Origin of the sequence: Variovorax sp. Varisp41, assembly GCF_047325085.1 — a bacterium.
Classification (GTDB): Bacteria; Pseudomonadota; Gammaproteobacteria; order Burkholderiales; family Burkholderiaceae_C; genus Variovorax.
Genome location: NZ_CP168540.1, coordinates 5,955,952 through 6,068,635, shown reverse-complemented (window position 1 = coordinate 6,068,635; position 112,684 = coordinate 5,955,952). Strand labels below are relative to the sequence as shown.

Sequence of the window (112,684 nt, the reverse complement as noted above, 5' to 3'; positions counted from 1 at the left end):
CGCTGCCGATCATCAGCCGCGACAGCGACTCGTTGCTCTCGTTCTTCGGGTTGCACACCCCCGTGACCTTGCCGCCGCGCAACACCGTGCAGGCGGTGCACAGCTCGCGGATCTCGTGCAGCTTGTGGCTGATGTAGAGGATGCTGCAGCCCTCGGAGGCCAGCTTGTTGAGCACCCCGAACAGCTTGACCACCGCCTGCGGCGTGAGCACCGAGGTCGGCTCGTCGAGGATCAGCAGCTTGGGGTCGGTCAGCAGCGCGCGGATGATCTCCACCCGCTGCATCTCGCCCACCGACAGCGTATGGACCGGCCGCGCGGGATCGATGTCGAGGCCGTACTCGCTCGCCTTGGCCGTGATGCTGCGCGCCACGTCGGCCAGCGCCAGCGACTTGTCGAGGCCGAGCCAGACGTTCTCGGCCACCGTGAGGGTGTCGAACAGGCTGAAGTGCTGGAACACCATGCTGATGCCCAGCGCGCGCGCCTGCTGCGGGTTGCGCAGGTTCACCGGCTGGCCGTCGAAGGCGACGCTGCCCTCGTCGGGCTTGACCGAGCCGTAGATGATCTTCATCAGCGTCGACTTGCCGGCGCCGTTCTCGCCGAGCACGGCGTGGATCTCGCCCGGTTGCACCGCCAGCGAGATGTCGCTGTTGGCGACCACCGCCGGGTAGCGCTTGGTGATGTGCGCGAGCTGGAGTCTGGGTGTTGTCATGCCGGTTCCGTGGGTTGTCTCGTTCGGTACAGGAATGGGCCTCGTCTCGCGGGTTCCGATGTACGTCGATAGCTATAAGTTTAATAGCGTCCCTGCGGAATCCGGACGATGGAAGACCCCGACTCCGGGGCTTGCGTTCGGTTTCCGGCTCAGTGGCCGGTCACATAGACGAACTTGAACAGGAAGATGGCGGCGATGACCCACACCATGGCATGCACTTCCCGTGCCCGGCCGGTGAACAGCTTGAGCACGGCGTAGGTGATGAAGCCGAAGGCCAGGCCGTTGGCGATCGAGTAGGTGAAGGGCATGGCCAGCGCGGTCACGGCCGCGGGGATGACCTCGGTGGTGTCCTCCCAGTCGAGCTCGACCAGGTCGCGCAGCATCAGGCAGCCCACGAACAGCAGCGCCGGCGCGGTGGCATAGGCCGGCACCGAGCCCGCGAGCGGCGAGATCATCAGGCAGGCCAGGAACAGCACCGCCACCACCACGGCCGTGAGGCCGGTACGCCCGCCGGCCTGCACGCCGGCCGCGCTCTCCACGTAGGCCGTGGTGCTCGAGGTGCCGAGCAGCGAGCCCGCGAAGATCGCGCCGCTGTCGGCCAGGAGCGCCTTGTTCATGCGCTCCATCTTGCCGGGCACCAGCAGCCCGGCGCGCTTGGCCACGCCCATCAGCGTGCCGGTGGCGTCGAACATCTCGACCAGGAAGAACACCAGCACCACGTTGAGGATGCCGCCCTTGAGCGCGCTCAGGATGTCGAGCTGCATGAAGGTGGGCGCGATCGAGGGCGGCGGCGCGAACACGCCGTGGAACTTGTTGCCGCCGAAGAAGAAGGACAGCACCGTGACCGTGACGATGCCGATCAGGATCGCGCCGCGCACCTTGAGCTTGTCGAGCACCACGATGATCAGGAAGCCCAGCGTGGCCAGCACCACCGGCGCCGAGTGCAGGTCGCCCAAGGTCACGAAGGTCGCCGGCGAGGCCGCGACCACGCCCGCGCTCTTGAGCGCGATCAGCGCGAGGAACATGCCGATGCCCACCGTGATCGCCGTTCGCAGCGACTGCGGTATGCCCTGGATGAACAGCTCGCGCAGCCCCGTGACCGTGACGATCAGGAACAGGCAGCCCGAGATGAAGACCGCGCCCAGCGCGGTCTGCCACGTGTAGCCCATGCCGAGCACGACCACGTAGGCGAAGTAGGCGTTCAGGCCCATGCCCGGCGCCATGGCGATCGGGTAGTTGGCGTACAGGCCCATGATCAGCGTGCCCAGCGCCGCGATCAGGCAGGTGGCGACGAAGACCGCGCCCTTGGGCATGCCCGCGTCGCCGAGGATCGAGGGGTTGACGAAGATGATGTAGGCCATCGTCAGGAAGGTGGTGAGCCCCGCGATGACCTCGGTGCGCACGGTGGTGTTGTGTTCGTTGAGCTTGAACACCTTGTCGATCCAGTTCATGGGTTTCTTGTCTCCGGGATGTGTTGTCTCGTGTCGCGTCGTGCGGCGTCGTTCTGAAGAAAAAGCGGGCCGAGCCCGTCCCTGGCGCGAGCTCGCTCGCGCCTCGATGTCCTTGGGGTTCTGGGGAGGGGGCCGGCGCCGTCAGGCGCCCAGGGGCGGCGGATCGCGCGCATCGCGCGCGGGCGGGGTGGGCGGACGCAGCGAGGCCGCCACGTCCTTGATGCATTCGCGCAGCCAGCGCGCCGAGCTCGACGAGTGGGTGCGCTCGTGCCAGAGCTGGTAGTACATGAGCCGCGGCAGCGCCACCGGGCAGTCGAGGATCTTCAGCGGCAGCCGCGCGGCGAAGCGCTCGCAGTACTGGCGGCCGGTGGTCAGCACCAGCAGGCTCGAGGCCACCATGTCGGGGATCAGCCCGAAGTGCGCGCAGCGCGCCGTGATGTTGCGCTGGCGCCCGAGCTCGTCGAGCATCTGGTCGATGATGCCGCGCCCGCCCGGGTGCATGGGCGTGGGCGCGATGTGCTCGGCCTGCAGCCAGGTCTCGAGGTCCCAGCCGCGGCGCACCGCCGGATGGTCCTGGTTCACCAGCGACACCACCTCGTCACCGAACAGGCGTGCCATGTGCAGGTCCTCGGGTGGCTTGAGCCAGTTGCCGATCACCACGTCGACCTGGCCCAGCGACAGGTGGCCGTGGTAGTCGGAGTCGGGCGACAGCGGATGGATCTCGATGTGGCACAGCGGCGCCTCGCGCTTGACCTGCGCCACCAGCATGGGCAGGAAGATCGGGTCCATGTAGTCGCTGGCCGCGATGCGGAAGGTGGTGCTGGCCGATTGCGGGTCGAAGCCGCGCGCATCGGAGAACAGCATCTCGGCCGCGCGCAGGATGCTCGCGGCCGGCTCGATCATGCGCAGCCCCGCATCGGTGGGCACCATGCCCGAGCCCGAACGCACCAGCAGCGGATCGCCCGAGAGCTCGCGCAGCCGCTTGAGCGCGGCCGACACCGCCGGCTGGTACATCCCGAGCCGGATCGCGGCGCGCGAGACGCTGCGATCGGTCAGCACGGTGTGCAGCACCCGGATCAGGTGAAGGTCGATCTTGTCGAAAAGCGCCTGGTCTCTCATGGCCGCCCGCAAGGAAGTGGTCGATGCGAGGCGTTATACAGCCGAGGCACGGCGTCGGACAGCCGAACGCGGAGGCCGCGAAGCTTTCGCGAAAGTCGCCAAAGGAAGACATGAAGGTTTTCCTCGATTTCTTTTCTGCGACTTCCGCGTGTTCTTCGCGTCTTCTGCGTTCGGCTGTCCGCTTTGGCGGCGCTCATCCCACCTGCACGGCCGTCACGGCGCGCAGGATCGATTCGCTCGTGGCGGGCGCGCGCAGCGGCGGGTCGACACGGTGGCCGCCCGCGGCCGACACAGCGTCGCGGATCGCGAAGAAGACCGAGAACGGCAGCAGCAGCGGCGGCTCGCCCACGGCCTTGCTGCGGTGGATCGAGTCCTCGAAGTTCTGGCCCTCGAACAGCCGCACGTTGAACACCGGCGGGCAGTCGTTGGCGGTCGGGATCTTGTAGGTGCTGGGCGCGTGGGTCGTGAGCTTGCCGCTCTGCGGATGCCACACCAGCTCCTCGGTCGTGAGCCAGCCCATGCCCTGGATGAAGGCGCCCTCGACCTGGCCGATGTCGACCGCCGGGTTCAGCGACTTGCCCGCGTCGTGCAGGATGTCGGCGCGCAGCAGCTTCCATTCGCCGGTCAGCGTGTCGACGATCACCTCGCTCACCGCCGCGCCGTAGGCGTAGTAGTAGAACGGGCGGCCCTGCATCTTGTCCTTGTCCCAGCTCAGGCCGGGCGTGGCGTAGAAGCCGTCGGACCACAGCTGCTTGCGGTCGAGGTAGGCCTCGCCCACCACGGTGCTGAAGGCCAGCGTGCGGCCGTTGACCTCGACCTTGTCGTTGGCGAAGCGCACCGCGCCGGGCTCGCCGCCATGGCGCTCGGCCGCGCTCTGGGCCAGCCGCTCGCGGATCTGGCGCGCGGCGTCCTGCGCGGCCTTGCCGTTGAGGTCGGCGCCGGTCGAAGCCGCCGTGGCCGAGGTGTTCGCGACCTTGGTCGTGTCGGTGGCCGTGACGCGCACGCGCTCGAAGCTCACGCCGAGCTCGTGCGCCACCACCTGCGCCACCTTGGTGTTCAGGCCCTGGCCCATCTCGGTGCCGCCGTGGTTCACCAGGATCGAGCCGTCGGTGTAGACGTGCACCAGCGCGCCGGCCTGGTTGAAGTGCTTGACGTTGAACGAGATGCCGAACTTCAGCGGTGCCAGCGCCAGCCCGCGCTTGAGCACCGGGCTCGCGGCGTTGAAGCCGGCGATCTCCTCGCGCCGCGCGCGGTAGTCGCTCGTGGCCTCGAGCTCGGCCACCAGCTCGTGCACGATGTTGTCGGTCACGGTCTGGCGGTAGGGCGTCACGTTGTTCTCGCCCTTGCCGTAGAAGTTGACGCGCCGCACGTCGAGCGGATCGCGGCCCAGCGCGCGCGCCACCGAGTCCATGATGTTCTCGATCGCGATCGCGCCCTGCGGGCCGCCGAAACCGCGGAAGGCCGTGTTGCTCTGCGTGTTGGTCTTGCCCGAGTAGCCGTGCATGCTGACGTTGGGCAGCCAGTAGGCGTTGTCGAAGTGGCACAGCGCGCGCGTCATCACCGGGCCCGACAGGTCGGCCGAGTGGCCGGCGCGCGAGACCATGGTGATCTCGGCGCCGAGCAGGCGGCCCTCGTCGTCGAAGCCCACCTCGTACTCGTACCAGAAGCAGTGGCGCCGGCCCGTGACCATGAAGTCGTCGTCGCGGTCCAGCCGCAGCTTGACCGGGCGGCGCAGCTTGCTCGCGGCCACCGCGGCCACGCAGGCGAACAGCGCCGACTGCGATTCCTTGCCGCCGAAGCCGCCGCCCATGCGCCGGCACTCCACGTGCACCTCGTTCGACTGCAGGTGCATCGCGTGCGCGACCAGGTGCTGCATCTCGCTCGGATGCTGGGTCGAGCAGTGGATATGCAGCGCGCCGCCCTCCTTCGGAATGGCGTAGCTGATCTGGCCCTCGAGGTAGAACTGCTCCTGCCCGCCGACGTCGAGCGTGGCCTTGAGCCGGCGCGGCGCGGCCGCGATGGCGGCGCGCACCGCGGCCTCGTCGCCGCCGTTGGCGGCACCGCCGCTGCGCACGATGTGCATCGGCGGCACCACGTACTGGCCGCGCGCATGCGCGTCCTGCGGCGTCAGCACCGGCGGCTGCGCCTCGATGGTCAGCGCGTCCTTGGCGCGCGCGGCGGCGCGGCGCGCGGCGTCGCGGGTGCGCGCGATCACGGCGAACACCGGCTGGCCCAGGTAGCGGATCTCGCCGCCGTCCTTCACCGACAGCAGGATCGGGTCGTCGTGGATGATCGAGCCGCAGTCGTTGGTGCCGGGGATGTCGTCGGCCGTGAGCACCGACACCACGCCCGGCATGGCGCGGATGGCGTCGAGCGAGAGCGCCGTGACGCGCCCGTTGGCCGCGGGCGACAGGCCCAGCGCGCAGTGCAGGGTGCCGGCGATCTCGGGAATGTCGTCGATGTAGGTGGCCTCGCCGGCCACGTGCAGGTGCGCCGATTCGTGCGGGCGGCTGATGCCCACGCGCGCGCCCTGGTCGTGGGCGAGCGCCTCGGCACCCTGGTCGATGCGGGCGGCGGTGTTCTTGAGGTAGTCGGCAAAGGCCTCTGCGGGTTGCAGCAGGCGGGCATCGAGGGGCTTGTTCATGGTCTCAGACTCCTTGCGCGGCCGGCTTGGCGGTGGCGGCGTGCGGCATCACGCTCCAGACGCTGGTGGCGCTGCCGGGCAGCGCATCCTCGGCCCGGGTTTCGAGCCACAGGCGCTGGATCAGGTTCTGCGCCACCTGCATCCGGTAGTCGGCCGAGGCGCGCATGTCGGACAGCGGCTTGAAGTCCTGCGCCAGCGCCAGCTTGGCGGCATTCACGCTGGACTGGGTCCAGGGCTTGCCGACCAGCGCGGCCTCGGCCTGCGCCGCGCGCTTCACGGTGGCGGCCATGCCGCCGAAGGCCAGGCGCACGGCCTTGACCTTGTTGCCGCCGGGCTCGAGCTCGAGCGCGAAGCCCGCGCACAGCGCCGAGATGTCGCAGTCGAAGCGCTTGCTGATCTTGTAGGCGCGCACCTGGCGGCGCATCGCGGCCAGCGGCAGCCACAGGCCCTGCACGAATTCGCCGCTCTGCAGCTGGTTCTTCATGTAGTCGACGTAGAAGTCGGGCAGCGGCATGCGGCGCACGTCGGCGCCGCGGCGCAGCTCGATCTCGGCGTCGAGCGACATCAGCACCGGCGGCGAGTCGCCGATCGGCGAGCCGTTGGCGACATTGCCGCCCATGGTGCCCGCGTGGCGGATCGGCGGCGAGGCGAAGCGCAGCCAGACGTCGGCCAGGCTGGGCACGCGCTCGACCAGCGCCGCGAAGGCCGATTCGAGCGAGGCGCCCGCGCCGATATAGAGGTGGTCGCCGCGGACCTCGACGGTCTTGAGCTCGGGCACGTCGCCCACGTAGATGATGTCGCCGAGGTCGCGGAACTGTTTGTTGACCCACAGGCCCACGTCGGTCGAGCCCGACAGCAGTTGCGCACGCGGCTTCTGCTCGCGCAGCGCGGCCAGCTGCTCGAGCGAGCGCGGCGCGTGGAAGCGGTCGATGCGCGCGCCCAGCGGGGCCGCGTACTCGAAGCCCGTGGCGCCGGAGGGCGGATTCAGCGCGGTGAGCGCGGCCACCACCGCGCGGCTGTCCAGCCGCACCGGCGGCAGGTCGAACATGCGCTGGCCCGCGTCGAGGATCGGGCGGTAGCCGGTGCAGCGGCACAGGTTGCCCGAGAGGTCGTCGGCCAGCTGCTGGCGCGAGGGCTGCGTGCCGCGCGCCTGGTGATGCTCGTAGGCCGACCACAGCGACATCACGAAGCCCGGCGTGCAGAAGCCGCATTGCGAGCCATGGCAGTCGACCAGCGCCTGCTGCACCGGGTGCAGGCAGTGCACGAGGTGCGGGCGCTTGTCGCCCTCTTGAAGCGCGGGGGCCGGGGCTGCCTGCGAAGCTTGGCACTGGTCCTTGAGGTCCTCGACCGTGAACAGCGCCTTGCCGTTGAGCGTGGGCAGGAACTGGATGCAGGCATTGACCGTCTGCAGCCGCAGGCCGCCGACCGCGTCGGGCGCGCCGGCCTCGGCCAGCTCGCCGATCACCACGGTGCACGCACCGCAGTCGCCCTCGTTGCAACCCTCCTTGGTGCCGGTGCAGCGCGCGTCCTCGCGCAGCCAGTCGAGCACCGAGCGGGTCGGGTGGACGCCGCTGACGTCGACGACCTGTCCGCGATGGAAGAATCGGATGGGCTGGCTGGGGCTGTGGCTGCTGCTCTCGGTACTCATGCTGTCGTGCTCGTGGGGTGGCGCGTGGTGGCCAAGCCTGGACGTTAGCGGCTTGCGCCGCCGCACGCATACCGTGGTGCCCATATTGCGTATGCAGGGCCCGGTATGCGACGTACGGGGAAACCCTGGATTCGGGGCAATTCTCGTGCCATGGCGGCGCGGGCGCCATGGCCGCGCCGAAGAAACAGGCCTTGCCCCCGCTCAGCCGCCGGTGCCGTGCACCAGGCGCTCGAACACGTCCTCCGCCCCCATCTGCCCGCCCTTGAGCATGATCTCGACCCAGTCGAGCCCCGGCGCCTCGCTGTGCAGCCGGCACAGCGCGGTGCCGGGCGCGAGCTGCGCGAGATAGGACAGCCCCCAGGCGTCGAGCGCACCCACGGCGAGGCTGGAGGTGTCGCCGCCGGCCACGCCCACGCGCGACAGCGGCACGGCCGCGAGCACGCGCGCCAGCAGTTCGCCGCCGGCCTCGGCCAGCGCGCGCGCGGGCACGCGGGTGTGGCCGGCGCGTGCGGCCTCGGTGGCGGTGCAGGCCAGCACGTGGACGCCGGTCGAGAGCCGGTCGGCCAGTTCGCGCGCGGCCTGTGCCAGGTGATCGGAATGGGGATCGACCAGCCGCGCCGCGTCGAGCCAGACGGTCTCGAAGGACCGCGCGGCCGCCACCTGCCGCGCCGTGACCGGCGAGAGGCTGCCGGCCAGCACGAACACCGGGCCGCGCGCGGGCGCCACGGCGGCCGGCGCCGCGGGCGCCTGTGCCAGCCGCGGCGCGAAGGCCTGCACCACGCTGCTCGGGCCGACGGCCAGCAGCGGCGCCTCGGCGGTGGCGAGCGGCCACAGCGCCGCGCCGATGGCCTCGAGGTCCTCGGGCCGCGCGACGTCGAACAGCACGGCCTCGGGCCGCTGGTCCAGCAAGGCGGCCAGCGCCTCGCCCGTGGCCGCATGACGTGGGTACGGCAGCAGCGCGGTCTCGCCCAGGCCCTGCGCCTGAAGGTGCAGCCGCAGGTCCGATTCGCGCATCGGCGTGACCGGATGCCGGCTCATGGTTGGATGGCGGTCGATGCGGTGCACCGTGCCGCCGCTGCCGGCCGCGGCGAACAGGTGGCCGAACAGGCAGTAGCGCTCGAGGTTCGGCTGGCCGCCGACGATCGCGGTCCAGGACCGGCCGGTGGCGGGCCGCAGCGCCTCGATGGCGACCGCGATGTTGCCGACGCCGGGCGCGCTGTCGAAGGTGGAACAGGTCTTGTAGTGCAGCACGCGCGCGCCGAGCCCGGCCATCAGCCGCGCGACCGGCGCGAGCTCGGCGCGCATCGCGTCCGGTGCCATCGAGCGCGCCGCGCCCGCGATGCCCAGGCAGTCGAGCGTGCCGGCGCGCGCGAGCAGCGCCTCGTCGGGCACGCGCAGGAACAGCAAGGCGCGCAGCCCGGCACGCGCCGCGGTGGCGAGCGTGTCGGTGGCGCCGGTGAAGTCGTCGCCGTAATAGGCGAGCGGCACCGACGTGCCCGCTGCCGCGCTCATTTGGCGCCGAAGAAGGCCAGCGCCTGCGCCAGCTCGGGCGCTTCGCGCGCGGCCTCGGCCACCGGCACGCCCGCGCGCGCCGCGGCCCAGGCCTGGCGAATGCTCGCCACACCCGCGGCCGCGCCGCCCGGATGGGCCAGGATGCCGCCGCCCGACATGAACAGCAGGTCGTCGCTGCCGACCGCGGCCCAGGTCGGCGCCACGGTGCCGGCCCACTGGCCCGAGGAGAAGGCGGGCATCACGCGATCATCGAAGGCGCCCTCGCCCGCCACCAGCGGCGCGAGGCAGTCGCGCGCCGACTCGATCACCTCCTCGTCGGGCTGCGAGAACTTGCCCTGCAACCCGTGCACGTGCATGTGGTCGACGCCGGCCAGCCGCCACAGCGCCTGGTAGGCCTGGAACGAGATGCCCAGCAGCGGATGGCGCGACAGCGCGCCATAGCCGTTGCGGTGGCCGTGCAGCGCCAGCGGCGTATGGCGGCGCAAGGTCTGGATGCCCGAATGGCCGCACCAGTTGAGGCTGGCCATCACGCAGCTGCCGCCCTCGCGCTCGACCAGGTCGGCATGGCGCTTCATGGCGTCGGTCTCGTCAGTGATGTTGAAGGCCACCATCACCTGCTTGCCGGTGCGCTGCGCATGGTCGCGCACCACCGCCATCACGGCCGGCACGCGCTCGGCCAGCGGCGCATGCAGCGGATCGGCCGAGACCTCGTCGTCCTTGATGAAGTCCACGCCCGCGGTGCACAGCCGCGCCACCAGCTCGGCGGTCTGCGCGGCCGAGAAGCCGACGTTGGGCTTGATGATGGTGCCCACCAGCGCACCCGTTTCCACGCCGGTGGCGCGGCGGGTGCCGGCCACGCCGTGGCTCGGCCGTTCGAACTGCGCGCGGTAGGCCGCGGGCAGCTGCAGCGATTCGAGCCGCAGCCCCGTGACCTCGCCGAGGTCGTAGAGGTTGCCCGCGACCGTGGCCGCCAGCGTCGGCAGGTTGGCGCCGATGTTGGCGACGGGAAAGGAGATGTCGACCAGCGCGCGCCGCCACGGCCCGCGCCGGCCCTGGCGCTCGAGCAGCGCATTGGGCAGGCTGGGCGCCGCGGCCGGCTCGTGCTCGGCGATGGCCTCGACGGTGGCGCGCGCCCGCGCGCGCAGGTCGTCGGTCTCGCCCTCGACGCGCGTGAAGGTGCCGCACGACTGCTCGCCCGCCATCACCTCGGCCACCGCGGCCGGCTCGAGCGGCGTCTCGATGCGGTAGCGCGCGCGGATGCGCTGTTCTGCCTGCGCCATCGTCATCAGAGCTTCGACAGGTCGGGGAAGGGCCGCACCGGCTCGCTGCCGTCCCAGCCTTCGGAGGCCGCGCGAATCAGGTCGAACATCTTCCCCTTCGGCCCGGCCACTTCCGACAGCTCGATCACGGTGCCCGGGTGGTATTCGGTGTCGAAGTAGATGAAGCGGCCGCGCTCGCCCACCTCGCCGCTCATCACCGGCTTGAAGCCCTGCGCCGTGAGGCGCGCGAGGTCGGCGTCGTAGTCGGCGGTCCAGTAGGCCACGTGCTGCAGGCCGGTGCGGCCCGCGCGCAGGAAGTCGCGGTACATCGAGGGCACGTCGTTGCGGGTCTGGATCAGCTCGACCTGCACATAGCCCGAGTTGGCCAGCGCCACCGAGTTGTGCGGCTCGTGCGCTTCGCCGTTGTAGCGGTAGTTGCGGATCGGCACCTTGGGGTTGTAGAACCAGGGACCGACGCCGAGCTCGCGGCTCCAGTAGTCCATGGCGGCCTCGATGTCGGGCACCACGTAGCCCAGTTGGCGGATCTCGCCGAGGAATCGACTCATTTTCTTGCGCGCTCCGTTGTGCGTGTTGTTGTCAGACTTTGAGAAAACCGGTGGAGAACCACGGGATCGCGGCGACCAGCACCAGCCCCGCGAGCAGCGCGGCCATGTAGCCCCAGATGTGGCGGATGCCCTCGTCGGGATCGACCTTGCTGACGGCGCAGGCGCCGTAGTAGCCGACGCCGAAGGGCGGCGCGAACAGGCCGATGCCCATCGCGAAGATCACGACCATGGCGTAGTGCACCTCGTGCACGCCGGCCGCCTTGGCGATCGGGAACAGCAGCGGCCCGAACAGCACGATGGCCGGAATGCCCTCGAGCACGCTGCCCAGCACGATGAAGGCCACGATCGAGACCGCGAGGAAGCCGTAGGCGCCGCCCGGGATGCCGGCCATGAGCTTCGCGAGGTCCTGCGAGAAGCCCGACTGCGTGAGCCCCCAGGCCATGGCGGTGGCGCAGCCGACGATGAAGATGATGGCGCCCGAGAGCGAGGCGGTCTCGACCAGCATCGGGCGCAGCCGGCGCCAGTCGAACTGGCGGTAGATCAGCAGGCCGACCAGCGCCGAATAGACGATGCCGATGGTCGAGACCTCGGTGGCCGTGGCCACGCCCTCGACCACCGCGGCGCGGATCACGAAGGGCAGCAGCACCGCGGGCAGCGCCACCCCCAGCAGCTTGCCGATCTCGCGCGCGCCGTGGCGCTTCACCTGGCTCAGGTCCTCGCGGCGGTAGCGCCACCAGACCACCACGCAGAGCATGGCGCCGAGCACCACCGCGGGCATCAGGCCGCCGGTGAACAGCGCCGCGATCGAGATGCCGGTGACCGAGCCGATGGTGATCAGCACGATCGACGGCGGGATGGTCTCGGTCTGCGCGCCCGTGGCCGACAGCAGCGCCACCAGGTCGCCGGGCTTGGCGCCGCGCTGGGTCATCTCGGGGAACAGCACCGGCGCGATGGCCGCCATGTCGGCGATCTTCGAGCCCGAGATGCCCGAGATCAGGTACATGGCGCCGATCAGCACGTACGACAGGCCGCCGCGCACATGGCCCAGCAGGCTCGCGAGGAACTGGATCATGGCGCGCGCCATGCCGGTCATCTCGATCAGCGCGCCGAGGAAGATGAACAGCGGCACCGCCAGCAGGATCAGGTGCGACATGCCCTCGTCGAGCCGGCCCACCATCACCAGCATCGGCGTGCGCGTGGTCAGCGCCAGGTAGCCGAAGGTGGCGAGCGCGAACGAGAAGGCGATCGGCACGCCGGCGAACACGGTGAAGGCCACCACGCCGACGAAGAAGATCAGCAGGTTGAGCTTGCCCAGCGGCGCCAGCACCGGCCCCGCGAGCCAGAAGGCGGCCACCAGCGCCACGGTGCCGAGCGCGGCCACGGCGATCTGCCGCAGGGTGCACACGCGCAGCAGGCGCAGCAGCGCCACCACCCCCATCAGCGCGATGCCCGCGGGGATGGCCGAGGCGCGCCAGGCATTGCTGATCTCGAGCGCGGGCGTGACGACGAAGGACTCCTCGTGCGCGTAGTCGATGGCCGGCCAGGCCACCAGCGCCAGGAAGGCCACCGAGGCCGTGATGGCGAAGGTGTCGAACAGCGCGCGCGTGTCGGGCCGCAGCCGCGCCACGAAGGCGGTCATGCGCATGTGCTCGCCGCGGCGCAGCGCCACCACGGCGCCGAGCATCGACAGCCACAGGAACAGGATCGAGGCCAGCTCGTCGGACCACACCAGCGGCGCATGGAAGGCATAGCGCGCCGTGACGCCCGCGAACAGCACCACGATCTCGGCCAGCACCAGCAGCGCGGCCAGCGATTCCACCGTGCCGCCGAGCCAGCGGTCGAGGCGGCCGGCCAGCGGCGCCAGCGCGTTCGGATGGGCCACGGCGGCGCCACCAGGGGCGAGCGCGTCGGCGGGAAGCACGTGCGAGGACATGGGTGACGCTCAGGCCAGCTTGCCCACGGCCTCTTCGAGCAGCGCCCAGGCCTCGGGGCCGAAGCGGCCCTTCCACTCGCCGTAGAAGCCCGAGTCGCGCAGCTTGGCGCGGAAGCTGTCGGCCGCCGGGCGGTTGATGGTCAGGCCCTTGGCCTGCAGGTCGCCCACCACCGACTCGTTGAGCTTGCGGATGTCCTCGCGCTGCTGCAGGCCGGCCTCGTTGATGGCGCGCGCGACGACGGTCTTCAGGTCGGCGGGCAGCGCGTCCCAGGCGCGGCCGTTGGCGATGAACCAGTAGCCGTCCCAGATGTGGTTGGTGAGCGAGCAGAACTTCTGCACCTCGAACAGCTTGGCGACCTGGATGATCGGCAGCGGGTTCTCCTGCGCGTCGACGATCTTCGTCTGCAGCGCCGAGTAGACCTCGCTGAACTGCAGGCTCGCGGGCGCGGCGCCCAGGCCCTTGAACATCGAGATCGACAGCGGGCTCACGGGCACGCGGATCTTCAGGCCATCCATGTCCTTGGCGGTGGCGACCGCGGCCTTGCTGCTGGTGGTCTGGCGGAAGCCGTTGTCCCACATCTTCTCGAAGGCGTAGAGGCGCGACTTGGCGATCGCGCCGCGCACATGGGCGCCGAGCTTGCCGTCCATCGCGGCCCAGACCTGCTTGTAGTCGGCGAAGGCGAAGCCCACCGCATTGATCGCGGCCACCGGCACCAGGGTGGCGATCACCAGTGCCGAGGGCGTGAAGAACTCGATGCCGCCCGAGCGCACCTGGGCCAGCATGTCGGTGTCGCCGCCGAGCTGGTTGTTCGGGAAGATCTTGATCTCGACCCGGCCGCTGGTCTCCTTGGCGATGCGGTCGGCCGCCTCCTGCGCGCGGATGTTCAGCGGATGGCTCAGCGGCAGATTGTTGCCGTACTTGTACGAGAACTCCGCCGCGCGGGCCGTGCGCGGCAGGGCCGAGAACACGCCGGCGGCCGGAACGGCCGCGATGGCGGGAAGGGCGGACAGGGTGCGAATCGCGCTGCGGCGGGTGACCGGTGCCATGCTGTGTCTCCGTTGTGCGGATGATGCGAATTGATGCATCATTGATTGAATTTCCTCGAAGATATAGGCCTCACCCTGTACCGTCAAACCACGGTTTGATGGTTTTTGATGTATGCGGGTTAACCCTTCACACCAATCCTCCGCGCCGGCCGACGGCGCCGCGGCGCGCGCCACCGTGGCCGACATCGCGCGCACCGCGCAGGTCTCGACGGCCACCGTCGACCGCGTGCTCAACAAGCGCCCCGGCGTGCGCGACGCCACCGTGCAGCGCGTGCTCAAGGCCGCCGCCGAGCTCGGCTACCTGCCCGAGCGCGACCTCTACGCGGCGCTGGCGCCGCGGCCGCTGCGGCTGGTGTTCCTGCTGCCCAGCGGCACCAACCGCTTCATCCGCATGCTCGGCGACATGGTCGGCTACGCGCAGGAGCACTGGGCGCCGTTCAACGTGGTGTGCCGCACCGAACTCACCGAGAGCTTCAACCCCGAGGCGCTGGCCGCCGCGCTGCTGCGCCTGGGCGGGCGCTGCGACGGCATCGCGATGATGGCGCTCGAGCATCCGGCCGTGCGCGAGGCCGTGGCCGCGCTGGCCGCGCGCGGCGTGCCGGTGGTGACGCTGATCTCGGACCTCGCGAACTCGCAGCGCGCGGCCTACATCGGGCTGGACAACCGCGCCGCCGGCCGCACCGCGGGCTACCTCATCGGCCGCTTCATCGGAGCGCGCGCCGCCAAGGTCGCGCTGATCGCGGGCAGCCTGCGCTACAGCGCGCACCAGGAGCGCGAGGCCGGCTTCCTGCAGGTGATCGACGAGATGTTCGAGCCGCTGCAGGTGGTGGGCCTGCGCGAGGGCCAGGACGATGCCGACAAGAATTACCGCCAGACCCGCGCGCTGCTCGAGCAGCATCCCGAGCTCGCGGGCATCTACAACATCGGCGGCGCCTCCGACGGCGTGGCGCGCGCGCTCAAGGAAGCGCAGCGCGACCAGAAGGTGGCCTTCATCGGCCACGGCCTCACGCCCGACACGCGCGCGCTGCTGATCGACGGCAGCATGGACGCGGTGATCACGCAAAGCCCGCATGCGACCCTGATGAGCTGCGTGCGCATCTTCACCAACCTGCGCGAGGGGCGCGACGTGCTCAGCGGGGTGGAGACGACGCGCAGCGTGGTGATCTTCAGGGAGAACCTGCCTTGAGGCGCGGGGGTATTCGCGGCTGATGGAAACTAGCATCGATGCCGCAAACCCCGCCCCCACGCCCCTGCTACGCGATCAAGACCGAGGTCGCCGACCCGCGCGCCACGCGCTTCGAATTCGCGGCCCAGAAGACCATGTACGGCGGCAAGCAGATCGCGCCCGGCGACACGGTGTTCGTGTTCGCGAGCGAGAACGCGGGCGGCGCCGGCCTGGTCGCGATGGGCATCGTGACCGCGGCCGAGGCGCTGCCGCCGGTGCCCGACGTCGAGCGGCAGACGCCGCGCGTGAGCATCGCGGTGCGGCGCACCGCCCTTGCCAAGGCCCCGCTCGGGCGGCGCGAGCTCAAGTCCCATGCCGACTGGAACGACGGCCGGCCCGAGACCGAGCTCAACTTCAAGTTCTACCGCCAGGCCACCGACAAGATCGTCGGCCTCTCCGACGCCGCGGCGGACTACCTGCGCGCGTTCTTTCGCTGAGCCGGCTCAGCGCTCGGCACGGCCCGCGCGCTCGGCGAACAGCTCCGCGATCACCTGCCGCAGCCAGCGGTTCGCGGGGTCTGCCTCGAAGCGCTTGCTCCAGTGCAGCGACACCGTGAAGTCGCGCAGCGGAAAGGCCGGCTCGACGATCGCGTAGCCGCCCTCCTGCGCGAAGCCGCGCGCGATGTTGCGCGGCATCACCACCGCGAGGTCGGTGGCGCGCACGATCGCCGGCAGCACCATGAAGTGCTCGGTGGTCAGGCGCACGCGGTCCTCGAGGTTCAGCAGCTGCAGGATGCGCAGGGTTTCGGCATGGGTGCGCACCGCCACGTACTCGAGGGTCTGCAGCGCCTCGATCAGCGCCTGGCTGGTGCGCCGGCCGCGCGCGAACGGATGGCCCTTGCGCAGCAGCACGATGTAGCGGTCCTTCAGCAGGTGCAGGCGCTGCGTGTCGCGCACCTTGGGCAGGAAGCCGAAGGCGAAGTCGACGCGGCCGCTGTCGAGCGCGGGCGCGATCTCGCCAGGCGCGAGCGGCAGCGTCTCCATGCGCACGCCGGGCGCGAGCTCGCCGAGCCGCGCCATCAGCGCGGGCAGGAAGCGGCCCTCGCCGATGTCGCTCATGTGAATACGAAAGACCTTGCGCGAGGCTTGCGGCTCGAAGCGCGCGGGCTCGTGCAGCGCCTCCTCGAGCAGTGCGAGCGCGGCCTGCACCGCGGCGGCGAGGCGCTCGGCGCGCGGCGTGGGCGCCACGCCGCCGGGGGCGCGCGTGAACAGCGCATCTTTCAGCAGCAGCCGCAGCCGGCCCAGGCCGTGGCTGGCCGCGGGCTGGGTCAGGCCCAGCGACTCGGCGGCACGGCTCACGCTGCGCGCGCGGTAGACGGCATCGAAGAGGCGCAGCAGGTTGAGGTCTATGGTTTCAATATGCATGCCGTTCATATCGCTTAGCTCGCTTATTTTATTGAAGCCGGGCCGCAAGCTCCGCACACTGGCGCCCGGCGTGAATTCGCCGCCCCCGACGAAAGCGCCACCACAACGAGAAGGAGACACGACATGGCCAGACTGCGCCCGCATTCGATGTCAGCGGTGCTCGCGACCCTTGCAACCTCCCTGCTCCTCGCGGCCGGCGCCGCCTGGGCCCAGCAGCCGCCCACCGAGGAACCCGGCTGGGCCAAGGGCCGGCCCAAGAACGACGCGGCCACGCGGCTGGCGCCCGTGCCTTCCTTTCCGATCCCCACTGCGGCCGACCAGTTGCCCACCGCAAAGTTCAAGCTTCCGCCGGGCTTCAAGGTCGAGACCTGGGCCTCGGGCGTGCTCGATGCACGCTCGCTGCGCCAGGGCGCCAAGGGCACGGTGTTCGTGAGCACGCTGTTCGTCGGCAACAAGGTCTATGCCATTGCCGAGAAGGGCGACCGCAAGCCGAAGACCATCGTCGACAAGACCGAGTTCGCCACCGGCATCGAATTCCACAAGGGCGCGCTCTACCTCGCGACGCACAAGCAGATCCAGCGCTACGACGGCATCGAGGACAAGCTCGACAACCCCGGCCAGCCGGTGGTGCTCCACGACAAGCTGCCCGGCGGCCGGGACCACAGCTGGCGCTACCTGCGCATCCGCGACGAGAAGCTCTACTACGCGGTCGGCGCGCCCTGCAACCTCTGCGAGCCCGACGACGCGCATGCGCGCATCTTCCGCATGAACCTCGACGGCAGCGGCATCGAGACCATCGCGCGCGGCGTGCGCAACACGGTGGGCTTCGACTTCGATCCGAAGACCGGCAACCTCTGGTTCACCGACAACGGGCGCGACTGGCTCTCCGAGGACCTGCCCAACGACGAGCTCAACGTGGTGACCAAGGCCGACCAGCACTTCGGCTATCCGTACTGCCACCAGGGCAACATCCTCGATTCGGAATTCGGCTGGGGCAAGAGCTGCGCCGACTACGCCAAGCCCGCCGCGCTGCTGGGCCCGCACGCCGCGGCGCTGGGCATGACTTTCTATCAAGGAAAGATGTTCCCGGCGAAGTACCGCGGCGCGATGTTCATCGCGCGCCACGGCCCCTGGAACCGCACCACCAAGTACGCCGACATCGCGGTGGCCTGGCCCGACGGCAGGGGCGGCGCGAAGGTCGAGCCCTTCATGACCGGCTTCGTCGAGAACAACACCTACCTGGGCCGGCCGGTGGACTTCCTGGTGCTCAAGGACGGCTCGATGCTGGTGAGCGACGACCACGCGGGTGCGATCTACCGCATCAGCTACGGCGGCAAGTGAGGCGCGCCGGATGACGAGGCACACGGCGATGGCGGCGACGGTGGCGATGCTGTGGGCGCTGGCCCTGCCCGCGTTCGCGCAGGCGACCAGGGGCGCGCAGCCCAAGGCCGCGCCGGCGGCGGCATCGGGCGCCAAGGTCTATGCCGAGCGCTACGCCGCGCTGTGCGCCGCCTGCCACGGTGCCGATGGCCGCAGCGAGATGCAGGGCGTGCCCTCGCTCGCGGGCCAGCATTCGTTCTACGCGATCACGCAGCTGTTCCTGTTCCGCGAGGGCCGGCGCGCCAACGAGGCCATGACCGCGGTCGCCAAGACGATGAAGGACGAGGACCTGCGCGGCTTCTCCGACTTCATCGCGACGCTGCCCGCGCTGGCGCCGGCCGCCGCCGCCGCCGCACCGCCCGACGCGGTGCGCATGGCGCGCGGCCAGGCGCTCGCGCAGGAGAACCGCTGCGTGATCTGCCACGGCGCCGACCTGAGCGGCGGCCAGCAGGTGCCGCGCATCGCGCACCAGCGCGAGGAATACCTCGCGCTCACGCTGCAGGAGTTCCGCACCGGCAAGCGCCCGGGCTACACGCAGGCGATGGGCGAGGCCGTGGGCCGCATGGCGCCCGAAGACCTCGACACCCTCGCCTACTACGTGGCGCGTTTTCCCACCGCGCCGCCCAAGCCCGGCGGCAAGTAGCACCGCCTCCAGCAACGATCAACGCCGGCCCGCACCCGGTGCGGGGACGCCTGCGTCCGCGCATTCCTTCATCCACCCACGCATCAACCCATCGGAGCCGATTCTTTTGGAAGTCTCATTCAGCAAGGAAGTCGAGGCGCTGCGCCTCGGCGAGGGCGACACCTTTCACGGCGAGGGCATCCTCGCGATCACCAAGGGCCTGCTGCAGTCGGGCGTGGCCTATGTCGGCGGCTACCAGGGCGCGCCGGTCTCGCACCTGCTCGACGTGATGGTGCAGGCCAAGGGCTACATGGACGAGCTCGGCGTGCACGTGGAGGCCTGCTCGAACGAGGCCTCGGCCGCGGCCATGCTCGGCGCCTCGATCCACTATCCGCTGCGCGGCGCCGTGACCTGGAAATCCATCGTCGGCACCAACGTGGCGGCCGACGCGCTGTCGAACCTGTCCTCGCCCGGAGTGACCGGCGGCGTGCTGATCGTGGTCGGCGAGGACTACGGCGAAGGCGCCAGCGTGATCCAGGAGCGCACCCATGCCTATGCGCTCAAGTCGAGCATGTGCCTGCTCGACCCGCGGCCCGACCTGGCCGTGATGGTGCGCATGGTCGAGCAGGGCTTCCAGCTCTCGGAGACCTCGAACATGCCCTGCCTGATGGAGCTGCGCATCCGCACCTGCCACGTGCGCGGCAGCTTCGCGTGCAAGGACAACCTCGCGCCCGCCGTGTCGACGCGCGCGCTCATGACCGACCCCGCGGGCTTCGACTACATGCGGCTCGCCCATCCGCCCGTGACCTTCCGCCACGAGAAGCTCAAGGGCGACGAGCGCATTCCCGCCGCGCGCCGCCACATCGTGGCCCAGGGGCTCAACGAGCTGATGCCCGGCGGGCGCCATGCCGAACTCGGCATCGTGGTGCAGGGCGGCCTGTACAACGCGCTGATCCGCGGCCTGCAGCAGCAGGGGCTGGCCGATGCCTTCGGCGAGAGCGAGATCCCGATCCTGGTGCTCAACGTCACCTATCCTCTGGTGCCCGAGCAGCTGGCCGACTTCTGCCTCGGCAAACGCGCGGTGCTGGTGGCGGAGGAAGGCCAGCCCGAGTACATCGAGCAGGACATCGCGACCCTGCTGCGCCGCCGCGACATCCAGACGCCGCTGCACGGCAAGGACCTGCTGCCCTCGGCCGGCGAGTACGGCGTGGAAGTGCTCTCGGGCGGGCTCGCCGCCTTCGTCGCGAAGTACGTCGGCGAGGGCGAGACGGCCGCATCGGCGCTGTCGGCCCAGGCCTGGCTGGCCGGCAACCGCGAGCGCCGCGAGGCGGTGGCGCGCCGGCTCGACGTGCCGCTGCCGAACCGGCCGCCGAGCTTCTGCGTGGGCTGTCCCGAGCGGCCGGTGTTCTCGGCCCTCAAGCTCGCGCAGCAGACCACGGGCCCGGTGCACATCGCGGCCGACATCGGCTGCCATGCCTTCGGCACCTTCGAACCGTTCTCGATGGGCCACTCGATCCTCGGCTACGGCATGAGCCTCGCGAGCCGCGCGGGCGTGTCGCCGATGATGAACCGGCGCACGCTGTCGATCATGGGCGACGGCGGCTTCTGGCACAACGGCCTCTTGACCGGCGTGCAGAGCGCGCTGTTCAACGGCGACGACGCGGTGCTCCTGATCTTCAAGAACGGCTACACCTCGGCCACCGGCACGCAGGACATCATCTCCACGCCCGACGACGAGGCGAAGGAGCGCGCCGTCGACAAGCAGCAGAGCCTGGTCGACAAGAACCAGACCATCGAATCGACCTTGAAGGGCCTGGGCGTGCAATGGATGCGCACCGTGACCACCTACGACGTGGAGCGCATGCGCCGCACCCTGACCGAGGCGCTGACCAGCGACTTCGACGGCCTCAAGGTGGTGATCGCCGAGGGCGAATGCCAGCTCGAGCGGCAGCGCCGCATCAAGCCCTGGATCGCGGGCCTGCTGCAGCGCGGCGAACGCGTGGTGCGCGTGAAGTACGGCGTGGACGAGGACGTGTGCAACGGCGACCATGCCTGCATCCGGCTCTCGGGCTGCCCCACGCTCACGCTGAAGGACAACCCCGATCCGCTCAAGCTCGACCCGGTGGCGACCGTGATCGACGGCTGCGTGGGCTGCGGCCTGTGCGGCGCCAACGCGCACGCCGCCACGCTGTGCCCGAGCTTCTACCGCGCCGAGGTGGTGCAGAACCCGAAGTGGCACGAGCGGCTGCTGCATGGCCTGCGCGGCGCGGTGGTGCGCGCGCTGCGCCCGGCTTGAGGAGGAACAGACGATGGAACGACATTCCTCCCCGGCGTCCACGCAGCGCCCGATCACGCTGCTCGTCTGCGCGCTCGGCGGCGAAGGCGGCGGCGTGCTCACCGAATGGCTGGTGGAGACCGCGCGCCACGCGGGCTTCGCCGCGCAGAGCACCTCGATCCCCGGCGTGGCGCAGCGCACCGGCGCCACCACCTACTACATCGAGGTGTTCCCGGTGCCGCTGGCCCAGCTCGGCGGGCGCCGTCCCGTCTTCAGCCTGAGCCCGGTGCCGGGCGCGCTCGACGCGATCGTGTCGTCGGAGCTGCTCGAGACCACGCGCCAGATCGGCAACGGCATGAGCGCGCCGCCGCGCACGCTGGTCATCAGCTCGTCGGCGCGCGTGCTCACCACCGCCGAGCGCATGGTGCCCGGCGACGGACGCGCCGACGCGCAGCGGCTGATCGACGTGGTCAAGGCCTTCAGCCGCGAGCACCATGTGCTCGACATGGGCGCGATGGCGCGCGAGGCCGGCACGGTGGTCAGCGCCGTGATGCTCGGCGCGATCGCGGGCAGCGGGCTGTTCCCGTTCGAGCGCGCGGCCTACGAGCATGCGGTGCGCGGCGGCGTCGCGCACGACAAGGTCGGCAAGGCGGCCGCGGCCAGCCTGCGCGGCTTCGCGGCCGCCTTCGAGGCCGTGAGCGCGCCGCGCGCGCAGGCCGCCTTCGTGCGCGGCGTGCTGGCCGAGGAAGGCCGCGATGCACCGCCGCCCGCGCGCGCGCTGCCGGCCGAGCTGGCGCAACGCTTTCCACCGGCCGTGCACGACCTGCTGGCGCTCGGCCATGTGCGCGTGCTCGACTACCAGGACGCGGCCTACGCCGCGCTCTATGCGCAGCGGCTGGCGCGCGTGCTCGATGCAGAGCGCGCGGCCGACCCGGCCGGCGCACGCGGCTTCGCGATCGTGCGCGAGACCGCGCGCTGGCTCGCGCTGTGGATGGCCTTCGACGACATCGTGCGTGTGGCCGCACTCAAGGGCCGCGCCAGCCGCGCGCAGCGCGTGCGCCGCGAAGTGCGCGCGGGCGAGGCCGACATCGTGAAGGTCTACGACCACTTCAAGCCCGGTGCGGCCGAGTTCGCGGCGCTGCTGCCACCCGCGCTCGCGCGCCGCGTGACGGCCTGGGACCGCGCGCGCCAGGCGCGCGGCCGCGAGCCCTGGGCGCTGCCGCTGCAGGTGGGCAGCCATGCCGTCTGGGGCATGGCCTCGCTGCGCCTGCTGGCCTCGCTGCGCTGGCTGCGCCGCCGCGGCAGCCGCTTCGCGGAGGAACAGGCGCTGATCGAGCGCTGGCTCGCGGCCGTGGAAGCCGGCGCGCGCGAGAACTGGATGCTGGGCCGCGAGCTCGCGCTGTGCGGCCGGCTCATCAAGGGCTACGGCAGCACCAACGAGCGCGGCAAGCACACGCTGCTGCACCTGGTCGGCGAACTTGCGGGCCGCACGGCGATGCCCGCGCCGGCACGCGCCGAGGCCATCGGCGCCGCGCGCGAGGCCGCGCTGGCCGACGAAGGTGGCAAGGCGCTCGATGCCGCGCTCGCGCAGCACGGCGCGGCGCCGCGGCCGGTGCAGGCGCAGCCCATCCGCTGGATGAAGCGGCCGCCGGCCGCCACGCCTTCGCGCCCCGCCTGAGCCTCATCGCACCCCCAAGAAGAAACAGGAGACACACCATGACCCTCGACGCTTTCCCCTGGCGACGCCGGCTGCTGCTGGCGGCCGCTCTCGCCTCTCTTGCTTGTGCCTCGGCGCAGGCCAACACCGCCACCGCCTGGCCCGCCAAGCCGGTCAAAGTGATCGTCAACTTCCCGCCCGGCGGCGCGGCCGACCAGATCGCGCGCGCCGTCGCGCAGCCGCTGCAGGAGGCGCTCAAGCAGCCGGTGGTGATCGAGAACCGCGGCGGCGCCAACGGCAACGTCGGCGGCGAGGCCGTGGCGCGCGCGCCGGCCGACGGCTACACGCTGCTCATGAGCTCGGGCGGCATGGTGTCGGTGAACCCGCACCTCTATGCGCGCATGAGCTTCGACCCGGCAAAGGACCTGGTGCCGGTGGCGGCCGCGGCGCGGGTGCTGGTGTTCCTGGTCGCCAAGCCCTCGCTGCCGCCGGCCAACGTGCGCGACTTCATCGCCTATGCCAAGGCCAACCCGGGCAAGCTCTCGTATGCCTCGCCGGGCAGCGGCAGTTCGCCGCACCTCGCGGGCGAGATGTTCAAGAGCCAGGCCGGCCTGTTCGCGCTGCACGTGCCCTACCGCGGCGCCGCGCCCGCGCTGCAGGACCTGCTGGCGGGCCAGGTCGACTACGCCTTCGATCCCGGCATCGGCCTGCAGCAGGTGCGCGCGGGCAAGCTGCGCCTGCTGGCCGTGGGCAGCCCGCAGCGCTCGCCGCTGTTCCCCGACGTGCCCACGCTCGACGAGGCCGGCCTGCGCGGCTTCGACGCCGACACCGTGTTCGGTTTCTATGCGCCGGCCGGCACGCCGCCCGAGGTGGTGGCGCAGCTCAATGCGCAGATCAACCGCGCGCTCGCATTGCCGGCCGTGAAGGAACGCATCGCCTCGCTGGGCGGCGAGGCCGTGCCCGGCACGCCGGCCGAGTTCCAGCAGCGCGCCGCGGCCGATTCGCAGCGCTTCGGCGCGCTGATCCGCGAACGCCGCATCGCGGCGGACTGAACACGCGAGGAGCCCAACCAGACCTCGAGACCTTGCCCGATCCCCTTGCTCACTGAATCCACAACACGCAGAACGAAAGAGAGACAAGCCATGCAGACTTCCTTCCATCGCCGCCCCGGCGCCCTCGCGCTCACACTGGCACTCGCGGCCTCGGCCATGGTCCCCGCGCTCGCGCAGGACAAGCCGGTGCAGATCAAGCTGTCGAGCTGGGTGCCCGCGCAGCATCCGCTGAACCCGGCCCTGCAGGCCTGGGCCGACGACATCAAGAAGGCCTCGAACGGCTCGATCACCGCGATCCTTTTCCCGTCGGAGCAACTGGGCAAGGCCTTCGACCACTACGACATGGCGCGCGACGGCATCGCCGACTTCTCGTACGTGAACCCCGGCTACCAGCCAGGCCGCTTCCCGGTGATGGCCGGTGCCTCGCTGCCCTTCCTGTTCGCCAACGGCAAGGAGGGCTCGGCCGCCATCGACGACTGGTACCGCGCCTATGCCGCCAAGGAAATGAAGGACGTGAAGTACTGCTTCGCCTTCGTGCACGACCCAGGCACCTTCCATTCGCGCAAGAAGATCGTGCTGCCCGCCGACGTGAAGGGCATGAAGGTACGGCCCGCGACCAGCACCGTGGGCCAGCTCATCACCTCGCTGGGCGGCACCAACGTGCAGGCCTCGGCGCCGGAGTCGCGCGACATGCTCGAGCGCGGCGTGGCCGATGCCATCACCTTCCCCTGGGGATCGATCGGCCTGTTCGGCATCGACAAGGTGGTCAAGTACCACATGGACGTGCCGCTGTACGTCACGCCCTTCGTCTGGGTCATGAACAAGGGCAAGTACGACGCGATGTCGGCCGGCCAGAAGAAGGTGATCGACGACCACTGCACCAGCGAATGGGCGCAGAAGGTGGCCGCGCCCTGGGCCGACTTCGAGTTCGCGGGCCGCGGCAAGATCGCCGCGCAATCGGGCCACGAGGTCTACAAGCTCACGGCCGAGCAGCTCGATGCCTGGCGCAAGGCGGCCGCGCCGTCGGAGGCGCAGTGGTCCGACAGCGTGAAGAAGACGGGCGAGGATCCGAAGGCCGTGATGGACGCGCTGAAGGCGAGCCTGGCGAAGCACAAGTCGGCGCTGTGACGGCCATGAGCACGCGTCCGGCCAGTGCCATGGACCGCGTGATCAACACGATCGAATGGCTGGCCGCCATCTTCGTGGGGATCGTCGCGCTCAACATCTTCGTGGCCGTGGTGCTGCGCAAGTTCTTCGACACCTCGATCCCCGACGCCTACGACTTCGGCCGCATGCTGCTCGGGATCCTGATCTTCTGGGGCATCGCGGCCACCAGCTACCGCGGCGGCCACATCACGGTCGACCTGGTCTGGACCGCGGCAGGCCCGCGCATGCGCCGCGCGATCGACATCTTCGCCACGCTGGTGCTGCTGCTGGTGGTGGCGGTGCAGACCGCGATGCTGTTCGACAAGGTGCGGCTCACCTACACCGACAACGTGCTGACCTACGACATGAACATCCCGACCTGGCCGTTCTATGCCGTGGCCTGGGCCGGCGACGTGTCGGCCGTGATCCTGATCGCCGTGCGCACCTGGCGGCTGATCTTCCATCCCGAGCTGCTGCACGACGAACACGTCGAAGAGAAGGTGAGCGAATGAGCACCGATGCAGTCGCCCTGCTGGGCTTCGTCGCCCTGTTCGTGCTGATGCTGCTGCGCGTGCCCGTGGGCATGGCGATGGGGCTGGTCGGCGTCACCGGCTACAGCTACCTCGTGGGCCCCGGCCCCGCGCTCAAGCTGGTGGGCCAGACCTCGATGCGCACCGTGACCGACTACACCTTCGGCGTGATCCCCATGTTCATGCTGATGGGCGCGCTGGTCTCGGTGTCGGGCGTGAGCCGCGAGCTGTTCCGCGCCGCCAACTCGATGATCGGCCACCTGCGCGGCGGCCTCGGCGTGGCCACGGTGGTGGCCTGCGGCGGCTTCGCGGCGATCTGCGGCTCCTCGGTCGCCACGGCCGCCACCTTCTCGTCGGTGGCCTATCCCGAGATGCGGCGCTTCGGCTACCCGCAGTCCTTCGCCACCGGCGTGATCGCCGCGGGCGGCACGCTGGGCGCGATGCTGCCGCCGTCGACCGTGCTCGCGGTCTACGCCATCCTCACGCAGCAGGACATCGGCAAGCTGTTCATGGCCGGCATCGTGCCGGGCCTGCTCGCGATGCTGATGTACGTGCTGACCATCGTGGTCATCGTGCGCGTGAAGCCCGGCTGGCTGCCGCGCGGCGAGGCGCGGGCGTGGAGCGAGCGCGCGGCCGAGCTCAAGAACGTGTGGGCGCCGATCGTGCTGTTCCTGTTCGTGATCGGCGGGCTGTACGGCGGCTTCTTCACGCCCACCGAGGCCGGCGGCGTGGGCGCGAGCGGTGCCTTCATCCTCGGCGTGCTGCGCGGCCGGCTCGACCGCGCGAAGATCCGCGAGGCCCTGCTGTCGGCCACGCGCACGGCGGCGGCGGTGTTCACCGTGCTGATCGGCGCGCTCTTGTTCGGCTACTTCCTCACCATCACGCAGAGCCCGCAGAAGCTCACCGAGTTCCTCACCGGCCTGGGCGTGGGCCGCTACGGCGTGCTCGCGCTGATCATGGTGATGTACCTGGTGCTCGGCTGCCTGATGGACGCGATGGCGATGATCATCCTCACGGTGCCGATCATCTATCCGGTGATCGTGCACCTGGGCTTCGACCCGATCTGGTTCGGCATCATCATCGTGATGACGGTGGAGCTCGGGCTGATCCATCCGCCCGTGGGCATGAACGTGTTCGTCATCAAGAGCGTGGTGAAGGACGTGAGCTTCACCACCATCTTCAAGGGCGTGCTGCCCTTCGTGGCGACCGACATCCTGCGGCTGGTGATCCTGATCGCGTTCCCGGCGATCGCGCTGTGGCTGCCCGGGCGCATGGGATGAAGGCAGCAAGCAGAATCGAACACATGAGCACCAAGGAAATCGTCCACACCGTCCGCGTCGAATTCGGCGACTGCGACCCCGCCGGCATCGTCTGGTTCCCGAACTTCTTCCGCTGGATCGACGCGGCCTCGCGCCACTTCTTCCACCAGTGCGGCGTGCCGCGCTGGGAGGAGACCACGAAGACGCTCGGCGTGATCGGCACGCCGCTGGTCGACACCCACACGCGCTTCGTCAAGACCGCGAGCTACGGCGACACGCTAGAGATCGCGGTTCGCATCGCCGAGTGGCGCGAGAAGAGCTTCGTGCAGGCCTACCGCGTGACGCGCGGCGACGACCTGATCCTCGAATGCGAGGAGGTGCGCATCTTCGGCGGCAAGCGCGAGGACGGCAGCCTGCGCGCGCTGCCGGTGCCGCCGTCGATCCGCGCGCTCTGCGAATAGGGCGGCGCCGGGGCCGCGAGGGGCGGCGGGCGGCTTTCATCGCGGTGTCATGGCGCTCGCGCAGATTCGTGCGCGCCCCGCCATCGACCCCACACGCGAAAAGAAATCCCCCATGGAAAGACGTTCCTTCCTGCGCCGCGGCCTGTTCTACACGGTCGCCGCCGCCACCCCTCCCGTGCTGAGCGCCTGCGGCGGCGGAGGCAGCGACGGGATCGTGTTCCCGATCGTGCCGCCGCCCGCTCCCGCGCCGGCACCGCCGCCACCCGCGCCCGAACCCGCGGGCCGCTATGCCTTCGGCCAGGGCGTGGCCTCGGGCGATCCGAAGGACACCAGCATCGTCTTCTGGACCCGCTGCGTGCGCACCGGCACCGCCGCCGACAGCGCGGCCATCGCGCTGCGGCTCGAGGTGTCGGACACCTCGGGCTTCGGCAACCTGGTGGCGAAGGTCGCGCTCGAGGCCTCGGACCGCTTCGACCGCACCGTGCGCGCCAAGGTCACGGGCCTCTCGCCCGATACGCGCTACTTCTTCCGCTTCGTCGCGGGCAGCGACGTCAGCGCCACCGGCCGCACGCGCACCGCGCCGGCCGCCGACAGCCAGCGGCAGCAGCTGCGCTTCGCCTGGTTCACCTGCCAGGACTGGCTGATCAACCACTGGGGCGCGCTCGACCTGCTCGCGGCCGAGGACGACCTCGACTTCACGGTGCACGTGGGCGACTACGTCTACGAGACCGTGGGCGCGAAGTTCCAGGCCGGCGTGGCCGAGCCCGCGCACCAGGCGATCCAGCTGCCCAACGGCGTGGCGCTGGCCGACGGCAGCGTCTACGCCAACACGGTCGACGACTACCGCACGCTCTACCGCACCTACCGCGGCGACGCGCGGCTGCAGACGGTGCATGCGAAGTTCCCGCTGATCGCGATCTGGGACGACCACGAGTTCTCGGACGACTGCTGGCAGGACCACCAGACCTACACCAACGCCAACACCCAGCAGACCGCGCGCCGCCGCGGCGCGAGCCAGGCCTGGGCCGAGTACATGCCGGTGGACTTCGGCGATGTCTCCTTCGACATGGCAAACCCGGCCTACGACAACATCAAGATCTACCGCGACTTCCGCTTCGGCCCGCTGCTGCACCTGGTGATGACCGACGAGCGGCTGTACCGCGACGACCACGTGATCTCCGAGGCGCTGGTCGCGCAGCAGACGGGCGGCGATCCGGTCAACGGCAACAGCTCGATCGGCTCGCGCTACTTCGCGCCGCAGACGACGCTGCTGGCACTCGAGGCGATGCGCACGCAGCAGCTCGGCCGAGCGCCGAGCATCCTCGGCCCGACGCAGACCGACTGGTGGAAGACCACGCTGAAGAACTCGAACGCCACCTGGAAGGTCTGGGGCAACGAGGTCTCGCTGAGCCGCATGTGGGTGGACCTGACGCAGATGGCGCCGCCGCCCTACAACCAGCGCTACGTCGTCAACTGCGACGCCTGGGACGGCTATCCGAGCCACAAGGCCGACCTGATGGGCTACCTGAAGGGACAGAACATCCGCAACGTGGTGGCGATCACGGGCGACCTGCATGCCTTCCAGTGCGGCCTGATCCGCGACCTGCCCGATCCCGCGGCCGGCACGCCGGTGCTGGTCGACTTCGTCTGCGCGGGCGTCAGCAGTTCCTCGTTCTACAGCTACATCAAGGCCGGTTCGCAGGGCACGCCGCTCACGGCGCTGACCGCCACGCCCGCGGCCTTCGAGCAGGTCATGCGCGGCAACAACCCCGACCTGCTGTTCTCCGACCACGACGCGCAGGGCTACGCGAGCGCCACGGTCACGGCGCAGGCCTTCACCGTCGTCTTCAACAAGGTCAAGCCGCTCGACGCGGGCAAGGTGCCCGCGAGCCCGCTGCTCAAGCGCACGCGGATCCGCGTGAATGCCGGCAGCACGACGCCGGTGATCGAAGACAACGTCTGAGACGGACGGGCTGCGGATACGGACAGCCGAACGCAGAAGGAAGAGCAAAGCGCGCAGAGGTTGCAGAAGGAACAACCGATCTCCAGATGTCCTTCTGCGACTTCTGCGAGACCTTCGCGCCTTCTGTGTTCGGCTGCCCGCCTTTCCTGCGACCTCAGGATCTCGCGACCGCCAGCTTCGCGAGCAGGCCGTCGACGCCGCGCTCGATCAGGTCGAAGGCCTCGACGAAGGCCTGCCGGTCGCCGTACCAGGGATCGGGCACGTCGCCCGAGAGCCCGTCGGCGAAGTCGGTCAGCAGATGGATCTTGTGCGCCGTGCCCGCGGGCGCGAGGCGACGCAAGGCCGCGCAGTGCTGGCCGGTCATGCCGACGATGGTGTCGAAACGCTCGAAGTCCGAGGCCCGCACCTGCCGCGCGCGATGCGCGGGCATCTCGATGCCCCGCCGCCGCGCCTCGGCCACAGAGCGCGGGTCGGGCGGATTGCCGCGCTCCTCATCGGAGATCGCGGCGCTGTCGACCTCGAGCGCGAGCTGCGCGGCGCGGGCCTTGTGGGCGAGCAGGGCGTGGGCGGTGGGGGAACGGCAGATGTTGCCGGTGCACACGAACAAGATGGCGGTTTTCTTCAACGGATGTTCCTGCTGGCGTGACTCTGGCGCATTGGCTGATCATGTCCGATGGGCCTTTTGTCCCATCGGCCCTCCTTTGTACACACAGAACATTAGCAACGCTTGTCGATAGTAACGCCAAGCGTTACTATTCGTCCTCATGACAATCCAGAGCTTCAAATGCGAACAGACTCGCCAGCTGTTCGAGGGCGGCCGGGTTGCTCGCTGGGTGAATATTCAGACCGTCGCGATGCGAAAGCTGGCCATGCTGAATGCCGCTGTCGTTCTCGGCGATCTGCGCATTCCGCCGCAGAACCGATTGGAAGCACTGGCCGGCGACCGCAAGGGACAGCACAGCATCCGCATCAACGACCAGTGGCGCGCTTGCTTCAAATGGACCGCCGCGGGTCCCATCGAAGTGGAGATCGTCGACTATCACTGAGTTCGCGACCGACCTCGCCGGCTTGACGAGGCCCTGTTCAACCTCATCTGCTACGCAGGAAGACACCATGACGCGCCAAGTACCCTACCCGCACCCCGGCGAGATCCTCGCCGCGGAGTTCCTGGAGCCGATGGGCATCACCGCCTACCGTCTCGCCAAGGCGATCCACGTGCCGCAGACGCGCGTGGCCGCCATCATCGCCGGCACCCGCGGCATCACGGCCGATACCGGCCTGCGCCTGGCACGTGCATTCGGCGTGAGCGACGAGTTCTGGATGAACCTTCAGCGCGACTATGACGCCGCGCAGGCGCGCGATGCGCTCGGGGATGAGTTGAACGAGATCGAGCCCCTGACCGCTTGATGGAGCGTACCGACTTAACGCAGCCTGACCACCACACGGGCCCGTGTCGCATCGAGGCGCCATCGCAACACCGTGGCCTTAAAACCCTGCATCGAACGCTGAAACGCGCATTTCGGGTTGCCCTCGCGATGACGCAGTGCAACAATCCTGCATCTTCACTTCGGAGCCTCGTGCGTGGACAGTGCCAGTTGGATCAGTGACCAGACGCGTGCCGTGGCATGCGCGGCACACCCGGCTCCGTAGCGCAGGCTTCTTGCGCGCCGCGGCCGATGTGCCCGCGGCGTGATGCCTGCCCTCCCCGGCAGGCTCTCCCTCCCCCGACATCCGTTTCGTCACTGGCGTCTCTTTGCCAGCCAGCGTGGTCCATGCCACGAGGTCCTCTCGCCCGTCACGGGTCGAAGGAGCCTTGTCATGCGTCAACTCGTTCTTCATCGCCAGCCTCTGCATCGTGGCCACGTCGCCACGCATGACGCCGACCCGCGCGCCGCGTCGGCACGCCGGTCCGCGGCCGACGTGCTGCAACCCGAGGCCGACCAGGAGCTCGACAAGTCCGCTTCGTTCTGGAGCACGCGGCGCATCCGCTGCTTCCTGCTGCTGGTGCCGGGCCAACGCAAGCCGCGGCGTTCGTAGCGCCTGTCCACCGACGCGTCACCCCGACCGTTGCATTCGAACGAAGCACCGCGCTTCCATCCACCCATCTTCACGGAGGCCTCATGGACCCAGACCCTCGCTGGCGCCGCTGCGCGCCTCCCCTGCCTGACCGCGCCATGCGCCGGTCGGCCTTCATCGCCATGAACCATCCGCGGCACACCGAGCCGCGAAGGACCTTCACCTCCGGCTGACCCGCGGGAGGTTCTCCTTCGCGCGCCCCGTTGCGCGCCTCGCCAGGAGAACCTCGAATGAACCGCCAACAATGCCTGCGGCCCGCCACCAGGGCCGCCCTCCTCGTCCTCATGGTCCGCCTTGCAGGCGACCCGCGTCCTCCACGCCACGAAGGAGAAGGCGCATGAAGAACGTCTTCAAGTCCTTCTTCGAAAGCTTCCTGCGCAGCCGCCGCATGCTGCATCACTTCGAGCGCTGGCAGACGCTGCTGGGCTCGAAGCCGGTGGGCACCGCCTCGGCCGCGATGCCGCCCGAGATCGCGAACGCGCTGAGCGCCGCCTCGCTGGCCGATGCAAGCGACATGCTCGCGCAGCTCGACAGCTCGCCCCAGGGCCTGAGCGAGGAACACGCCACCGCGCTGCGCAAGCGTCTGGGCGGCAACGAGGTGAACCACGAGAAGCCGCTGCCGTGGTGGACCCACCTGTGGCAGTGCTACCGCAATCCATTCAACCTGCTGCTGACCGTGCTCGCGCTGGTCTCCTACGTCACCGAGGACATGAAGGCCGCGGTGGTGATCGGCAGCATGGTGGTGCTGTCGACGGTGCTGCGCTTCCTGCAGGAGTCGCGCTCGAACAAGGCGGCCGACGAGCTCAAGGCGATGGTCAGCAACACCTCGACCGTGCTGCGGCCCGAGGAAGGCACGGGCGGCGCGCTGCGCATCGAGGTGCCGATGCGCGACCTGGTGCCCGGCGACCTGATCGCGCTGTCGGCCGGCGACATGATCCCGGCCGACTGCCGGCTGCTCTCGGCCAAGGATCTGTTCATCAGCCAGTCGGCGCTGACCGGCGAGGCGATGCCGGTCGAGAAGTTCGCCAGCGTGCCCGCCAACGGCAGCGCGAGCGGTGTGCTCGAGCGCGACAACCTGCTGTTCATGGGCACCAACGTGATCAGCGGCACCGCGACCGCGCTGATCGTGCACACCGGCGCGCGCACCTTCTTCGGCGCGCTGGCGCAGCGCGTGAGCGCCACCGACCGCGGCACCACGGCCTTCCAGGCCGGCATCAACCGCGTGAGCTGGGTGCTGATCCGCTTCATGCTGGTGATGGCGCCGCTGGTGCTGGTGATCAATGGCGTGACCAAGGGCGACTGGTGGGAGGCGGCGCTGTTCGCGCTGTCGATCGCGGTCGGCCTCACGCCCGAGATGCTGCCGATGATCGTGACCGCCACGCTCGCCAAGGGCGCGGTCGTGATGTCGCGCCAGAAGGTGATCGTCAAGCGCCTCGAGGCGATCCACAACTTCGGCGCCATGGACGTGCTGTGCACCGACAAGACCGGCACGCTGACGCAGGACCGCATCGTGCTCGAGCGCCACACCAACGCCTGGGGCGAGGGCTCCGACCACGTGCTGCAGCTGGCCTACCTCAACAGCTTCCACCAGACCGGTCTGAAGAACCTGCTCGACAAGGCGGTGCTGAGCCATGCGCAGATGCAGCTCGACACCCGGCTGCAGACCGACTGGCGCAAGCTCGACGAAGTGCCCTTCGACTTCTCGCGCCGCCGCATGTCGGTGGTGGTGGCCGGCAGCGACGCGGCCGAGGAACACCTGCTGATCTGCAAGGGCGCGCTCGAGGAAGTGCTGGCCGTGTGCAGCGCGGTCGAGCGCGGCGCCGAGGTGCTCGCGCTCGACGCGGAGGTGCTCGCGCGCATCCACGCCGTGGCCTCGGAACTCAATGCCCAGGGCTTGCGCGTGGTGGCCGTGGCCAGCCGCGCGCTGCGCGGCGAGGAGCGCCGCGCCGCCTACGGCGTGGCCGACGAGGCCGGCCTCACGCTGCTGGGCTACGTGGCCTTCCTCGATCCGCCGAAGGAATCGACCGCGCCCGCGCTGCGCGCGCTGGCCGAGCACGGCGTGGCGGTGAAGGTGCTGACCGGCGACAACGAGCTCGTGACGCGCAAGGTCTGCGCCGACGTCGGCATCGAGGCCGGCCGCATGGTGCTGGGCCACGAGGTCGAGCGCATGAACGAGGCCGAGCTGCGCCAGATCGTCGAGAAGCGCCAGGTCTTCGCCAAGCTCACGCCCGCGCACAAGGAGCGCATCGTGCAGGCGCTGCATGCCAACGGCCACGTGGTCGGCTTCATGGGCGACGGCATCAACGACGCGCCCGCGCTGCGCGCGGCCGACATCGGCATCTCGGTCGACGGCGCGGTGGACGTGGCCAAGGAATCGGCCGACATCATCCTGCTCGAGAAGAGCCTGATGGTGCTCGAGCAGGGCGTGGTGGAGGGCCGCCGCACCTTCGCGAACATGCTCAAGTACATCAAGCTCACCGCGAGCTCGAACTTCGGCAACGTGTTCTCGGTGCTGGTGGCGAGCGCCTTCCTGCCCTTCCTGCCGATGCTGCCGCTGCACCTGCTGGTGCAGAACCTGCTGTACGACGTGTCGCAGATCGCGATCCCGTTCGACAACGTCGACGAGGAGTTCCTGCGCAAGCCGCAGAGCTGGAACCCGGGCGACCTGGGGCGCTTCATGGTGTTCTTCGGTCCGCTGAGCTCGGTGTTCGACATCCTGACCTATGCCGTGATGTGGTTCGTGTTCGCCGCCAACTCGCCCGAGCACCAGACCCTGTTCCAGTCGGGCTGGTTCGTCGAGGGACTGCTCTCGCAGACGCTGATCGTGCACCTGATCCGCACGCGCCGGATTCCGTTCCTGCAAAGCCGCGCGGCCTGGCCGCTCTTGATCATGGGCGCGGCGATCGCGGCCGTGGGCATCTGGCTGCCGATGGGCCCGGTGGCGCACTACTTCAAGCTCGAGGCGCTGCCGCTGGGCTACTTCCCGTGGCTCTTGCTGATGCTCGGCGGCTACGCGGCACTGGTGCAGGCGGTGAAGGGCTGGTACGCGCGGCGCTACGGCTGGCAATGAGCCGATGACGACAGGAGGGGGTGGCGGTTGTCACATGCCGCCGCTACCCTGGTTCGCGAACGACGAGGAGGAGATCCGCATGGAAGCAATACAGAACTTCAACCTGCCTTCGCTGCTCGACACCCTGCTGAGCGTCTTCACGGCCTTCGTGCTGGGCTCGCTGATCGGCTTCGAGCGCCAGGTGCGCCAGCGCACCGCCGGGCTGCGCACCAACACGCTGGTGGCCGTGGGCGCGGCCGTGTTCGTCGACATGGCCAACCGCCTGCACGGCCACGACGGCGCGGTGCACGTGGCGGCCTACGTGGTCTCGGGCATCGGCTTTCTCGGCGCGGGCGCGATCATGAAGGAAGGCGCCAACATCACGGGCCTCAACACCGCGGCCACCCTGTGGGGATCGGCCGCCGTGGGCGCCTGCGCGGGCGCCGACCTGATCGGCGAGGCCGTGATCGCCGCGCTGTTCGTGCTCGCGAGCAACACCCTGCTGCGGCCCGTGGTCAACCGCATCAACCGGCAGCCGGTGAAGGAGGAGTCGGGCGAGGCCAGCTACACCGTGCGCGTGATCTGCACGCGGGCCTCGCGGCCCGAGGTGATGGACCAGGTGCTGCTGCTGCTCGAGGAAGCCAACTACCCGGTGCGCGACGTCGACCAGCATGCCTTCGGCGCCACCGACACCGAGATCGAGGCCACGCTCTATGCGACCGCGGTCGAGGCCGAGGAGCTCGACCGGGTGGTCGCGGAGCTCGAGGCGCTGGAGGGGGTGCAGCAGGCGTTCTGGAACGCGAGCGCGGAGGACTGAACGCGCCCCGGTCGCCGGAAAGCGCAGCGAACGCACTATCCTGTGCGCTCACGCCGCTCCCCAGGACCGCCATGGACAGACCGCCGATCCCCGATGCCGCATCGACCGCCCGCCCCGCGGCCGCGGTGCGCGCGGGCTCGACGCCCGGCGCATCGAAGCTGCTGGTGCTGGACCTGGACGAGACCTTGATCCACGCGCGGGAGACGCCGCTCGACCACCCGGAAGACTTCCGGGTGGCGGGCTACCACGTCTACCTGCGGCCGCATCTCGCGGACTTCCTGGCCCGCATGTTCGAGCGCTTCGAGGTCGGCGTGTGGACCGCCTCGGGCGAGATCTACGCCACCCAGGTCGTGGAGCGGATCTTCCCGCCCGGCAAGCTGGCCTTCCTCTGGTCGAGCAAGCGCTGCACCACCACCCGCGACTGGATCACGGGCGGCTACCAGACCGTGAAGAACCTGCAGAAGCTCAAGTCGCGCGGCTATCCGCTCGAATCGATCATCGCCGTGGACGACACGCCCGCGAAGTACGCGCGCAGCTACGGCAACCTGGTCACGGTGCGCGAGTTCCTCGGCGAGCGCGAAGACGCCGAACTGCCGCTGCTGGCGCAGTACCTGCTGCAACTGGCCGATGTGCCGAACGTGCGCGCGGTCGAGAAACGCAATTGGCGCGGGCGCGTCGGGTTCGATGCGACTTCGCGTGCGTCGCTGGATGGCCATGGCTGATTCATCGAAGGCACCGAGGTGACGCGCGGCACCAAGTACGCGCTGCGCTCCGACGTGATGTTTCTCTGACGATCTCCCTTGCGCGGCGCGCCATGAAAAAAGCGGCATCGCCTTCCAGCGATGCCGCCCTCTTCGAGACAGCGGATCGAAGCGTCGCGCTCAGACGCCGAGGATCGACACCGCCTTGGTGTTGAGGTAGGCCTCGAGCGCCTCCGGGCCGCCTTCCGAGCCGTAGCCCGAGTCCTTCACGCCGCCGAACGGCATCTCGGGCGACGGGGTCGCGGGCTGGTTGACCCACAGCATGCCGAGTTCGAGCTTCTGGCTCAGCAGGTGCGCGTTCTTGATCGACTTGGTGAACGCATAGCCGGCCAGGCCGAAGGGCAGGCGGTTCGATTCGGCGATGGCCTCGTCCAGCGTGTCGAAGCCGCGGATCGCGGCGATCGGGCCGAAGGGCTCGTTGTTGAAGACGTCGGCGTCCAGCGGCACGTCGGTCAGCACGGTGGGGGCGAAGAAGTTGCCGGCATCGCCGACGCGCTCGCCGCCGGTGGCGATGGTCGCGCCCTTCTTGCGGGCGTCGTCGAGCACATGCGCCATGGCCGTGAGGCGGCGCGCATTGGCCAGCGGGCCCAGGGTGGTGCCGTCGGCCAGGCCGTCGCCGAGCTTCAGGCCTTCGGCGTGCTTGACCATGGCCTTGGCGAATTCCTCGCGGATGCTGTTGTGCACCAGGAAGCGGGTCGGCGAGATGCAGACCTGGCCCGCGTTGCGGAACTTGGCGGCACCGGCGGCCTTGGCGGCCAGCGCGACGTCGGCGTCCTCGGCCACGATCACCGGGGCGTGGCCGCCCAGTTCCATGGTCACGCGCTTCATGTGCTGGCCGGCCAGGCCGGCGAGCTGCTTGCCGACGGGGGTCGAGCCGGTGAAGGTGACCTTGCGGATGATCGGGTGCGGGATCAGGTAGGCCGAGATCTCGGCCGGGTTGCCGAACACCAGGCCGACGGTGCCGGCGGGGATGCCGGCGTCGACGAAGGCCTGCAGCAGGGCGGCGGGCGACGCGGGGGTCTCCTCGGGTGCCTTCACGAGGAAGGAGCAGCCGGTGGCCAGCGCGGCGCCGAGCTTGCGCACGACCTGGTTGATCGGGAAGTTCCAGGGCGTGAAGGCGGCCACGGGGCCCACGGGCTCCTTGATGACCAGCTGCTGCGCCGCGAGGTTGCGCGAGGGCACGATGCGGCCGTAGACGCGGCGGCCTTCGTCGGCGAACCATTCGATGATGTCGGCGGCGGCCAGGGTCTCGCCCTTGGCTTCGGCCAGCGGCTTGCCCTGTTCCTGCGTCAGCAGCTTGGCGATGTCGCCGGCGCGTTCGCGGATCAGGCCGGCGGCGCGGCGCATGACGGCGGCGCGCTCATGGGCCGGGGTGTTGCGCCAGGCGTCGAAGCCGCGCTGGGCGGCGGCCAGGGCGCGGTCGAGGTCGGGGATGCCGGCATGCGCCACCTTGCCGATGACCTGGCCGGTGGCCGGGTTCACCACGTCGAGGGTCTTGCGGCTGGCGGCGTCCACCCATTCGTTGTCGATCAGCAGGCGGGTGTCGGTATAGGAGGAGGCGGTCATGGCGAGCTTTTCCTTCGGCAGGGGATGGGAGTGGAAACGGGGAGTTCGGATGGCGGCACGGCGCCCGAAAAGGCGCGTGCGGCTGGGCGGCAGCGGGCTGCCGGGGCGCATAGGTTAACCCGAGTCGGGGATGCGCGCAGGCGGCCGCCCGCCTCCCCCGCCGGGGAAGGGCGTTTGGCGCGCCGGTGCTCAGAGCACCAGCAGCGCCCGGAAGTCGTTGACGTTGGTGTGCGTCGGCCCGGTCACGAACAGGTCGCCGATGGCGTCGAAGTAGCCGTAGGCGTCGTTGCGGTCGAGGTGATCGGACAGCTTGCGGCCCGCGTTGGCGGCGCGCGCCAGGGTGTCGGGCGTGACGTAGGCGCCGGCGTTGTCCTCCACGCCGTCGATGCCGTCGGTGTCGGCCGCCAGCGCCCACACGTCGGCCTGACCCAGCAGCGCCCCCGCGAGCCCCATGCAGAACTCGCCCGCGCGTCCGCCCCGGCCCTTGGCCTGGCCGGGCTGGCGCGGCCGGATGGTGACGGTGGTCTCGCCGCCCGAGAGGATCACGCAGGGCCTGGCGAACGGCGCGCCGCGCTGGGCCACGGCGCGCGCGAGCGCGGCATGCACCTTGCCGACCTCGCGCGATTCGCCCTCCATCTCGTCGCTGAGGATGTGGGCCTCGATGCCGGCCGCGCTCGCGGCCGCGGCAGCCGCTTCGAGCGACTGCTGCGGCGCCGCGATCATGTGGGTCTCGTGGCCCTGGAACACGGCGTCGCCGGGCTTGGGCGTCTCGAGCGCGCCGCTCTCGAGCTGCGCGCGCACCGGCGCCGGCACCTCGATGCGGTAGCGGTCGAGGATGGCCAGCGCGTCGGCGCAGGTGGTGGCGTCGGGCACGGTGGGGCCGCTGGCGATCACGGCCGGGTCGTCGCCGGGCACGTCGCTGATGGTGAGCGTGACCACGCGCGCCGGCGCGCAGGCCGCCGCGAGCCGGCCGCCCTTGATGCGCGAGAGGTGCTTGCGCACGCAGTTCATCTCGCCGATGTGGGCGCCGCTGTCGAGCAGCTGCTTGTTGATGCGCTGCTTGTCGGCCAGCGTCAGGCCCTCGGCCGGCAGCACCAGCAGCGAGGAGCCGCCGCCCGAGATCAGGCACAGCACGAGGTCGTCGGCGGTCAGGCCTTCGGTCAGCGCGAGGATGCGCTCGGCCGCCTGCTGGCCGGCCGCGTCGGGCACGGGATGCGCGGCCTCGACGATCTCGATGCGGCTGGGCAGCCCCTCGGGCCGCGGCGGGATGTGGTCGTAGCGCGTGACCACCAGGCCCGACAGCGGCGCGTCGGCCGGCCACAGCGCCTCGAGCGCCTGCACCATCGAACCGCCGGCCTTGCCGGCACCGAGCACCAGCGTGCGGCCCTTGGGCGGCTTGGGCAGGTGCGCGCCCAGGGTGGACAGCGGCAGCGCGCGGTCGACCGCGACGCGGTAGAGGTGTTCGAGGAAGGCGCGCGGCGCCTGGCGGGGATCGGGAGCGGTCGCGTCTTGCAGCGAGGGGGTCGGGGTCTTGGCGGTCATGGGTGGCGTTGTCTCCGGGGCCTGCATTTTGCGGCGAACCGAGGTCCGCCCTCTTGACCGCGGTCTAGTTCGTCGTCTTTGCGCCGCCCTGGAACCAGCGGCCGATCAGTGCACGCTCCTCGTCGGTGATCGAGGTGGCGTTGTTCATCGGCATGATCTTCGTGACCACCACCTGCTGGTAGATGGCCTGGGCGTGGGCGCTCACCTGCTCGGGCGAGTCGACGCGCACGTTCTTCATCTGCACGCTCGCGCCGTGGCACATGTAGCAGCGCTGCTCGAGCACCTTCTGCACGTCCTGGTAGGCCACGGCCGGCGCGCTCGGCGCGGCGGCGGCCACGGGGGCGGCGGGCTCGGGCTTCATCCAGACGATGGTGAGGCCGAGCACGGCCACGCCGACCATCGCATAGGGCAGCGGGTTGCGCGCGTTGCCGAGCTTGAAGCGGTGGCGCACCACGAAGAACTGCCGGATCGCCGCGCCGCCGAGCATGATCAGCAGCAGCACGATCCAGTTGTACTTGTGGGTGTAGGTGAAGCTGTAGTGGTTGCTCAGCATCGCGAACAGCACCGGCAGCGTGAAGTAGGTGTTGTGCACGCTGCGCTGCTTGCCGCGCTGGCCGTGCACCGGGTCGACCGGGCGGCCTTCGCGCAGGGCCTGCACGTTCTTGCGCTGGCCCGGGATGATCCAGAAGAACACGTTGCCGCTCATGGTCGTGGCCATCATGGCGCCGACCAGCAGGAAGGCCGCGCGGCCCGCGAACCACTGGCAGGCCAGCCAGGCCGCGAAGGCCACGAAGATCGCGACCAGCACGCCGACGATGGTGTCGCCGTTCTTGCGCCGGCCGAACAGCTGGCAGATGCTGTCGTAGACCATCCAGAACACGACCAGGAAGGCCAGCGCCACGGCGATCGCCGCGCCCGGCTGCCAGTCCATCTTCGACTTGTCGATCAGGTAGGTGCTGGCGTTCCAGAGGTACGACATGGTGAAGAGCGCGAAGCCCGTGAGCCATGTGGAGTAGCTCTCCCAGTACGACCAGTGCAGGTGGTCGGGCAGCTTCTTGGGCGCCAGCAGGTACTTCTGCATGTTGTAGAAGCCGCCGCCGTGCACGGCCCACTGCTCGCCGCCCACGCCCTTGTCGAGCGATTCCTGGTCCTGCGGCTTCTCGAGGCTGTTGTCCAGCATCACGAAGTAGAAGGAGGCGCCGATCCAGGCGATGGCGGTGATGACGTGGACCCAGCGCAGCAGCAGGTTGGCCCAGTCGAGGTAGTAGCTTTCCATGAGGTGCTCTCTCAATCCGCTCGGCGCGGGGGAACGCCGGGCGCGGATGTCTTCGTCCTGCTCACCACTGCGGGCGCTGTAAGCAGAGAAAGTGCCGCGAACGCAGGCTCCGGGTGGGCCTCGCTCCGCTGCGGCAGATACTTGTGGACTGAAAGTGTATACAGTTTTGGCGTGGGGCGGCGTGGTTTTTTGCGGAGCCGGTGCCGGGAAAACCCTGTTCGTGCACCGAAGCGCCCGGCTCAGCCCAGCGATTGCAACAACTGTGCCGCCACCGCGACCGCGATCACCTCGGGCTCCTTGCCCGTGATGCCCGGCACGCCGATCGGACAGGTGACGCGCGCCAGCTCGGCCGCCGTGAAGCCGCGCGCCTCGAGCCGGTGGCTGAAGGTGGCCCACTTGGTCTTGCTGCCGATCAGGCCGATGTAGGGCAGGTCGTCGCGCTCGCGCAGGCGGCGCAGGCAGGCGATCACGATGTCGAGGTCCTCGGCATGGCTGAAGCTCATGATCAGCACGCGGCTGCCGGGCGCGAGCGAGACCACCGCGTCCTGCACCGGCTCGGAATGCTCGGTCTCGACCTGGGCGGGCAGTTCTTCGGGGAACACGCCGTCGCGGCTGTCGATCCAGCGCACCGAGAACGGCAGGCCCGCGAGCAGCCGCGCGATCGCCGCGCCCACATGGCCGCCGCCGAACAGCGCCACCGGCCGCAAACGCTCGACCAGCGCGCGCCTCAGCTCGGGGATGTCGGTGGCCGAGACGCGCCGGAACGAGAGGAACACCACGCCGCCGCAGCACTGGCCCAGGCTCGGGCCCAGCGGATAGCGCTGGATGCCCTCCATCGCGCGCGCGCCGGCCAGCAGCTCGCGCGCTTCCTGCGTGGCCTGGAACTCGAGCTGGCCGCCGCCGATGGTGGCCGTGAGGCCCTCGGCCCAGACCGCCATCCAGGTGCCGGCCTCGCGCGGCGCCGAGCCCTGCGTGGATTCGACGCGCACCAGCACCGCGTCTTCGTCGCGAAGACGGGCCAGCAGTTGGTCGACCGCGCCGTTCATGAGGGATACCTTCGGTTGCCGGCGAGTGAGGGACTCACGGTATAAACCCGGCGATGAATTTTCAGCCCACGACGCGCCGCCTTGCCCTGGCGGTGTCTTTCCTCGCCGCACTCTGGCTCGCCGGATGCGGCACCACCGGTTCGGTGCCCGGTCAACTGAGCAAGGCCACCGCCGAACCCGGCGCCAGCGGCCGGCCGGCGCCGCGCGCATCGAATGCCACCAGCGCGCGCGACTACCGGCGCGACGCCGCGCGCCATGTCTACGACCTCAACAGCCGCCGCATCTATGGCGGGCAACTGCCGCCGGTGCTCTACGCGGTCGGCACGCTGCAGGTCAACCTCGACGGCGGGGGCCGCGTGGTCTCGCTGCACTGGCTGCGCGCGCCCCAGCATGCGCCCGAGGTCATCGCCGAGATCGAGCGCACCGTGCTGCAGGCCGCGCCCTTCCCGGCCGCGTCGCGGCTCGGGCCGGTGGTGTGGACCGACACCTGGCTCTGGGACAAGAGCGGGCGCTTCCAGCTCGACACGCTGACCGAAGGGCAGCTGCAGCAGTAGCGCCCCCGCCGCCCCCCGCCGGGGGAGGGGCGAAAAGCCTCCGACAGTCACGCTGTCGGCGTTCACGACCCCCGGTAGGTCGAATAGCTCCACGGGCTCACCAAGAGCGGCACGTGGTAGTGCTGGTCGGCATGCGCCACGCCGAAGTCCAGCGACACCTTGTTGAGGAAGTTCGGCTCGGGCAGCGCCACGCCGCGCGCCTTGAAGTACCCCGCCACGTCGAACACCAGCCGGTAGGTGCCGGTCTTCAGCGTGCTGTTGTCGTAGAGCGGGCCGTCGCTGCGGCCGTCGGCATTCAGCGTGAAGCGCTTGACCAGCGTGGCGGCATCGCCCTCGGTGGTGAAGAGCGCGACCTCCATGCCGGCCGCGGGGCCGCCATGCATCGTGTCCAGTACGTGGGTGCTCAGGCCCATGGGAGTTTCCTTCGGTCGGTCAGGTGAGAGTGCGGGATATTCCGGTGGACAAAAGTGTATACAGTTGTCGGCTTTCGGTCTATCATGAAAAACATGGAGTCCTCCACCACCCGTTCGATCGTCGATGCGCTCACCCGCGCGATCGTCGACCACCGGCTTCAGCCCGGCACCAAGCTGGCCGAGCAGAAGCTGGCGGACCATTTCGGCGTGTCGCGCACGCTGGTGCGCCAGGCGCTGTTCCAGCTCGCGCAGAACAAGCTGATCCGGCTCGAGCCCGCGCGCGGCGCCTTCGTGGCGGCGCCCGCGGTCGACGAGGCCAAGCAAGTGTTCGCGGTGCGCCGCATGCTCGAGGCCGAGATGACGCGCGAATTCGTGCGCACCGTCACGCCGGCCAAGATCAAGGCGCTCAAGGAACACGTGGCGCTCGAGAAATCGGCCGTGTCGGGCGAGGACGTCTCGGGCCGCACCGAGCTGCTCGGCGACTTCCACGTGCGCATGGCCGAGCTCATGGGCAACCAGGTGCTGGCGCAGATCCTCGGCGAGCTGATCTCGCGCTGCGCCCTCATCACGCTCATGTACCAGAGCACCAGCGCCGCCGAGCATTCGAACGACGAGCACGCCGACATCGTCAAGGCGCTGGCCGCGCGCGACGAGGAGCGCGCCGTGCGCCTGATGACCGAGCACCTGCAGCACGTCGAGGCCAACCTGGTGTTCGACCGCAAGGTGCCCACCAGCGACATCTCCCTCGCATTGTCCTGATCCCCTCCACCATGACCGTCTACGACACCACCCTGCCCTACCCGCGCGACCTCGTCGGCTACGGCCGCAACCCGCCCCACGCGCAGTGGCCCGGCAACGCGCGCATCGCGGTGCAGTTCGTCCTCAACTACGAGGAAGGCGGCGAGAACGCCACGCTGCACGGCGACGCCGGCTCGGAACAGTTCCTCTCGGAGATGTTCAATCCCGCGAGCTACCCCGACCGCCACATCAGCATGGAAGGCATCTACGAGTACGGCTCGCGCGTGGGCGTGTGGCGCCTCTTGCGCGAGTTCGAGAAGCGCGGCCTGCCGCTCACCGTGTTCGGCGTCGGCATGGCGCTCGAGCGCCATCCCGAGCTCACGGCCGCCTTCAAGGAACTGGGCCACGAGATCGCCTGCCACGGCTGGCGCTGGATCCACTACCAGAACATCGACGAGGCCACCGAGCGCGAGCACATGCGCCTGGGCATGGAGGCGATCGAGAAGCTCACGGGCGAGCGAGCCCTGGGCTGGTACACCGGCCGCGACAGCCCGCGCACGCGCCGGCTGGTGGCCGACTACGGCGGCTTCGAGTACGACAGCGACTACTACGGCGACGACCTGCCGTTCTGGATGAAGGTGCGCAAGACCGACGGCAGCACGGTGCCGCAGCTCATCGTGCCCTACACGCTCGACTGCAACGACATGCGCTTCGCGCTGCCGCAGGGCTACTCGCACGCCGATCCCTTCTTCCAGTACATGAAGGACAGCTTCGACGCGCTCTACGCCGAGGGCGACGAGGCGCCGAAGATGATGAGCATCGGCATGCACTGCCGCCTGCTCGGGCGCCCGGGCCGCATCGTGGCGCTGCAACGCTTTCTCGATCACATCGCCAGCCACGAGCGGGTGTGGGTCTGCCGCCGCGTCGACATCGCGCGGCACTGGAAGAAGACCCATCCGTTCGAAGCCTCTTCCCAAGCCTCGCAAGCTTGATTCATACGGAGGACACACACGCCATGAGCCTGACCATCGAACAACTGAACGCCGCGGGCGCCGACGAAGCCGTCGCGCTGCTCGACGGCACCTACGAGCACTCGCCGTGGATCGCGCGCCAGGCGCTGGCCGCGCGCCCATTCCGTTCGCTGCAGCACCTGAAGTACGCGCTCGCGCAGGCCGTGAACACGGCCACCAGGGAAGAGCGCCTGGCCCTGATCCGCGCCCACCCCGAGCTCGCGGGCAAGGCGATGGTCAGCAAGACGCTGACGGCCGAGTCGACCAACGAGCAGGGCAAGGCGGGCCTTACCGACTGCACGCCCGAGGAGTTCGCGAAGATCCAGCGGCTCAACGCCGACTACAACGCGAAGTTCGGCTTCCCCTTCATCCTCGCGGTGCGCGGCCCGCGCGGCACGGGCCTGTCCAAGCGCGAGATCATCGACACCTTCGAGCGCCGCGCCTACAACCATCCCGACTTCGAGCTCGCCGAGGCGCTGCGCAACATCCACCGCATCGCCGAGATCCGGCTGAACGACAAGTTCGGCACCGAGCCGGCGCTCGGCAACCACGTGTGGGACTGGCAGGAGGCGCTCGCGGTGCACAGCGACCCGGGCTTCGCCGAGAAGGGCCAGCTCACCGTGACCTACCTGACCGACGCGCACCGCGCCTGCGCCGCGCAGATCGCGCGCGAGATGCGCGAGGCCGGCTTCGACTCGGTGGAGATCGACGCGGTCGGCAACGTGGTCGGTCGCTACGAGGGCGCGACGCCCGATGCGAAGACGCTGCTCACGGGCTCGCACTACGACACGGTGCGCAACGGCGGCAAGTACGACGGCCGGCTCGGCATCTTCGTGCCCATGGCCTGCGTGCGCGAGCTCAAGCGCCAGAACCGCCGCCTGCCCTTCGCCTTCGAGGTGGTGGGCTTCGCCGAGGAGGAAGGCCAGCGCTACAAGGCCACCTTCCTCGGTTCGGGCGCGCTGATCGGCCACTTCAACCCGGCCTGGCTCGACCAGAAGGACGCCGACGGCATCACCATGCGCGAGGCGCGCGCCCATGCGGGCCTGCGCGAGGAAGACATCGCCAAGGCGCAGCGCGATCCCTCGAAGTACCTGGGCTTCGTCGAGGTGCACATCGAGCAGGGCCCGGTGCTCAACGAGCTCGACATCCCGCTGGGCATCGTGACCTCGATCAACGGCAGCGTGCGCTACGTGGGCGAGGTGATCGGCATGGCCAGCCATGCGGGCACCACGCCGATGGACCGCCGCCGCGACGCGGCCGCGGCCGTGGCCGAGCTGATCCTCTACACCGAGCAGCGCGCCGCGAAGGATGGCGACTCGGTCGGCACCGTCGGCATGCTCGAGGTGCCGAGCGGCTCGATCAACGTGGTGCCCGGGCGCTGCAAGTTCAGCCTCGACCTGCGCGCGCCCAACGACGCGCAGCGCGACGCGCTCGCCGACGACGTGGTGAAGGCGCTGCAGGACATCTGCGAGCGCCGCGGCGTACGCCACACGCTCGAGGAGACCATGCGTGCCTCGGCCGCGCCGAGCGCGCCCGAATGGCAGCAGCGCTGGGAACGCGCGGTCGATTCGCTCGGCGTGCCGCTGTTCCGCATGCCCAGCGGCGCCGGCCACGACGCGATGAAGCTGCACGAGGTGATGCCGCAGGCCATGCTGTTCGTGCGCGGCATCAACTCCGGCATCAGCCACAACCCGCTCGAATCGAGCACCAACGACGACATGGAGCTGGCGGTGCAAGCCTTCCAGCATCTGCTCGACAACCTGAACGGCGCGCCGAGCGCCGCCTGAACCCCATGACCGACTACGCAAAGCTCGACGCCTGGATCGACGCCCACTTCGACGAGGAAGTGAAGTTCCTGCAGCAACTGGTGCAGGTGCCCACCGACACCCCGCCCGGCAACAACGCGCCGCATGCCGAGCGCACCGCCGAACTGCTCGAGGGCTTCGGCCTCGTGGCCGAGAAGCACGCCGTGCCCGCGCAGGACGTGAAGGACTACGGCCTCGAATCGATCACCAACCTGATCGTGCGCCGCAAATACGGCAAGGACGGCGACGGCGGCCGCACCGTGGCGCTCAACGCGCACGGCGACGTGGTGCCGCCCGGCGAGGGCTGGACCCACGACCCCTACGGCGGCGAGATCGCCGACGGCTCGCTCTACGGCCGCGCGGCCGCCGTGAGCAAGAGCGACTTCGCGAGCTTCACCTTCGCGCTGCGCGCGCTCGAAGCGGTCGCGAAGCCGACCAGGGGCGGCGTCGAGCTGCACTTCACCTATGACGAGGAATTCGGCGGCATCCTCGGCCCGGGTTGGCTGCTGAAGAACGGCCTCACCAAGCCCGACCTGATGATCGCCGCGGGCTTCAGCTACGAGGTGGTCACGGCCCACAACGGCTGCCTGCAGATGGAAGTGACGGTGCACGGCAAGATGGCGCATGCCGCCATCCCCTCCACCGGCATCGACGCGCTGCAGGGCGCGGTGAAGATCCTCGAGGCGCTCTACGCGCAGAACACGCTCTACCAGCAGGTCAGTTCGCAGGTCGAGGGCATCACGCACCCCTACCTCAACGTCGGCCGCATCGAGGGCGGCACCAACACCAACGTCGTGCCCGGCAAGGTCGTGTTCAAGCTCGACCGCCGCATGATCCCCGAGGAGAACCCGGTCGAGGTCGAGGCCTCGATCCGCCAGGTCATCGCCGACGCGGCGGCCTCGTTCCCGGGCATCACGGTCGAGATCAAGCGCCTGCTGCTGGCCAATTCGATGAAGCCGCTGGCGGGCAACAAGCCGCTGGTCGAGGCGATCCAGAAGCATGGCGGCGAGCTGTTCGGCGAGCCGATCAAGGCCATGGGCACGCCGCTGTACACCGACGTTCGCCTCTATGGCGAGGCCGGCATTCCGGGCGTGATCTACGGCGCCGGCCCGCGCACCGTGCTCGAGTCGCATGCCAAGCGCAGCGACGAACGCGTGGTGCTCGAGGACCTGCGGCGCGCGACCAAGGTGATCGCGCGCACGCTGAGCGACCTGCTGGCCTGAGTCTCAGGCGGCCACGCGATACCGCCCCGGCGCCACCCCGAAGCAGCGCCGGAACCAGCGCGAGAAATGCGCCTGGTCGGCGAAGCCGCATTCGGCCGCCACGTCCTTCAGGGCCACGCCCTCGCGCAGCAGCGCCTTGGCGCGGCCGATGCGCGCATGCCGCGCGTAGTGCGCGGGCGTCATGCCCACGGCCTCGCGAAAGGCACGCTGGAAGTGCTCGCGCGACACGCACATGCGGCGCGCGAGCGCGGCCGGATCGATGCGGCAGGCATCCTCCCCGGCGAGCAGCGCGCAGATCTCCGCCACGCGCGCATCGGGCGCCGGCGGCTGCAGCGCCATGAGTTCGGGGCCGGCCTGGGCACGCAGGATGCGCTCGACCAGGTGGGCGATGCCCGCGCCGTCCGCTGCCGTGGCGGCGGCAGCCAAGGCCTCGACCAGTGCGGCATCGGGCAGCACCTTGCACCGCAGGGCACCGCGCGAATCCGCCGGCCAACCCAGCCGCGCCGCGACCCAGCCGTGCGGCACATAGAGCATCACCATGCGGAAGCTGCGCCGGCTCACGCCCGCGGTGTGCAGCATGTAGGGTGCCATCAGCACCAGCTCGCCCGCATGGGCCACGAGCGCCTCGCCATCGCAGGTGAACTCGCAGTGGCCCTCGAGGATGGCGCCCACGCTCCATTCGGGATGCCAGTGCGGCGCGAAGCGGGCGCGCGGCTCGGCCGCGAACAGCGCCTCCACGCGCAGGCCCTCGCCCGAGGGCAGCACGACCAGGCGGGAGGACGGCGGCGGCGCGGCGACGGCGGTCATCGCGCGAGGGTAGCGCAGCAGCGCCCTCGACACGATCGCCGCGGGCATCGGCTTCGACCTAGGCAGCGAAGGCACCGCGCACCGTGAGCCCCATCCAGCCGGCCGTGGCCTGGGTGGCGCGCACCTCGCCGAGCAGCGCGAGCTCCTCCACCGGATGGTCGTGGAAGCGCAGGGTGGCGCTGCCCGCGCTCCAGCCCGACTCCACGCGGTCGACGATGTCGGCGCGCAGATGGCGCGGCACCGGCACCTCCCGCGGCCGCGTCAGGTCGGGCCAGCCGATCGCGCCGATGGTCGGCGCGCGCAGGAAGCCCAGCCGTTCGCCGGGCTCGCCGTTCAATGTGACGCTGGCATCGACCAGCCGGCGCTCCTTCACGCTGAGGCTGGCGCCGAGCCGGCCGCCGCGGCCCAGCGACGCGGCCGCCGGATGGGCGATCGGCAGGCTGCGCGTGACCCAGGTCTGGCCGATCTTCTTGGGCCAGCCCTGCAGCCAGCCGCGCAGCAGCGAGATGTCCTGGTCGACGTAGATGAAGGGGCAATAGAAACGCTGTTCGCCCGGAGGGCCTTCGATCTCGAGCACCACGATGGTCTCGCGGTACTGCGCATAGACGGGATCGAGCAGCTCCGCGCCATCGGCGCCGCAGAACTGCCAGTCGGCGAAATGCACGCAGCCCTGGCCGGTGGCCCGGCCGAGCCCGGCGGGCAGCAGCGCGGCGGCGCGTTCGGCCTCGAAGGCGAAGGCCACGTTGACCAGCCAGCCGGCGTAGTGCCAGGGCGGCGCCTGCACGAGCGCGCTGCGGCCGGAGGCGGTGAAGGGAGGCGAGAACGGGGTGGGCATCGGGAGGCGGTTCACGGGAGTGGAAGACCGCCTCACGATAGGACGCCCGCGCGCGGGCGTCTTGTACGCCAGTGATCCCGCCGCGGTGTCCCGTCGCCTCAGTCCGCCGCCGCGAAGGCCCGCGCGATCTCCTGCGTCACCTGGAGGAAGCGCGCCATTTCCGCCATCGAGTTGCAGTGCAGCGGCGACACGCGCACCGTGCCCTCGAGCCCGAAGGAATCGAGCATGCGCTTCGAGTAGATGCTCGCGGCCGTGCGCTCGTAGACCGTGACGCCGCGCAGCCCGTACTCGTGCACGGCGCGCGTGCAGTCCAGGCCGTCGAAGCCGATGCCCAGGATCAGGTCGCGCCGGCTCAGGTCCGGGTGGTCGAGGAACACGCGCACGCCCGGCATGGCGCGCAGGCCCGGCTGGCCGTCCACGCCCTCGAGCAGCGCCGCGAGCAGCGCGCGTTCGTGCAGCTCGATGTGCTCGATGCCGGCCGCGAACAGCTCGCGCCGCCCGGTGGCCTCGCTGAAGTGGCCGCCGAGCCAGCAGACGTAGTCGACGATCTCGCTGACCACCGCGAACTGCCAGGGCGCCACGCTGCCGAGGTCCCAGTGGCCGGCCTTCTTGCCCGCGAGCTTGTGGTGCGGCAGGGCCGCGGCGCGCTCCGACATCCAGGCGATGCCCGAGCCGCGGCAGCCGAAGAACTTGTAGGGCGCGAGGTTGATGCCGTCCACCGGCGTCTTGCGCAGATCGATCAGCCCGTGCGGCGCATGCTGCACCGCGTCCACCACGATGTAGAGATCGGGCTTGACCTCGCGCGCGCGCCGCACGATGGCCTCGATGTCGAGCTTCGCGCCCGAGATGTTCGAGGCGTAGATCACGTTGAGCAGGCAGGTATCCGCGTCGACCAGCCGCACGATCTCGTCGACGTCGATGCCGCCGGTCTCGGGGTTGCTGCGCGCCACGCGCAATTCGCGGCCGGTGCGCTCGGCATAGAGCGCCATCGCGTCGTAGGCCGAGGGATGTTCGAGCACGGTGGTCACCATGTTCGTGCCAGGCACGTTCTCGGCCACCGCGCGCACCATGTCGAACATGGCGCCCGAGGCGGTGAGCGCCGCGAAAATGCTGCCGCCCTCGGCATTGAGGATGGTGCGCACGTCGTCCCAGCCGCGCGCCTGCACGGCCTGCAGCTCGAGCGCGGTCTCGTGGATGCGCTCGGTGTTGTCGGGCACCGCGTCGATGGCCGCGAAGCGCTCGATGGCGGCCTTGAGCCGGAACGAGCCGCCCGCGTTGTCGAAGTACAGGCGCTCGCGCCCGTGGTGGTCGCGCTCCACGAGCAGGAAGCGCTCGCGCACCTCGCGCATCAAGGCGTCGGAGAAGGCCAGGCCGCGCGGATGCCGCGCACCGTTCGGGGAAGAAAAGGAAGAAGAAGCGCTCACGCTCACACGCCCTTGTTGTTCGGGTTCTTGTAGGTCTCGCGCACCGCGTCCGACATCGGGAAGTCGAGGCTCACGTTGCGCGGCGGGATCGGCTGCGTGAACCAGCGCGCATAGAGCTTGTCGATCTCGCCCGACTTCATGAGGCCGGCCACGGTCTGGTCGACGATCGCCTTGAACTCGGGATCGTCCTTGCGCAGCATGATCCCGTAGGGCTCCTGGCGCAGCGATTCCTTCAGCAGCTTGTAGTCGCCCGCGTTGGGCTGGTTGGCGATCAGGCCGGCGAGCTGCACGTCGTCGAGCACGTAGGCCGCGGCACGGTCGCTCGCGAGCAGCAGGAAGGCATCGGCCGTGTCCTTGCCCGCGATCTCCTGCACGTCGATGCCGCTCTTGCGCGCGCCGCGCAGCAGCTGGATCGAGGTGCTGCCGGCCACGGTAGCCACGGTCTTGCCCTGCAGGTCGGCGAAGCTGTTGATGCCCGAACTCTTCTTGACCGCCGCCGTGATGTTGGTGACGAAATGGCTGGGTGCGAAGTCCACCTGCTGCTGGCGCTGCGTGGTGTTGGTGGTGGTCGCGCAGTCGAGGTCCACGGTGCCGTTCTGCAGCAGCGGGATGCGGTTGGTGGAGTTCAGCAGCGTGTAGCGCACGTCGAGCTTCGGCAGGTTCAGCTTCGCCTTCACCGCCTCGACGATCTTCAGGCAGATCTCGTTGGTGAAGCCGATCGGCGCCGCGTCGGCGCTGGTCTTGTACGAGAACGGGATCTGGGTGTCGCGGCTGCCGATCTGGATGGTGCCGCTGTCCTTGATCTTGCGCAGCGTGCCGCTGTCCTGGGCGGCGGCGACGCCGCAGGCCACTACGAGGGCGATGCCGAGTGCGGCGGGGCGTGGGAAGTGCATGGTGAAGTCCTTGGCCGTGTGGGTTGAATACGAAAGTGGTGGGCGCAACCGGTTCGGAGCGCATCTTCGGCGCGGCTTCAAGTTTCCAAAAGCGATTTTTATTCATCGAAAAAGATCGCTTAAAGTGTTCTGTCGCCCAAGGAACGCACCGCCATGATGACCTTCAAGCAGCTCGAGGCCCTGTACTGGATCGCCCGCCTGGGCGGCTTCGCGCAGGCCGCGAACCAGCTCCACACCTCGCAGTCGGCGGTGTCGAAGCGGGTGCACGAGCTCGAGGCGCTGTTCGACACCGAGCTGTTCGACCGCAGCCAGCGCAGCGCACGGCTCACCGAGAAGGGCGAGGAGATGTACGTGCTCGCGCAGAAGCTGCTGGCGCAGCGCGACGCGGCAGTCGAGCAGTTCGGCAAGCCCGGCGTGGTGGAGCGCCGGCTGCGCATCGGCGTGACCGAGCTCACGGCCATGACCTGGCTGCCGCGGCTGGTGCGGCTGATCCAGCAGCACTACCCGAAGGTGATCCTCGAGCCCGACGTCGACGACAGCCTGCAGCTGCGCGACAAACTGCTGGCCGACGAGCTCGACCTGGTGTTCCTGCCCGACAGCTTCGCCGACGCGCGCATGGCGAGCAAGGCGATCGGCGAGGTGAAGAGCGCCTGGATGTGCAAGCCCGGCGTGGTGCCCGTCGACGCGCCGCTGCGGCTGCACGAGCTGGCGCGCCAGCGCATGCTGGTGCAGGGCGGCAACTCGGGCACGGGCCGCGCCTACGACGCCTGGATGAAGGAACAGGGCGTGCAGCCGGCCGACACCATCGTGGTCAGCAACCTGATCGCGCTGGTCGGCCTCACGGTGTCGGGCCTGGGCGTGAGCTACCTGCCGCGCGAATGCCTGCGGCCGATGGTGGCCGCCGGCATGCTGGCCGAGATCGAGGTGGCGCCGGCCCTGCCGGTGGTGCGCTACGTGGCGATGCACAAGGGCGAGCACCGCAGCGCGCTGACCTCGTCGATCGTGATGCTCGCGCAGTCCTGTTGCGACTTCACGCGCATGTTCCAGGCGCAGGCCGACGATGCGGTGACGGGCTGATGTCGCGGGTCATGCCGCGGGCATGACGGCGGCGTGACTTTCAAAAATCTTTCATGGGCGCGTCATGGCGCGCACCGAGACTGCAGCGCGTTCCCGGCGCCCGCGCGCCGGGTCCGTCCCCGAGCGTCGCGACATCGTCGTGGCTGCCTCGTGCTCCTCTCCGCGTTCCTGTTTCCGTCTTCATGAAATCCCTGCCTTCCCTCCCCGGCCTGCCGCTGTCGCGCCTCGCCTTCTCGCTCGTGCTCGGCACGGCCCTGCTCGCCGGCTGCGGCGGCGGTTCCGACAGCGGCGTGCTGTTCGGCGGCCTGCCCGCCGCGCCGGCGCCCGCCCCGGCACCCGCGCCCCCGGCCCCGCCGCCCGCGCCGGCCGCCGAAGCCGGCCGCTGGACCGTCGGCGACCTGCACGTCCACACCTGGCAGTCGGACGACACGCAGCAGATCTCCACGCTCGACCAGGTGCTGGCCAAGGCCTTCGACCGCTTCGGCCTGGACTGGGTCGCGATCTCGGACCACCTGCGCCTCTCGTCCTACGACAACGCCGGCAACAAGCTGCCGGCGCAGATCCCCTTCTCCGAGGGCATGGCCAAGTACCAAGTGCCACGCATCAAGGCGCTGCAGGCCGGCGGCAAGTACGCCGACAAGACCATCTTCGCCTCGGCCGAGTGGGACATGCCCGCGCACGATCACGGCAACGTCGGCATCCTGACCGACAGCCCGATGTCGGACGCCGCGCTCAAGGCCGTGAGCCAGTTCGAATACCTGTTCACCAACCGCGACGCCGCGCTGTTCCCGGCCGCCGACGTGGCCGCCTGGGGCCCGAAGGCCGGCACCGGCTACAACACCCATGCCGAGACGATGCAGGCCGTGGCCTGGCTCAAGAAGAACTACCCGGCCACCAGCTACCTGCAGATCAACCATCCCTCGCGCAACCCCGGCAAGTACACGATCGCGCAGCTGCGCGAGATGAACGACCTCGCGCCCGACATCGTGTTCTCGCTCGAAGGCATGGTCGGCAACCAGATGGAGCCCGACCGCGGCGGCTACAACAGCGCCTACATCGACGCCAACCTGCCCTCGCGCACCTATGGCGGCGTCGACTACCTGGTCGCCAAGCTCGGCGGCACCTGGGACGCGTTGCTGTCGGAAGGCCGCCGCATCTGGAACGTGGCCGATTCCGACTACCACTTCACCACCTCGCAGGGCCTCTACAGCAGCGGCTACGCGCCCGGCGAGTACGCCAAGAACCACCTGTTCGGCGACATCAAGGATCCGAAGTCGCTGCTCGCGGCGATGCGCACGGGCCGGCTGTTCGCGGTCAACGGCGACCTGATCGACGCGCTCGACTTCCGGGTGGAAGGCAGCAAGGGCGCCGGCCGGATGGGCAGCGAACTCGCGGCCGCCGCGGGCGAGGAGCTGCGGATCACCGTGCGCTTCCGGAGCCCCGAGCGCAACAACTTCGAGTACCAGCTCGGCAGCGGCCTCTACGCCAACGTCAAGCCCGTGGTCGACCACATCGACCTGATCGCGGGCGACGTGACCGGCCGCGAACAGCCCGGCACGCCCGGCTACGACCGCGCGACCAATCCGTCGACACGCGTCGTCAAGCGCTTCACGCGCGCCGACTGGAAGCTCGACGCCGAGGGCTACTACGCCGCCAGCTTCACCGTGAAGGCCGGCGCCAACCAGTACTTCCGGCTGCGCGGCACCAACCTGGGGACCGACGTGCCCGGCGAGACCGCCAACGGCGAGCCGCTGCCCGACGCGCGCACGGAGGGCAACGACAACGTGGCGCGCTTCAACGCGATCAACGCGCGCAACTACGCCGACCTCTGGTTCTATTCGAACCCGGTGTTCGTGAAGGTGGCGGCGAAGTAGGCCCGGCCCGTCTTCCCCCTCCCTTTCCGCGCGAGAGCGCCGTGGCCCCTGGGCCCGGCGCTCTTTTTCTTGCAGCAGCGGTCCGCACCCGCCCGCCGGCGTCTCAGGGAATCTACGGATATATGAATATCTGGATGATCTTGATTGTGCTCAGTTTTTGTATACAAATAACGAACTCAAAAACGGGCGCACAAATTGCGTCGCAAGCAGGTCCTCCAACGCAACCCAATCGAAGAGACGAGGTAAAGACCATGAGCACAGCCGTCAGCCAGACGCCCGCCGGGGCCAGCGCAGCCAGCGCCCCGGCGCATGCCGAATCGAATGCCCTCATCAAGCCCGGCTACCACCCGCGCCTGACCAACGAGGACCTCGCGCCGCTCAAGAAGCAGACCTGGGGGCAGTACAACATCTTCGCGTTCTGGATGTCCGACGTGCACAGCGTGGGCGGCTACATCACGGCCGGCAGCCTGTTCGCGCTGGGCCTGTCGAGCTGGCAGGTGCTGGTGTCGCTGCTGGTGGGCATCGTGATCGTGCAGATCTTCTGCAACCTGGTCGCCAAGCCCAGCCAGGTGACCGGCACGCCCTACCCCGTGATGTGCCGCGCCTCCTTCGGCGTGCTCGGCGCCAACATCCCGGCCATCATCCGCGGCCTGATCGCGGTGGCCTGGTACGGCGTGCAGACCTACCTCGCCTCGGCCGCCTTCATGGTGCTGGCGCTGCACATGTTTCCCAACCTCGCGCCCTACGCCGACCTGGCGCAGCACGGCTTCGTCGGCCTGTCGACGCTGGGCTGGGTCGCCTTCATGGTGATGTGGGTGCTGCAGGCCCTCGTGTTCTGGCACGGCATGGACGCGATCCGCAAGTTCATCGACTGGGCCGGTCCGGCGGTCTACGTGGTGATGGCCATCCTGTGCGGCTGGCTGGTGTGGAAGGCCGGCTGGAAGAACATCGACCTGAATCTCGGCGGCATCAAGTTCCAGGGCTGGGACGCGCTGCCGGTGATGCTGTCGGCCATCGCGCTGGTGGTCAGCTACTTCAGCGGCCCGATGCTCAACTTCGGCGACTTCTCGCGCTACGGCAAGAGCTTCGACGCGGTGAAGAAGGGCAACTTCTGGGGCCTGCCGATCAACTTCGTGTTCTTCTCGCTGCTGACCGTGATCACCACCGCCGCCACGCTGCCGGTGTTCGGCGAACTGATCACCGACCCGGTGCACACGGTGGGCAAGATCGACAGCACCACCGCCGTGGTGCTGGGCGCGCTGACCTTCATGATCGCCACCATTGGCATCAACATCGTCGCCAACTTCGTCTCGCCGGCCTTCGACTTCTCGAACGTGGCGCCGCAGCACATCAGCTGGCGCACCGGCGGCATGATCGCCGCCGTGGGCTCGGTGTTCCTCACGCCGTGGAACCTCTACAACAGCCCCGAGGTCATCCACTACACGCTCGACGTGCTGGGTTCGTTCATCGGCCCGCTGTTCGGCATCCTGATCGCCGACTACTACCTGGTGCGCAAGCAGCAGATCGACGTGGATGCGCTCTACAGCATGAGCACGCAGGGCAAGTACTGGTACAGCGGCGGCTACAACCCGAAGGCGATCCAGGCGCTGATCCCCTCGGCGATCGTGCCGATCCTGTGCGTGATGGTGCCGACCCTGCGCGGCGCGGCCAACTACGCCTGGTTCATCGGCATGGCGCTGGGCTTCGTGATCTACGCGCTGCTGAACCGCAACACCAAGAGCTGAACACACTGCAAGAGAAAGGGAGCGCACCGTGCGCATCAAGATCATCAACCCCAACACCACCTGGAGCATGACCGAGAAGATCGGTGCCTGCGCCCGCGCGGTGGCGCACGCCGGCACCGAGATCGTGGCCGTGAGCCCGGCCATGGGCCCGGTGTCCATCGAGAGCCACTACGACGAGGCGCTGGCCGTGCCCGGCCTGCTGCAGGAGATCGCGGCCGGCGAGCGCGACGGCATCGACGGCTACGTGATCGCCTGCTTCGGCGACCCGGGCCTGAAGGCCGCGCGCGAGCTCGCGCGCGGGCCGGTGGTGGGCATCGCCGAGGCCGCGATGCACCTGGCCAGCATGGTCGGCAGCCGCTTCAGCGTGGTCACCACCCTGGGGCGCACCATCGGCCAGGCCTGGCACCTGGCGGAGATCTACGGCATGGAGCGCTTCTGCGCCAACGTGCGCGCCTGCGAGCTGCCGGTGCTCGAGCTCGAGGAGCCGGGCTCGCGCGCGCGCGAACGCATCGTCGAGGAATGCCGGCGCGCGCTCGAGGAGGACGGCTCCGACTGCATCGTGCTCGGCTGCGCCGGCATGACCGACCTGTGCGAGCACATCGGCGAGCTGCTCGGCGTGCCGGTGATCGACGGCGTGGCCGCGGGCACGCAGCTGATCGAATCGCTGGTGCGGCTCAAGCTGCGCACCAGCAAGCGCGGCGAGCTCGCGCGGCCGCTGCCCAAGACCATGGTCGGCGCGCTCGAAGGCTTCACCCTCGCGAGGCCATAGCAGCATGTGCGCCCGGCACCGGCTTGCGCCAAGCGACAATCCACCGATGCCCCGCGCACGTTCCACCCCCGCTCCTTCCCCCGCCGCGCCGGTTGCGTCCGGCGACGGCCCGGCCGCCGCCAGCGAGAAGGCGGACAAGGCCAGCTCCATCGAGAGCATCGCCCAGGACATCGCCACCGCCATCGTCGAGAAGCGCCTGCCGCCCGGCACCTGGCTGCGCGAGGAGGCGCTGGGCCGCGTCTATTCGGTGAGCCGCACCAAGGTGCGCGCGGCGCTCCTGATGCTGTCGAAGGACAAGCTGATCGAGATCATTCCCGACAAGGGCGCCTTCGTCTGCCAGCCCACCGTGGAGGAAGCGCGCGAGGTGTTCGCGGTGCGCCGCATCCTCGAGCGCGAGGTGGTGCGGCTGTTCATCGCCAACGCGCGGCCGCGCGACTACCAGGCGCTCGACCAGCACATCCGCTTCGAGCGCAACGCGCTGCGCCAGACCACCACCATGGGCACGGTGCGCGAGAAGCTGCTGGGCGACTTCCACGTCGCGCTGGCCGAGGCCACGGGCAACCACACGCTGGCCGAGCTGGTGCGCGAGCTGGTCGCACGCAGCTCGCTGATCGCGATGCTCTACCACTCGTCGAACGATCCGCACTGCTCGTCCGACGAGCATGCCGACTTCCTGCGCATCTGCCGCACCGGCGACGTGGAGGCCGCCGTGAACTGCATGATCGAACACCTCGACCGCATCGAGGCCAGCCTCGAGCTCGGCACCGGCAAGCCCGACCGCCAGCTCGACCTGGTGAAGGCGCTGCTGGCCTGAGGAACGCGCGCATGGCGGCCCACGACACCGGTCTCGCGCTCAAACGGCTTCGGCTGCTGCGCGGCTTCAAGCAGAGCCATTTCGCGCAGCTCATGGGCGTGCACCAGGCCACGGTGTCGCGCTGGGAGCGCGGCGACCTGCTGCTGTCGAAGGCGCAGCAGGCGGCCGCGCACCGGCTGCTGGCCGCGGCGCGCGATCCGCGCCAGGACGCGGCGCTCAAGCGGCTGGTGGAGTCGTCCACGCGCAAGGTGCACCTGATCTGCGACCGCACGCACCGGCTGCTCGCGGCCTCTCCCGCGCGCCAGTCCGAATGGCGCGCCGACCCGGCCGAGTTCATCGGCCGCTCGCTGATCGGCTATGCCTCGCGGGAGATCCTCGCGGCCGAGGCCACGCTCGCGGACCGCGGCTGGCACGAGGGCGAGCTGGCCACGCTCGAGATCGCGACCGCCGGCACGCTCGACCCCGTGATTCCGATCCTGCCGGGCCGCGTGCTGTGGGAACGCATCGCGCTGGCCGACGGCAGCGCGGGACGGCTGGTCACCACCATCGCCTGAGGGCGGACCGCCCCACGCATAACTTATGCGTGGACGGGGCGCGCGGCCTCGCGCTAGCCTCGCGGTTTCGAGAATCCCCATCGCAGGAAGGAAACCGTTCCCATGACCACCCTGGTCACCGGCAGCGCCGGCCATCTCGGCGAAGCACTGATGCGCCATCTGCGCGCGCACCCCGACACCCTGGGCGAGGCCCGCGGCATCGACCTGCTCGCCTCGCCTTTCACCGACCGCACCGGCTCCATCGCCGACCGCGGCTTCGTGCGCGAGTGCATGCGCGGCGTGCGCACGGTGCTGCACACCGCCACCCTGCACAAGCCGCACGTGGCCACGCATGCGAAGCAGGACTTCGTCGAGACCAACATCGCGGGCACGCTCGCGCTGCTCGAGGAGGCGGTGGCGGCCGGCGTGCAGGCCTTCGTGTTCACGAGCACCACCAGCAGCTTCGGCTCGGCGCTCACGCCGGCCGCGGGCGAGCCCGCCGCCTGGATCACGGAAGAGGTGACGCCGATCCCGAAGAACATCTACGGCGCGACCAAGACCGCGGCCGAGGACCTGTGCCAGCTGTTCCACCGCGAGCACGGTCTCCATGCGATCGTGCTGCGCACCTCGCGCTTCTTCCCCGAGGACGACGACGATCCGCGCGCGCGCGAACGCCATTCGCTCGAGAACGCCCAGGCCAACGAGCTGCTGCACCGCCGCGCCGACATCGCGGACATCGTCGAGGCGCACCTGTGCGCGGCACGGCGCGCACCGGCGCTGGGCTTCGGCCGCTACATCGTCTCGGCCACCACGCCCTTCGCGCGCGACGAGCTCGAGCTGCTGCGCAGCGATGCACCGGCCGTGCTGCGCCGGCATTTCCCGGACTGCGAGGCGCTCTACGAACGGCGCGGCTGGACCCTGCCCGCGCAGCTCGACCGCGTGTACGTGAACGAACGCGCGCGGCGCGACCTGGGCTGGGCGCCGAAGCACAACTTCGCGCAGGTGCTGCAAAGCCTGCGCGAGGGCCGCGATTTCCGCAGCGACCTGGCGCACGCCGTGGGCAGCAAGGGCTACCACGCGCAGCGCTTCGAAAACGGTCCCTACCCCGTGGCCTGAACCCGCCGCGGCACGGCCTCCGGCCCACCCGGGCCCTCCGGGTTTTCCTCAGTCCGGATTGCCGCATAAATTGTATACAGTTTCGCGTACACCAGATGCGGTGGACGCGCCCGACGACTGCGCGCCGCACCTCTCCCTGTCTTTCTCTCATTGCCGCAGCAGGAGATTCACGATGACGGCCGACTCCCTTTCCCCAGTCCATCCGGTGGACCAGCGCCTGCCCGCCGGCAAGCTCACCGCCCTGGGCCTGCAGCACGTGCTGGTCATGTACGCGGGCGCGGTCGCGGTCCCGCTGATCGTGGGCCGCGCGCTCAAGCTCTCGCCCGACGAGGTCGCGCTGCTGATCTCGGCCGACCTGTTCTGCTGCGGCATCGCCACGCTGATCCAGGCGCTCGGCGCCACGCAATGGTTCGGCATCAAGCTGCCCGTGATGATGGGCGTGACCTTCGCCTCGGTGGCGCCCATGGTGGCCATCGCCAATGCCAACCCGGGCCAGAACGGCGCGCAGCTGCTGTTCGGCGCCATCATCGGCGCGGGCATCGTCTCGATACTGATCGCGCCCTTCGTGAGCCGCATGCTGCGCTTCTTCCCGCCGGTGGTCACGGGCACCATCATCGCGGTGATCGGCATCAGCCTGATGCGCGTGGGCATCAACTGGATCTTCGGCAATCCCGTGGGCCCGACGGCGCCCGCGCTGGTCGACCCGGTCTACGCCAAGTGGCTGGCCGAGGTGACCTCGCCCGGCAGCTCCATCCCCGCGGTGCCCAAGGGCTTCGCGATCATGCCCACGGTGCCCAACCCCAAGTACGCCGACCTCTCGGGCCTGGGCGTGGCCGCGCTGGTGCTGGTCTCGATCCTGCTGATCGTGAAGTACGCCAAGGGCTTCGTCGCCAACATCTCGGTGCTGCTGGGCATCGTCATCGGCGCGGTCGTGGCCTCGCTCACCGGCCTCATGACCTACGAGAAGGTCGGCAAGGCCGCGTGGTTCGACATCGTGCTGCCCTTCCACTTCGGCATGCCGCAGTTCGACCCGATCCTGATCCTCACGATGACGCTGATCATGGTGGTGGTGATGATCGAGTCGACCGGCATGTTCCTCGCGCTCGGCGAGATGACCGAGCGCAGGATCTCGCAGCAGGACCTCGCCAAGGGCCTGCGCACCGACGGCCTGGGCACGCTGATCGGCGGCATCTTCAACACCTTCCCCTACACCAGCTTCTCGCAGAACGTGGGCCTGGTCGCCGTCACCGGCATCAAGAGCCGCTATGTCTGCGTGGCCGGAGGCATCATCCTGATCGTGCTGGGCCTGCTGCCGAAGATGGCGGCGCTGGTGGAGTCGCTGCCCACCGTGGTGCTCGGCGGCGCGGGTCTCGTGATGTTCGGCATGGTGGCCGCCACCGGCATCCGCATCCTCTCGGGCGTGGACTTCAAGCACAATCGCCACAACGCGATGATCGTCGCGGTCTCGATCGGCGTCGGCATGATTCCGCTGATCGCGCCCAACTTCAAGCAGTGGATGCCGCATGCGATCCACTCGCTGATCGAGTCGGGCATCCTGCTCGCATCGATCGCGGCGGTGCTGCTGAACCTGTTCCTCAACGGCGCGAAGCATGACGAGCAGGCGGTGATCGCGGCGGCCAAGCATGCGGATGCGCACTGAGCCGCTGCACGCCACAACGAACGAAGGGGCCGTCGGCCCCTTTTTTCATGCAGCGCGCACGGCCTCTGCTAGACCGCGTGCGCCGGCACGCCGCGCTGCGAGGCATGCCAGCCGAGCAGCCGCTCCTCGGCCAGCTCGATCCCCTTGAACAGCACCACGCCGAGCACGCACAGCAGCGCGAGCGCGACGAACACGGTGGAGGTGTCGAAGCTGCCCTGCGCCACCAGGATCACGTGGCCCAGACCCGATTCGCCGGCCACGAACTCGCCCACGATGGTGCCCACCAGCGCGAAGGACACGCCGACCTTCATGCCCGCGAACAGGCTCGGCAGCGCATTGGGAAAGCGGATCTTCCAGAGGATGCGCCCGCGCGTGGCCTTGTTGACCCGCGCCATGTCGAGCATGTCGGGGTCGGTGGAACGCAGCCCCAGCACGCAGTCGATCAGGATCGGAAAGATCGCGATCAGCATCGCGATCGCCACCTTGGGCAGCGCGCCGGTGCCCATCCAGATCACGAACAGCGGCGCGAGCGCGACCTTGGGCACGGCGTTGAGCGCCACCAGCAGCGAGTAGAGCGTGCGGTCGAGGAAGCGCGAGTAGACGATGCCGATGGCCGCGGCCACGCCGAGCACCACGGCCAGCACGAAGCCGTACAGCGTGGTGAGCAAGGTGTCGAGCGTCTCGCGCAGCAGGTAGCCAGGCTGCGCCAAGAACTGCCCGATGATCTTCGAGGGCGCGGGCAGCAGGAAGTCGCGGATGCCGAGCAGGCGCACGCACGCCTCCCAGGCCACGAGCAGCACCGCGAGCGTGAGCAGGGCCTGGCGGCTGCGCTCGGTGTGGTTCCAGAGTGTCTTCATGGTCAGTAGGCGCCCAGTTCGCGGAAGGTTTCCTTGATGCGCGACACGTAGGCCGCGAACTCGCGCGTCTCGCGCACGTCGAGGCCGCGCGGCCGCTCGAGCTCGATCGGCAGGATGTCGGCGATGCGGCCCGGGCCGCGCGCCATCATCACCACACGCCCGCCGAGGTACACGGCCTCGGTGATCGAATGGGTGATGAAGATCACCGTCTTGCCGGTCGCCATCCAGGTGCGCTGCAGCTCCGCGTTGAGCGCGTCGCGCGTGAAGGGGTCGAGCGCGCCGAAGGGTTCGTCCATCAGCAGCAGCTGCGGATCGAGCAGCAGCGCGCGGCAGATCGACACGCGCTGGCGCATGCCGCCCGAGAGCTCGCGCGGATAGCGGTCCATGAAGTCGGCCAGGCCGAACAGGGCCAGCAGTTCGCGCGCGCGCGGCGCGTGCCGCGCACGCTCGAGACCGTGGAACTCGGCGGCCGCCAGCACGTTGTCGAGGATGCTGCGCCACTCCAGCAGCAGGTCGCGCTGGAACACCACGCCCATGTTGTCGGGCGGCTCGGTGATCGGCACGCCGTCGAGCGCGAGCCGGCCGCTGGTGATCGGCTCGAGCCCGGCGATGCAGCGCATCAGCGTGCTCTTGCCGCAGCCGCTCGGGCCCACGATCGAGACGAACTCGCCGCGCGCGACGCCGAGGCGCACGTCCTGCAGCGCGGTGATCGGCTTGCGGCCGGACTGGTAGACCTTGTGGAGGCCGTCGATCGACAGGAAATCGGCCACGTGGTGGGCTCCGCGCGCGGGCGCTTCAGACGGAAAGGAGCGCATTGGTGTAGTAGTCGGAGGGTTTGCGGCCCGGCTTGATCTGGCCGGTCTGTTCCATCGAGCGGATCGCCGCGGCCCAGTCCGCGTCGGACTGCTGGCCGATCGGCAGGTTCTTGTCGCCCGGGCTCTGGAAGAAGGGGCGGTAGGCCACGAGCTGTCCCTTGAGCACCTCGGGGTCGAGCCGCGCATTGGGCCGCTGCGCCACGATGGCGGCCACCGCCTCGTCGATGTGGTTGTCGTGGATGTACTGCCAGGCGCGCAGCTGCACGCGCGTGAACTTCGCGATCGCGGCCTGCTTCGATTCGATCGCCTTCGGCGTCGTGGCCAGCCCGTAGCTCGGGAAGCTGATGCCGCTGTCGGCCAGCAGCAGCGCGCTGGCCTTGCGGGTCTTCAGCACCATGGGCTGGCCGAACGGGGCCTGCGACATGAAGCCGTCGCTGTTGCCCGAGGCATAGGTCGAGATCATCGCGCTGGGCGTGACCATCACCAGCTCGATGCTGCTCTTGCTCATGCCGTTGGCCTTGAGGAAGGGCTCGATGAACGGCGCCCACGGGCTGGTCGTGAAGCACACGATCTTCTTGCCCGCGAGCTCCTTCGGCGACTTCACGCCCTGCGCCGCGTCGGTCATGACGGCGAGGTCGCCGGTGCGCGCGAAGCCGGCGATCGAGACCAGCTCGAGCCCGTTCTCCTTCGCCACCGCCATGGTGCCGAGCGCCACCTGGCCCACGTCGACCTGCCCCGCCGCGAGCAGCTGCAGCGTCGAGATGGTGCCGGTGCCGTCCTGCACCTCGACCTCCAGGCCCTCGTCCTTGAACCAGCCCTTCTGCTGGGCCAGGTGCACCGCGCCGTGCATGCCCCAGGGCGAGAAGTCCATGCGCACGCGCAGCTTGGTGGCCCCCTGCGCCTGCGCCGTTCGCAGGCCGAGGGACAGCGCCGGGAGCGCGGCCATCGCCGCGAGGCCTTGGGTCAACGTACGTCTTTTCATCGCTTACCTCTGCTTCTTCGTCATGGGGTGGTGGGGGAATCGCGGGAACGGCGCGGTGCTTCAGTCCGCCGTGCCGGCGCGCAGTGCCTGGGTTTGCGCGGCATCGAGGCGGCCGCTGGCCGGATCGACCACCGCGCGGTAGTGCCGGCGCACGAAGTCGGCCGACAGCTTGTGGTCCCAGACGTCGCGCTCGATCTCTTGCGCGGGGCGCAGCAGCGGATCGCCGAAGCCACCGCCACCGGGTTGCGTGTGCGTCACCACGCTGCCTCTCGCAATGCGCATGCCAACCTTGCTCGCGAGCTCGGTGGTCTCGCCCGCGTGCTGCAGCCGGTTCGAGGCCGACTTCGCGGGCAGGCCGCCCTGCAGGCCGTAGGGCTGGAACTTCATGCGGTCGGCGCGCAGCTGCAGCAGCACGTCGTCGGCCAGCACGCGGTAGCTGCGCCGAATGCCGAGGCCGCCGCGGTAGCGGCCGGCACCGCAGGAGTCGGGCTCGAGCTCGTAGGCCTCGACGCGCACCGGATGCTGCGCCTCCAGCGTTTCCACCGGCGTGTTCGAGAGGTTCTGCGAGGCATTGGTGATCGCCTCGATGCCGTCGGAACCTGGGCGGCCGCCCCAGGCGCCGCAGATCATGTCGACGATGATGTAGCCGCTGCCGTCGTCCTTCTTGCCCGAGAGGCAGACCACGGTGTTGCCGCCCTCGCCCGCGGCGGGAATGCGGTCGGGCACCACCTGGGCCAGCGCGCCGAGCATCGCGTCGAACACGCGGTAGCCGGTGAGCGCGCGCGCCGCGACCGCGGCCGGCTCGATCGGGTTGAGCACGGTGCCCTCGGGCACGTGCACCTCGATGCAGCGGAACACGCCGGCGTTGTTCGGCACGTCGCCCTTCAATGCGCAGCGCACGCTGAGGTAGGTGCAGGACTTGGTGTACGACAGCGTCGAGTTGATCGCCGCGCGCACCTGCGGCGAGGAACCGGTGTAGTCCACGCTGACGCGATCCTCGTGCACCGTGAGCGCGACGCGGATCGGGATCGGCTCGGGCGAGAGGCCGTCGTCGTCGATGAAGTCCTCGAAGTGGAAGGTGCCCTTGGGCCAGCGGCGGATCTCCTCGCGCGTGAGCCGCTCGGCATAGTCGAGCAGTTCGGCGAAGTAGCGCCGCGCGTCGTCGCGGCCATAGCGGTCGAACAGCGCCGTGAGCTCGCGCACGCCCACCTGCGAGGCCGCGTACTGCGCGCGCAGGTCGCCGAGCACGCGGTCGGGCACGCGCACGTTCTGCGCGATCACGCGTTCCATGATGTCGTTGACCGAGCCGCGTTCGTAGAGCTTGACCACCGGGATGCGCAGGCCTTCCTGGTAGACCTCGGTCGAGTCGCTGGCGTTCGAGCCGGGCACGCGGCCGCCCACGTCGGTGTGGTGGCAGATGACGACGCAGAAGCCCTCGAGCTCCTCGCGGTAGAAGAAGGGCACGAACATGAAGATGTCCGGCAGGTGCATGCCGCCCTGGTAGGGATCGTTGACGATCACCGCGTCGCCCGGCGCGAGCGCATCGCCGTAACGCTTGCGCACCTCGGCCATGGCCTCGGGGATGGCGCCCAGGTGCAGCGCGATGGTCTTGGCCTGCGCGATCATCTGGCCGTGGCGGTCGCAGATCGCGGCCGAGTAGTCCATCACGTCCTTGACGATCTCCGAGCGCGCGGTGCGCAGCACGGTATAGGCCACTTCGTCGACGATGGAATCCATCGCGTTCTTGACCACCGCGAAGGTGATCGGGTCGATGGCGCGGTTCATGCCGGGATCTCCTGGAGGTCGATGACGATGTTGCCGATGGCATCGGCGCGTGCGCTGCAGTGCGGCGGCACGACGATGGTGGTGTCGTAGGACTCGACGATCAGCGGCCCCTGCACCGGCTCGGCACCGAGGCTGGCGCGCGGGACCACGGGCGTCGAAGCGGGCGCCTCGCCGGGCGCGAAGCTCACGAGGCGTTCGCCCTGCGTGCCCTGCAGCGCGGTGGCGTCGACGCGGCACTTGGCGAAGTCGAGCCGGAAGTCGCTGCGGCCATGGGCGCTGACGCGCAGGTTGACCAGCTCGAGCGGCTCGTCGCTGCTGTAGCCGAAGGTCTGCTGGTAGAGCCCATGGAAGTCGCGCGCCAGTTGCTCGAGCACGGCCGTGTCGAGCGTGCCCGCGGGCAGCGCCACGGTGAGTTCCGAGCTCTGGCCGAGGTAGCGCAGGTCGGCGAAGCGCTCCACGCGCACCGCGTCGGCCGCGTAGCCTTCGGAGGCCAGCACCGTGAAGCCCTGGTCGGCGAGCACCGCGGTGGCGCGCGCGAGCGCGGCCGGTTCGCAATCGGCCAGCGGGCGCAGCACCGCCTTCACGAAGTTGTGCTCGGCGTCGGCCGAGAGCATGCCGGCCGAGCAGAAGACGCCGGCCATGATCGGCGCGATCACGCGGCGGATGCCGAGCAGCCGCGCCACCGCCACCGCATGCAGCGGGCCGCCGCCGCCGAAGGCGATCATCGACATGTCGCGCGGATCGCGGCCGCGCTCCACCGTCACCGCGCGGATCGCGCGTGCCATGTTCACGTTGGCGACCTGGCGGATGCCGTGCGCCGCGGCGAGGCGGTCGAGCTTCAGCGGCCCGGCCACGTGGGCATCGATCGCCCGCGCCGACAACTCGGGCGAGACCGGCAGGCTGCCGCCCGCGAGCGCTTGCGGATTGAGGTAGCCGAGCACCATGTTGGCGTCGGTCACGGTCGGGCGCTCGTTGCCGTTGCCATAGCAGGCCGGACCCGGCGAGGCACCGGCCGATTCGGGTCCGACGCACAGCAGGCCGCCGCCGTCGATCCAGGCGATCGAGCCGCCGCCCGCGCCCACCTCGGCGATGTCGATCGCGGGCACCTTGAGCACGTAGCCGCCGCCCTTGACGAAGCGGCTCGGCGCGCTGATGCCGTCGCGGAACTCGTACTCGTTGGTCAGCGAGGGCTGGCCGCCGACGATGACCGAGGCCTTGGCGGTGGTGCCGCCCATGTCGAAGACGATCAGGTCGTCGTCGCCGCCCATCGCGCCGATGCGAGCGGCACCGGCCACGCCGCCCGCCGGGCCCGAGGCCACGGCGAACACCGGCTTCTCGGTCGCGGAGGCGATGCCCATCATGCCGCCGTTGGAGGCCATCACCTGCAGCGAGGCATCGACGCCCATGTCGCGCAGGTCCTTCTTCAGGCGCGCGAGGTAGGTCTTCATCGCGGGCAGGATGTAGGCGTTGACCACCGTCGTGCTGGTGCGCTCGTACTCCTTGATCTCGGGCAGCACCTCGCACGACACGCTCAGCAGCAGCTCGGGAAAGCGCGCCTGCAGCGCGGCCTTGGCCTGGAGCTCGTGCGCCGGGTTGATGTAGCTGTTGAGGAAGCACAGCGCGACCGCGTTCACGCCGTCGGCCACCAGCTCGCCGGCCTGCTCGAGCAGGTGCTCGACGTCGAGCGGCACGACCACCTCGCCGCGCGAACCCATGCGCTCGCGCACGCCGCGGCGCCAGCGGCGCGTGGCCAGCGGCTGCGGCTTCTGCCAGCCGAGGTCGAACATGGTGGGCGTGCGGATGCGGCCGATCTCCAGCACGTCGCGGAAACCCTCGGTGGTGAGCACGCCGGTGTTCGCGCCGACCTTCTGCAGGATGGTGTTCGACGCGGTGGTGGTGCCGTGCACGATCTCGGCGATGTCGCCCGGCGCGATGCCGGCCTGGTCGATCAATGCGCGCAGGCCGTTGACGATCGCCTTGCCGAGGTCCTCCGGCGTAGTGGACGTCTTGTTGACGAAGAGCCGGCCGTCGGGCATCGCGAGCACGATATCGGTGAAGGTTCCTCCGATATCGCATCCGACGCGCACGCCTTTGCTTCGCTGTGGTGCAGAACCCATTGTGATGCTCCGTTCTAGCGGGGTTGGACGATAATGGGACCGGCCTTAACTAACTAACTGGCTAGTACCATTGAGGGCGAAATATAGGAGCCGTGACCGCACGGTGTCAACCTTTGTTTTGCATCTTTTTCGCGCCCGCGCCGGAAGTAGACTCGCGGCCTCGGTGGTGCCTCGCCGACATCAGGACCCATGACACACGACACAAAGACGCCCAAGCCGCGGCAGCGCAATGCCGTGGCAACGCGAGACCGGATCTTGAAGATCGCGAGCAAGGAGTTCGCCGCGCACGGCTACGACGGCGCGCGCATCGACGCGATCGTGGCCCGCTGCAAGATCAGCAAGAACCTCGTCTATCACTACTTCGACAGCAAGGAGGCGCTGTTCATCGAGGTGATGGAGCGCGCCTACGGCGCGATGCGCGAACGCCAGAACGAGCTCGCGCTCACGGGCGAGGACCCGGTGCGCGACATGCGCGAGCTGGTCGAGAAGACGGTGCAGCACTTCATCGACCAGCCCGAGTTCCACCAGCTGCTGTCGACCGAGAACCTGCACAAGGCGGTGCACATCCGCAAGTCGAAAGTGATCTCGGAGATGTTCAACCCGCTGCGCACCGCGCTGTCGACCATCCTCGAATCTGGCAAGCAGAAGGGCGTGTTCCGCCGCGATGCCGACTGGGTCGACCTCTATGTTTCGATCTCGGGCCTGGGCTCGTACTTCATCACCAACCGCTACACGCTCTCGTACGTGCTCGACGTCGACCTCGGCGCGGCGGACCGCCAGCAGTCGCGGCTCAGGCACGCCTCGGACATGGTGATCAGCTACCTCTGCGACCGCAGCGGCGAAGCCGCGTGAGGTCCGCTCAGATCATCGCCAGCGCCGTCTTGCGCTTCGGCGGCGGATGCAGCCGGTCGAGCTTCTCGAGCACGCCGGCATCGAGCGTCAACGAGGCCGCCGCGAAGTTCTCCTTCAGATGCGCGCTGCCCACCGCCTTCGGAATCGCCGCCACGCCCGGCCGCGCGATGACCGCGGCCAGCGCGAGCTGGGCCGCGCTCACGCCCAGGTCCGCCGCGAGTTCGCCGAGCCCCTCGTCGTCGGCCAGCGCGCCCTGGTCGATCGGGCTGTAGGCCATCAGCGGGATGCCGCGCTCGCGCTGCCAGGGCAGCAGGCTGAACTCGGGACCGCGCTCGCCGAGCGACAGGTAGACCTGGTTCGCCGCGCACGCGGGACCGCCCTGCCCCAGCGGCGCCAGCTCCTCCATGTCGTCGGTGTCGAAGTTGCTCACGCCCCAGCGCGCGATGCGCCCGCGCGCCACCAGCGCCTGCAGGGCGTCGACGGTCTCGGCCAGCGGATGGCTGCCGCGCCAGTGCAGCAGGTAGAGGTCGATGGCATCGAGGCCCAGGCGCTTCAGGCTGCGCTCGCAGGCCTCGGGCGTGCCGCGCCGGCTCGCGTTGTGCGGATAGACCTTGCTGACGATGAAGAGCTCGTCGCGCCGCACCTCGCTGGCACGCAGCGCCTCGGCCACGGCCTGGCCCACCACGGTCTCGGCACCGCCCTCGCCGTACATCTCGGCGGTGTCGATCAGCCGGTAGCCGAGCGCGATGGCCTCGCGCACCGCGGCCACCTCGGCCTGGCGGCGGCCCGCGGCCTCGCCCATGCGCCAGGTGCCCAGCCCGAGCACGGGCATCTCGTTGCCGTTGCCGGCGCCTTGGGGAAAGGAGAGTGTTCGCATCGGGCCATGCTAGCGCCGGCCGAATGCCACACGCGGACTACTTGAATTCCTCGGCCGCGATGCCGAGCTTGCGCAGCTTGTCGAACAGGGTCTGGCGCGCGATGCCCAGCGCGCCCGCGGTGGCCGGCTGGTCGCCCTGGTGCTGGCGCAGCGCCTCGACGATGACGGCGCGCTCGAAGGCCTCCACCTGCTGCGGCAGGGCCTGCGGCAGCACCTCCTCGTCGCTCGCGCGCAGCAGCGTGAGCCGCTCGCCGAGCAGGCCCAGCACGAAGCGGTCGGCCACGTTGCGCAGCTCGCGCACGTTGCCGGGCCAGGCATAGGCCATCAGGTCGGCGAGCTGGGCATGGCTGGGCACCGGCGCGGGCCGGTCGTATTTCTTCGCGGCCTGCAGCGTGAAATGCTCGAACAAGAGCGGGATGTCCTCGCGCCGCTCACGCAGCGGCGGCAGCTCGATGAACGCCACGCCGATGCGGTAGTAGAGGTCGGCGCGGAATTTCTGCCGGTCGCTCAGCGCCTTCAGGTCCTCCTTGCTCGCGGCCACCACGCGGCAATCGAAGGGGATCGGCTTGTTCGAGCCGATGCGCTCGATGCTGCGCTCCTGCAGCGCGCGCAGCAGCTTGATCTGCACCGCCATCGGCATGCTCTCGATCTCGTCGAGGAACAGGGTGCCGCCGCTCGCGTATTCGAACTTGCCCACGCGCGTGCGGTTGGCGCTGGTGAAGGCGCCGGCCTCGTGGCCGAACAGTTCGCTCTCGGCCAGCGCCTCGGGCAGGCCGCCGCAGTTCAGCGGCACGAAGTGCTCGCGCCGCCGTTCGCTGTGGTCGTGCAGGCAGCGCGCCACCATCTCCTTGCCGGTGCCGGTCTCGCCGTAGATCAGCACGTCGGCCGAGGTGCCGGCCAGGGTCATCACGTTGCGCCGCACCCGCTGCATCTGGGCCGAGCGGCCGATCAGCACCGACTGGATGCCGTTCCAGTTGTCGAGCGCCTCGCGCAGGCTGCGCACCTGCAGCGCCAGCTGCCGCCGCTCGATCGCATGCCGCACGATGGCCACCAGCCGCTCGGTGGTGAAGGGCTTCTCGATGAAGTCGTAGGCGCCGTCGCGCATCGCCGCCACCGCCATCGCGATGTGGCCATGGCCCGTGACCAGGATCACCGGCAGCTCGGGATCGATGCCGCGCACCTCCACCAGCCACTCGGTGCCGCTCATGCGCGGCAGCCGCACGTCGCACACCACCACCGCGGGCACGCCGAAGGCGATGTGCGGCCGCACCCGCTCCACGCTCGCGAAGGCCTCGACCTCGAAGCCCGCCAGGCCCAGCATCTGCGCGGTGCTCAGGCGCACGTCGTCGTCGTCTTCGACGAGCAGCACGCGGATGGCGGAGGCTTCGTTGGCGGGCGGTGGTGTCATGGGTGGGCGTGGGGGCTGGCGGCCGGCAGGTCGACGACGAAGTATGCCCCGCCGCCCTCCCGGTTGTCCGCCCGCAGGCCGCCGTTCATGGCGCGCACGAGTTGCGCGCACAGCACGAGGCCGAGCCCCAGCCCCGAACCCGCGGGCTTGGTGGTGACGAAGGGCTCGAACAGCTTCGGCACCACGTCGTCGCGGATGCCGGGCCCGGTGTCGCTCACCGTCAGCACCGCGCGGCCGTCCTCGCTGAGCCGCCCCTGCAGGCGCAGCACGCGCTGCGGCATGTGCTCCATGGCCTCGATCGCGTTGCGCATCAGGTTCACCAGCACGCTGCCGAGCGCGGCCTCGTCGGCCATCACGGCGAGCTGCGGCGGCTCGATGTCGACCTCGACCTGCACGCCGTGCTTCTGCTCAGCGCCGGCGACGATCACGCGCGCATCGTCGATCGCGGCGGCCAGCGCCACGGGCGAGGGCCCGAGCTGGTTCTTGTGCGAGAAGGTCTTGAGCTGCGCGGTCAGCCGCGCGAGCCGGTCGACCATGTCGCGGATGCGCTTGAGGTTGCCGCGCACCTCGTCGTGGCGCTCGTGGTCGAGCAGGATGGCCGCGCTCTCCGACAGCGTGCGCATCGCGGTCAGCGGCTGGTTGAGTTCGTGCGCGAGGCCGGCCGACATCTGGCCCAGCGCGGCCATCTTGCCGGCCTGCACCAGTTCGTCCTGCGCGGCGCGCAGCTGCGCGGTGCGCGCCGCCACCATCGACTCGAGGCCGTCGTGCGCGGCCTGCAGCGCGGCCTGGTTGGCGAGCTTCTGGCGCTCGGCGCGGCGGCGCTGCCACAGGGTCACGCCCAGCAGCAGCAGCGCGACCATGCCGAGCGCGGCGGTCATCGCGGCATTGCGCGCGGCCACGCGCAGCGGCGCCATGTCGTCGAGCGTGAGCAACTGCCACGGCGCGTTGCGCAGGGTGCGGCTGGCGACGAGCCGGTCGGCGCCCTCCACGCGGATCAGCTGCACGCCCGGCGCCAGCGCCTCCAGCCGCTGCCAGCGCAGCGGCGCGAGCGCGGCCTCGCCATAGGGCCGCGAGCGCAGCACCTCGGCGCGCTGCAGCGCGTCGAGCGGCAGCAGCGGCCGGAACTTGAGGTCGTCGCGCGTGGCGAGGATCACCACGCCGCGCTGGTCGACCACCACCACGTCGCCCGGCAGCTTGCGCCACGCGGCCTCGTTGTCCTCGAGGTTGATCTTCACCGTGACCACGCCGGGCACGGAGCGCTCGCGGCGCAGCGCGTACGAGAGGTAGTAGCCGGGCCGGCGGCTCGTGATGCCCACGCCGTAGAAGCGCCCGCGCCCCTGGGCCAGCGCATCGATCATGTAGGGCCGGAACTCGTAGTGCTGGCCCAGCGTGGTGCCGGGCCGGTCCCAGTCGGAGGCCGCGAGCGAGGTGCCGCCGGCATCGAGCACGTAGAGCATCTCGGCGCGCGCGGTGGCGTTCACGCCCGCGAGGTAGCGGTTGGCGGCGTCGCGCAGCGAGGCGTCGGCCGGCGCGTTCAGCAGCGCGGGCACCACCGGCGTCATCTCGAGCAGCGCGGGCAGGTAGTCGAAGCGCGTGAGCTCGGCGTCGAGCCCGGTGGCGACCATGTCGAGCCGGTGCTCGGCGGCCTCGCGCAATCGCGCCAGGCCGGCCTGCATGGAGAGGTGGTGGCCGACCAGGGCGGACAGCGCCACCAGCACGAGCGCGGCGCACCAGCGCACCACCGCGCGCCGGGTGCGGGGACGGAAGGTCACGGTGGAAGTCTCCATGGAAGGGCGCGCCGCTCCGGTTCGATTCTGGGGCGCAGGTTAATGCAGATTGCGAAGCCGCAAGGCAGGACGCCCGCGCGAGGCGGGCGTCCGAGGAAAGACCGGCGCGAACGCCGGCCCCGATCAGCGCCCGCTGCCCGCGGGCATGTGCGCTTCCTTGGCGTCGAGCACCAGCTCGGGCTCGTCGGCCTCGGCGCCGCTGCCCTGGTTCAGCTGGCTGGTCAGGCGCTCGGTGTCGAGGTCGCCGGTCCACTTCGCGACCACCATGGTGGCCACGCCGTTGCCGATCAGGTTGGTCAGCGCGCGCGCTTCCGACATGAAGCGGTCGATGCCCAGGATCAGCGCCAGGCCCGCCACCGGCACGTGGCCCACGGCCGAGAGCGTGGCCGCCAGCACGATGAAGCCGCTGCCGGTCACGCCGGCCGCGCCCTTCGAGGTCAGCAGCAGCACCAGCAGCAGCGTGATCTGCTGGGTGATCGACATCGGCGTGTTGGTGGCCTGGGCGATGAACACCGCGGCCATGGTCAGGTAGATCGAGGTGCCGTCGAGGTTGAACGAGTAGCCGGTGGGAATCACCAGGCCGACCACCGACTTCTTGGCGCCGAGGTTCTCCATCTTGGCCATCATGCGCGGCAGCGCGGCCTCGCTCGAGGAGGTGCCCAGCACGATCAGCAGCTCTTCCTTGATGTACTTGATGAACTTCCAGATGCTGAAGCCGTGCGCGCGCGCGATCGCGCCGAGCACCACGAAGATGAAGAACAGGCAGGTGGCGTAGAAGGTCGCCATCAGCGCGCCGAGCTGCACCAGCGAGCCCACGCCGTACTTGCCGATGGTGAAGGCCATCGCGCCGAAGGCACCGATCGGGGCCACCTTCATGATGTAGCCGACGATGGTGAACAGCACGTGCGAGAACTTCTCGATGAAGTCGAACACCAGCGTGCCGCGGCCGCCGAAGCGGTGCAGCGCGAAGCCGAACATCACGGCGAAAAGCAGCACCTGCAGGATCTCGCCCTTGGCGAAGGCATCGACCACGGTGGTCGGGATCACGTTGAGCAGGAACTCGGTGGTCGAGGCCATTTTGCCCGGGCCGGTGTAGGCCGCGATCGACTTGGCGTCGAGCTGGCTCGGGTCCACGTTCATGCCGTGGCCGGGCTGCACGATGTTGATGATGACCAAGCCGACGATCAGCGCGATGGTGCTGACGATCTCGAAGTACAAGAGCGCGAGGCCGCCGGTCTTGCCGACCTTCTTCATGTCCTCCATGCCGGCGATGCCGACCACCACCGTGCAGAAGATGATCGGCGCGATGATCATCTTGATCAGCTTGATGAAGCCGTCGCCCAGCGGCTTCATCGCGGCGCCGGTGTCGGGATAGAAGTGGCCGAGCAGCACGCCGATGACGATGGCGGTGATGACCTGGAAGTACAGCGATCTGTAGAAGGGCTTGGGGGCGGATGCGGATACGTGGTCCACGGGAAATCTCCTTGAGGCCGGGGGCCGGCCGGGGCTGAACACTGGGATGGAAAGGGGTGCGCCCGACGGGCGCGGTCGGACGGGGTCAGCGCGCCGGCGCGCCGCCGCTCGGAGCGGGGCGTGCTGGCGAAGGGGGCCGCAAGGCCGGTCGGCTGAGGGTCATGGTTGTCTCCTGGGCTCGTTGTCGCCGGCTGCGCCGTCCGAAAAGGCGGCGCCGGCAGTGCAGAACACAGAGCAACGCACATGCCAGTCGAAACGGCACGTGAACCCGACTCAAGTCATTGATTTCATTGAAGAAAATCAGGGGCCAACGAGACCCCGCGCCGCGCTTCCGGACGCGGCCCGCGCGGGCCGTCCGGCGTTTCGGACGCACCCTTCAGGGAAAACCCTAGGCGCTGAATTCCGCGCGCAGCCCGCGCACCACCTGCTCGACCGTGGCCAGCCCGGCCACGCCGCCGACCGAATGCCCGGCGCTCCACAGGTCGGCCCAGCGCTGGATCACGGCGCCTTCGGAGCCGCCGCCGAAGCGCTGGCGCGCCTCCTGCACCGACACCGTCTCGTCGAGCGCCGCCGGATCGAGCCCGGCGTTCACCACCGAGGGACGCAGGAAGTTGGCCGGCAGGCCGGTGAAGGCGCGCGTGGTCATCACGTCGTCGAGCGAGCTCGCGGCCAGCATCTTCTTGTAGGGCACCGAGGCCAGGCTCTCTTCGGTGGCGATGAAGCGCGTGCCCATCGAGCCCAGGTCGCAGCCCAGCACGGTGGCCGCGCGCAGCGCCACGCCGTCGGGCAGGCCGCCGGCCAGCACCAGCGGGCCGTCGAAGAAGGCGCGCACCGCGCGCACGAAGGCGAAGGGATTGGCCCAGCCGGTGTGGCCGCCCGCGCCCGCGGTCAGCAGCACCAGGCCGTCGGCGCCGGCCTCGATGGCGCGCTCGGCATGGTGCACCGAGGCCACGTCGGCCAGCACCAGGCAGCCGCCGTCGTGCAGCGCGGGGATCACCGCCGCGGGCGAGCCCACGCTGGTGATCACGAGTTCGGCGCGATGGCGCACGATCAGCTCGACCTCGGCGCGCACGCGTGCCGGGTCGCGCCGCATGATGAGGTTGGGGCACCAGGGCGCATGCGCGGTGCCGGCATCGCGCGCCGCGGCCGCCTCGTCGTTGAGCCGCGCCATCCAGCCCGCGAAGGTCTCGAGCGATTCCGCATTGGCGGTCGGAAAGGCACCGACCACGCCGGCGCGGCAGGCGGCCGACACCAGCTCGATGCCCGACACCCGCAGCATCGGCGCGGCGATCGCGGGCACCGCCAGGCGGTCGAGGAAAGGCAGGCGCTGCGTCATGCGGGCTCCGATGCGGGGGACACGAGGGAAGGCAGGCGCGCGAGCGAGGCCCGCGCCTGCGCCAGCAGCTCGGCCACGATGGCCGCCAGCGGCTCGATGCGCCGCGCGAAGGCGATAGCCGGCCCGAGCGACACCATGCCGCGCTGCCAGTCGCCCTGCGCATAGCAGTGGTCGCGCGTCTGGCGGCCGTCGATCAGCGCGCCGAAGGCGGTGTGGTCGGCCGCGCCGGCGCGCTCGATCGCCTCGACCTCAAGCGCGGTCTCATTGCGCAGCACGCGCCAGGTGTTGCCCAGCGTGTGCAGCAGCCGCACGGTGGACTGCTCGTCGCAGTCGAGCAGGTGGCGCTTGTAGGCCGGATGGGTGGCGATCTCCTCGGCCACCAGGAAACGGCTGCCGATCAGCACGCCGTCGAGCCCCTGCGCGAGCACGGCCGCGAGCTGGCGCCCGTGGCCGATGCCGCCGGCCAGCACCACGGGCACGCGCAGTTGCTCGGCCGCCAGCGCGCCCAGCAGCATGGTCGGCAGCTCGTTGGCGCCCGGATGGCCGCCCTCCTCCATGCCGACCAGCGCCACCGCATCGGCGCCCGCGCGCTCGGCCGCGAGCGCATGGCGCAGGCCCGGCGCCTTGTGGATCACCACCGCGCCGGCCGCGTGCAAGGTGCCGATCAGCTCGCCGGGCGCATAGCCCGCGGTCTCGAAGTGGCGCACGCCATGCGCGAGCGCGATCTCCATCCAGCGCCGCACTGCCGTGTTGGCCTCGGGCCGCTTCGAGAGCGTGAGGTTCACGCCGAAGGGACGCCCGCGCGTGAGTTCGCGGCATTGCACGAGCGCGGCCGCGAAGGCCGTGTCGTCGGCGAAGGAGCGCGGCGTGACGAAGCCCATGCAGCCGGCATTGACCAGCGCGGCCACGTAGCGCGCGTCGGAGAGCCACATCAGCCCGCCGCCGAGGATCGGATGGTCGATCCCGAACAGCTCGGTGATGCGGGTGCAAAAGAGCGGTGCCGTCATGGCCGCTCAGCCGCGCGCGCTGTCGAGCCGCGGCGCGCCGCCGAGACCGCCAGGCGCCACGCCCGCCATCGGCACCGGATAGCGCGCAAGCGAGAGCGCTGCATCGCTCTCGAACTTGCCGCGCTGTGCGAACTGCGGCAGCGCCGCGAGCGCGGCCGGCTCCACCACCGGCGCCACCGGCACGTCGTGCCGCTGCAGCAGCGCGAAGGCGTCGTCGGCATCGAACGCGGCCAGCGCCTCGGCCAGTCGCGCATTGATGGCCGGCGCCACCTTCTTGCGCGCGCCATGCGAGCGGAAGGCCGCGTCGCCATAGGGCGAGAGATCGAGTGCCTCGCACAGGCGGGCCCAGAAGTGGTCCTCGAGCGCGGCCACCGACAGGTGCCTGCCGTCGCGGCAGAGGAAGGCGCCGTAGGCCGCCTTCACCAGCGTGGCCTCGCGCTGCGCTGCCAGGTCCGCATCGCCCGACGAGCGCCAGGCGCCGAGGCGCGGATTCATCCAGTGCAGCGCGCAGTCGGCCAGCGCCACGTCGAGGTGCTGGCCCTGGCCCGTGTGCTGGCGCTGCAGCAGCGCGGCCAGCGTGGACGACAGCGCATACATCGCGCCGCAGAGGTCGGCCACCGGCAGGCCGAAGCTCTGCGCCGGACCGCCGCCGGGCACGCCCGAGACCGCGAGCACGCCGGCCGCGCCGAGGTAGTTGATGTCGTGCCCCGGCAGGTCGGCCCACGGCCCCTGCTGGCCATAGCCGCTGAGCGACACGTAGACCAGCCGCGGAAACTCCGCGCGCAGGCTGTCTGCATCGAGCCCCAGCCGCGCCATCACGCCGGGCCGGTACGACTCCACCACCACGTCGGCCGTGGCGATCAGCGCGCGCACCTCGGCACGCTGGGCCTCGTCCTTGAGGTCGACCAGCAGGCTCTGCTTGCCGCGGTTCACGGCCTCGAACACGCCCGGGCCCATGCGCCGCACGTTGTCGCCATGCGGCGGGCGCTCGATCTTGATCACGCGCGCGCCGAGCTCGGCGAGGTTCTGCGTGAAGAAGGGACCGGGCAGCAGCTCACTGAAGTCGACCACCACGATGCCGGCCAGCGGCGGCGTTGCGACGGGGTGCGTCATGCCGGCACGCGCTCGATGATCACGGCGTCGAGCGGCAGCGCGCCCTCGCCCACCGCGCCCACCCAGACCGGATTGAGGTCCATCTCCTCGATGCGATCGGCATTCGCCACCACGAACTCCGACACGCGCAGCAGCAGCGTCTCGAGCGCCGCGAGGTCGGCCTTGGGCCGGCCGCGCGCGCCGTCGAGCAGCGCGAAGCCGCGGATCTCGCGCACCATCGCCGCCGCGTCGCGCGGGCCTATGGGCAGCATGCGCCGCGTCACGTCGCGCAGCACCTCGACGTAGATGCCGCCGAGGCCGAAGGTCATGACATGGCCGAACACCGGGTCGCGCGTGACGCCCACCATGAGCTCGGTGCCGCCGCGCGGCGCCATCTTCTCGACCAGCAGGCCATCGACCGTGGCCTCGGGATGGTGCTTCGCGGCCGCGGCCATGATCTCGCGCCAGGCTTCGGCCACCTGGGCCGCGTCCCGCAGGCCCACCTTCACGCCGCCGATGTCGGATTTGTGGACGATCTGCGCGCTCGCGATCTTCGCGACCACCGGGTAGCCCATGCCGTCCGCCAGCGCGCACGCCTGCTCGGCCGAGCTGGCGAGCCCTTGCGGCAGCAGCGCGATGCCGGCTTGCTTCAACTGCGCCTTGGCCTGCGACTCCGACAGGCTGCGCGTGGCGAACTCGCCCTCGGGCGCGCGCGTCGGCAGCACCGGTCGCGCCTCGGGGTTCGACGGATTCGCGCGCTTCCAGCGCCCGTACTCGACCCAGCGCGCGATCGCCGCGATCGACTTGTTGACCGAGCGCGGCGGCGCGAAGCCGGCCGCCACCAGCTTGCGGTAGCCCTCGCCGAGCCGGTCGCTCATCCAGATCGGCACGATCGGCGAGGCGCTGTCCTTCTGCGCATTGATGATGTTGTCGGCCATGCGCGTGGTGGTCTCGCCGTAGTCGAGCGCGATCGGCACGATGGTCAGGCCCGTGTGCGGATCGTTCGCCACGCAGCCCAGCGTGGTCTCGACCACGGTCTTGTCGCTGAGCACCATCGCCGTGGTGTCGACCGGGTTGCCGATGGCCGCGTAGTCGGGCAGCTTGGCGCGCAGCACCGCGGTGGTCTCGGGCGCGAAGGTGGCCAGCGTGAGGCCGGCGGCGCCCACCGCGTCGGCGGTCAGCGCGGCCGTGCCGCCCGAGGAGCAGTAGATGCCCAGCGCCTCCTGCGCCCCCGGCATGGCGCGCGCGAACAGCCAGGCGGTATCGACCAGCTCGTCGATGTCGTCGACCTCGATCACGCCGAACTGGCGGAACACCGCGCTGTTGACCTCGGCCGATCCGGTGAGCGAGGCGGTGTGCGACTGCGCGGCCTTGCGCCCGTATTCGGAGCGGCCCACCTTGAGCCCGATCACGGGCTTGCCGTTCGCCGCGCAGCGCTGCACCGCGGCCGCGAACTTCGCGCCGTCCTTGATGCCTTCCAGCAGCGTGACCACCACCTCGATGTCGGGCGCGTCGGCCATGTAGTGGATGAAGTCGGCCACCTGCAGGTCGACCTCGTTGCCGGTCGAGGCCCACAGGCCGATGCCGATGCCACGCTCCATCGCCTGCATCACGTTGCGGCCCAGGCCGCCGCCCTGCGTGGCCAGGCCGATCGGGCCCTTCGTGAGGTCGTGCGGGAACGAGGGCGAGAAGGTCAGGCCCAGCCGATGGTTGACGTTGGTCAGCCCCGGGCAGTTGGGGCCGTACAGCCGCAGGCCGCCGCGCGCGGCGATCTCCTTCATGCGCTGCTGCTCGCGCTCGCCTTCCTCGCCGGCCTCGCCGAAGCCCGAACTGAGGATCACGGCGAAGCCCACGCCGCGCGCCGTGCATTCCTCGATCACGGCCAGCACGCCGCTCGCGGGCACCGCGACCACGGCCACGTCGGGCGTGGCAGGCAGCGCGGCCACGCTGGGCCAGCATTGGCGGCCGCGAAGCTCGGCCTTGGTGGGATTGACGAGGTAGACCTCGCCGTCGAATTCGGAGTGTTCGATCAGGTTGGTCAGCGTGCGCTCGCCGATGCTGCCTTCGCGCTCGGAAGCGCCGACCAGCGCGATGGAGCGCGGGCGGATCAGCCGCGCGATGTCGACCGGGCGCGTGTCCTGGGTGCCTTGCATTGCGGTGCTCCCCTCAGGCGATCGCCGACATGCCGAGGATCTCGCGCCCGACGATCAGCGTCTGGACCTCGGTCGTGCCCTCGGGAATGGTGCCGCCGCGGGTGTCGCGGAAGATGCGCTCGATCGGATAGTCGGTGGAATAGCCGAGCCCGCCATGCACCTGCAGCGCCATGCTCGCGACCTCGTGCGCGGCCTCGGTGGCATAGAGCTTGGCGATCGAGCAGGCCATGCGCGCGTCGTCTGCGTTGGCGTCGAGCGCCGCGGCCGCGCGCAGCGCCAGCGCGCGCGCCGCCTCCACGCGCACCGTCATGTCGACGATGAGCTTCTGCACCAGCTGGAAGCTGCCGATCGGCTTGCCGAACTGGGTGCGCGTGCGCGCATAGTCGATCGACAACTCGAGCGCCGCGCGCGCGGCGCCGACCGCGCCCATCGCGATGTTCACGCGCGCGCCGTCCAGCCCCACCAGCATGCGCTTGAGCGCGCTGCCCTCCTCGCCCAGCAGGTTCTCGCGCGGCACCTTCACGTTGTCGAAGCTCAGCTCGGCGGTGCCGGTGCTGCGCAGCACCATGGTGTCGACGCGGCGCGCCTCGAAGGGCGAGACCTCGCGCTCGACCAGGAAGGTCGACAGCTGCCCCTGGCAGTCGGGGCTGAAGGTGCGCGCCACCACGATGCCGAAGTCGGCGAAGGCGCCGTTGGTGATCCAGAGCTTGCGGCCGTTGAGCACGTAATGGTCGCCCTGCAGGTCGGCGCGGGTCTGGATCTGCGCGATGTTCGAGCCGGTGCCGGGCTCGCTGATGGCGGTGAAGACGCGGCGCTCGCTCGCCAGCAGCGGCTCGAGGAACCGCTTCTTCTGCGCCGCCGTGCCCTCGCTCGCGATCTTGTGGATCGGCCCGTTGGTGATGTTGAGCATGGTGCGCAGCGACAGCCAGGTGTGGCCCGCCTCTTCCATCAGCATGGCCCAGGTCATCTGGTCCAGGCCCATGCCGCCCTCCGATTCGGGCAGACGGCCGCCGATGTAGCCGAACTGCGCGAGCTGCTTCAGGATCTCGAACGGGAAGGTCTTCTCCACGTCGTGCTTCGCCACCAGGGGCGCCACCTCGCTCTTCATGAAGCGCCGGATGCTGTCGCGCAGCAGTTCCTGGTCGGCGTCGGGGGTGAAATTCATCGAGATGTCTCCTGTGTGGCGTTGGATGGAAAGAGGACGCACGCCGGGCGCCCGGCCCTCGGTCTACGAGGCGCCGGGCTCCCGGGCGTTGCGGGGACGGAAGACCAGCGCCTGCACTTCCTGCAGGGCGGCCAGGAAAGGTTCGCGCTGCTGGCGCAGGCGGTCGGTGGGGCCGGCGACCGAGAGCGCGATCGGCTCCCCGCCCACGTAGCCGGCGACGGCCAGGGCCGAGAGCCCGTCGCCGCCTTCGTTCTCGACCCAGATCCAGCCCTGCTCGCGCGCGCGCGCCACCTGCGCCTCGAGGGCGGCGAGGTCGGTGATGGTTCCCTCGGCGAGCGGGCGCAGCGGCTTCAGGCGCAGCTGGCGCGCCGCCTCCTCGGGCGTGCCCAGCGCCAGCGCCGCCTTGCCGAGCGCCGAGACGTGCAGGCTCAGCTTGTCGCCGGGGTTCTGCATGTAGCGCAGCGGATGGCGGCCCTCGAAGAAGGCCAGCACCTTGACCACGCCGCCCTCGACGCGGCCGACCAGCCCGGTCTCGCCGGTCTTGTCGCGCAGCAGCTCGGCGGCTTCCGAGGCCACGGCATAGAGCGGGTCGCTGGCCGAGATCTCCCGGGCCACGGCCAGCAGCCGGGCGGTGGGATAGAAGCGCCGGCTGCGCGCGGTGCGCAGCAGGTAGCCGAGCTCGTGCAGCGTGTGCAGCAGGTCCGAGCAGCTGCTCTCGGGCAGGTCCATGAGCCGCGCCAGGTCGGAATTGGAGAGCTCGCGCTTTTCGCGCGCGAACAGCTCGAGCAGCGCCATGGTGCGGGCGGCGGCGGGGACGAGTGTGGGCATATTTCCTCCGATATTTCGTAGAGATCCACGAATATTAACGAAGGGACGGTCTAGAACTTCCATTGGTGACGGGCAGTTTCTTCCGATACGGGTTTTCCGGCATCGTCGGATTTCCTCTTGTTTTTCTACGAATGGTCGAAGTATATTGCGATTACTCGTAGACAAACGAGACCCAAAACAAACCCGGAGACAAGGCATGCAGAAGTTCTGGAAGACAGCATTCGTGGGGCTGGCGGCGGTGTCCGCCCTGATCGGCAGCCCCGCCCGGGCGGCCGGCGAGGCCTGGCCCGCCAAGCCCATCACCTTCGTGGTGCCGTTCACGCCGGGCGGCATCACCGACAACACCTCGCGCGTGCTCGCGAAGATCGTGGGCGACAAGCTGGGGCAGCCGGTGGTGGTCGACAACCGGCCCGGCGCGGGCGGTTCGATCGGCGTGGAGGCGGCCTCGCGCCAGCCGCCAGACGGCTACACCATGATCTACGGCACCCAGGGCACGCAGGCGGCCAACCTCGCGCTCTACAAGAACATCCGCTACGACCCGGTGAAGGACTTCGTGCCGGTGCATGCCATGTCCGAGACGCCGCTGATCCTGGTGATCAACCCGAACCGGCCGTTCAAGACCGTTCCCGAGCTGATCGCCTACGCCAAGGCCAATCCCGGCAAGCTCAACTTCGGCTCGGCCGGCCCGGGCACCGGCACGCACCTGACGGCCGAGCTGTTCCAGGTCGCCACCGGCATCAAGATGACCCACGTGCCCTACAAGGGCAGCAGCCCGGCGCTGACCGACCTGATGGCGGGCAACCTCGACCTGATGTTCGACTACCCGGTGGTGGTCATGCCCTTCGTGCAGGCCGGCAAGCTCAAGCCGCTCGCGATGACCGGCCGCGCGCGGCTGTCGGTGATGCCCGAAGTGCCCACCGTGGGCGAGCTCGGCTTCCCGCGCGCCGAGTCCTCGGCCTGGAGCGCGGTCTTCGTGCCCGCGAAGACGCCGCCCGAGGTCGTGAAGAAGCTAGGCGACGCGATCGCGCTGGCCATCGTCGATCCCGAGATGCTGCAGGTCACCGAGAAGTTCGGCAGCGTGCCGCTCAAGGACCTGCGCGACGCGAAGCTCGGCGAGTTCGTCAAGACCGAGATGGTGCGCTGGCGCGAGGTGGTGCAGCAATCGGGCGCCCGCATCGACTGACCCCACGCCTCTTCCTTTCCTCCGCGATTCCCTCCTCCATGACCCCAGACCTGACCACGCTCCAGCCCCTGCGGCCCACGCTCTACCGGCTCGCGGCCGACGGCCGCTCGCTCGACTTCCTGTTCGCCCAGTGCCCGCAATGCCGGCAACTGAGCTTTCCGGCCAACGCGCCGGGCTGCATGCACTGCGGCCACGCCATCGATGCCTCGGCGCAGGTGGCACGGCCCGGCGGCGGCACCCTGCTCGAGTACGTGACCCTGCACGTGCCGATGGTGCCGGGCCTGAGCGCGCCCAGCATCGCGGGCGACATCCGCATCGCCGAGCAGGTGGTGGAGGAAGGCGTGATCGGCGTGGCCGACGAAAGCCTGCTCGCGCCGGGCATGGCGCTGCGCGCGGTGGCGGTGCCGCTGCCCTCGGGCGAGCACTACGGCTGCCACTTCGTGCCGGCGGATGCGGCATGAGCAGCAGCAACTGGCTGGCCGGCCACGGCGGCGTCTACGTGGTCGGCATCGGCCTGCATCCCTACCAGTTCCCGAGCGACACGCCCTACACCCACCTGGGCCTCACGGCCGTGCGCGCCGCGCTGGCCGACGCCGGCCTGGCCTGGAAACAGGTGCAGGCCGCCTACGTGGGCACCACCTCGATCGGCATGGCCGCGGGCCGCGTGATGCTGCGCCACCTGGGCTCGACCGGGCTCGCGGTGACGCAGGTCGAGAACGCCTCGGCCTCGGGCTCCTTCGCCTTCCGCCAGGCCTGCATGGAAGTGGCGCACGGCATCAGCGACGTGGTGCTCGCGATGGGCGTGGACAAGCACGGCGACGGCCGCCGCGCGGCCAACAAGGACGGGCTCGAGCGCCTCAGCGACACCGCCACCATCCCGGCCGTGAAGTTCGCGCTGATGGCGCGCAGCTACCTGCGCGAGCACGGCGGCGGCATGGAATCGATGGCGAAGGTGGCGGTCAAGAACCACGGCAACGCCGCGCTCAACCCCTATGCGCAGTTCCGCAAGCCGCGCACGCTCGAGCAGGTGCTGGCCTCGCCCAAGGTGGCGGGCGATCTCACGGTGCAGCAGTGCTGCCCGCGCGGCGAGGGCGCCGCCGCGGTGCTGCTGGTGTCGGGCCAGGCGCTGGCGCGGCTCGGGCTCGACCCGAAGCGCTGCGTGCGCGTGCAGGCCTCGGCCGCCAACAGCGAGCGCGACGAAACGCGTTACGGCGAGGGCCCGGTCGAGCTGGTGCGCGACAGCGCGCGCGCCGCGCTCGAGCAGGCCGGCATCGGCGCCACCGAGCTCGACCTGCTCGAGCTGCACGACGCCTTCTCGGTCGAGGAACTGCTCTACAGCGAGGCCGTGGGCGTGTGCCAGCCCGGCGAGGGCGCGGCCTACCTCGAGCGCGGCGACTCGCGCATCGGCGGGCGCTGCGCCATCAATGCCTCGGGCGGGCTGATCGGCATGGGCCATCCGCTCGGGCCCACGGGCATCGGCCAGGTCGCCGAGATCGTGCGCCAGATCCGCGGCGAGGCCGAGGGCCGCCAGCACCCGGCCGCGCGCTGGGGCATGGCCCACATGATCGGCCTCGGGTCGGTGGCGATTGCGCACGTGCTCGGCGGCACGGCGCGGGCTTGAACAACGAACGCTCAGGAAGGAACACCAACCCATGAATCCCGACACCCCCGCCCTCGAGACCCTGCTGTACGAAGTGCGCGGCAACGTCGCCGTGGTCACGCTGAACCGGCCCGATCGCATGAACACGCTCGGCGGCTCGATGAAGCCCGACCTCGCGCGCGCCTTCTTCGAGTACGCGCGCGCCGACGAGCGCGTGCGCGCCGTGCTCGTCACCGGCAGCGGCGAGCGCGCCTTCTGCGCCGGTGCCGACATCAAGGAGCGCGCCGGCAACGCCACCCTCGGCACCGACTACTTCGTGGCGCAGAAGGCCACGCACGACCTGTTCCGCGACATCGAGGAGTTCGAGAAGCCGGTGATCGCCGCCATCAACGGCGTGGCGCTCGGCGGCGGGCTCGAGATCGCGCTGTGCGCCGACATACGCCTGGCCTCGCAGGCCGCGCGCTTCGGCCTGCCCGAGATCAAGCTCGGCGTGATCCCCGCGGCCGGCGGCACCCAGCGGCTGCCGCGGCTGATCGGCGAGGCGCGCGCCAAGGAGCTGATCCTCACGGCCGACCTGGTCGACGCCGACACCGCGCTGCGCTACGGCATCGTGAGCCGCGTGCTGCCGCCCGCCGAGCTGATGCCCGCCGCGCTCGAGCTGGCCCAGCGCATCGCCGAGCATCCGCCGCTGGCGGTGCGCTTCGCCAAGCGCGCCATCAACCGCGGCATGCAGACCGACCTCGACTCGGGCCTCGAGTACGAGCGCTACGCGGCCGCCATGATCATCGACAGCGAGGACCGCAAGGAAGGCATGCGCGCCTTCGTCGAGAAGCGCAAGCCGGTGTTCACCGGCCGCTGAGCCCCTTCCCTCCATTTCTTCCCCATCCCCTACAAGACAAGGAACGCATCCCATGAAACTCGGATTGGAAGGCCAGGTCGCGCTGGTCACCGGCGGCGGCCAGGGCGTCGGCCGCCAGATCTGCATCGAGCTCGCGGCCGAGGGCGCGCGCGTCATCGTCAACGACCTGTTCGCCGAGCGCGCCGAAGCGGTGGCGGCCGAGATCGCGGCCGCCGGCGGCCAGGCCCTCGCGGCGCCGGCCGACATCACGCGCGCCGACCAGGTCGAGGCCATGGTCGCCAGGGGCACGGCGCACTTCGACGCGCCGGTCAGCGTGCTGGTCAACAACGCCGGCATCATTCCCGAGCGCCGCGAGAAGGGTGGGCGCACGCCGCCCTTCCTCGACATGCCCATCGAGGACTGGGCCAAGATCGTCAACCTCAACGTCTACGGCACCATGCACTGCTGCCGCACCGTGCTGCCGGGCATGGTGGCGCGCAAGGGCGGGCGCATCGTCAACATCATCTCGGAGGCCGGGCGCATCGGCGAGGCCAACATGGCGGTGTACTCGGGCGCCAAGGCCGCGATCGCCGGCTTCGGCAAGGCGCTGGCGCGCGAGCACGGCCGGCACGCGATCACGGTCAACTCGATCGCGCTGGGCGCGGTCTCGCACGCCGGCATCAAGGACGGCCCGCTGCGCGTGGACGCCACGGTCGAGAACGACGAGCGCCTGCCCAAGATGCTCAACGTCTACCCGATCGCCAAGGGCGTGGGCCGGCTCTCGCGGCCCGAGGACGTCTCGGGCGTGGTGGCCTTCCTGGCCTCGGACCGGGCGCTGTTCGTCACCGGCCAGACGCTGGGCGCCTCGGGCGGTTTCGCGATGCTCTGAGCGCGCGTTCCTGAAGATCGGGCCGCGCCCAGGGTTCTCCCGCAGCCCCGCGCCGGCACGGGCCGTGCGGGGCAATGCAGAATCCGGTCCCATGGCTGCATTGCCCTCCGTTCTCGATCCCCGTTCCGTCATCATGCTGGCGGGCCTGATGGGCGTCGTGATGTCGGTGGTCGTGTTCTTCATGCGCCGCAGCTACCCGGCCACCATCCAGGGCCTGCGCGAGTGGGCCTGGGCGCCGCTGGTGGCCTTCGTCAGCACCCTGCTGTTCGCCGGCCGCGACGTGCTGCCGGACTTCATCACCATCGTGGTCGCGAACGTGGTGCTGTTCGAGGCCTGCCTCCTCTACTACGCCGGCAGCCAGCGCTTCCTGCACGGCCGCAGCGACACCGCCGGCTGGCACGGCCTGACCGTGGTGATGGCCTGCGCGCTGTTCTGGTTCAGCGAGTTCAAGCCCGACTACGAGATCCGGCTGGTGATCGTCACGGCGCTGGTCGCCGCCCTGTTCTTCAACCACGCGCTGCTCTACATCCGCAACCGCGGCCGCGTGCTCGGCATGCGGCTGATGATCGTGCTGCTGCTGCTGCAGTCGCTGGTGGCCCTGGCGCGGCTGGTGTCGGCGCTGCTGGGCATGGCCGGCGTGGGCCTGATGGACGCGACCCTGCTGCAGTCGATCTACATCTCGATGTATTCCTTCACCGTGCTGCTGCTGTCGATCGGCGCCATCCTGATGGCCACCGACCGCATGCACTCGGAGTTCGAGTTCCTCGCCACCCACGATCCGCTGACCGGCGTGCTCAACCGGCGCGCGCTGCTCGACGCCTGCCAGGCCCAGCTCGGCACGGCCGGCCGCGAGGCCTCGGCGCCGCGGCGCATGGCGCTGCTGATGATCGACGTCGACCACTTCAAGTCGATCAACGACCGCTTCGGCCACCAGACCGGCGACGCGGTGCTGCGCGAGGCGGTCGGGCGCATGCAGCGCAGCCTGGGCGGCCAGGGCGTGCTCGGGCGCTACGGCGGCGAGGAGTTCGTCGTGATGCTGCCCGAAGCCAGCACCGACGAGGCCACCGCGCTGGCCGAAGAACTGCGCCATGGCGCGCGCCAGGCCTTCCCGGCCGATTCGCCGCTGGCCGCGGTGGGCTCGTTCACCGTCAGCGTGGGCGTGGCGCCGCAATGGCCGGGCGCCGACATCGACGACATGCTCGGGCAGGCCGACGAGGCGCTCTACCGCGCCAAGTCGCAGGGGCGCGACCGGGTGGTGCTGGCCATGGCCGGCTGATCACCGCGGCAACGGCCCGACGCGATCGGCCGCCGGTCTCCTACGAGCCGCGGCCGCAGCCGCGCGCATGGTGCGGCCATGAACCGGCTGCGTTTCGAGCCGGCAAGGAGTCACGCCCATGGCCACCGGCACCCGAACCCTCTGGAAAGGCGCGATCAGCTTCGGCCTGGTCCACATCCCCGTCGGCCTGCACACCGCGAGCAGCGAGCAGGGCGTGGATTTCGACTGGCTCGACAAGCGCAGCATGGACCCCGTGGGCTACAAGCGCATCAACAAGCGCACCGGCCGCGAGATCGACCGCGACAACATCGTCAAGGGCGTCGAGTACGAGGACGGCAAGTACGTGATCGTCTCGCCGGCCGAGATCGAGGCCGCCTTTCCGCGCACCACGCAGACCATCGAGATCGAGCGCTTCATCGACGCCGGCGAGATTCCCTTCGTCTACCTCGAGCGGCCCTACTACGTGGCGCCGATCAACAAGGGCCAGAAGGTCTATGCGCTGCTGCGCGAGGTGCTCGTGAAGACCGGCAAGGTCGGGCTCGCGAAGGTGGTGATCTCGACCAAGCAGCACCTGGCCGTGCTCGTGCCCTCGGGCAAGGTGCTGGTGCTGAACCTGCTGCGCTGGGGCGACGAGGTGAAGTCGACCGAGGGGCTGGAGCTGCCGCCCGAAGGCACCAGGAGCGCGAAGATCACGCCGGCCGAGATGAAGATGGCCGAGCAGCTGGTCAAGGACATGTCGGGCGCCTGGGACCCCGAGGACTTCAAGGACGAGTTCAAGCACGCGGTGATGAAGATCGTCGAGAAGAAGGTCAAGGCCGGCGACACCGAGACGGTGGTCGAGCCCGAGGAAGAGGCACCGGGTCCGGGCGCGAAGGTGATCGACCTGACCGAGCTGCTGACGCGAAGCCTCAAGGGCGCGAAGGCGGGGGCCGCCGCGAAGAAGGGTGCGCGCGCGGCGCCCAAGGCGGGCAAGGCGGCCGCGAAGAAGACGACGCGTGCGAAGGCGGCGCCGGCCAGGAAGTCCGAGGAGCGCAAGGCGGCGTAGCACGCGAAGGCAACGAGGGGACGACGAGGGGACAATCGGGCCCTTGTCCGAAAAGTCCGCTCCCATGCCGCCCACCCAGTACCTGTTCCTGTCCCTCGCGGATCACCCCTCGGCGTCGCCTGCCGCCGAACGGCAAGACAGCCATGCGCGCTGCCTCAACGCCGCGGGCCGGTGGGCGGTGCATGGCACGCCGGACTCGCCGCTGCTCGCATGGCCTGCGGCACGGGCGGACGAAGCGCGCGCCGCCGCCGAGCGAGCGACCCAGGCCCAGGGCCGGCCGGTCGAGGTGCTGTCGCGCGGCGATGCCGGATGGGCGGAAGGCCGCGAGATCCGGTTGTTCACCGAAGCCTCGGAACCGGTGCTTCTGGGGCCCATCGCACCGAGCGAAGCGAAGGCCCGCCGCCTGCGCACCGAAACCGACAAGCTCGAAGCCTTCTGCCTGGTGGTGCGCCAGGCATCGGCGGCCACGAACCACGAGGAGTTCGTGCGGATCAGCCACGCCGCGGGCAAGGCGCTGAAGGTCCGCTTCGGTGGCGGATCGATCTCGTCGGCGGCCGCCTGGCTGACCGGCGCCAAGGGCCGGGAGGCACTGCAGAGCGTGCTGGCCGGCGAGGCCGAACTGACCGGGCGGCTCGCGCTGCGCGAGATCGTCGAGATCGTCGCGCTGGCGCGGGAAGCCGAACGCCTGCGGCAGGAAGCGGAGAACCCCGCCACCCGCCACTGAGGGCCCGGGGCGCTCAACGCGCCGGGACCGCCGACGAGGACAGCCGCCGGATCTGCGCCTGCGCGATGGCCCGCCGCGAGAGCGAGCGCGAATTGCCGAGGAACCATTCGTAGGTCGCGATCGCGGCCTGGGTCTCGCCGCGTTCCTCGAGTTCGAGCGCCTCCGCCATGCAGCGCGCGAACAGAAGGATGGCATCGCGCTCGCGTGCCGGCGCCGCCAGCGACCGCGGCCTGAGTTCGGGGTGCGCGATGTGGATCTGCCGTTGCACGTCGAGCACCTCGATCAGCGCGCGGCCTATTCTTTCGATGTTGGTGGACAGGGGGTGCAGCTGGGTCCTGTGGGCATCGGCGGCCGCCTGGTCCAGCAGGTGCGAGGTCACACGCAGCAGTTGATGAAGGCGCTTGAGCGTCATGCCCCGACCATAGTTTTTAGCCCCCCGGAAAACATCCCCTCTTGCGAGGGGGCCGCGCCCGATCGGGCCCTGCGATGGTGTAAAAACGCGGCCGCAGAGCCAGCTCCGGCCCGGCGCAGGGAGAGGTACAAGATGAAGATTCTTGTCGTGGACGACCACGCACTGTTCCGTGCGGGTCTGCGTCTGCTGCTCGCCAGCATGGAGAGCGGCGCGGCGGTCTACGAGGCCGCCACCTTGCGCGAGGCGACGGCCGCCGTCGCCGCACACCCCGATCTCGCCGTCTGCCTGCTCGACCTCACGCTCGCGCGCGAACGCGGCCATGAGGCACTCACCGCCTTCAAGGCAGCCGCGCCCGACGTCGCGGTGGTGATCGTGTCGGCCACCAGCGACCTCGCCACCGTGCGGGCCTGCATCGATGCCGGCGCCATGAGCTTCGTGCCCAAGAGCATGCCGCCCGAGACCCTGACGCGGGCGCTGCGCCGGGTGCTGGCCGGCCAGATCTACCTGCCGCAGGAGGTGCTGAACACCATCGCGCTGGCGCACGAGCTTCCCGCGCTGAGCCCGCGCCAGGTCGACGTGCTGCGCGGCCTGGCCCGGGCCCTGCCGACCAAGGCGATCGCGCGCGAGCTGCGGCTTTCCGAATACACCGTCAAGGAATACATACGCGGGCTGTTCGAGGCGCTCGACGTCCACAACCGCACCGAGGCCGTGATCACCGCGAGCCGGCTCGGCCTGCTGGACCTGCCGCGTCCCTGCTGACCCGGCCCCGGGGACAGCGTGCCAGCCACCCACGACCCCGCGGCCGAGGCCTCGTTCCAGCGCGAGCTGCTGCGGGAGTTCGTCGAGCTGCATGCACGCGTCACCCTGCGCATTCCGCTGGTGCAGGCCCTGCTGGTCGGTGGCTCCGCCTTCGTGCTGCTGCCGCAGGTGCCGCTCATCGAGTTCGCGCTGTGGGCCGTCGCGGTGCTCTGCATGGAGGGCGCGCGCGCCGCCCATGCCTGGCAGCTGCTGCGGCGGCTCTCCCGCCTCGACCTGCGCAAGGCCCTGCGCCAGCAGGTCGCGCTGGCCTTCCTGGCCGGCGCCGAGGCCGGCGTGATGCTGCCGCTGTTCAAGCCCGACTTGAGCGCGCTGAACCAGACCTTCCTGACCTTCATCCTGGTGGCATTGCCGGCCATCGGGGTCGCGGTCTCGATCTCCTCGCGCCTGCTCGCCGGCGTCTACGCAGCCGCCATCCTCGTACCCACCTCCACCGCCTGGGTGCTGCTGCATCCCGAGCACCTGCTGGCGACCATCGTCATGACGCTCGCCTACATGCTCGCGCTGCTGTTCGCCGCCAACGAGAACGAGAAGCTGCTCACGCGCTCGGTGGCGATCCGGCGCGAGCGCGACGAGATGGTGCGCCACCTCGAGCGCAGCAATGCGGAGGTCAACGCGGCGGTCACGCGCGCGGAGGCCGCGGCGCTGGCGCGCACGCGCGTGCTCGCGGCGGCGAGCCACGACCTGCGCCAGCCGCTGCATGCGCTGTCGGTCTACAGCGCGATCCTGGCCACGAGCCCCACGCCGGCCACGCTGGACGAGGTCGCCACGCACATCGACCAGCTCGTGCGTTCGCTCGGTGCGCTGCTGCACGGACTGCTCGACCTGTCGCAGCTGTCCTCGGGCCACTACGTGCCGGCGCGGCAGCGCTTCGCGCTCGATGCGGTGATCGCGAACGTCTGTGCCGAATTCGAGGCGGCCGCCGCGAAGAAGGGGCTGTACTTCGAGCGCGAGCTGCAGCCCGTCACGCTCGAGAGCGATCCCACCGCGGTGCTGCGCATCGCGCGCAACCTGATCGACAACGCCATCAAGTACACCGAGCGCGGCGGGCTGCGCGTGCGGCTGCGGCACGACGGCCTGTGCGCCGTCCTCGTGGTCGAGGACAGCGGCAAGGGCATCGCCGCCTCGGAGCACGCGCACATCTTCGAGGAGTTCTACCAGCTCGGCAACGCGGGACGCGACCGCAGCCAGGGGGTGGGACTGGGGCTGGCGATCGTCGAGCGGCTGGTGACGCTGATCGGCGCGCGGATCTCGGTGCGATCGCGGCTCGGTGCCGGCAGCCGCTTCGAGGTGCGCATGCCGGGCGTGCACGATGCGCCGCCGCCCGTTGCCGCGGCCGCGCCGGCGCCGATGGCCGTCGCGCTCGAGGCCGTGGCCGGCAGCCGGCCGAGGATCTACCTCGTCGACGACGAGCCCGACATCGTGCGCGGCATGACGACCCTGCTGCAGGCCTGGAAGCTCGAGGTGCGCACGGCCCTCGATGTCGCCGGCACGGCGGCGCTGTTCGACGAGGAAGGCTGCCCCGACCTGCTGATCGCGGACCTGCGGCTGCGCGGCAACGAGCACGGGCCGGCGCTGGTCGCGCGCATGCGCGAGATCCATGGCGAGTTTCCGGTGGTCTTCATCACCGGCGAGACCTCGTCCGAGGCCCTGCGCGAGGCGCGCGCCACACGCTGGCCGCTGCTGCACAAGCCGGTGGATGCGCAGACGCTGCGCGCGACGATCCAGTCGCTGCTGGCGGCGCACGGAGCCACGCGTCTTTGAGTTTTCTTTATCTTATGAAGAAATTAGGCTGAACATTTTTCATGGCGATGTAACGAGCAAACCACATCCTTTGGTTCTCACTTCGACGGCGCCCTCCGACCGCGCAGCCCTGCATGGCGGAACCCGTCCCTACTTCCAGAGGTTCATGGTGTTGACGACGCCCCAGTCTTTTTCCAAACGCTTCCTCGCGGTGGCCTGCGCAGTCTTCCTCGCATCGTGCGGGGGAGGCTCGGGCAACGGCGGGCTGGCCTTCCTTCCTCCGCCCGCCGGCCAAGGCACAGGCGGTTCCAGTGACTCCGGCGGCTCCGGCGGCGCCGGCACGCCCGACAACCCGAACGTCCGCCATGCCGCGGCCGTGAGCGTGCAGGGCGACGGCAGCGGCGACGTGGAGTCGCTCGACACCACGCTCGCCTGCCATGCCGACTGCAGCGCCGACTACGCCGAGGGTGCGAGCGTCAAGCTCATCGCGACCGCCGCGCGCGGCTCGGTCTTCGACGGCTGGCAGGGCGCCTGCGAAGGCACCGAGGCCTGCGAACTGACGATGGACCAGGCGCGCAACGTGGTGGCGAAGTTCTCGCTGGCCGCGAACGCCGCGCCCACGGGCACCTGGTTCAAGGGCGACACCCACGTGCACGACGACCACTCGGACGACGGCAGCGCGCCGCGCCAGCTCAACAAGGACAAGGCCAAGGGCAACCTCTCGCTGGCCGACCAGATCGGCCAGGCCGGCCGCACCGGCCTGGACTTCGTGCCCTTCACCGACCACCGCACCTACGACCAGCACTACGACCCGCTGTGGGAGTCGTCCTCGCTGCTGCTGATCCGCGGCGAGGAAGCCAACGGCAAGCCGCACGCCATCGCGCTCGGCGGCGTGGACTCGGTGGAGCAAGGCGCCATGCATCCGGACCGCGCGCAGTTCGCGCTGGTCCAGCAGTCGGTCTGGGATGCGCACGCGCAGGGCGCCATCTGGTCGGTCGCGCATGCCGACGACGGCGAGACGAATGCCGACGGCTCGCCCAACGTGAACGCCAACGTGCAGGGCGTCAACCTGGTCGAGGTCTGGAACCGCTCGAAGAGCCCCGACAAGCAGATGGACTACGCCGAGAACCGCTGGAACGCGGGCTTCCGCTTCGGCGTGGCCGGCGCCAGCGACAACCACTTCCGCGAATACTGGGGCGCGCCCTACCTCAACAGCCCCGGCATGCCGGTGACCAAGGTGCTGGCCAAGGGCTACAACGAGCGCGGCATCCTCGAGGCGCTGCGCGCGGGCTACACCAGCCTGTCGATCAACCCGACCGGCCCCGGCGTCTCGATGACCACCGACCTCAAGGGCGGCGGCTACACCGCCATGAGCGGCGACGAGGTCTTCGTGCCCGCGGGCACCACCGGCCACCTGCGCATCGGCGTGCAGCGCGCCGCCGGCATGGACGTGCTGCTGTTCCGCATGCCCGGCAAGAGCGCCGGCCCGATGAAGACCTTCAAGCCCACCCGCGACGACGAGACCTACACGGTCGACATCACCGCCGGCTCGCAGCCCGACTGGTACCGCGTCGAGGTGCGCGGCATCAACGTGCCGATTCCGCCGGCCGCGCCCGCGATGGAGCTCAAGGCGGCCGTGTCGCCGATCTTCGTGTCGCCCGCCCCGGTCGAGGCCAAGGCCGAGATCGCCGTGCCGAAGGAAGACAGCGTGGCCGACGGCGCGCTGCGCGTCGCCGGTGCGCGCGGCGACTTCGCCGGCTTCCCCGACCTCGTGACCGCCGACGGCGTGACGCACATCGTGACCGAGATGCATGGCGATGCCACCAGCACCGTGGTCTACCGCCGCCGCGACGCCAAGGGCGCCTGGAACGATGCCGGCCAGACGCTGAGCGGCAAGGGCCAGGCGCGCTTCCCGCGCGTGGCCGTGCGCGGCAACGACGTCTGGGTGGCCTGGGAGGAAGACGCGGTGCAGGTGCCGCACCGCCCGGTCATCAACCTGCGCCATTCGGCCGACGGCGGCGCGACCTGGGCCTCGACCGACACCGTGCGCGCGCTCGAGGGCCGTGCCGAGCATCCGGACGTCGCCGTGGCCGCGAGCGGCAAGCCGGTGCTGGCCTGGCAGGAGATCCGGGCCGACCAGCCCTTCGACATCATGGTGCAGGAGGTCGGCACCGACGCGCAGCCGCGCAACCTCTCGCGCGCCGGCAAGTCGGTCGACGCCGGCGTGCTCGACGACACGCGCTCGCCGCACTACCCGGCCTCGGTGCTGCCGAACCTGACGGTCGCGGCCGACGGCCGGGTCGCCGTGGCCTGGCAGGACAACCGCAACGACCAGGACCCGCTGTGGACCGGCGCCGCCGCCTACGGCGACGGCTCGAATCCCGACGACTGGCAGGTCCAGGTCGCGGTGCGCGATGCGGCCGGCGCTTGGAAGACGCCCGTGAGCCTCGGCGCCACCGACCGCGCCGATCGCCATCCCGACGTGATCTTCGGCGGCAACGGCGACCTGGTCGTGGCCTGGGAAAGCAAGGAGCAGGAGCCGGCCGGCAAGAACATCGCGGTGCTCGCGGCGGTGTCGGGCGACGGCGGCGCGACCTTCTCGGCCCCCACGGTGCTGGCCGCGGAGCCCACCACCATGAGCCAGCGCCCGCGCCTGGGTGTGGACAAGGACGGCTCGGTGCGCGCGGTCTGGTTCGACTCGCGCTCGGCCGACTGGCGCTGGCGCGTGATGACGGCGGTCTACAGGAAGCCCGCGGGCTGGGACACCGGCACGCTGCTGAAAGGCACCGGCATCAACACCTGGCCCGTGACCTCGGGCGGTGTCATCGCCTTCGCGAGCACGCGCAACGCCACGCGGCTGCAGCGCGACCCGACGCAGCAGGTGTTCCTGTTGTCCGCGAAGTAGGCGGACCCCGCTTCCAGGCCCGATGCCCCGCTCGCGCGGGGCATTTTTCATGGGGCCGGCGCCTGAAGAAAGGGCTCCCACAGGCCCGGGAATACCCTCTGCCAGCCCGGGCCCTTTCTTGCCTACATTGCTTGTATGCAAGATTTCCGACGACTTGCATGCAAATAACACAGGAGATTTCCATGCGTCGTTTCACCCGCTCCCTGTTCGGCCAGGTCGTGCTCGCCCTGCTGATCGGCGTGGTGCTGGGCCTCGTGGCCCCGCAGTTCGCCGTCAAGCTCAAGCCGCTGGGCGACGGCTTCATCAAGCTGATCAAGATGATCATTCCCGTGCTGGTCTTCTGCGTGGTGGTGCATGGCATCGCCGGCGCGGGCGACCTCAAGCGCGTGGGCCGCGTCGGCGTGAAGGCGCTGATCTACTTCGAGGTGCTCACCACCATCGCGCTGGCGATGGGGCTGGTGCTGGCCTTCGTGTTCCAGCCCGGCGTGGGCATGAACGTCGATCCGGGCAAGCTCGACCCGGCCGCGATGAGCGCCTATGCCTCCAATGCCGACAAGCTCACGAGCGGCGGCACGGTCGAGTTCCTGATGAAGCTGATCCCCACCACGGTGGTGAACGCCTTCGCGACCGGTGATGTGCTGCAGGTGCTGCTGTTCGCGGTGCTGTTCGGCTGCGCGCTGTCGCTGCTCGGCGAGCGCGGCAAGCCGGTGGCGGTGGTGGTGGACGCGCTTTCGCTGGTGCTGTTCAAGATCATGGGCATCCTCATCAAGCTGGCGCCGCTGGGCGTGCTCGGCGCGATCGCCTTCACGGTGGGCCAGTACGGCCTGGGCTCGCTCAAGCAGCTGGGCATGCTGATCGCGCTGTTCTATCTCGCGGTGCTGCTGTTCGTGTTCGTGGTGCTGGGCTTCGTGATGCGCATGTCGGGCTTCAGCCTCTGGAAGCTGCTGCGCTACCTGCGCGAGGAGCTCGCGATCGTGTTCGCCACCACCTCGTCGGACAGCGTGCTGCCGCAGATCATGGCCAAGCTGCGCCGCATGGGCATCCGCGACTCGACGGTGGGCCTGGTGATCCCCACCGGCTACTCGTTCAACCTCGACGCCTTCTCGATCTACATCACGCTGGCGGCGGTGTTCATCGCGCAGGCCACCAACACGCCGATCACCATGACCGACCTGCTGACGATCCTCGCGATCTCGCTGGTCACCTCCAAGGGCGCGCACGGCGTGCCGGGCTCGGCGATCGTGGTGCTGGCCGCCACCCTGCATGCGATTCCGGCCATTCCCGCGATCGGGCTGGTGCTGGTGCTGTCGGTCGACTGGTTCATGGGCATCGCGCGCGCGCTCGGCAACCTGATCGGCAACTGCGTGGCGACGGTGGCGATCGCCGCCTGGGAAGGCGACATCGACCGCGAGCGCGCCCATGCGGTGCTCGACGGCCGCGTGGCGCCCGAAGAACCGGCACTCGAGCCGGCGCTGGCAGAATCCGGCGCGCCGCCCGCCGGCGCCGCCCTCGAACGCCACTGAAGCAAGCCACCGCCGCCACCGATGAGCACCACCGAAGTCAGCCCCACCGTCATCGCCGAGCGCGTGGTCGAGGCGATCCTCGCGCAGAAGCTCGCGCCCGGCGAGCGGCTCGGCGAGCAGGCGCTGGCCGAGAACTTCGCGGTCAGCCGCACCATGGTGCGCGAGGCGCTGATGCAGCTGCAGGCGCGCGGCTTCGTCGAGGTGCAGTCGCGCCGCGGCTGGTACGTGGTCGAGCCCTCGGCCGAGGAGGCGCGCGACGCCTTCCGCGCGCGCCGCATCATCGAGTCGGGCATCCTCTCGGAGCCCGAGGGCCGGCCGCTGGCGAAGGTGATCCGCAAGCTGCGCGACCACATCGCCGACGAGCAGCGCGCGGTGGAAGGCGCCGATGCCGCCACCCGCGCCTTCCTGCTGGCCGACTTCCACGTCTGCCTGGCCGAGCAGCTCGGCCACCAGTTGCTGGTCGACGTGCTGCGCGACCTGACGGCGCGCACCACGCTCGCGGCAACGCTCTACCAGTCGAAGCACGAGGCCGGCCAGTCCTGCGCCGACCACGAGGCGATCGTGGCCGCGCTCGAGAACGGCGACCGGCCGCGCGCGCGCAGCCTGATGCTGGCGCACATCGGCAACGTCGAGCGCGCACTCGAGGTCGAAGCCAGCGCCGAACCCGATGCCTCGGCGCGGCTGCGCGCCACGCTGGCGCCGGTGGCCTTGCCGCGCGCCAAGCGCTGAGAACCGTGCATTAGGTCCGCGCCGGCCGCTGGCGAGGGCGCACGAAGGGGCCGGCGACTACAAAAGCGGCCCGGCGCGCTCGGCTACAGTCCGGGACAACCATGAATTCTCCCCAACTCCAGCGCGGCGTGTTCCTCGCCCTGCTCGCCGTCGTCACCGTCGCTTTCCTCTGGGTGCTGATGCCGTTCTTCGGCGCGGTGCTCTGGGGCGTGGCGCTCGCGATCCTGTTCACGCCGCTCTACAAGTGGCTGCTCAGGAAGATGCGCGGCAAGCCGAACGCGGCGGCGCTGTCCACGCTCGCGATCTGCCTGGTGATCGTGATCCTGCCGCTGGCGATGATCGGCGTATCGCTGGTGCAGGAAGTGGCGCTGGTCACGCAGAACATCCGCTCGGGGCAGATCAACTTCGCGGCCTACTTCCAGCAGATCCTGGCCGCCACGCCGCAGTGGCTGCTCAACCTCGTCGAGCGCTTCAACCTCGGCGACGCGGCCGCCTGGCAGGCGCGCATCTCGGCCATCGCCGGCCAGGGCAGCCAGTTGATCGCGAGCCAGGCGCTGGCGATCGGGCAGAACACTTTCGACTTCGTGGTCAGCTTCTTCGTGATGCTGTATCTGCTCTATTTCCTGGTGCGCGATGGCGCCGAACTGTCGAAGAAGGTGCGCGACGCGCTGCCGCTGGCCAAGCCGCACACGCACTACCTGCTCAACAAGTTCACCACCGTGATCCGCGCCACCATCAAGGGCAACGTGGCGGTGGCGGTGGCGCAGGGCACGCTGGGCGGGCTGGCCTTCTGGTTCCTCGGCGTGCAGGGCGCGCTGCTGTGGGCGGTGCTGATGGCCTTCCTGTCGCTGCTGCCCGCGGTGGGCGCGGCGCTGATCTGGGGCCCGGTGGCGATCTACTTCCTCGCCACCGGCCACTTCTGGCAGGGCGGCATCCTGATCTTCGTCGGCGTGTTCGTGATCGGCCTGGTCGACAACATCCTGCGCCCGGTGCTGGTGGGCAAGGACACGCAGATGCCCGACTACATCGTGCTGATGTCCACCATCGGCGGCATGGCGATCTTCGGCATCAACGGCTTCGTGATCGGGCCGGTGGTGGCGGCGCTGTTCATGGCGGCGTGGAGCCTGTTCGCCGATTCGGGGCATGTGGGAACGGGCCACGAGCCCCCCGAAGCGGACGGCGAGGAAGGCCGCCGCAAGAATCCTCACAAGCATTGAGGACACAGCGAGCGCCGGCCGTTCGCGCCGGCTCTCGCGCATTTCGCGCGTGCATTCGCGCATTCCGTCGCATGGCGGTGGGCAGCATCCGCCGCCTTTGGGATCGTCGGGTCTTCCATCCACCACGACGAGGACCGCCATGCACCTTCTCGCTTTCCTGCCCCGCCCGGCCGCGCGCACCCTGTACGCCGCGACCGCCGTCGCCGCGCTCACGGCCGCCACCTTCGCCCCGCTGAGCGCGCGGGCCGCCGACCTCAGCCTGAACGTGGCCGACGGCCCCGCGACCGAGGCCACGCTCTACATCGCGCTGTACGCTGATGCCGCCAGCTTCGGCGCCAGCAAGCCGCTGGCCTCGCAGAGCCTGCCGCTGCGCGAGGGCAAGGCGCGCGTGGTGTTCGCGGGCCTGCCGCCGGGCCGCTATGCCGTGCGCGCCTATGCCGACGAGAACGGCAACGGCAAGCTCGACACCAACCTCGTGGGCCTGCCGACCGAGCGCTACGGCTTCTCGAACGATGCCAGGGGCAAGCTCGGCGCGCCCGACTTCGAGGCCGCAGCGATCGGCGTCGACGCCGACCTGCAGAGCGCCATCCACCTGCGCTGAGGAGGCCGCCATGCAACGACGCGAACTGCTGCGCCTGCTGGCCGGCACCGGCGCCCTGCCCCTGCTCGCGCCCTGGGCCCGAGCGGCGGGCGCGGCCGGCGAGGAGAACTGGCAGGCCCAGTTCGAGGCCGCCGACGCCCCCTGGAAGATCGGCTTCGCCACCCCGCCCGGCGACCTGCCGCCGACCCGCGCCACGGTGCGCGGGCGCTTTCCCGACGCGGTGGCCGGCACGCTGTTCCGTGTCGGCCCCACCGGCCACGACCTCGGCGGCGAGCGCTACCACCACTGGTTCGACGGCGACGGCATGGTGCACCGCTTCGCGATCGCGGGCGGCGAGGTGCTGCACCAGGGCCGCTACGTGGCCACGCCCAAGCGCGTGGCCGAGCTGCGCGCCGGGCGCCGGCTGGTCGAGGCCTTCGGCACCGTGCCGCCGGGCGCGGAGCCGCCGGCCTCGCCCGACGCGATGAACGTCGCCAACACCAGCGTGCTGCCGCTGCAGGGCGAGGTGCTGGCGCTGTGGGAAGGCGGCTCGGCCACGCGCCTCGATGCGCGCACGCTCGACACGCTGGGCCTGAAGACCTGGCGCGCCGACCTCGCGGGCATGCCGTTCTCGGCCCATCCGAAGGTCGACCCCGACGGCACGGTGTGGAACTTCGGCGTGAGCTCGGGCGCGAGCCTGCTCGCGCTCTACGAGATCGCGCCCGAGGGCACGCTGCGCCGCGCCGCCGCGGTGCCGGTGCCCGACCTGCCGATGGTCCACGACTTCGCCGTGACCGAGCGGCACCTGGTGTTCCTGATGCCGCCGCTGGTCTACGACGGCAAGCGCAAGGAGGCCGGTGCCAGCTTCCTCGACGCCCATGTCTGGCGGCCCGAGCTCGGCATGCGCGCGCTGGTGGTCGACAAGCGCGACTGGGAGCGGCACCAGCTGCTGACCCTGCCGGCCGGCTTCCTGTTCCATGTCGGCAATGCCTGGGAGGAGGACACGCCGCGCGGCCCGCGCATCCATATCGACTACGTGCGCACCGAGGACGCCGAATCGGTGTTCACGACCAACCGCGAGCTGATGCGCGCACGCCGCGTGCGCCAGAACGAGCCGCGCCTGACCGTCGCCACGCTCGACCTGGCCGCCGGCCGGGCCACGCAGAAGGTGCTGCCGCAGGAGGCCGAGTTCCCGCGCATCGATCCGCGCCGCGTCGGCCTGCGCCATCGGCAGGTGATCCATGCCACGCTGACGCGGCCCGACGTGCCGGGCTTCCAGGCGGTGGCGCGCACCGACGTCGAGAGCGGCCGCAGCGAGCGCTTCGTCCATGGCGCGCAGTCGATCGTCGAGGAGCATGTGTTCGTGCCCGACGGCAGGAAGCCGGGCTGGGTGCTGGGCACCTCGCTCGACTTCGGCCGCAAGTGCACGGTGCTGTCCTGCTTCGCGGCGGACCACCTCGCGGCGGGGCCCGTGGCGCAGGCCACGCTGCCCTATGCCCTGCCGCTGGGGCTGCACGGGGCTTTCGTGAAGGCTTGAGGCGCAAGGGATGCCGTCAAGCGTCCCACCAGCCTTCGTCGAAGCGCCCCTGCAGGAAGGCCACGAAGCTCGACACCTTGCCCGGCACCAGCTTGGGCGACGGGAAGACGGCGTGGATCTCCTGCTCGGGCAGCGCATGGTCGGCCAGCACCGCGCGCACCTTGCCCGCGGCCAGCGACTCGCTGGCCACGTAGCGCGGCATCAGCGCGATGCCCAGGCCGTCGCGCGCGGCCGCCAGCACGGCCGAGAGGTTGTTGGAACGGAAGCGGCCCGACACCGGCACCGTCACCGGCTCGCCCTTGGGCGTGTGCATGCGCCAGAACTCGTCGCCCACCACGCTGCTGTAGATCAGCGCCACGTGCGCGCTGAGGTCCTGCGCGCGCCTGGGCGTGCCGTGCTTCTTGAGGTAGGCCGGCGAGGCGACCATGGCCCAGGGGTTGGCGCCCAGGTAGCGCGCGCCCAGCGAGGAATCGGCCAGCTTGCCCATGCGCACCGCCACGTCGATGCCCTGCGCGATCAGGTCCACGTAGCGGTCCTCGAAGCTCAGGTCGATCTGCACCTGCGGATACCGGCGCATGTACTCGAGCGCGAGCGGCACCACCACGCGGCGGCCGAAGGCCACCGAGGTGCCGACGCGCAGCAGGCCCTGGGCCTGGTTCTGGCGCAGCTGCACCACGCTGTCGGCCTCCTCGGCGTCGCGCACGATCGACTTGCACTTCTCGTAGTAGAGCGCGCCCGGCTCGGTGAGGCTCACGCCGCGCGTGTTGCGGTTGAGCAGCCTTACTTTCAGGCGCGCCTCGGTGGCGGCGATCTGCTTGGTCACCGTGGGCTGGGTGGTGTGGAACTCGAGCGCGGCCTTCGAGAAGCTGCCGGTCTCCACCACGCGCACGAACATTTCCATTGCCAGCAAACGGTCCATCGCCACTCCTTCGGATCGCCGCCATCCTAATCACTTATTCCGCAATGGAATAGGTTTTATGGTCCCGTGCCGTCTTCTTGGAATCCCCCCCGCTTCCTACAGTGGACCCAAGCTTTTAAGGAGACTTTCAATGGCAAAGATGACCGCGGTCCAGGCCGCCGTGCTGGTGATGGAGAAGGAGGGCGTGACGCAGGCCTTCGGCGTGCCCGGTGCCGCCATCAACCCGATGTACTCGGCGCTGCGGCAACGCGGCAGCATCGCGCACATCCTCGCGCGCCACGTCGAGGGCGCCTCGCACATGGCCGAGGGCTACACCCGCGCCGTCGCCGGCAACATCGGCGTGTGCATCGGCACCTCGGGCCCCGCGGGCACCGACATGATCACGGGCCTGTACTCGGCCTGGGCCGACTCGATCCCGATCCTGTGCATCACCGGCCAGGCACCGCGCGCGCGCCTCTACAAGGAAGACTTCCAGGCGGTCGACATCGAGTCGATCTCCAAGCCGGTCACCAAGTGGTCGGTGACGGTGCGCGAACCCGGCCAGGTGCCGCAGGTGTTCCAGCAGGCCTTCCACCTGATGCGCTCGGGTCGCCCGGGCCCGGTGCTGATCGATCTGCCCTTCGACGTGCAGATGGCGCAGATCGAGTTCGACATCGACAGCTACGAACCGCTCAAGCCCTACAAGCCGGCCGCGAGCCGCGCCCAGATCGAGCGCGCGATCGAGATGCTCAACGCGGCCGAGCGCCCGCTGATCGTGGCCGGCGGCGGCGTCATCAACGCCGACGCGAGCGAGCTGCTGGTGCGCTTCGCCGAAGCCACCGGCGTGCCCGTGATCCCCACGCTGATGGGCTGGGGCTCGATCCCCGACGACCATCCGCTGATGGCCGGCATGTGCGGCCTGCAGACCAGCCACCGCTACGGCAACGCCACCATGCTGGCCTCCGACTTCGTGCTGGGCATCGGCAACCGCTGGGCCAACCGCCACACCGGCTCGGTCGACGTCTACACCAAGGGCCGCAAGTTCGTGCACGTGGACATCGAGCCCACGCAGATCGGCCGCGTGTTCACGCCCGACTTCGGCATCGTCTCCGATGCCAAGGCCGCGCTCGAGCTGTTCGTGCAGGTGGCCGAGGAGATGAAGGCCGCGGGCCGGCTGCCGAGCCGCCGCGAGTGGGCCAACGCGTGCATCGAGCGCAAGAGGACCATGCTGCGCAAGACCAACTTCGACGAAGTGCCGATGAAGCCGCAGCGCGTGTACCAGTGCATGAACAACAACTTCGACAACGACACCTGCTACGTCAGCACCATCGGGCTGTCGCAGATCGCCGCGGCGCAGTTCCTGCACGTCTACAACCCGCGCCACTGGATCAACTGCGGCCAGGCCGGCCCGCTGGGCTGGACCATCCCCGCCGCGCTCGGCGTGCGCGCGGCCGACCCCACGCGCAAGATCGTCGCGCTCTCGGGCGACTACGACTTCCAGTTCATGATCGAGGAGCTCGCGGTGGGCGCGCAGTTCAAGCTGCCCTACATCCACATCGTGGTCAACAACTCCTACCTCGGCCTGATCCGCCAGGCGCAGCGCGGCTTCGAGATGGACTACTGCGTGCAGCTGGCCTTCGACAACATCAACGCGGGCCCCGACGCCGGCATCGAGAGCAGCTACGGCGTGGACCACATGAAGGTGGTCGAGGGCCTGGGCTGCAAGGCGATCCGCGTCAACCGCCAGGAAGAGATCGCCCCCGCGATCCGCCGCGCCGAGGCGCTGATGGCCGAGCACGGCGTGCCGGTGGTGATCGAGGTGATGCTCGAGCGCGTGACCAACATCGCGATGGGCACCGAGATCGACAACATCACCGAGTTCGAGCCGCTCGCGGAGACGCCGGCCGATGCGCCCACCGCCGTCGCGGCGGTGCTGCTGGACTGAACCGAATACGGACAGCCGAACGCAGAAGGAAGACCAAAGCGCGCGGAAGTCGCAGAAGGAATCGAAGACATCTTTTGGTTTTCTTCTGCGACCTCTGCGCAACCTTCGCGACTTCTGCGTTCGGTTTCCGATCCCGCTTCCCGATTTGAAAGACGACACCATGCCCAAGTTCGCAGCCAATCTCACCATGCTCTTCACCGAGCTGCCGTTCCTGCAGCGCTTCGAGGCCGCCGCCAAGGCGGGCTTCGAGGCGGTGGAGTACCTGTTCCCCTACCCCTTCGAGAAGAAGGACCTGACCGCCGCGCTGCGCGCCAACGGCCTCGCGCAGGTGCTGCACAACCTGCCGGCCGGCGACTGGGACAAGGGCGAGCGCGGCATCGCCTGCCATCCGGACCGCACCGGCGAGTTCCGCGAAGGCATCGCGATGGCGATCGACTACGCCACGGCCCTCGGCTGCCCGCAGGTCAACTGCCTGGTCGGCAAGGTGCCGGCCGGCGTGAGCCACGACATCGCCCACCGCACGGTGGTCGAGAACCTGCGCCTCGCGGCTTCCGAGCTCGAGGCGGCGGGCATCCGCCTCTTGATCGAGCCGATCAACCCCTTCGACATTCCCGGCTTCTTCCTCAACCGCACCGAGCAGGCCATCGCGCTGATCGACGAGGTGGGCTCGGCCAACCTGCGCGTGCAGTACGACATCTACCACGCGCAGCGCACCGAGGGCGAGCTGGGCAACACGCTCACGAAGCACTTCGCGCGCATCGGCCACATCCAGCTGGCCGACAACCCGGGCCGCGGCGAGCCGGGCACGGGCGAGATCAACTACCCGTGGCTGTTCCAACACATCGATGCGCTCGGCTACGACGGCTTCATCGGCTGCGAATACAAGCCACGCGCCACCACCGTCGAAGGCCTGGGCTGGCGCGAGGCGCTGACCCGCGCGCAGTGAACGACGACACGACAAGATTCAAGGAAACCTCAGACATGACGCAACAAGCATCGCAACGCATCGGATTCATCGGCCTGGGCATCATGGGCGCGCCCATGGCGGGCCACCTGCTCGAGGCCGGCCACCAGCTGTTCGTGAACACGCACGGCAACACGCCCGAGCCCTTCATCTCGCGCGCCACCATCTGCGCCTCGCCGGTCGAGGTCGCGCGCCAGGCCGACATCGTGTTCGTGATGGTGCCCGACACGCCCGACGTGGAGAAGGTGCTGTTCGGCGAGCCGGGCCGCGACGGCGTGGCCGCGGGCCTGAGCAAGGGCAAGATCGTGGTGGACTGCAGCTCGATCGACCCGATCGCCACCAAGGGCTTCGCGCAGCGCATCGAGGCGCTGGGCTGCGGCTACATCGACGCGCCGGTCTCGGGCGGCGAAGTGGGCGCCAAGGCCGCTAGCCTCACGATCATGTGCGGCGGCGACGAGGGCACCTTCGGCCGCGTGCGCCCGCTGCTCGAGAAGATGGGCAAGAACGTGACGCTGGTGGGCGGCGTGGGCGACGGCCAGGTCTGCAAGGTGGCCAACCAGATCATCGTGGCGCTGAACATCGCGGCCGTGGGCGAGGCGCTGCTGTTCGCGAGCAAGGCCGGCGCCGATCCGGCCAAGGTGCGCCAGGCGCTGATGGGCGGCTTCGCGAGCTCGCGCATCCTCGAGGTGCATGGCGAACGCATGATCAAGCGCACCTTCGCGCCGGGCTTCCGCATCTCGCTGCACCAGAAGGACCTGAACCTCGCGCTGCAGAGCGCGCGTTCGCTGGGCGTGGCGCTGCCGCAGACGGCCGGCGCGGCGCAACTGATGAACGCCTGCGCGGCACTGGGCCACGGGCAGCAGGACCACTCGGCGCTGGTGCGCGCGCTGGAAGCGCTGGCGCAGCACACGGTGGCGCCGGACTGAAACCGTCGAAATCGGGCAGCCGGACGCAGAGGACGCAAAGATTTCGCGAAGAACGCGAAAGGGACCGAAGACAACTTTGAGATTTCTTTTGCGTCTTTCGCGAAACCTTCGCGTCCTCTGCGTCCGGAAGTCCGCTCCCTACTTCGCCGCCTCCAGCGACTCCTTGAGGTTGCGCCGCCGCCAGGCCCAGGTCTTGATGGCCTGCGGCAGGATGCCGAGGCAGGAGGCGTAGTAGGTCACCTTGAAGCCCCAGAAGCGCGGGCCGATGGGGGTGTCGCGGAACAGGTCGCCGGCCAGGATCGACAGCAGCGCCTCCTGCATGCGCCAGACGTTGCGCGGCGCCATGAACAGGCGCCGGATCGCCGGCGAGGTGATGCGGTAGATGAACCACGAGAACATCTTCGGCCCGCGCTTCATGACCTTCTCGTAGTGGCGGAACGCGCGCTCGGCCTCCCTGGCCTCGCCGCGCAGCCACAGGTCGGCGGCCGTCGCGGCCTCGAAGCCGCTGTTCATCGCGAGGTAGACGCCCGAGGAGAACATCGGGTCGACGAAGGCATAGGCGTCGCCCACCATCATGAAGCGGTCGCCGCGGCAGAACTTGGAGTCGTAGGCGTAGTTGCCGGTGGCGGTGGCGCCCTCCATCAGCGTGGCGTTCTTCAATCGCGCGGCCAGCTTGGGCGCGAGCGCGATGGTCTCCATCAGGAAGTCCTCGAGCGAGGCGCCCTGACGGCGCTTGAAGTAGGCCGGCGAGGCCACCGCGCCGACGCTCACGGTGCCGTCCTTGAGCGGGATGTACCAGAACCAGCCGTGGTCGAACCAGAAGAGCGAGATATTGCCCTCGAAGCGGCCCGGCCGGCGCTCGGCATTGGCGAAGTGGCCGTAGAGCGCGGCGCTCGCATGCTTGCGGTTGCGCTGCTTGGCGTCGAACTGGTTCGACAGCAGGGTGTCGCGCCCGCTGGCATCGATCACGAAGCGCGGGCGCCAGGCGGTCTCGGTGCCGTCGTCGGCCTTGATCTTCACGAGCGGGCGGTTGTCGGGCGTGCCCTTGCCGGCGTCCATGTCGACGCCCGTGACGCGCTGGCCCTCGAAAGTCCGCGCGCCGCGCTTGCCGGCATGGCGGAACAGCAGTTCGTCGAACTCCGAGCGGCGCACGTGCACCGCATACGGGAAGCTCTTGTCCATCGCCTCGCCGAAGTCGAAATGGCTGCTGTGGTCGTGCCAGGGCGAGACGAACTCGGCGCCGTGCTTGCGGATGCCGATGGCCTCGACCTCGGTGCGCACGCCGAGCCGGTCGAACAGCGGCATGTTCATCGGCAGCAGCGATTCGCCGATGTGAAAGCGCGGATGCTGCGCCTTCTCGAACAGCACCACGTCGTGGCCCTTGTCCGCGAGCAGCGCGGCCACGGTGGAACCCGAGGGGCCGCCGCCGATGACCACGACGTCGGGTTCGGTGCTGGTGAAAGGTCCGGAAGTCATTCGCTGCAAGCCTCTTGTTGTCGTTCTGTCATGTGGAGGATGAAGCCGCCCTCGCGGCAGGGCCGCAACCGGCCGGAGCGCAGTTTAGCGGCCCCCCGGGCCGCGCCGAACCCGTTCCGGCGCGCGGCCGCGGCCGCCGCGCATCCGTCGGGGGCCACGCCCGCTATGGGTTCAGGCCTTTTCGGCATCGCCCTGGCAAGAAGAGGTAGCGCTTTTGCGGTAGCCTCGTTCCCCGTCAGAAACAAGGAGACTTTCCATGGCCGCCCCCCTGTCACCGGCAGAAGAAGCACTGCGCGAAGCTGCCCGTGAATACCACCGCTCGCCCGTCAAGGGCAAGATCTCGATCACCCCGACCAAGCCCCTGCTGAACCAGCGCGACCTGTCGCTGGCCTATTCGCCGGGCGTGGCCTATCCCTGCCTCGACATCGCGGCCGATCCGGCCACCGCCGCCGAATACACCGCGCGCGGCAACCTGGTGGGCGTGGTCACCAACGGCACGGCCGTGCTGGGCCTGGGCAACATCGGCCCGCTGGCCGCCAAGCCCGTGATGGAAGGCAAGGGCTGCCTGTTCAAGAAGTTCGCCGGCATCGACGTGTTCGACATCGAACTGGCCGAGACCGATCCCGACAAGCTGGTCGAGATCATCGCGGCGCTCGAGCCCACGCTGGGCGGTATCAACCTCGAGGACATCAAGGCGCCCGAGTGCTTCTACATCGAGAAGAAGCTGCGCGAGCGCATGAACATCCCGGTGTTCCATGACGACCAGCACGGCACGGCCATCATCTCGGCCGCCGCGCTGATCAACGGCCTGGAACTGGTCGACAAGAAGATCGAGGACGTGAAGATCGCCGTCTCGGGCGCGGGCGCCGCCGCCATCGCCTGCCTCGACGTGATGGTGGGCCTGGGCGTGAAACCCGCCAACATCCACGCCTGCGACTCCAAGGGTCTGATCTACACCGGTCGCGCGGGCGGCTTCGACGAATCGAAGGCGCGCTACGCGCAGCCCGACACCGGCGCGCGCACGCTGGCCGACGTGGTGAAGGACGCCGACGTGTTCCTCGGCTGCTCGGCCCCGGGCGTGATGACGGCCGACATGGTCAAGACCATGGCGCGCCAGCCGATCATCCTGGCGCTGGCCAACCCCGAGCCCGAGATCCGCCCCGAGCTCGCCAAGGCCGTGCGGCCCGACTGCATCATCGCCACCGGCCGCTCGGACTATCCGAACCAGGTCAACAACGTGCTGTGCTTCCCGTACATCTTCCGCGGCGCGCTCGACTGCGGCGCGAGCAAGATCACGGAAGAGATGAAGCTGGCCTGCGTGCGCGAGATCGCCGACCTGACCAAGGCCGACATCAGCGAGGAAGTGGCCACCGCCTACGCGGGCCAGGAGCTCGCCTTCGGCCCCGACTACATCATTCCCAAGCCCTTCGATTCGCGCCTGATCCTGCGCATCGCGCCGGCCGTCGCCAAGGCCGCGCAGGCCTCGGGCGTGGCCACGCGCCCGATCGAGGACATGGAGGCCTACCGCCAGCACCTCACGCGCTTCGTCTACCAGACCGGCATGTTCATGCGCCCGGTGTTCACCGCCGCCAAGCTGGCCACCGCCAAGCGCGTGGCCTACGCCGAGGGCGAGGACGAGCGCGTGCTGCGCGCGGCCCAGTACGCGGTCGACGAAGGCATCGCGCGGCCGATCCTGGTGGGACGCCCCGCCGTGATCGAGGCCCGCATCAAGAAGGCCGGGCTGCACATCCGCCTGGGCACCGACTTCGAGGTGGTCGACCCCGAGGACGATCCGCGCTTCCGCACCTACTGGGAGAGCTATCACAAGCTCATGGGCCGCCGCGGCATGACGCCCGAGGCCGCCAAGGCCGCGGTGCGCCGTTCGAACACCGTGATCGCCGCGCTGATGATCTACCTCGGCGACGCCGACGCGATGATCTGCGGCATGGTCGGTCGCTTCGACGCCCACCTCGAGCACATCCGCGACCTGATCGGCCTGAAGCGCGGCGCGCCCGGCTTCGCGACCCTGAACGCGCTCACGCTCGACAAGCGCACCATCTTCATCACCGACACCAACGTGAACGAGGACCCGAGCGCCGAGATGCTCGCCAGCATCGCGCTGATGGCGGCCGAGGAGATTCACCGCTTCGGCCTGCCGCCGAAGGTGGCCTTCCTCTCGCACTCGAACTACGGCAGTTCCTCGCGCGGCTCGGCGCGCAAGATGCGGCTGGCGCGCGACCTGTTCGCCCAGATGGCGCCCGACATCGAATGCGACGGCGAGATGCACGGCGACGCGGCGCTCTCGGAGGAGATCCGCCGCACCGCGCTGCCCGACAGCACGCTCTCGGGCGAGGCCAACCTGCTGGTGTGCCCGAACCTCGACTCGGCCCACATCCTCTACAACGTGCTGAAGATGACCGGCGCCAACGGCATCACGGTGGGCCCGGTGCTGCTGGGCGCCGCGAGCTCGGCGCACGTGCTCACGCCCTCGTCGACGGTGCGCCGCATCATCAACATGACGGCGCTGGCGGTGGCGAAGGTCACGGTCGACAAGTAAGCAGGAAGGCCGAGCCTGGGGCCGCGATCGCGCCCCCGGGCTCGGCTTCGGTGCGAACGTCCCCTGAGAATCGAAGGTTTCTCACCCTCGCGGTGCGGTTTTCCCCAGCGACGCACCGCATCGAGACGCGGGAAGGGTTCGCACCAATCACGTGCGGGCACCGTTTTTGCTTGAATCCGGAAGCATTTCACCTTCACGGAACCAAGCCCGCATGAACAAGCGCCATCTGCTCCAGTCCTTCCTCGCCGCCTCGGCCCTGAGCTTCGGCCTGCCCTCGGCCTTCGCCCAGGCCACGACGCCGATCAAGTTCCAGCTCGACTGGCGCTTCGAGGGACCGGCCGCGCTGTTCCTGCATCCGGCCGCCAAGGGCTACTTCAAGGCCGCCGGCCTCGACGTGACCATCGACGCGGGCAACGGCTCGGGCGGCACAGTGACGCGCGTGGCCTCGGGCGCCTACGACATGGGCTTCGCCGATCTCGCGGCGCTGATGGAATTCCACGCCAACAACCCGGACAGCCCGAACAAGCCGGTCGCGGTGATGATGGTCTACAACAACACGCCGGCCTCGGTCATGACGCTCAAGAAGAGCGGCATCACGAAGCCCGCCGACCTCACGGGCAAGAAGCTCGGCGCGCCGGTGTTCGACGCCGGCCGCCGCGCGTTCCCGATCTTCGCCAAGGCCAACAACATCGGCACGGTCAACTGGACCGCGATGGACCCGACCCTGCGCGAGACCATGCTGATGCGCGGCGACATCGACGCCATCACCGGCTTCACCTTCACCTCGCTGCTCAACCTCGAGGCGCGCGGCGCCAAGACGGCCGAGGTGGTGATCCTGCCCTACCCCGACTACGGCGTGAAGCTCTACGGCAACGTCATCATCGCCTCGCCCAAGCTCATCAAGGAGAACCCCGAGGCGGTGAAGAAATTCCTCTCGGCCTTCGCCAAGGGCGCCAAGGAAGTGATCGCCAATCCCGCGCAGGGCATCGAGTCGGTGAAGGCACGCGACGGCATCGTCGACAGCAAGCTCGAGACGCGCCGCCTGCAGCTCGCGATCGACACCGTGATCAACAGCGCCGACGCACGCGCCGACGGCTTCGGCGCGGTCAACGCGGGCCGCCTGTCGCTGATGGCCTCGCAGGTGTCGGATGCCTTCAACACCAAGACCCGCGTGAGCCCCGAGGCCGTGTGGTCCGCCGCGCTGCTGCCGCCGGCCGCCGAACTCAGCGGAATCCTGCGCAAGTGATGGCGGACGCCGCGAACGAGGCCGCCCCCTTCGTCGACTTCCAGGACGTCTGGCTCGCCTACAACGAGGAGCTGCTGCGCGCCAACCACTTCGCGGTCGAGGCCATCGACCTGAAGGTCAGGCGCGGCGAGTTCATCGCCATCGTCGGCCCCTCGGGCTGCGGCAAGTCGACGTTCATGAAGCTCACGACCGGGCTCAAGATGCCGTCGATGGGCCGCATCCGCATCGACGGCGAGCCGGTGACCGGGCCGCTCAAGATCTCGGGCATGGCCTTCCAGGCGCCCTCGCTGCTGCCCTGGCGCACCACGGTCGACAACGTGCTGCTGCCGCTGGAGATCGTCGAGCCCTACCGCTCGAACTTCAAGGCGAAGCGCAAGGAATACGAGGACCGCGCGCGCCGCCTGCTGCAGAAGGTGGGCCTGGGCGGCTACGAGGACAAGTTCCCGTGGCAGCTCTCGGGCGGCATGCAGCAGCGCGCGAGCATCTGCCGCGCGCTGATCCACGAGCCCAAGATGCTGCTGCTCGACGAGCCCTTCGGCGCGCTCGATGCCTTCACGCGCGAGGAGCTCTGGTGCATCCTGCGCGACCTCTGGACCGAGCAGCGCTTCAACGTGATCCTGGTCACGCACGACCTGCGCGAATCGGTGTTCCTGGCCGACACGGTCTACGTGATGAGCAAGAGCCCGGGCCGCTTCGTGGTGAAGCGCGAGATCGAGCTGCCGCGCCCGCGCGAGCTCGAGCTCACCTACACCAAGGAGTTCACCGACATCGTGCTCGAGCTGCGCAGCCACATCGGCGCGATCCGCGGCAATGCCGCCGGCGCCAGCGGTGCCGCCGCGGTGGCCCACTGAGGAGCGGCCATGAAGAACAACAAGCAACTCGAACGCTGGTCGCCCTGGCTGCTGCTCGTGGCCGTGATCCTGCTGTGGCAGGTGATCTGCGCGGGCTTCGGCGTCTCGGACTTCATCTTCCCGAGCCCGCTGCGCATCTGGAACCAGTTCTGGGAGTTCAAGGAGATCATCGCGGGCCATGCCTGGCGCACCTTCTGGGTCACGATGGCGGGCTTCGGCCTCGCGATCGTGGTGGGCGTGCTGCTCGGCTTCGTGATCGGCAGCTCGCGCCTGGCCTACGCGGCCATCTATCCGCTGATGACGGCTTTCAACGCGCTGCCCAAGGCGGCCTTCGTGCCGATCCTGGTCGTGTGGTTCGGCATCGGCATCGGGCCCGCGATCCTCACGGCCTTCCTGATCAGCTTCTTCCCGATCATGGTCAACATCGCGACCGGCCTCGCCACGCTCGAGCCCGAGCTCGAGGACGTGCTGCGCGTGCTCGGCGCCAAGCGCTGGGACGTGCTCGTGAAGATCGGCCTGCCGCGCTCCATGCCCTACTTCTTCGGCTCGCTCAAGGTCGCGATCACGCTGGCCTTCGTGGGCACCACGGTCAGCGAGATGACTGCCGCCAACGAGGGCATCGGCTACCTGCTGATCTCGGCCGGCTCGTCGATGCAGATGGGCCTGGCCTTCGCCGGGCTGATGGTGGTGGGCGCGATGGCGATGCTGATGTACGAACTCTTCAGCGTGGTCGAGAAGCACACCACGGGCTGGGCGCACCGCGGGTCGCAGAACCAGTGAGCGTCATGCCGGCCGGGCCGCGCTCGCGGCCTGCGCGCCGGCCAGCCAGCAGGCCGCGGTGAAGCGCACTTCGTCGCCCTGCACGAAGGGTTCGAAGGCGGCACGCACCGTCTCGATGACGCGATCGCGCGTCGCCGCATCGGCCTGTTCGAGCGCGAGGCCGACCGGGCCGAGGCGGCTCAGGTAGGGCACGAGCTCCCGCGCGGGCAGGCTGCAGGCCAGATCGACGGGACGGATCGCGATGGCGCCCCAGCCGGCCTGCGCGAGGATGGACTCGACCCGCTCGCGGTCCGCGAAGCCGAACTGCCCCGGCGCGCCCGGCCGGCGCGCGGGCAGTCGAGGCAACAGCGGCGCCGCCGCGCGTTCGGCCGTGGTCATGAACGGGTTCTCCGCGGCCGCGCGCCACGCGAGGAAGCGCAGCGCGGCACCGTCGCGCGCGGCACGCCGCAGGTTCGCGAAGGCCGCGACGGGATCGTCGAAGAACATCACGCCGAGGCGCGAGACGAGGGTGTCGAACCCGGCCGGCGCGAAGGCATGGGCCTGGGCATCGGCGCACACGAAGCGCGCCCGCGAACCCTCGCGCTCGGCGCGTGCGCGGGCGGCCTCGATCATCGGCGCCGAGATGTCGATGCCGACGCATTCGCCAGCATCGCCCGACGGGCTCGCGAGCGCGAGCGTGACGGCACCGGTGCCGCAGCCCACGTCGAGCACGCGACCGAGCGAATGCCCGGCCAGGGACTCGATCAGCAGCGTGCCGAGCGGTGCGAACAGGCGGTCGAGCAGCGGCTGCCGGTCGACCCAGGCGCGGCCCGCCGGGCCGTTCCACAGCCGCGACTGCTCGCTGTCGGACTCTTGCGTGTCGTGCATCTTTCTTTCCTTTCTGGCTTGCCTTCGGAAGGCGGAGAACGCACTATGCAAGTTCAAGTCGACTTGAGGTCAAGAGGATGGCACCACTGGATATCGCGCAGGTGGCGAGGCAGTCGGGCGTGCCCGCTTCCACGCTGCGCTTCTACGACGAGAAGGGGCTGATCGCCTCGACGGGCCGGCAGGGGCTGCGCCGGCTGTTCGATCCCGGCGTGCTCGAGAAGCTGGCGCTGATCTCGCTGGGCCGCGCCGCCGGCTTCTCGCTCGACGAGATCGCGCGCATGTTCGCGCCCGACGGCCAGCCGCGCATCGATCGCGGCATGCTCGAGACCAAGGCCGACGAGCTCGACCGCACCATCCGCCAGCTCGCCGCGATGCGCG

General features: G+C 69.9%; 96 protein-coding genes (2 of these 96 running past the window's edge). 56 read left to right on the top strand and 40 right to left on the bottom strand.

Annotated elements, in window-relative coordinates; all coding sequences use genetic code 11:
* The 10 genes from ACEN9J_RS28160 to ACEN9J_RS28115 all read right to left on the bottom strand — a co-directional run.
* Positions 1 to 709: the start of an ABC transporter ATP-binding protein gene (locus ACEN9J_RS28160; RefSeq protein WP_296797459.1), read on the bottom strand. It extends 833 nt beyond the left edge of the window; 709 of the gene's 1,542 nt are visible here — the first part of the coding sequence; its start codon is at positions 707 to 709; its stop codon lies beyond the left edge, outside the window.
* Between the two features lie 149 nt (positions 710 to 858).
* Positions 859 to 2,160 (bottom strand): NCS2 family permease, encoded by a 1,302-nt coding sequence (locus ACEN9J_RS28155; protein WP_093340442.1) that lies wholly within the window; start codon positions 2,158 to 2,160, stop codon positions 859 to 861.
* 141 nt (positions 2,161 to 2,301) lie between these two features.
* A complete protein-coding gene (locus ACEN9J_RS28150; RefSeq protein ID WP_057592004.1) occupies positions 2,302 to 3,279 on the bottom strand; it encodes a LysR family transcriptional regulator in 978 nt (325 codons plus the stop codon).
* 193 nt (positions 3,280 to 3,472) lie between these two features.
* Positions 3,473 to 5,923 (bottom strand): xanthine dehydrogenase molybdopterin binding subunit, encoded by a 2,451-nt coding sequence (gene xdhB / locus ACEN9J_RS28145; RefSeq protein WP_413762640.1) that lies wholly within the window; start codon positions 5,921 to 5,923, stop codon positions 3,473 to 3,475.
* A 4-nt stretch (positions 5,924 to 5,927) separates the two neighbouring features.
* Complete coding sequence (gene xdhA, locus ACEN9J_RS28140) at positions 5,928 to 7,571, bottom strand: xanthine dehydrogenase small subunit (protein WP_413762639.1); 1,644 nt, start codon at positions 7,569 to 7,571, stop codon at positions 5,928 to 5,930.
* A 201-nt stretch (positions 7,572 to 7,772) separates the two neighbouring features.
* On the bottom strand, positions 7,773 to 9,083 hold the full coding sequence (locus ACEN9J_RS28135; RefSeq protein ID WP_413762638.1) for a four-carbon acid sugar kinase family protein: 1,311 nt from the start codon (positions 9,081 to 9,083) through the stop codon (positions 7,773 to 7,775).
* Entirely contained in the window at positions 9,080 to 10,363 is a 1,284-nt protein-coding gene (locus ACEN9J_RS28130; protein WP_413762637.1) for a ribulose-bisphosphate carboxylase large subunit family protein, read from the bottom strand. The genes ACEN9J_RS28135 and ACEN9J_RS28130 overlap by 4 nt, the downstream gene beginning before the upstream one ends.
* A gap of 5 nt (positions 10,364 to 10,368) precedes the next feature.
* Complete coding sequence (locus ACEN9J_RS28125) at positions 10,369 to 10,908, bottom strand: VOC family protein (RefSeq protein ID WP_057592011.1); 540 nt, start codon at positions 10,906 to 10,908, stop codon at positions 10,369 to 10,371.
* Positions 10,909 to 10,939: 31 nt separating this feature from the next.
* On the bottom strand, positions 10,940 to 12,841 hold the full coding sequence (locus ACEN9J_RS28120) for a TRAP transporter large permease subunit (protein ID WP_296797441.1): 1,902 nt from the start codon (positions 12,839 to 12,841) through the stop codon (positions 10,940 to 10,942).
* A gap of 9 nt (positions 12,842 to 12,850) precedes the next feature.
* On the bottom strand, positions 12,851 to 13,888 hold the full coding sequence (locus ACEN9J_RS28115; RefSeq protein WP_413762636.1) for a TRAP transporter substrate-binding protein: 1,038 nt from the start codon (positions 13,886 to 13,888) through the stop codon (positions 12,851 to 12,853).
* A gap of 112 nt (positions 13,889 to 14,000) precedes the next feature.
* Between ACEN9J_RS28115 and ACEN9J_RS28110 the strand changes: the two genes are divergently transcribed.
* Together ACEN9J_RS28110 and ACEN9J_RS28105 are read left to right on the top strand one after the other, a co-directional pair.
* A complete protein-coding gene (locus ACEN9J_RS28110) occupies positions 14,001 to 15,074 on the top strand; it encodes a LacI family DNA-binding transcriptional regulator (protein WP_413762635.1) in 1,074 nt (357 codons plus the stop codon).
* A 38-nt stretch (positions 15,075 to 15,112) separates the two neighbouring features.
* Positions 15,113 to 15,550, top strand: coding sequence for a hypothetical protein (locus ACEN9J_RS28105; protein ID WP_413762634.1), 438 nt, complete (start codon positions 15,113 to 15,115; stop codon positions 15,548 to 15,550).
* 6 nt (positions 15,551 to 15,556) lie between these two features.
* Here ACEN9J_RS28105 and ACEN9J_RS28100 read toward each other — a convergent pair whose 3' ends face one another.
* Positions 15,557 to 16,486: a LysR family transcriptional regulator gene (locus ACEN9J_RS28100; protein ID WP_093340459.1), complete on the bottom strand. Its 930-nt coding sequence runs from the start codon at positions 16,484 to 16,486 to the stop codon at positions 15,557 to 15,559.
* Positions 16,487 to 16,600: 114 nt separating this feature from the next.
* Here ACEN9J_RS28100 and ACEN9J_RS28095 point away from each other — a divergent pair, with 114 nt between their 5' ends.
* From ACEN9J_RS28095 to ACEN9J_RS28050, 10 genes are all read left to right on the top strand, one after another.
* Entirely contained in the window at positions 16,601 to 17,818 is a 1,218-nt protein-coding gene (locus tag ACEN9J_RS28095) for a PQQ-dependent sugar dehydrogenase (protein WP_413762633.1), read from the top strand.
* A 10-nt stretch (positions 17,819 to 17,828) separates the two neighbouring features.
* Positions 17,829 to 18,500, top strand: coding sequence for a c-type cytochrome (locus tag ACEN9J_RS28090; protein ID WP_413762632.1), 672 nt, complete (start codon positions 17,829 to 17,831; stop codon positions 18,498 to 18,500).
* 106 nt (positions 18,501 to 18,606) lie between these two features.
* On the top strand, positions 18,607 to 20,775 hold the full coding sequence (locus ACEN9J_RS28085) for a thiamine pyrophosphate-dependent enzyme (protein ID WP_413762631.1): 2,169 nt from the start codon (positions 18,607 to 18,609) through the stop codon (positions 20,773 to 20,775).
* A 13-nt stretch (positions 20,776 to 20,788) separates the two neighbouring features.
* The gene (locus ACEN9J_RS28080; RefSeq protein ID WP_413762630.1) at positions 20,789 to 22,432 is read left to right on the top strand and encodes an indolepyruvate oxidoreductase subunit beta family protein; all 1,644 of its coding nucleotides are present in this window, start codon (positions 20,789 to 20,791) and stop codon (positions 22,430 to 22,432) included.
* Between the two features lie 38 nt (positions 22,433 to 22,470).
* A complete protein-coding gene (locus ACEN9J_RS28075; RefSeq protein WP_057592019.1) occupies positions 22,471 to 23,463 on the top strand; it encodes a Bug family tripartite tricarboxylate transporter substrate binding protein in 993 nt (330 codons plus the stop codon).
* A 90-nt stretch (positions 23,464 to 23,553) separates the two neighbouring features.
* Complete coding sequence (locus tag ACEN9J_RS28070) at positions 23,554 to 24,591, top strand: TRAP transporter substrate-binding protein (protein WP_057592020.1); 1,038 nt, start codon at positions 23,554 to 23,556, stop codon at positions 24,589 to 24,591.
* Positions 24,592 to 24,596: 5 nt separating this feature from the next.
* The gene (locus tag ACEN9J_RS28065; protein WP_261210800.1) at positions 24,597 to 25,121 is read left to right on the top strand and encodes a TRAP transporter small permease; all 525 of its coding nucleotides are present in this window, start codon (positions 24,597 to 24,599) and stop codon (positions 25,119 to 25,121) included.
* The gene (locus tag ACEN9J_RS28060) at positions 25,118 to 26,419 is read left to right on the top strand and encodes a TRAP transporter large permease (protein ID WP_057592022.1); all 1,302 of its coding nucleotides are present in this window, start codon (positions 25,118 to 25,120) and stop codon (positions 26,417 to 26,419) included. Before ACEN9J_RS28065 ends, ACEN9J_RS28060 begins: the two co-directional genes overlap by 4 nt.
* 23 nt (positions 26,420 to 26,442) lie before the next feature.
* Positions 26,443 to 26,859, top strand: coding sequence for an acyl-CoA thioesterase (locus ACEN9J_RS28055; RefSeq protein WP_296725161.1), 417 nt, complete (start codon positions 26,443 to 26,445; stop codon positions 26,857 to 26,859).
* A 112-nt stretch (positions 26,860 to 26,971) separates the two neighbouring features.
* A complete protein-coding gene (locus tag ACEN9J_RS28050; protein ID WP_413762629.1) occupies positions 26,972 to 28,822 on the top strand; it encodes an alkaline phosphatase D family protein in 1,851 nt (616 codons plus the stop codon).
* 154 nt (positions 28,823 to 28,976) lie between these two features.
* Here the strand turns inward: ACEN9J_RS28050 and ACEN9J_RS28045 are convergent, their stop codons facing one another.
* Positions 28,977 to 29,447 (bottom strand): low molecular weight protein-tyrosine-phosphatase, encoded by a 471-nt coding sequence (locus tag ACEN9J_RS28045; protein ID WP_413762628.1) that lies wholly within the window; start codon positions 29,445 to 29,447, stop codon positions 28,977 to 28,979.
* A 139-nt stretch (positions 29,448 to 29,586) separates the two neighbouring features.
* Here ACEN9J_RS28045 and ACEN9J_RS28040 point away from each other — a divergent pair, with 139 nt between their 5' ends.
* From ACEN9J_RS28040 to ACEN9J_RS28015, 6 genes are all read left to right on the top strand, one after another.
* Complete coding sequence (locus ACEN9J_RS28040; RefSeq protein WP_057596541.1) at positions 29,587 to 29,868, top strand: type II toxin-antitoxin system RelE/ParE family toxin; 282 nt, start codon at positions 29,587 to 29,589, stop codon at positions 29,866 to 29,868.
* Positions 29,869 to 29,935: 67 nt separating this feature from the next.
* Positions 29,936 to 30,229, top strand: a complete 294-nt coding sequence (locus ACEN9J_RS28035; protein WP_208512678.1) for a HigA family addiction module antitoxin — start codon at positions 29,936 to 29,938, stop codon at positions 30,227 to 30,229.
* 411 nt (positions 30,230 to 30,640) lie between these two features.
* Positions 30,641 to 30,859, top strand: coding sequence for a hypothetical protein (locus ACEN9J_RS28030; RefSeq protein WP_413762627.1), 219 nt, complete (start codon positions 30,641 to 30,643; stop codon positions 30,857 to 30,859).
* 376 nt (positions 30,860 to 31,235) lie between these two features.
* Complete coding sequence (mgtA, locus tag ACEN9J_RS28025) at positions 31,236 to 33,968, top strand: magnesium-translocating P-type ATPase (protein WP_261210797.1); 2,733 nt, start codon at positions 31,236 to 31,238, stop codon at positions 33,966 to 33,968.
* 79 nt (positions 33,969 to 34,047) lie between these two features.
* On the top strand, positions 34,048 to 34,764 hold the full coding sequence (locus ACEN9J_RS28020) for an MgtC/SapB family protein (RefSeq protein ID WP_261210796.1): 717 nt from the start codon (positions 34,048 to 34,050) through the stop codon (positions 34,762 to 34,764).
* A gap of 71 nt (positions 34,765 to 34,835) precedes the next feature.
* Positions 34,836 to 35,486, top strand: coding sequence for an HAD family hydrolase (locus tag ACEN9J_RS28015; RefSeq protein ID WP_082322063.1), 651 nt, complete (start codon positions 34,836 to 34,838; stop codon positions 35,484 to 35,486).
* A 159-nt stretch (positions 35,487 to 35,645) separates the two neighbouring features.
* On the opposite strand, the gene ACEN9J_RS28010 is transcribed toward ACEN9J_RS28015, so the two are convergent.
* From ACEN9J_RS28010 to xdhC, 4 genes are all read right to left on the bottom strand, one after another.
* Complete coding sequence (locus ACEN9J_RS28010; RefSeq protein WP_057596537.1) at positions 35,646 to 37,091, bottom strand: NAD-dependent succinate-semialdehyde dehydrogenase; 1,446 nt, start codon at positions 37,089 to 37,091, stop codon at positions 35,646 to 35,648.
* A gap of 189 nt (positions 37,092 to 37,280) precedes the next feature.
* On the bottom strand, positions 37,281 to 38,633 hold the full coding sequence (locus tag ACEN9J_RS28005) for a glycerate kinase (protein ID WP_413762626.1): 1,353 nt from the start codon (positions 38,631 to 38,633) through the stop codon (positions 37,281 to 37,283).
* A 64-nt stretch (positions 38,634 to 38,697) separates the two neighbouring features.
* A complete protein-coding gene (locus tag ACEN9J_RS28000) occupies positions 38,698 to 39,909 on the bottom strand; it encodes a urate hydroxylase PuuD (RefSeq protein WP_057596535.1) in 1,212 nt (403 codons plus the stop codon).
* Positions 39,910 to 40,148: 239 nt separating this feature from the next.
* Complete coding sequence (gene xdhC, locus ACEN9J_RS27995; protein ID WP_413762625.1) at positions 40,149 to 40,955, bottom strand: xanthine dehydrogenase accessory protein XdhC; 807 nt, start codon at positions 40,953 to 40,955, stop codon at positions 40,149 to 40,151.
* A 53-nt stretch (positions 40,956 to 41,008) separates the two neighbouring features.
* Here xdhC and ACEN9J_RS27990 point away from each other — a divergent pair, with 53 nt between their 5' ends.
* On the top strand, positions 41,009 to 41,509 hold the full coding sequence (locus ACEN9J_RS27990) for a hypothetical protein (RefSeq protein ID WP_057596533.1): 501 nt from the start codon (positions 41,009 to 41,011) through the stop codon (positions 41,507 to 41,509).
* A gap of 62 nt (positions 41,510 to 41,571) precedes the next feature.
* Here the strand turns inward: ACEN9J_RS27990 and uraH are convergent, their stop codons facing one another.
* A complete protein-coding gene (uraH, locus tag ACEN9J_RS27985) occupies positions 41,572 to 41,922 on the bottom strand; it encodes a hydroxyisourate hydrolase (protein WP_203202341.1) in 351 nt (116 codons plus the stop codon).
* Between the two features lie 84 nt (positions 41,923 to 42,006).
* Here uraH and ACEN9J_RS27980 point away from each other — a divergent pair, with 84 nt between their 5' ends.
* The 4 genes from ACEN9J_RS27980 to ACEN9J_RS27965 are packed head-to-tail and all read left to right on the top strand — an operon-like array spanning position 42,007 to position 46,698.
* Entirely contained in the window at positions 42,007 to 42,681 is a 675-nt protein-coding gene (locus tag ACEN9J_RS27980; protein WP_057596531.1) for a GntR family transcriptional regulator, read from the top strand.
* An 11-nt stretch (positions 42,682 to 42,692) separates the two neighbouring features.
* Positions 42,693 to 43,652 (top strand): allantoinase PuuE, encoded by a 960-nt coding sequence (gene puuE / locus ACEN9J_RS27975; protein ID WP_057596530.1) that lies wholly within the window; start codon positions 42,693 to 42,695, stop codon positions 43,650 to 43,652.
* A 23-nt stretch (positions 43,653 to 43,675) separates the two neighbouring features.
* On the top strand, positions 43,676 to 45,457 hold the full coding sequence (gene uraD, locus ACEN9J_RS27970) for a 2-oxo-4-hydroxy-4-carboxy-5-ureidoimidazoline decarboxylase (protein WP_413762624.1): 1,782 nt from the start codon (positions 43,676 to 43,678) through the stop codon (positions 45,455 to 45,457).
* 5 nt (positions 45,458 to 45,462) lie between these two features.
* Positions 45,463 to 46,698: a M20 family metallopeptidase gene (locus ACEN9J_RS27965; protein ID WP_057596528.1), complete on the top strand. Its 1,236-nt coding sequence runs from the start codon at positions 45,463 to 45,465 to the stop codon at positions 46,696 to 46,698.
* Positions 46,699 to 46,701: 3 nt separating this feature from the next.
* On the opposite strand, the gene ACEN9J_RS27960 is transcribed toward ACEN9J_RS27965, so the two are convergent.
* From ACEN9J_RS27960 to ACEN9J_RS27945, 4 genes are all read right to left on the bottom strand, one after another.
* A complete protein-coding gene (locus ACEN9J_RS27960) occupies positions 46,702 to 47,505 on the bottom strand; it encodes an AraC family transcriptional regulator (RefSeq protein WP_413762623.1) in 804 nt (267 codons plus the stop codon).
* A gap of 58 nt (positions 47,506 to 47,563) precedes the next feature.
* Positions 47,564 to 48,355, bottom strand: a complete 792-nt coding sequence (locus ACEN9J_RS27955; protein WP_413762622.1) for an acetoacetate decarboxylase family protein — start codon at positions 48,353 to 48,355, stop codon at positions 47,564 to 47,566.
* An 83-nt stretch (positions 48,356 to 48,438) separates the two neighbouring features.
* The gene (locus tag ACEN9J_RS27950; RefSeq protein ID WP_413764625.1) at positions 48,439 to 49,689 is read right to left on the bottom strand and encodes an aminotransferase class V-fold PLP-dependent enzyme; all 1,251 of its coding nucleotides are present in this window, start codon (positions 49,687 to 49,689) and stop codon (positions 48,439 to 48,441) included.
* Between the two features lie 77 nt (positions 49,690 to 49,766).
* Positions 49,767 to 50,657, bottom strand: coding sequence for an amino acid ABC transporter substrate-binding protein (locus tag ACEN9J_RS27945; protein WP_413762621.1), 891 nt, complete (start codon positions 50,655 to 50,657; stop codon positions 49,767 to 49,769).
* Positions 50,658 to 50,813: 156 nt separating this feature from the next.
* Between ACEN9J_RS27945 and ACEN9J_RS27940 the strand changes: the two genes are divergently transcribed.
* The 8 genes from ACEN9J_RS27940 (at position 50,814) to ACEN9J_RS27905 (ending at position 60,245) form a co-directional block, all read left to right on the top strand.
* Complete coding sequence (locus ACEN9J_RS27940) at positions 50,814 to 51,734, top strand: LysR family transcriptional regulator (RefSeq protein WP_057596544.1); 921 nt, start codon at positions 50,814 to 50,816, stop codon at positions 51,732 to 51,734.
* Between the two features lie 182 nt (positions 51,735 to 51,916).
* A complete protein-coding gene (locus tag ACEN9J_RS27935) occupies positions 51,917 to 53,608 on the top strand; it encodes an S-layer protein (RefSeq protein WP_413762620.1) in 1,692 nt (563 codons plus the stop codon).
* Between the two features lie 251 nt (positions 53,609 to 53,859).
* The gene (locus ACEN9J_RS27930) at positions 53,860 to 55,353 is read left to right on the top strand and encodes an NCS1 family nucleobase:cation symporter-1 (protein ID WP_413762619.1); all 1,494 of its coding nucleotides are present in this window, start codon (positions 53,860 to 53,862) and stop codon (positions 55,351 to 55,353) included.
* A 28-nt stretch (positions 55,354 to 55,381) separates the two neighbouring features.
* Positions 55,382 to 56,122 (top strand): aspartate/glutamate racemase family protein, encoded by a 741-nt coding sequence (locus tag ACEN9J_RS27925; protein WP_057591522.1) that lies wholly within the window; start codon positions 55,382 to 55,384, stop codon positions 56,120 to 56,122.
* Between the two features lie 46 nt (positions 56,123 to 56,168).
* Positions 56,169 to 56,936, top strand: a complete 768-nt coding sequence (locus ACEN9J_RS27920; protein ID WP_057591523.1) for a GntR family transcriptional regulator — start codon at positions 56,169 to 56,171, stop codon at positions 56,934 to 56,936.
* A gap of 11 nt (positions 56,937 to 56,947) precedes the next feature.
* Positions 56,948 to 57,490, top strand: coding sequence for a helix-turn-helix domain-containing protein (locus ACEN9J_RS27915; RefSeq protein ID WP_413762618.1), 543 nt, complete (start codon positions 56,948 to 56,950; stop codon positions 57,488 to 57,490).
* 102 nt (positions 57,491 to 57,592) lie between these two features.
* Positions 57,593 to 58,585, top strand: a complete 993-nt coding sequence (locus ACEN9J_RS27910; RefSeq protein ID WP_413762617.1) for an NAD-dependent epimerase/dehydratase family protein — start codon at positions 57,593 to 57,595, stop codon at positions 58,583 to 58,585.
* A 172-nt stretch (positions 58,586 to 58,757) separates the two neighbouring features.
* Complete coding sequence (locus ACEN9J_RS27905; RefSeq protein ID WP_057591525.1) at positions 58,758 to 60,245, top strand: nucleobase:cation symporter-2 family protein; 1,488 nt, start codon at positions 58,758 to 58,760, stop codon at positions 60,243 to 60,245.
* A gap of 68 nt (positions 60,246 to 60,313) precedes the next feature.
* Here ACEN9J_RS27905 and ACEN9J_RS27900 read toward each other — a convergent pair whose 3' ends face one another.
* Genes ACEN9J_RS27900 through ACEN9J_RS27880 form a run of 5 tightly spaced genes read right to left on the bottom strand, consistent with a single transcriptional unit; the run spans position 60,314 to position 66,801 of the window.
* A complete protein-coding gene (locus tag ACEN9J_RS27900; protein ID WP_057591526.1) occupies positions 60,314 to 61,102 on the bottom strand; it encodes an ABC transporter permease in 789 nt (262 codons plus the stop codon).
* A 2-nt stretch (positions 61,103 to 61,104) separates the two neighbouring features.
* Complete coding sequence (locus ACEN9J_RS27895; protein WP_261210784.1) at positions 61,105 to 61,872, bottom strand: ABC transporter ATP-binding protein; 768 nt, start codon at positions 61,870 to 61,872, stop codon at positions 61,105 to 61,107.
* 25 nt (positions 61,873 to 61,897) lie between these two features.
* A complete protein-coding gene (locus ACEN9J_RS27890; RefSeq protein WP_261210783.1) occupies positions 61,898 to 62,899 on the bottom strand; it encodes an ABC transporter substrate-binding protein in 1,002 nt (333 codons plus the stop codon).
* A gap of 60 nt (positions 62,900 to 62,959) precedes the next feature.
* Complete coding sequence (locus tag ACEN9J_RS27885) at positions 62,960 to 64,684, bottom strand: hydantoinase B/oxoprolinase family protein (RefSeq protein ID WP_413762616.1); 1,725 nt, start codon at positions 64,682 to 64,684, stop codon at positions 62,960 to 62,962.
* Complete coding sequence (locus tag ACEN9J_RS27880; protein WP_413762615.1) at positions 64,681 to 66,801, bottom strand: hydantoinase/oxoprolinase family protein; 2,121 nt, start codon at positions 66,799 to 66,801, stop codon at positions 64,681 to 64,683. The genes ACEN9J_RS27885 and ACEN9J_RS27880 overlap by 4 nt, the downstream gene beginning before the upstream one ends.
* Before the next feature lie 189 nt (positions 66,802 to 66,990).
* Here ACEN9J_RS27880 and ACEN9J_RS27875 point away from each other — a divergent pair, with 189 nt between their 5' ends.
* The gene (locus tag ACEN9J_RS27875) at positions 66,991 to 67,653 is read left to right on the top strand and encodes a TetR/AcrR family transcriptional regulator (protein ID WP_261210781.1); all 663 of its coding nucleotides are present in this window, start codon (positions 66,991 to 66,993) and stop codon (positions 67,651 to 67,653) included.
* Positions 67,654 to 67,660: 7 nt separating this feature from the next.
* Here the strand turns inward: ACEN9J_RS27875 and ACEN9J_RS27870 are convergent, their stop codons facing one another.
* From ACEN9J_RS27870 to ACEN9J_RS27825, 10 genes are all read right to left on the bottom strand, one after another.
* The gene (locus ACEN9J_RS27870; RefSeq protein ID WP_413762614.1) at positions 67,661 to 68,530 is read right to left on the bottom strand and encodes an aldo/keto reductase; all 870 of its coding nucleotides are present in this window, start codon (positions 68,528 to 68,530) and stop codon (positions 67,661 to 67,663) included.
* Between the two features lie 37 nt (positions 68,531 to 68,567).
* Complete coding sequence (locus ACEN9J_RS27865; protein WP_209544087.1) at positions 68,568 to 69,938, bottom strand: sigma-54-dependent transcriptional regulator; 1,371 nt, start codon at positions 69,936 to 69,938, stop codon at positions 68,568 to 68,570.
* The gene (locus ACEN9J_RS27860; RefSeq protein ID WP_261210779.1) at positions 69,935 to 71,710 is read right to left on the bottom strand and encodes a sensor histidine kinase; all 1,776 of its coding nucleotides are present in this window, start codon (positions 71,708 to 71,710) and stop codon (positions 69,935 to 69,937) included. Before ACEN9J_RS27860 ends, ACEN9J_RS27865 begins: the two co-directional genes overlap by 4 nt.
* A 138-nt stretch (positions 71,711 to 71,848) precedes the next feature.
* The gene (locus ACEN9J_RS27855) at positions 71,849 to 73,198 is read right to left on the bottom strand and encodes a dicarboxylate/amino acid:cation symporter (protein ID WP_057591534.1); all 1,350 of its coding nucleotides are present in this window, start codon (positions 73,196 to 73,198) and stop codon (positions 71,849 to 71,851) included.
* Positions 73,199 to 73,586: 388 nt separating this feature from the next.
* Entirely contained in the window at positions 73,587 to 74,534 is a 948-nt protein-coding gene (locus ACEN9J_RS27850) for an NAD(P)H-dependent flavin oxidoreductase (RefSeq protein WP_413762613.1), read from the bottom strand.
* Complete coding sequence (locus ACEN9J_RS27845; RefSeq protein ID WP_413762612.1) at positions 74,531 to 75,541, bottom strand: NAD(P)H-dependent flavin oxidoreductase; 1,011 nt, start codon at positions 75,539 to 75,541, stop codon at positions 74,531 to 74,533. Before ACEN9J_RS27845 ends, ACEN9J_RS27850 begins: the two co-directional genes overlap by 4 nt.
* A 6-nt stretch (positions 75,542 to 75,547) precedes the next feature.
* Positions 75,548 to 76,654, bottom strand: coding sequence for a CaiB/BaiF CoA transferase family protein (locus ACEN9J_RS27840; protein WP_413762611.1), 1,107 nt, complete (start codon positions 76,652 to 76,654; stop codon positions 75,548 to 75,550).
* Positions 76,651 to 78,786: an acetate--CoA ligase family protein gene (locus ACEN9J_RS27835; RefSeq protein ID WP_413762610.1), complete on the bottom strand. Its 2,136-nt coding sequence runs from the start codon at positions 78,784 to 78,786 to the stop codon at positions 76,651 to 76,653. The genes ACEN9J_RS27840 and ACEN9J_RS27835 overlap by 4 nt, the downstream gene beginning before the upstream one ends.
* 13 nt (positions 78,787 to 78,799) lie before the next feature.
* Entirely contained in the window at positions 78,800 to 79,951 is a 1,152-nt protein-coding gene (locus ACEN9J_RS27830; protein ID WP_057591539.1) for an acyl-CoA dehydrogenase family protein, read from the bottom strand.
* 63 nt (positions 79,952 to 80,014) lie between these two features.
* Positions 80,015 to 80,779 carry an IclR family transcriptional regulator gene (locus tag ACEN9J_RS27825; RefSeq protein ID WP_261210774.1) on the bottom strand — a complete coding sequence of 255 codons (765 nt, stop codon included), beginning with the start codon at positions 80,777 to 80,779 and terminating at the stop codon, positions 80,015 to 80,017.
* 196 nt (positions 80,780 to 80,975) lie between these two features.
* Between ACEN9J_RS27825 and ACEN9J_RS27820 the strand changes: the two genes are divergently transcribed.
* The 8 genes from ACEN9J_RS27820 to ACEN9J_RS27785 all read left to right on the top strand — a co-directional run bounded on the left by ACEN9J_RS27820 (position 80,976) and on the right by ACEN9J_RS27785 (position 88,334).
* Entirely contained in the window at positions 80,976 to 81,962 is a 987-nt protein-coding gene (locus ACEN9J_RS27820) for a Bug family tripartite tricarboxylate transporter substrate binding protein (protein ID WP_413762609.1), read from the top strand.
* A 38-nt stretch (positions 81,963 to 82,000) separates the two neighbouring features.
* Positions 82,001 to 82,423, top strand: coding sequence for a Zn-ribbon domain-containing OB-fold protein (locus tag ACEN9J_RS27815; RefSeq protein ID WP_261210773.1), 423 nt, complete (start codon positions 82,001 to 82,003; stop codon positions 82,421 to 82,423).
* Entirely contained in the window at positions 82,420 to 83,583 is a 1,164-nt protein-coding gene (locus tag ACEN9J_RS27810; protein WP_413762608.1) for a thiolase family protein, read from the top strand. Before ACEN9J_RS27815 ends, ACEN9J_RS27810 begins: the two co-directional genes overlap by 4 nt.
* 31 nt (positions 83,584 to 83,614) lie before the next feature.
* Positions 83,615 to 84,421 carry an enoyl-CoA hydratase/isomerase family protein gene (locus ACEN9J_RS27805; protein WP_413762607.1) on the top strand — a complete coding sequence of 269 codons (807 nt, stop codon included), beginning with the start codon at positions 83,615 to 83,617 and terminating at the stop codon, positions 84,419 to 84,421.
* A gap of 52 nt (positions 84,422 to 84,473) precedes the next feature.
* On the top strand, positions 84,474 to 85,289 hold the full coding sequence (locus tag ACEN9J_RS27800) for an SDR family NAD(P)-dependent oxidoreductase (protein WP_413762606.1): 816 nt from the start codon (positions 84,474 to 84,476) through the stop codon (positions 85,287 to 85,289).
* Positions 85,290 to 85,380: 91 nt separating this feature from the next.
* The gene (locus ACEN9J_RS27795) at positions 85,381 to 86,565 is read left to right on the top strand and encodes a GGDEF domain-containing protein (RefSeq protein ID WP_082321711.1); all 1,185 of its coding nucleotides are present in this window, start codon (positions 85,381 to 85,383) and stop codon (positions 86,563 to 86,565) included.
* 118 nt (positions 86,566 to 86,683) lie between these two features.
* The gene (locus ACEN9J_RS27790) at positions 86,684 to 87,610 is read left to right on the top strand and encodes a Ku protein (protein ID WP_057591547.1); all 927 of its coding nucleotides are present in this window, start codon (positions 86,684 to 86,686) and stop codon (positions 87,608 to 87,610) included.
* 64 nt (positions 87,611 to 87,674) lie between these two features.
* Positions 87,675 to 88,334 (top strand): hypothetical protein, encoded by a 660-nt coding sequence (locus ACEN9J_RS27785; RefSeq protein WP_261210770.1) that lies wholly within the window; start codon positions 87,675 to 87,677, stop codon positions 88,332 to 88,334.
* 13 nt (positions 88,335 to 88,347) lie between these two features.
* Here the strand turns inward: ACEN9J_RS27785 and ACEN9J_RS27780 are convergent, their stop codons facing one another.
* Positions 88,348 to 88,746 (bottom strand): hypothetical protein, encoded by a 399-nt coding sequence (locus ACEN9J_RS27780; protein WP_296724993.1) that lies wholly within the window; start codon positions 88,744 to 88,746, stop codon positions 88,348 to 88,350.
* A gap of 132 nt (positions 88,747 to 88,878) precedes the next feature.
* On the opposite strand from ACEN9J_RS27780, the gene ACEN9J_RS27775 reads away from it, so the two are divergent.
* From ACEN9J_RS27775 to ACEN9J_RS27740, 8 genes are all read left to right on the top strand, one after another.
* Positions 88,879 to 89,505 carry a response regulator transcription factor gene (locus tag ACEN9J_RS27775; RefSeq protein ID WP_064262213.1) on the top strand — a complete coding sequence of 209 codons (627 nt, stop codon included), beginning with the start codon at positions 88,879 to 88,881 and terminating at the stop codon, positions 89,503 to 89,505.
* A gap of 18 nt (positions 89,506 to 89,523) precedes the next feature.
* The gene (locus ACEN9J_RS27770; protein ID WP_413762605.1) at positions 89,524 to 91,326 is read left to right on the top strand and encodes an ATP-binding protein; all 1,803 of its coding nucleotides are present in this window, start codon (positions 89,524 to 89,526) and stop codon (positions 91,324 to 91,326) included.
* A gap of 148 nt (positions 91,327 to 91,474) precedes the next feature.
* On the top strand, positions 91,475 to 94,210 hold the full coding sequence (locus tag ACEN9J_RS27765) for a CehA/McbA family metallohydrolase (protein ID WP_413762604.1): 2,736 nt from the start codon (positions 91,475 to 91,477) through the stop codon (positions 94,208 to 94,210).
* A 182-nt stretch (positions 94,211 to 94,392) separates the two neighbouring features.
* A complete protein-coding gene (locus ACEN9J_RS27760) occupies positions 94,393 to 95,733 on the top strand; it encodes a C4-dicarboxylate transporter DctA (RefSeq protein ID WP_413762603.1) in 1,341 nt (446 codons plus the stop codon).
* Positions 95,734 to 95,754: 21 nt separating this feature from the next.
* Positions 95,755 to 96,462, top strand: a complete 708-nt coding sequence (locus tag ACEN9J_RS27755; RefSeq protein ID WP_057591554.1) for a GntR family transcriptional regulator — start codon at positions 95,755 to 95,757, stop codon at positions 96,460 to 96,462.
* A 101-nt stretch (positions 96,463 to 96,563) separates the two neighbouring features.
* Entirely contained in the window at positions 96,564 to 97,679 is a 1,116-nt protein-coding gene (locus tag ACEN9J_RS27750) for an AI-2E family transporter (protein ID WP_057591555.1), read from the top strand.
* Positions 97,680 to 97,818: 139 nt separating this feature from the next.
* Complete coding sequence (locus ACEN9J_RS27745) at positions 97,819 to 98,280, top strand: DUF2141 domain-containing protein (protein ID WP_413762602.1); 462 nt, start codon at positions 97,819 to 97,821, stop codon at positions 98,278 to 98,280.
* A 10-nt stretch (positions 98,281 to 98,290) separates the two neighbouring features.
* Positions 98,291 to 99,796 (top strand): carotenoid oxygenase family protein, encoded by a 1,506-nt coding sequence (locus tag ACEN9J_RS27740; protein ID WP_413762601.1) that lies wholly within the window; start codon positions 98,291 to 98,293, stop codon positions 99,794 to 99,796.
* Between the two features lie 16 nt (positions 99,797 to 99,812).
* Here the strand turns inward: ACEN9J_RS27740 and ACEN9J_RS27735 are convergent, their stop codons facing one another.
* Positions 99,813 to 100,715, bottom strand: coding sequence for a LysR family transcriptional regulator (locus ACEN9J_RS27735; RefSeq protein WP_057591557.1), 903 nt, complete (start codon positions 100,713 to 100,715; stop codon positions 99,813 to 99,815).
* 130 nt (positions 100,716 to 100,845) lie between these two features.
* On the opposite strand from ACEN9J_RS27735, the gene gcl reads away from it, so the two are divergent.
* From gcl to ACEN9J_RS27720, 3 genes are all read left to right on the top strand, one after another.
* Positions 100,846 to 102,639 (top strand): glyoxylate carboligase, encoded by a 1,794-nt coding sequence (gene gcl / locus ACEN9J_RS27730; RefSeq protein WP_057591558.1) that lies wholly within the window; start codon positions 100,846 to 100,848, stop codon positions 102,637 to 102,639.
* A gap of 160 nt (positions 102,640 to 102,799) precedes the next feature.
* Positions 102,800 to 103,585, top strand: coding sequence for a hydroxypyruvate isomerase (gene hyi, locus ACEN9J_RS27725; RefSeq protein WP_296741790.1), 786 nt, complete (start codon positions 102,800 to 102,802; stop codon positions 103,583 to 103,585).
* A gap of 35 nt (positions 103,586 to 103,620) precedes the next feature.
* Positions 103,621 to 104,529, top strand: coding sequence for a 2-hydroxy-3-oxopropionate reductase (locus tag ACEN9J_RS27720; RefSeq protein WP_057591560.1), 909 nt, complete (start codon positions 103,621 to 103,623; stop codon positions 104,527 to 104,529).
* A gap of 138 nt (positions 104,530 to 104,667) precedes the next feature.
* Here the strand turns inward: ACEN9J_RS27720 and ACEN9J_RS27715 are convergent, their stop codons facing one another.
* Entirely contained in the window at positions 104,668 to 106,005 is a 1,338-nt protein-coding gene (locus ACEN9J_RS27715) for an NAD(P)/FAD-dependent oxidoreductase (protein WP_261210763.1), read from the bottom strand.
* Positions 106,006 to 106,261: 256 nt separating this feature from the next.
* Between ACEN9J_RS27715 and ACEN9J_RS27710 the strand changes: the two genes are divergently transcribed.
* The 4 genes from ACEN9J_RS27710 to ACEN9J_RS27695 all read left to right on the top strand — a co-directional run bounded on the left by ACEN9J_RS27710 (position 106,262) and on the right by ACEN9J_RS27695 (position 111,439).
* Positions 106,262 to 108,562, top strand: coding sequence for an NADP-dependent malic enzyme (locus tag ACEN9J_RS27710; RefSeq protein WP_413762600.1), 2,301 nt, complete (start codon positions 106,262 to 106,264; stop codon positions 108,560 to 108,562).
* A 211-nt stretch (positions 108,563 to 108,773) separates the two neighbouring features.
* Positions 108,774 to 109,808 carry an ABC transporter substrate-binding protein gene (locus ACEN9J_RS27705; RefSeq protein WP_413762599.1) on the top strand — a complete coding sequence of 345 codons (1,035 nt, stop codon included), beginning with the start codon at positions 108,774 to 108,776 and terminating at the stop codon, positions 109,806 to 109,808.
* Positions 109,808 to 110,659 (top strand): ABC transporter ATP-binding protein, encoded by an 852-nt coding sequence (locus ACEN9J_RS27700; protein ID WP_261210761.1) that lies wholly within the window; start codon positions 109,808 to 109,810, stop codon positions 110,657 to 110,659. Before ACEN9J_RS27705 ends, ACEN9J_RS27700 begins: the two co-directional genes overlap by 1 nt.
* Before the next feature lie 9 nt (positions 110,660 to 110,668).
* The gene (locus tag ACEN9J_RS27695; protein ID WP_057591565.1) at positions 110,669 to 111,439 is read left to right on the top strand and encodes an ABC transporter permease; all 771 of its coding nucleotides are present in this window, start codon (positions 110,669 to 110,671) and stop codon (positions 111,437 to 111,439) included.
* 3 nt (positions 111,440 to 111,442) lie between these two features.
* Here ACEN9J_RS27695 and ACEN9J_RS27690 read toward each other — a convergent pair whose 3' ends face one another.
* Positions 111,443 to 112,306, bottom strand: a complete 864-nt coding sequence (locus ACEN9J_RS27690) for a class I SAM-dependent methyltransferase (protein WP_261210759.1) — start codon at positions 112,304 to 112,306, stop codon at positions 111,443 to 111,445.
* 77 nt (positions 112,307 to 112,383) lie between these two features.
* On the opposite strand from ACEN9J_RS27690, the gene ACEN9J_RS27685 reads away from it, so the two are divergent.
* Positions 112,384 to 112,684 carry the 5' portion of a helix-turn-helix domain-containing protein gene (locus ACEN9J_RS27685; RefSeq protein ID WP_057591567.1) on the top strand. 170 nt of this gene lie beyond the right edge of the window, so only the first 301 of its 471 coding nucleotides appear in the window; the start codon lies at positions 112,384 to 112,386; its stop codon lies beyond the right edge, outside the window.

What these genes read in the sequence shown, in the direction of transcription:
- ACEN9J_RS28155 (WP_093340442.1), bottom strand. Translation starts at nt 2,160, where the DNA reads ATGAACTGGATCGACAAGGTGTTCAAGCTCAACGAACACAACACCACC.
- ACEN9J_RS28150 (WP_057592004.1), bottom strand. Translation starts at nt 3,279, where the DNA reads ATGAGAGACCAGGCGCTTTTCGACAAGATCGACCTTCACCTGATCCGG.
- xdhB (WP_413762640.1), bottom strand. Translation starts at nt 5,923, where the DNA reads ATGAACAAGCCCCTCGATGCCCGCCTGCTGCAACCCGCAGAGGCCTTT.
- xdhA (WP_413762639.1), bottom strand. Translation starts at nt 7,571, where the DNA reads ATGAGTACCGAGAGCAGCAGCCACAGCCCCAGCCAGCCCATCCGATTC.
- ACEN9J_RS28135 (WP_413762638.1), bottom strand. Translation starts at nt 9,083, where the DNA reads ATGAGCGCGGCAGCGGGCACGTCGGTGCCGCTCGCCTATTACGGCGAC.
- ACEN9J_RS28130 (WP_413762637.1), bottom strand. Translation starts at nt 10,363, where the DNA reads ATGGCGCAGGCAGAACAGCGCATCCGCGCGCGCTACCGCATCGAGACG.
- ACEN9J_RS28125 (WP_057592011.1), bottom strand. Translation starts at nt 10,908, where the DNA reads ATGAGTCGATTCCTCGGCGAGATCCGCCAACTGGGCTACGTGGTGCCC.
- ACEN9J_RS28120 (WP_296797441.1), bottom strand. Translation starts at nt 12,841, where the DNA reads ATGTCCTCGCACGTGCTTCCCGCCGACGCGCTCGCCCCTGGTGGCGCC.
- ACEN9J_RS28115 (WP_413762636.1), bottom strand. Translation starts at nt 13,888, where the DNA reads ATGGCACCGGTCACCCGCCGCAGCGCGATTCGCACCCTGTCCGCCCTT.
- ACEN9J_RS28110 (WP_413762635.1), top strand. Translation starts at nt 14,001, where the DNA reads ATGCGGGTTAACCCTTCACACCAATCCTCCGCGCCGGCCGACGGCGCC.
- ACEN9J_RS28105 (WP_413762634.1), top strand. Translation starts at nt 15,113, where the DNA reads ATGCCGCAAACCCCGCCCCCACGCCCCTGCTACGCGATCAAGACCGAG.
- ACEN9J_RS28100 (WP_093340459.1), bottom strand. Translation starts at nt 16,486, where the DNA reads ATGAACGGCATGCATATTGAAACCATAGACCTCAACCTGCTGCGCCTC.
- ACEN9J_RS28095 (WP_413762633.1), top strand. Translation starts at nt 16,601, where the DNA reads ATGGCCAGACTGCGCCCGCATTCGATGTCAGCGGTGCTCGCGACCCTT.
- ACEN9J_RS28090 (WP_413762632.1), top strand. Translation starts at nt 17,829, where the DNA reads ATGACGAGGCACACGGCGATGGCGGCGACGGTGGCGATGCTGTGGGCG.
- ACEN9J_RS28080 (WP_413762630.1), top strand. Translation starts at nt 20,789, where the DNA reads ATGGAACGACATTCCTCCCCGGCGTCCACGCAGCGCCCGATCACGCTG.
- ACEN9J_RS28075 (WP_057592019.1), top strand. Translation starts at nt 22,471, where the DNA reads ATGACCCTCGACGCTTTCCCCTGGCGACGCCGGCTGCTGCTGGCGGCC.
- ACEN9J_RS28070 (WP_057592020.1), top strand. Translation starts at nt 23,554, where the DNA reads ATGCAGACTTCCTTCCATCGCCGCCCCGGCGCCCTCGCGCTCACACTG.
- ACEN9J_RS28065 (WP_261210800.1), top strand. Translation starts at nt 24,597, where the DNA reads ATGAGCACGCGTCCGGCCAGTGCCATGGACCGCGTGATCAACACGATC.
- ACEN9J_RS28060 (WP_057592022.1), top strand. Translation starts at nt 25,118, where the DNA reads ATGAGCACCGATGCAGTCGCCCTGCTGGGCTTCGTCGCCCTGTTCGTG.
- ACEN9J_RS28055 (WP_296725161.1), top strand. Translation starts at nt 26,443, where the DNA reads ATGAGCACCAAGGAAATCGTCCACACCGTCCGCGTCGAATTCGGCGAC.
- ACEN9J_RS28050 (WP_413762629.1), top strand. Translation starts at nt 26,972, where the DNA reads ATGGAAAGACGTTCCTTCCTGCGCCGCGGCCTGTTCTACACGGTCGCC.
- ACEN9J_RS28040 (WP_057596541.1), top strand. Translation starts at nt 29,587, where the DNA reads ATGACAATCCAGAGCTTCAAATGCGAACAGACTCGCCAGCTGTTCGAG.
- ACEN9J_RS28035 (WP_208512678.1), top strand. Translation starts at nt 29,936, where the DNA reads ATGACGCGCCAAGTACCCTACCCGCACCCCGGCGAGATCCTCGCCGCG.
- ACEN9J_RS28030 (WP_413762627.1), top strand. Translation starts at nt 30,641, where the DNA reads ATGCGTCAACTCGTTCTTCATCGCCAGCCTCTGCATCGTGGCCACGTC.
- mgtA (WP_261210797.1), top strand. Translation starts at nt 31,236, where the DNA reads ATGAAGAACGTCTTCAAGTCCTTCTTCGAAAGCTTCCTGCGCAGCCGC.
- ACEN9J_RS28020 (WP_261210796.1), top strand. Translation starts at nt 34,048, where the DNA reads ATGGAAGCAATACAGAACTTCAACCTGCCTTCGCTGCTCGACACCCTG.
- ACEN9J_RS28015 (WP_082322063.1), top strand. Translation starts at nt 34,836, where the DNA reads ATGGACAGACCGCCGATCCCCGATGCCGCATCGACCGCCCGCCCCGCG.
- ACEN9J_RS28010 (WP_057596537.1), bottom strand. Translation starts at nt 37,091, where the DNA reads ATGACCGCCTCCTCCTATACCGACACCCGCCTGCTGATCGACAACGAA.
- ACEN9J_RS28005 (WP_413762626.1), bottom strand. Translation starts at nt 38,633, where the DNA reads ATGACCGCCAAGACCCCGACCCCCTCGCTGCAAGACGCGACCGCTCCC.
- ACEN9J_RS28000 (WP_057596535.1), bottom strand. Translation starts at nt 39,909, where the DNA reads ATGGAAAGCTACTACCTCGACTGGGCCAACCTGCTGCTGCGCTGGGTC.
- xdhC (WP_413762625.1), bottom strand. Translation starts at nt 40,955, where the DNA reads ATGAACGGCGCGGTCGACCAACTGCTGGCCCGTCTTCGCGACGAAGAC.
- ACEN9J_RS27990 (WP_057596533.1), top strand. Translation starts at nt 41,009, where the DNA reads ATGAATTTTCAGCCCACGACGCGCCGCCTTGCCCTGGCGGTGTCTTTC.
- uraH (WP_203202341.1), bottom strand. Translation starts at nt 41,922, where the DNA reads ATGGGCCTGAGCACCCACGTACTGGACACGATGCATGGCGGCCCCGCG.
- ACEN9J_RS27980 (WP_057596531.1), top strand. Translation starts at nt 42,007, where the DNA reads ATGAAAAACATGGAGTCCTCCACCACCCGTTCGATCGTCGATGCGCTC.
- puuE (WP_057596530.1), top strand. Translation starts at nt 42,693, where the DNA reads ATGACCGTCTACGACACCACCCTGCCCTACCCGCGCGACCTCGTCGGC.
- uraD (WP_413762624.1), top strand. Translation starts at nt 43,676, where the DNA reads ATGAGCCTGACCATCGAACAACTGAACGCCGCGGGCGCCGACGAAGCC.
- ACEN9J_RS27965 (WP_057596528.1), top strand. Translation starts at nt 45,463, where the DNA reads ATGACCGACTACGCAAAGCTCGACGCCTGGATCGACGCCCACTTCGAC.
- ACEN9J_RS27960 (WP_413762623.1), bottom strand. Translation starts at nt 47,505, where the DNA reads ATGACCGCCGTCGCCGCGCCGCCGCCGTCCTCCCGCCTGGTCGTGCTG.
- ACEN9J_RS27950 (WP_413764625.1), bottom strand. Translation starts at nt 49,689, where the DNA reads ATGCGCGAGGTGCGCGAGCGCTTCCTGCTCGTGGAGCGCGACCACCAC.
- ACEN9J_RS27945 (WP_413762621.1), bottom strand. Translation starts at nt 50,657, where the DNA reads ATGCACTTCCCACGCCCCGCCGCACTCGGCATCGCCCTCGTAGTGGCC.
- ACEN9J_RS27940 (WP_057596544.1), top strand. Translation starts at nt 50,814, where the DNA reads ATGACCTTCAAGCAGCTCGAGGCCCTGTACTGGATCGCCCGCCTGGGC.
- ACEN9J_RS27935 (WP_413762620.1), top strand. Translation starts at nt 51,917, where the DNA reads ATGAAATCCCTGCCTTCCCTCCCCGGCCTGCCGCTGTCGCGCCTCGCC.
- ACEN9J_RS27930 (WP_413762619.1), top strand. Translation starts at nt 53,860, where the DNA reads ATGAGCACAGCCGTCAGCCAGACGCCCGCCGGGGCCAGCGCAGCCAGC.
- ACEN9J_RS27920 (WP_057591523.1), top strand. Translation starts at nt 56,169, where the DNA reads ATGCCCCGCGCACGTTCCACCCCCGCTCCTTCCCCCGCCGCGCCGGTT.
- ACEN9J_RS27915 (WP_413762618.1), top strand. Translation starts at nt 56,948, where the DNA reads ATGGCGGCCCACGACACCGGTCTCGCGCTCAAACGGCTTCGGCTGCTG.
- ACEN9J_RS27910 (WP_413762617.1), top strand. Translation starts at nt 57,593, where the DNA reads ATGACCACCCTGGTCACCGGCAGCGCCGGCCATCTCGGCGAAGCACTG.
- ACEN9J_RS27905 (WP_057591525.1), top strand. Translation starts at nt 58,758, where the DNA reads ATGACGGCCGACTCCCTTTCCCCAGTCCATCCGGTGGACCAGCGCCTG.
- ACEN9J_RS27900 (WP_057591526.1), bottom strand. Translation starts at nt 61,102, where the DNA reads ATGAAGACACTCTGGAACCACACCGAGCGCAGCCGCCAGGCCCTGCTC.
- ACEN9J_RS27890 (WP_261210783.1), bottom strand. Translation starts at nt 62,899, where the DNA reads ATGAAAAGACGTACGTTGACCCAAGGCCTCGCGGCGATGGCCGCGCTC.
- ACEN9J_RS27885 (WP_413762616.1), bottom strand. Translation starts at nt 64,684, where the DNA reads ATGAACCGCGCCATCGACCCGATCACCTTCGCGGTGGTCAAGAACGCG.
- ACEN9J_RS27880 (WP_413762615.1), bottom strand. Translation starts at nt 66,801, where the DNA reads ATGGGTTCTGCACCACAGCGAAGCAAAGGCGTGCGCGTCGGATGCGAT.
- ACEN9J_RS27875 (WP_261210781.1), top strand. Translation starts at nt 66,991, where the DNA reads ATGACACACGACACAAAGACGCCCAAGCCGCGGCAGCGCAATGCCGTG.
- ACEN9J_RS27870 (WP_413762614.1), bottom strand. Translation starts at nt 68,530, where the DNA reads ATGCGAACACTCTCCTTTCCCCAAGGCGCCGGCAACGGCAACGAGATG.
- ACEN9J_RS27865 (WP_209544087.1), bottom strand. Translation starts at nt 69,938, where the DNA reads ATGACACCACCGCCCGCCAACGAAGCCTCCGCCATCCGCGTGCTGCTC.
- ACEN9J_RS27850 (WP_413762613.1), bottom strand. Translation starts at nt 74,534, where the DNA reads ATGACGCAGCGCCTGCCTTTCCTCGACCGCCTGGCGGTGCCCGCGATC.
- ACEN9J_RS27845 (WP_413762612.1), bottom strand. Translation starts at nt 75,541, where the DNA reads ATGACGGCACCGCTCTTTTGCACCCGCATCACCGAGCTGTTCGGGATC.
- ACEN9J_RS27840 (WP_413762611.1), bottom strand. Translation starts at nt 76,654, where the DNA reads ATGACGCACCCCGTCGCAACGCCGCCGCTGGCCGGCATCGTGGTGGTC.
- ACEN9J_RS27835 (WP_413762610.1), bottom strand. Translation starts at nt 78,786, where the DNA reads ATGCAAGGCACCCAGGACACGCGCCCGGTCGACATCGCGCGGCTGATC.
- ACEN9J_RS27830 (WP_057591539.1), bottom strand. Translation starts at nt 79,951, where the DNA reads ATGAATTTCACCCCCGACGCCGACCAGGAACTGCTGCGCGACAGCATC.
- ACEN9J_RS27825 (WP_261210774.1), bottom strand. Translation starts at nt 80,779, where the DNA reads ATGCCCACACTCGTCCCCGCCGCCGCCCGCACCATGGCGCTGCTCGAG.
- ACEN9J_RS27820 (WP_413762609.1), top strand. Translation starts at nt 80,976, where the DNA reads ATGCAGAAGTTCTGGAAGACAGCATTCGTGGGGCTGGCGGCGGTGTCC.
- ACEN9J_RS27815 (WP_261210773.1), top strand. Translation starts at nt 82,001, where the DNA reads ATGACCCCAGACCTGACCACGCTCCAGCCCCTGCGGCCCACGCTCTAC.
- ACEN9J_RS27810 (WP_413762608.1), top strand. Translation starts at nt 82,420, where the DNA reads ATGAGCAGCAGCAACTGGCTGGCCGGCCACGGCGGCGTCTACGTGGTC.
- ACEN9J_RS27805 (WP_413762607.1), top strand. Translation starts at nt 83,615, where the DNA reads ATGAATCCCGACACCCCCGCCCTCGAGACCCTGCTGTACGAAGTGCGC.
- ACEN9J_RS27800 (WP_413762606.1), top strand. Translation starts at nt 84,474, where the DNA reads ATGAAACTCGGATTGGAAGGCCAGGTCGCGCTGGTCACCGGCGGCGGC.
- ACEN9J_RS27795 (WP_082321711.1), top strand. Translation starts at nt 85,381, where the DNA reads ATGGCTGCATTGCCCTCCGTTCTCGATCCCCGTTCCGTCATCATGCTG.
- ACEN9J_RS27790 (WP_057591547.1), top strand. Translation starts at nt 86,684, where the DNA reads ATGGCCACCGGCACCCGAACCCTCTGGAAAGGCGCGATCAGCTTCGGC.
- ACEN9J_RS27785 (WP_261210770.1), top strand. Translation starts at nt 87,675, where the DNA reads ATGCCGCCCACCCAGTACCTGTTCCTGTCCCTCGCGGATCACCCCTCG.
- ACEN9J_RS27780 (WP_296724993.1), bottom strand. Translation starts at nt 88,746, where the DNA reads ATGACGCTCAAGCGCCTTCATCAACTGCTGCGTGTGACCTCGCACCTG.
- ACEN9J_RS27775 (WP_064262213.1), top strand. Translation starts at nt 88,879, where the DNA reads ATGAAGATTCTTGTCGTGGACGACCACGCACTGTTCCGTGCGGGTCTG.
- ACEN9J_RS27760 (WP_413762603.1), top strand. Translation starts at nt 94,393, where the DNA reads ATGCGTCGTTTCACCCGCTCCCTGTTCGGCCAGGTCGTGCTCGCCCTG.
- ACEN9J_RS27755 (WP_057591554.1), top strand. Translation starts at nt 95,755, where the DNA reads ATGAGCACCACCGAAGTCAGCCCCACCGTCATCGCCGAGCGCGTGGTC.
- ACEN9J_RS27750 (WP_057591555.1), top strand. Translation starts at nt 96,564, where the DNA reads ATGAATTCTCCCCAACTCCAGCGCGGCGTGTTCCTCGCCCTGCTCGCC.
- ACEN9J_RS27745 (WP_413762602.1), top strand. Translation starts at nt 97,819, where the DNA reads ATGCACCTTCTCGCTTTCCTGCCCCGCCCGGCCGCGCGCACCCTGTAC.
- ACEN9J_RS27740 (WP_413762601.1), top strand. Translation starts at nt 98,291, where the DNA reads ATGCAACGACGCGAACTGCTGCGCCTGCTGGCCGGCACCGGCGCCCTG.
- ACEN9J_RS27735 (WP_057591557.1), bottom strand. Translation starts at nt 100,715, where the DNA reads ATGGACCGTTTGCTGGCAATGGAAATGTTCGTGCGCGTGGTGGAGACC.
- gcl (WP_057591558.1), top strand. Translation starts at nt 100,846, where the DNA reads ATGGCAAAGATGACCGCGGTCCAGGCCGCCGTGCTGGTGATGGAGAAG.
- hyi (WP_296741790.1), top strand. Translation starts at nt 102,800, where the DNA reads ATGCCCAAGTTCGCAGCCAATCTCACCATGCTCTTCACCGAGCTGCCG.
- ACEN9J_RS27720 (WP_057591560.1), top strand. Translation starts at nt 103,621, where the DNA reads ATGACGCAACAAGCATCGCAACGCATCGGATTCATCGGCCTGGGCATC.
- ACEN9J_RS27715 (WP_261210763.1), bottom strand. Translation starts at nt 106,005, where the DNA reads ATGACTTCCGGACCTTTCACCAGCACCGAACCCGACGTCGTGGTCATC.
- ACEN9J_RS27710 (WP_413762600.1), top strand. Translation starts at nt 106,262, where the DNA reads ATGGCCGCCCCCCTGTCACCGGCAGAAGAAGCACTGCGCGAAGCTGCC.
- ACEN9J_RS27705 (WP_413762599.1), top strand. Translation starts at nt 108,774, where the DNA reads ATGAACAAGCGCCATCTGCTCCAGTCCTTCCTCGCCGCCTCGGCCCTG.
- ACEN9J_RS27700 (WP_261210761.1), top strand. Translation starts at nt 109,808, where the DNA reads ATGGCGGACGCCGCGAACGAGGCCGCCCCCTTCGTCGACTTCCAGGAC.
- ACEN9J_RS27695 (WP_057591565.1), top strand. Translation starts at nt 110,669, where the DNA reads ATGAAGAACAACAAGCAACTCGAACGCTGGTCGCCCTGGCTGCTGCTC.
- ACEN9J_RS27690 (WP_261210759.1), bottom strand. Translation starts at nt 112,306, where the DNA reads ATGCACGACACGCAAGAGTCCGACAGCGAGCAGTCGCGGCTGTGGAAC.